Here is a 115,343-nt window from a genome sequence, read left to right on the forward strand (position 1 = left end):
ACAAGTATTGCATAATCCAGGATCTGTAATGTACGTTCTGTTTCTGTAGAAAAATCGGCATGTCCGGGAGTATCCAATAAAGTAAATTCTGTATTTCCTATGTGAAAGACTGCCTGTTTGGAAAATATCGTGATACCTCTTTCACGTTCAAGGTCATGTGTGTCAAGAAAAGTATCTCTGTGATCAACGCGTCCCCATTTTCGGATTTCTCCTGTTTTGTAAAGTATTCCTTCAGAAAGCGTTGTTTTTCCGGAGTCGACATGTGCCAGAATTCCTAATACAAGTTTTTTCATTTTTTAATCCTTTAATATAATATTATAATAAAATTTTATCATAAATTTAAAATATATGCAACTTTTTTTGTTCTAAATATTTAAGGACATGCATAGGATTATAACAACAGAAAAAAGGACGTGATTAAAGTGACTGATATAAAAAATTTCAAAAAAGTACTGTTGTACATGCCTAAAGGAATTTCCAGCGCTATGAATAAGATTTCAACGGAAAATACCAGCCGTATTAATGAAATAAGACTTAGAATAAACAAACCTGTCAGTGTTTCATCGTACGGTAAAAATTATTTTGTTACCGAAAACGGAGGATTGACAACTCATAAAAGTCTGGGTATTGTTGTGCAGAAAAATGATATAAATGAATGCTTCAGAGCGATATGCGATTATTCGCTGCATAGTTATACAAAGGAAATTTCAGAGGGATTTATTACTCTGGAAGGCGGAAATCGAGTAGGGATATCCGGTACGGCAGTATTAAATGGAAATTACGTTGAAACTTTAAAATATATTAACGGAATTAATTTCAGAATATCCGGACAGGTTTTCGGATGCAGTGAAAAAATATGTGAAAGATTATATGATGTGAAACCTGTGAGTCTTTTAATTATCGGACCGCCTCTCAGCGGAAAAACAACTATCTTGAAAGATATGTGCCGTATACTTGGAGAAAAGTATAAAATTTCAGTTATAGATGAACGAAGTGAAATTGCGGCCGTATATCATGGAGAGGCTAAGAACGATATAGGTACGTTTACAGACATTTTTGATGGGTACCCGAAGGGCGAAGGCATAACTTCTGCGGTAAGAGTTATGTCTCCGGAAATTGTTATCTGTGATGAGATAGGAGGGAAGAGAGATTGCAACGCTATACTGGATTCTGTAAATTCGGGAGTCAAATTTATTGCGACAGTACATGGAAGTTCAGTTGAAGAGGTCTTGAAACGCAGAAATATTGCAGATCTTATTTCAAATGAAATATTTCAATATGGAGTTTTGCTTGGCTCCGGAAGCAGAATAGGCGAAGTTATGGAAATAAAAAAAATAGTATAGGAGGAATTTCAACTATGATTCGTATTGCCGGAACGCTTTTGATTTTTTTGACTTCAGCGGCTGTTGGAATATTCTTATCCAATAGTATAAAAAACAAAAAAGAGAGACTTATCAAGGAAAGAAAGATGCTAGAAGAAATATCCATTATGATAAGATTTAACTCTTTTACTCTGAAAGAGATAATTTTTGAATTAGAAAATGCTGGGTTATATAATGATTTCAAATTTTTAAATAAGCTTACGATAATACTCAAAAATGTAGTTTCATTTCCTGTGGCTTGGGAGCAAGCAGTAAAAGAGGATGATATTCTTTCTGAAAGTGAAAAAAAGTTATTAACGGAAATAGGATATAGTCTTGGAACTTCCGATATTGACGGACAGCTTTCTACTCTTAATATTTATAAAGCCAGATTAGATGAGCTGATTGAAGAAGAATCGGAAAAATACAGGATAAAGGGGAAGATGTACCGATCGCTTGGAGTTATGTTTGGTGCAATGATAGGAATTTTAATTGTTTAGGAGAAAACAAATGGATGTTGATCTGATTTTTAAAATTGCGGGAATAGGAATTATAGTTGCGGTTCTGAATCTTGTTCTGAAACGTGCTGAGAGGGAAGAACAGGCAATGATGACCACTCTTGCCGGACTTATAGTCGTTTTAATGATGATTATAAGCAGTATAAGCGATTTGTTTGATACAGTAAAATCGGTGTTCGGGCTATGACGGCGGGCGTTGTTTCGGTGTGCGGTCTATGTATTTGCGCATCGCTTATCTGTAAAATAACTGAAAAGTATTCAAAAGAGCAGGCAATGCTTTTGGTATTAGGTGTATGCATTTTTGTATTTTTGATACTGATGTCAAATATTCCTGATATTTTTTCAAAAATAGATGAACTTATAAATCGATCCGAATTAAACGGAGAATATATAAAAATCGTATTTAAAGCGCTGGGAATATGCTATCTTACACAATTTTCGGCAGATATATGCAGGGACTGCAATGAAAATGCCATTGCGTCAGCAGTAGAAATATCAGGAAAAATTCAGCTTATTATTTTGGCTCTGCCTTTATTTGATTTGCTCATAGATACTGTAATGGTGATAATGGAATGAAAAAGTTAATTTTGATAATTATTATGTTTTTTTCTTTTTGTATACCCGTATGCGCATCTGACAGTGAGGATGAATTATTAAAGGCAAGCGGTGCGGAGAACCTGAGCGTAGGGGATATACTGGAAGAGAATGGTATAAGTTTTGAAGATCCTCAAAGTATATTAAGCCTTAAGCCATCAAAAATATGGGAGATTATAAAAGACATAATTGAAAGTAAAATATCTCAGCCTTTAAAACTTTTTGTATCGTTACTGTTAGTTATAATACTTACCGCACTTATTGAGGGTACGGGGAATACAATCAGAAATAAGGAAATTTCAAAAATTTACGAATTGATTTGCGTACTTGTTTGCGTTGCGGCGTTGTCTGTTCCTGTTTGTACTTGTTTGGAGATCGCTTCTGAATCGCTTTCTCAGGGAGCAGATTTTATGCTCGGATTTGTTCCTGTTTTTGCCGGAGTAGCGGCAGCAGGCGGACATATTACCTCTGCTTCAGGATATAATATGCTGGTGCTTGGTTTTTCTGATATTGCTATTCAGATAGCAGGCAATTTTTTTATGCCGGTATTAAGTATGTGCATCTGCCTTGCGATTGTTGATGCGGCTTGTGATACGATTGATTTAAGCGGTATGTTAAACGGTATAAAAAAAATCGTAACATGGGGACTTGGACTTATAATGGCAATTTTTACAGGTCTTTTATCTATACAAAGTATCGTCGGTTCGTCGGCTGATACAATGACCACAAAAGCGGCAAAATATGTTATTTCAAACAGCGTACCTGTTGTGGGAGGGGCTGCGTCAGATGCGTATACGACGGTAAGAGGCAGTTTAGTACTTTTAAAAAACGGTATAGGAGGCGTGGGAATAATTGCTTTGGCGGTAATGCTTCTGCCGTCTTTAATATTGATTTTTTTAAATAAGCTTTCATTTTCGGCTCTTGGTGCGGCAGCAGAAATTTTTGGAGCCAAAAAAATTGTTCAGCTTTTTAAAAATATAAATTCAGTATTATCTGCGGCGTTAGGTATAATGGTTTGCTTTACGCTTATGTTTATTATATCTACAGCAATAATTATGATGGTGTGTACTAATATTTCATGAGGTGAAATTAATGGAATTAATGAAAAAAATAATATTATCTGCATGTTTTTTAAGCGTGATCATAACAATTGCGGATTCAATAAAACCCGGTGAAAAATTTACTCAGCAGCTGAAAATGATTTTTTCTCTTGTTTTTATAACGGGAATTCTGTCAGCAGCTTTGAAAGGAGATTTTGCTTTTGATATTCCAGCGTTTGCGGATTTGGAATATTCTGAAGATTACAATAACGTTGAAAATGCGGCGGATAATATTTTGAAAGAAGAGACAGAAAGTAAGATAGATGCATATATTGAGGACATTTTATTAGAAAATGAAGTAACTTTTGATAAAATTTCTTCAGATGTTAATATTGATGAAAATAACAGCATAAATATTAATAGGATTGATTATAAAGGAACTGAATTTGAACAAGCCCGTAATATCATTATTGAAAATTTCGGGGATGTGGAGGTGAAAAAGATTGAATAAAATAAATGAATTCATTTCAAAACTAAAAAAAGGAGGGAATATTAAAATTGTTGTTTTTATGGGACTTGCAGGAATACTTCTGATAATGTTTTCAGAACTTTTTTTCAGTAATGATAATAAACAGAAAGAAAACAGTATAAAATCAGAAAATATTAGCGGAAATTATGAAAATTATGCACATGATATGGAAAATCAGTTGAAAAGAATTTTAGAAAAAATAGATGGAGTAGGAAAAGCTGACGTTATGGTTACTGTAGTAGGAACAGAGGAGTACATATATGCGGAAGAAGAAAAAATAAAAACCGGTGAAAATGATTCGTCTGAAGAAAAACAGTATGTTATTATCGGTTCAAACGGTGATAAACAGGCATTGCTGAAAAAAATTGTCAGCCCTGAAATCAGCGGTGTTGTAATAATATGTGAAGGAGGGGACAGCAATATTATCAAAGAAAGAGTATACAACACCATATCAGCCGTGTTAAATATATCGTCACAGAAAATATATGTGACTAAATCAAGTGAATAAGGAGAGCTTTATATGAAAAAACCATCTTTTATTATCGGTAAAAAACAAATAATTTTAACATGCATGACGCTCATGCTTGGTATCGCAGTTTACGTTAATTATGCTTTGACTGATAAAGAAGTACCCGTTAAAAAATCAGTATCAGTCAACGCAGACATTTCGGCTTCAGAAAGTTCGGTGAATACTGCCGAAAGTAGTACACCGGCTGAAAATGAAGATTCTGTTGATGCAGATGCTGAAAACTACGGTGAAAGTGAATTTGTTAATGGTGAAACCTCAGAAGATTTTTTTGCACAGGCTAGACTTGAAAAAATGACAAATCGTGATGAAGCGGTTCAGACTTTACAGGCAATAATGGGCGGCGGAGATATTACTGAGGATGAAATGGTAACAAATGCTCTTGAAGCTGTCGAAGTTTCAAAACTGATTGAAAGCGAAGGTAAGATAGAGTCTTTAATTAAGGCTCAGGGAATGGAAGACTGCGTCGTTTATCTTGACGGTAAAAGCGCCAAGGTAGTGGTAAAAACACAAGGACTTGACAAAGCTCAGGCAGCAGCGATAAAAGACATTATATTAGGAGAAGTTACTGTTCCGGCGGAAAATATACGGGTTTTTGAAGTTAAATAATAATTAAATTATTTGATTATGAAAATAAGGAGTTGTTTATTCTGAAATTTGTGGTATAATGTATATATGAGAAATTGCAAGCTGGCGGAAAAAATATAATTTTTTTCCGTCGGTCTTGCTGAATAATGATTTATTCACCAATGAAAGGAAAAGAAATGAATAACGATTTCAATAATTGTTCAGGAACATTAAAGGTTTCGGAAAATGTGATTACTGAAATAGCTGTAAATGCTGTAAGTGAAACGGACGGAGTAGCTCTATACAACTCTTTAAAATCATTCGGATTAGGAAATCAGCCTCCGGTAACTGTAAAAATTACTGACGGTTCAGCTGAAATTACTGTATTGCTCGGTATTAAATATGGTTATAAGGCACAGGTATGTGCGGAAAATGTTCAGGAAAGTATTAAATCAAGCGTTCAGGATATGACGGGAATAATGGTTTCAAAGGTTAATGTGAAAATAATTTCATTACTATGAAATACGGATTATAAAAAACGGAGGTATGAAATGACAAGAAGAGAAATAAGAAACTGTGCGTTTATATTGATTTATGAAAAGCTTCTGCGAGATGATCCTATACAAGAATTATATGAAACAGCAGATGAAATAGAGGAAATAACTGTTAATGACAGTGTGAAAATACTGGTTGAAAGCGTCTTGGAAAAAGCAGAAGAACTGGATGGTAAAATTTCAAATTACAGTACCACAAGAAGCTTAACAAGAATCCCCAAAATAAATCTTGCAATTTTAAGAATAGCATTTTATGAAATTTTATATGATGATTTAACTCCTGTAAACGCTGCAATCAATGAAGCAGTACTTCTATCTCAAGCCTATTCGTATAAAGAAGATACTGCATTTATAAACGGCGTTTTAAGTTCGTTTGCTAAATCGCTTTCACAGGAGACGCCTGCTAATGTCTGAATTTTTGGGTATTGATACCAGTAATTACACTACTTCGGCGGCAATTTACGATGATGAGAAAAATAAAGCGGTTCAGGAAAAAATGCTGCTTCCGGTAAAGTCAGGAGAGTGCGGACTGCGCCAAAGCGACGCAGTGTTCCATCATACTAAACAAATTTCAAGCGTACTGGAAAGCCTGCTGAAAAATAGTGAAACGTTTAAAGCGATCGGAGTTTCGGACAGACCAAGAAATTTTGACGGTTCATACATGCCTTGTTTTCTTGTTGGCAAGAATGCTGCTGAAATTATTTCATATACAGCGAAAACAGACGTTTTTTATACGTCTCATCAGATCGGTCATATTGCAGCCGCATTGTTTTCATGCGGTAAATTGCCGCTGATGAATGAAAGATTTCTTGCTTTTCATGTAAGCGGAGGAACAACAGATTGTCTTTTATGCACTCCGGATGAAAATGAAATCATAAATGCTCAATTGTTTTCAAGTTCCCTTGATTTAAAAGCAGGACAGGCTATTGACAGAATCGGAGTTATGATGGGAATGAATTTTCCGTGCGGAAAACAACTTGAAAAACTGGCTTCTTACAGCAATGAAAATTTTAAAATAAACGTTAAACTGAAAAATAATGACTGCTGCTTATCAGGTCTGGAAAATCAGTGCCGTAAAATGTTTGAATCGGGCGTCCCTCAAGCTGATGTTGCAAAGTATTGCCTTACTTTTATAGGCAAAACTATAAAGAAAATGACAGCCGCTGCTTTTGCAGAGCTTGGTGAAATGCCTGTTGTATATGCCGGCGGAGTTATGTCTGATATGTATATAAAAGAAATGCTTGAAAATAATGAAACTTATTTTGCACAACCGGAATTTTCATGTGATAACGCAGTAGGAACTGCGGTTATCGCTTCAGAAAAATATAAAAGGAAATACAGAAAATGCTGATTTTATCCGTAACACAGATTAACAGGTACATATCCTTTAAATTTAAGGATGATAAAAAGCTTAGCGGCGTAATGATAAAAGGCGAGATATCAAATTTTACTGCTCATCGGTCGGGACATTTTTATTTTACTCTAAAAGATAAAGAAAGTTCAATTAAAGCGGTAATGTTTAAAAGTCATGCCGTAAATGTAAAATTCATGCCAGAAAACGGAATGAATGTTATTGCTATGGGAAATATTTCCGTGTTTGAAAGGGATGGTATATATCAGGTTTATGTTACTGATATTGTGCCGGATGGTATAGGTTCAGTTTATGTGGCTTCTGAACAACTCAAGGCTAAGCTTCAGAAAGAAGGGATATTTGACCAGTCTGCAAAAAGACCGATACCGCAAATGCCGGTAAAGATAGGAGTAGTTACTTCTAAAACCGGTGCGGCATTGCAGGATATTATAAATATACTTTCAAGACGTTATCCTATTGGAGAACTGGTTCTTGTTCCGGCGTTAGTTCAAGGGGAAGGTGCGGCAGATTCTATAAGTAAGGCACTCATACAAGCCGGAAAGTTTGATTGTGACGTTATAATTCTTGCAAGAGGCGGAGGTTCACTGGAGGATCTGACGCCGTTTAATACTGAAAAAGTAGCGTACGCTGTTTATAACAGCAGTGTTCCTGTAATATCGGCAGTTGGTCATGAAACAGACGTTACAATAGCCGACCTTGCTGCCGATCTCAGAGCTCCGACTCCTTCTGCAGCGGCAGAGGTAGTATCGGTTTCTAAAGAACAGCTTAACGGTAATCTTAATTATTATAATGAGAAATTGAAAAATTTAATCAGAATTAAGCTTAATAATGCTGAAGCTTCTCTTGAACGTCTGACTGAACGGCTTATAAGATTTTCACCTCAATTTAAAATTGAAAATAATATCCGTAAATTTGACGATTTGCAGAAGCGTCTGGATTTTGCCTTTATTAAAATAATTTCGGATTATGAAAATAAATATATTTCCCGTATTTCCCAAATGGAAGCTTTAAGTCCTATAAAAGTACTTAAACGGGGATATTCATTGATTTATAAGAATAGTAATATTATTAGTAATATATCAAAGCTTGAATGCGGTGATATAATTGAAATAAAAATGTCTGACGGAACAGTCAAGGCGAAGATAATAACAGAGGAGGATATCTGATGTCATTTGAAGAAAATTTAACGGAACTGGCAGAAATAGTTGCAAGTCTTGAAAAAGGCGATTTATCCTTGGAAAAATCTGTTGAAATGTATGAAAAAGGACTGCTTATTTCGGAGAATTGTAAAAAAGAACTTGATTCGGCGAAGCTTAAAATAACAGAGCATTAATTTTGGATTGGAGCATTTTATGAACGATTATACGAAAAAGACTCTTAATGAGTATATTTCTTTTACGGAAAGTACATTAAAAAAATTCAGCTATAAAAACAAATTAGGCTTACAATCTTCCGTTGCGGACGCTATGGATTATTCGCTTGAAGCTGGAGGTAAAAGAATAAGGCCCGTATTGGTTCTTGCGTTCTGCCATATGTGTGGAGGCGATTATAGAAAAGCTGCTGCACCAGCGGCGGCTATTGAAATGATACATACCTTTTCGCTTATACATGATGATCTTCCGTGTATGGATAACGACGATTTCAGAAGAGGTAAGCCGTCATGCCATAAAAAATTTGGTGAAGTTTGTGCAGTTCTGGCAGGCGACGCCCTTGCAATAAGACCGTTTCAGGTTATTGCTGAATCAGAATTAAACGACAGTATGAAAATAAAGCTTATTGCAGAACTTGCTTGCTCTTCCGGCGCTGAAGGTATGATAGGCGGTCAGATTATTGATATGGAAAATGAACAACGCAGCACAGTTAATGGAGAAAATCTTCGTATGATGTATGCGTTGAAAACCGGAAGACTTATAAAAACGTCATGTGTAATGGGCTGTATTGCTGCTGAAGCTTCAGACGAGCAGGTAAAAAATGCGGAGGAATACGCACATTGTCTGGGACTTGCTTTTCAGATAATAGACGATATTCTTGACGTAACCGGTGACGAGGCAGCTTTGGGAAAGCCGATAGGTAGCGATGCGGAAGAAAATAAGACAACCTTTGTTACATTATACGGTATTGAGAATGCGAGGGAAGAAGCGGTAAAGCTTACTGATAAAGCAATGAAAATACTTGGCAGATTTGACAATAATGAATTTCTTATAGAACTGACGAAATATCTTTTGGACAGAAATTATTAACAAATCTTATAAGGGTGTGATTTCTGGTGTTTTATAACCCGGTATTGATAGGCGGGGCTGTTGCTTGGTTTATGGCACAGTTTATCAAGGTACTGCTGAATCTGATTAAATTCAGAAGGTTTGATATGGAACGGATTTTTGGTTCAGGAGGTATGCCTAGTTCTCATTCATCTACAGTTTGTGCCGCCGCAACTGTTGTTTGCAGATTATACGGACCAGATTCGGCTATTTTCGGGGTTATGGTTATAATGTCGGTAATTGTTATGTATGACGCAATGAATGTCAGATATCATGCCGGTGTTCAGGCAAAGGAGCTGAACATTATACGAAAAGAACTAAAAAATAATAAAGTTCTCAATGAGGACTTTATTAATAAAATTTCAGGAAATGAATTAAAGGAGTTATTGGGACATACTCCGCTGGAGGTATTATGCGGCGCTGTTCTGGGAATAGCGATAGGTATAATTGTCCCTGTATTACGGATATGAATAATAATACTGAAATAAATAATGTGGCTTTAAATGCTCTGGATCTTCCGGAGGATCTAAAAAAGCTTGACATAAATCAATGCAAGGAATTATGCCGTGAAATAAGACAGATTTTGATTGATACCGTATCCAAGAACGGAGGACATCTTGCTTCCAACCTGGGAGCAGTAGAGTTGACCATGGCAATTCACAGGGTGTTTAATTCTCCGGAGGATAAAATTGTCTGGGATGTTGGACATCAGTCTTATACTCATAAGCTTCTTACAGGACGTCTTGACAGATTTTCTACAATAAGAAAGGAAGACGGTATTTCCGGATTTACCAAACCTGAAGAATCTTTGCATGACGCTTTTATAAGCGGTCACAGCAGTACGTCGGTATCTGCAGCTTACGGTATAGCGCAGGCTATGAAAATAGACGGAAGTGAAAACTATGCTGTAGCTGTAACAGGCGACGGTGCTTTGACCGGCGGTCTGATTTATGAAGGACTTAATAATGCGGGTAAATCCAATACTAATTTAATCATTATTCTTAATCATAATGATATGTCTATTTCTAAAAATGTCGGTGCACTTGCAAAATATCTGCTTAGTATAAGAAATAAACGGGGTTATCTTAAGACTAAACGAGCAGTTGAAAAAGTCCTTACAAATACTCCTGTTGTAGGAAAACCAATTGTAAAGGTGCTTAAAACTTCAAAAGATACAGTTAAAAATACCGTTTACCGCAAAAGCAATAACACAACGATATTTGAGGACTTGGGATTTATTTATTTGGGACCGGTTGACGGACATAATCTGGAGGATCTTGAAGAAGTTCTATATACTGCCAAAAGTTATCACAAACCGGTTGTTGTTCATGTAAATACCGTTAAAGGCAAGGGATATGCACCGGCTGAAAAAAATCCCGGAGAATTTCATGGAATATCTAAATTTGATATAATGACAGGCAATCCTGAAGTATCGTCTGACGATTGTTATTCTACTGTTTTCGGAAGAGAATTACTGAAGCTGGCTTTAAAAGATCAAAAAATTTGTGCAGTCACTGCTGCAATGAAATACGGTACAGGACTTCAGTATTTTTCTAATCAGCTGAAAGATAGATTTTTTGATGTCGGGATTGCTGAACAGCATGCTGTTACTTTCTCAGCCGGATTGGCTTCAATGGGAAAAATTCCGGTATTTGCCGTATATTCTTCTTTTCTGCAAAGAGCTATTGATCAGCTTATACATGATGTAACTATAGGAAAAAATCATATTGTTTTAGGTATTGACAGGGCAGGAATAGTCGGTGAGGACGGAGAAACTCATCAGGGATTATATGATATTCCATTACTGACTGCTATACCAAATGCTGAAATATATTCTCCCGCCTGTTATGAAGAATTAAAAATGTGTTTGAATGAAGCGATATACAAATGTCAGGGACTGGCTTGTGTGCGTTATCCCAAGGGTAATGATTGTACAAGCTTTAATAAATCAGATCTTAATACCTCTTATACGTTTACTGAAAATCACTGTTCTGATTTATTGCTTGTTTCCTATGGAAGAATTTATGATGAGCTTTATAAAGCTTATGTACTTTTAAACAATGAAAACGTTAAATGTGATATTTTAAAATTGACTAAAATTTTTCCGCTGGAAAATTACATTATACAAAAATCATTAAAATATAAAAAAATTATATTTTTTGAGGAAAGCAGCGTCAGCGGAGGAATATCGCAGATTTTTGGTAATGAACTGTTACTTAAAAATTTTTCGGGTAATTATTATTCAAAAGGTGTAAAAGGATTTGTAAAACAGGCGACTATAAAAAGTATACTTGAAAGAATAGGACTCGACTGCGATTCTATGGTTGTTTATATAAAAAATATTCTGGAGAATGATATAAATGAGACTTGATACAGAGCTTACTGCAAGAAAGCTTTTTTCAAGCAGGCAAAAAGCAAAAAACGCCGTTGTAAACGGATTGATTAAGGTTGACGGTGTTGTATGTACGAAACCTTCCTTTAATGTTGATGAAAACTTTTCTATTGAAATAGCAGGTGATGTACTTCCATATGTTGGCAGAGGCGGACTTAAGCTGGAAAAAGTAATAAAAAAACATAATATAAGATTTGATAATATGGTTTGTATGGATATTGGTGCGTCAACAGGAGGTTTTACTGATTGTATGCTTAAAAACGGAGCAGATTATGTATATGCCGTTGATGTTGGTTCAGACCAGCTTGCTGAAAGTCTTAAAGAAAACAAACGGGTCTGTAATATGGAAAAAACAGACATACGCAATATACTACCTGAGGATATCGGGAAAAAAATTAATTTTATTTCTGTTGACGTATCGTTTATTTCATTAAAACTAATACTTCCCAAAGCATGTGAAATACTTGATAACAGCGGTAAAATGGTGGTATTGATCAAGCCGCAGTTTGAAGCGGGAAAGCCTAATATTGGGAAAAACGGTGTTGTTAAATCTCTTAAAATTCATGAAAATATATTGTATGATATTATAAATTTTTCAGAAAAACTTGGTTTTGAAATAATTGATTTGGATTATTCTCCGGTCACCGGAAGTAAAGGTAATATTGAATATTTGATGTTTTTAAAAAAAGGTTCAGCATGCAGTTTAATTGATATACATAATTTGGTTAAAAATGCGTTTGATAAATTAAAAACCGGAGGAAAAGCATGAAAGCGGCTATATTTCCTAATTTTCAGAAAAAAAATGCTTTGGAATGCGCAAGAAATTTATGTGACATTCTAAACGATTGTGATATTGAAGTTTATGTAGATAATACTTTTATAAATGAGTTTGAAGATAAAGCTTTTGTAAAATACGGTTTGTTTGATGAATTTGTACGTGAAGCTGATTTTGCAATGGCTATAGGAGGGGACGGCACTATATTAAAATGTGCCAAACATATAGTGGAGACAAATACCAAACTTTTGGGGATAAATACGGGAAGACTTGGATTTATGTCTGCACTTGAATCCGGTCAGCTGGATCAGATTGCAAATATAAAATCCGGTAAATATAATGTCAGTGAAAGAATGATGATAAATGTTCGTATTGACAGCAATGGAAGTATTTATGAATTGGAAGCATTGAATGACGTGTCTGTTTCCGCTGCATATTCAAAAATATGTGATTTTAATATTTATGCTGACGGTAATATTATCGGGTCGTACAGAGCAGACGGTGTTGTTTTCAGTACTCCTACGGGATCGACCGCTTACTCTCTTTCTGCCGGAGGTCCTATTATTGAACCTGAAATGGAATGTATTGAAATGACATTGATATGTCCCCATTCTCTATTTACCAGACCGATGATATTTTCACCTGATAAAAAAATAAAATTTCAAAATACACTTGAATCTAATCCTGATATATTTGTTAGCGTCGACGGAGGAGAACCTATTAAATTATCAGTAAATTCATGCGTTGAGATCTCATGTTCAAAGCATAAAATTAAAATTATTGATATGAAAGAAAACACTTTTTATAATTCACTGAATAAAAAATTAATGTATCCAATCAAATAAAAGTGAAAGGAGGCTCTGAGTATTTCAGAGAAATAACATTTATGAAAAACAAAAGACAATGTAAAATTCTGGATATTGTAAAAATGCACGATGTAGAAACGCAGGAAATGCTTCAAAGTCTGCTTTCACAGTATGGTTTTAATGTCACACAGGCAACGGTTTCACGAGATATTAAGGAATTGAAGCTTGTAAAAAAATCCGGAAAAAACGGTGTTTACAGATATGAAATACCAGCCGCTGATATTCCAAAACAAAATATTTTTATTGATACGGTAACAGATATAGATTATGCTGTAAATACTGTTGTAATTAAGTGCCATAACGGTATGGCACAGGCTGCATGTGCGGCGCTTGATTCTATGAAGTATGAAAATATTGTCGGTACAATTGCCGGAGACGATACGATTTTTGTTTTAATGAGAACTGAATCTGATGCGGATAATTTGGTAAAAACATTTAAAAAACTTATCTGGGGGTAAAAATGCTTAAGGAACTTTATATTGAAAATCTTGCAGTAATTGAAAAAGCAGTTATCCCTTTTTCAAATAATTTTAACTGTTTTACAGGTGAAACCGGCGCCGGAAAATCTATACTTATAAATGGTATTAATGCAGTTTTAGGTCAGCGTGTGACCAAAGATATAGTGAGAACCGGATGCAAGAAAGCAATAATTACAGCGTTATTTTCTGATCTCAGCGAAGAGGTAAAGACGCTGCTTGATGAACTGGGTATATCTTATGATAATGATGAAATAACTGTTACTAGGGAAATTAATTCTGATGGAGGAAGCAATGCGCGTATAAATTCAAGAACTGCATCAATTGCCATGCTCAGAGAGATTGGCGAATTACTTATTACTATACACGGTCAGCATGATAATCAGATACTTTTATCACCGGAAAAACATATTAATGTACTGGACAGTTTCGGAGATACAGAACAATTAATAGCTGATTATAAAAATGATTTTAAAAAACTTCAGTCATTGGCAAAGCAGCTGGAAAAATCTAAAAGATCAAGAGTTGAAAAGCGAGATCGTATTATATTACTTAAAAGCAGAATTGATGATTTAAAAGAAGTTGATATAACTGAAGAAGAATATATTGAATTGGAAAATGAATTCAGACAAATTCAGAATACTGACAGAATTTTTAAATCCCTTCAAGTAATAAATGCTATACTTAGTGATGAAAATGAAAATAATACAATTGATATGCTGTCAAAATGTGAAAACGAATTATCTGGAATTGCTGAATATTCCAATGAATTTTCACAGCTTTTTGAAAGATTATCTACATTGAAAATTGAACTTCAGGATATATCTGATGAAATTTACAGTATTGCAGACTCTTTTGAAATAGATAGCGAAAGAGCAGAATATGTAGTTTCAAAATATAATTCTCTTAATAATTTACAGAAAAAATACGGTTGTGATTTTTCCGGACTGATAAGGCTGTATAATGAAGGAAGAAAAGAATTATCTGAAATGGAATTTTCTGATGAAGATTTGAAAAAAATAACAGAAGAGAAAAAAAAACTGCTGCATCAGGTTACTGATAAAGCTAAAAAAATATCTGAACATAGAAAAAATATATCTGAGTTGTTTGTCAGAAGAGTAACCGAAGAACTTCGTTTTCTTGATATGCCTAATGTTGTTATTGAGGTAAAGCATGATATAGGTAAACTTACTATAAATGGTATGGATAGTATAGAGTTTCTTATATCTGCCAATAAAGGGGAAAAACCTAAGCCTATTGCCAAAATAGCGTCGGGCGGTGAATTGTCAAGAATTATGCTTGCACTTAAAAGCGTTATTGCAGACAGAGATTCTGTTGCCACAATGGTATTTGATGAAATTGATACCGGAGTAAGCGGAAAAGCAGCTCAGAAAATTGGTATAAAAATGAAACAAATCAGTAAAGACAGGCAGGTAATTTGTGTTACTCATTTGTCACAGTTGGCAGTTATGGCGGATAATCATTTACTTATTGAAAAAAATACTGTCGAAAATAAAACTATTACAAATGTAATAGAATTAGATTTTAATGGAAGAATAAAAGAAATTGCACGAATTATGGGCGGAGAAAATCCAAGCGAATTAATATTAAAAAGCGCTGAAGAAGAATTAAATAAAGCCCGTAATATTTAATCAGGAGATTTATATGGAATATTTTTTAAATGCGGGTAATTTTGGTTCGGTTTTTGCCGTTCCGATATCTGTTGTTGATAATTATATAAAGCTTGCCAATGAGGCGAGTATAAAAGTACTGCTTTATATGCTCCGAAATAATGAACAGGCGCTTTCATGCAAAAATATATCTGACGCATTGAATATTTCAGAAAATCAAGTGGAAGAGGCTTTTGTGTTTTGGGAAAATGCAAATGTATTTGTAAAAAAAAGCGATGCCTTTGCTATTGAACTTGAAAAAAAACAGAGTGTTGTTAAGGAAGAAACTAAACCAGAAATACATAAACAGAAAAGACCCAATTATAATATTAATCCTTCCGACATTGCTGAAAGAATAGAAAATTCCGAGGAAATAAAATGTTTATTTTTAATGTCTGAAGAGGCATTCGGAAGACCTCTTACTCATACAGAACAGAGTATTTTTATTTGGATTCATGATTACTTAGGTCTTAGTACTGATGTTATTCTGATGCTTACGGCTTATTGTATTTCCATTGAAAAGGGAAATATTAGGTACATTGAAACTATAGCTGCTGATTGGGCCGATCGGGAAATTAATAATCTGGAAACAGCTCAGGATGAAATTAAGCGATTGGAGGAATATTCCGGATTTAATCGAAAAATTATGAAAATATTCGGTATGAACCGCAAGCCAACTTCTAAGCAGCAGGAATATATAAATACATGGAAAGAAAAAAATTATAATATTGAACTGATAGAATATGCATATGAAAAAACAATAGAGTCAATTGATAAGCTTAATTTTCCTTATATAAACAAAATATTGGAAAATTGGTATGAAAACGGTTTGCTGACAAAAGCACAGATAGATAGTGCTAATATCAAAAGAAACAGTAATCCTGAAACAGAGAAAAAAAGTTATTCGTTTGATATTAATGAAATTAAATCTTTGACTAATAATTTTGGAGAATAATATGATTGATGTAATTATTTTGAATAAAGCTATAAGTGAAATAAAGAACAGACGAAATATAGCCCGTGCTGAAAATAATATGCATTTTGAAGAAATTAATGAAAAAATACCGGAAATAAGTGAAATCAATAATCAATTGGCTAAAACAAGTATGAATTTACTGAATATTATTAAAAGCGGTCAAAATATAAGTGAAAAAATGGAAGATTTAAAAGAGAAAAATATACAGGCTCAAAAAATAATAAAAAATCTTCTTACTATTCATGGTTATCCGGAAGATTATCTGCAAATAAAATATACATGTGAAAAGTGTTTTGATACAGGATTTATTAATAATGAAAAATGTGAATGTTTACAAAAACTGATAGCCAAAATAACAGCAAACGAAATGAATAAAAATTCACAAATTAATTTATGCAGTTTTGATTCATTTGATTTAAATTATTATCGGGGAAATAATCCGGAGAGCACTGCGAAATATCGCAATATAATGAGTAAAATATATAATTACTGTAAAAAATATGCTGATAATTTTAGTTTGTCAAGCAGTAATATATTAATGTTTGGTAAAACGGGCTTAGGTAAAACACATTTATCATTATCAATAGCCAATGAAGTTTTAAAAAAAGGATATAATGTTCTTTATGATTCGGCAATGAATTACTTAAATCAGATAGAAAAAGAGCATTTTGGAAGGGATATTAGCGGTAAGGATACGCTTAGTGTATTATTAACGGCTGATCTATTAATATTAGATGATTTTGGAACTGAATTTGAAAAATCGTTTTATGTATCAGTTATATATAATATAATTAATACAAGATTAAACAGAGGACTTCCAACTATAATCAGTACTAATTTATACCATGAAGAAATACTTGAAAAGTACGGTGAAAGAATATTTTCCAGATTGTTTACAGTATATGAAAGTATGGAATTTGTTGGAACGGATATAAGACTCATTAAAAGGAAATCGGGTTAAAAATTATTATTAAACAGAGTAAAAAAAGCCTTTATCGCTTATTTTACTCTGTTTTTTTATTTTAATCTTCCATAGAGTTCTGCTATTCTATATATTGTTTGTTTAAGACTATCGGATAGATCTTCATTTTTTAGTCTCCACTTCCAGTTTTTGCCCAAAGTGGACGGTTCATTCATTCTGCATGAATCATCATAGCCAAGATAGTCTTGCATGGGGATAATACATAATTTTGCGTTGCTTCTCATAATCAAGCAGATAAATGATGTATATAATTCACTTGTAGGCGTATTGTAATCACATAGATATTCCCTTGCTAGGTTTTGTTCTTCTTCTGAAATTGTATCAAACCATGAGGTGATTGTTTGATTATCGTGAGTTCCTGTATATGCAATACAGTTTTCACTGTAATTGTGAGGAAGATAATCATTTCTGCATCCGGTATCCCTTGAATCAAAAGCAAATTCCAGAACTTTCATGCCCGGAAAACCGCTTTCCTTTACCAATTGGCGTACAGAATCTGTCATATATCCCAGATCTTCAGCAATAAAATCTTTTTCACCCAGTACTTTTTTTATTGCTTTAAATATATCCATTCCAGGACCTTTTTCCCAATGACCATTTATAGCGTTATCAGCGCCGTATGGTATGGAATAATATTCGTCAAAACCCCTGAAATGATCAATTCGTAATACATCATATAAATTAAAGCAATGTGAAAGCCTGGAAATCCACCATTTATAATCTGTTTTTTTATGATAATCCCATTTATACAATGGATTGCCCCAAAGCTGACCTGTTGCGGAAAAACCGTCCGGAGGACATCCTGCAACAGCAATTGGAGTATTATTTTCATCAAATTGAAAAAGCTGTGGATTTGCCCATGCATCGGCGCTGTCAAATGCAACGTAAATTGGAATATCGCCTATAATTTTAATGCCTTTACTGTTAACATAAGTTTTCAGTTTGTTCCATTGTAAATAAAAATGAAACTGCATAAATTTCTGAAATTCAATTTCTTCGCTTAATTCATAGCTATATTTTTCGATTGCTTCGGGAGTCCGCAATTTTATATCTTCATTCCATTCTGTCCACGGAGAACCGTTAAATTTATTTTTTACTGCCATAAATAATGCATAGTCATCAAGCCAATAACTGTTTTGATTAACAAAGGATTGAAATTTGAAATCCTTGCTGATATCGCTTCTTTTGTATGCTTTATTTAAAAGAGTATAACGATTTTTGTAAAGACTACCATAATCGATACTGCTAATATTTTCACCGAAATTAATTTCATTGCATTCTTCCTTAGTCAGATAACCTATATCAATAAATTCTTCAAGATTTATAAAATAAGGATTTCCGGCAAAAGAAGAGAATGACTGATAAGGAGAATCCCCATAGCTTGTGGGACCAAGGGGAAGTATCTGCCAGTAAGACTGTCCGGCTTCGTTGAGCCAATCTGCAAAATTATAGGCGGCTTCAGAAAAACAGCCTATACCGTATTTTGACGGCAAACTTGAAATATGCAGTAATATTCCGGAACTTCTGTTCATAAATTTCCTCCTGTTAAATTGAAATAATCACACCGTAATGGTCTGAAACTACAGGTCTGTTTTTACCGTTAAAAATAACGTTAGAGCTTTTTACTGGTATTTTATGTCTACACCATATATGATCTATTCTTATATTAGTTTTTTCTTTTAATTTGTCTTTCCAGCCATCAATAACCTTTTCAACTGTAAATCCATTATCTTTTTCTTTTGCAAGATTATAACAATCATACCAACCGGAAGCGTTAATTAAGTCATATCCTTCGTTTCTGACTTCTGCCGGACTGTTAAAATCACCCATGATCCATATGTTTTTAAGTTTGCATAAATGATCATTGAGTTTTTTCCATTGACGTTCAAAAGGATCTTCATTATCATTCCACCAGCCCATATGAACGCTGTAAAACCATTCTTCTTTCTTGTCATCAGTAAGAATACCAAGAACTTTTCTGGTTTTCCAGTTTTCGTAATCATCGTTATTGCTTATTAAAAAAGTATCGGTTTTTAAAATAGGTTTTAGACTTAAAACTGCCAGACCTTCATCAAACTTGCCATAACCATTTTTCAGCGGCAGCCATGTCCAGTAATAATTAATATTTTTTTCATTAAGAATTTTTATTATATGATATGCATGATTGTCTTTAGTAATCCGGACAGATGACTGACAGGGATAAAAACCTGTCAGTTCATTTTCCGGAACAGGAGTACAGTTTATTGTCTGATTGACTTCCTGTAATGCTATAATATCCGGTTTTTCCTGTAAAATGGCATCAGTAAATATTTTAAGCTTTGTTTTATAGTTGTTTTCAATAAGACTGTGTGTGTTAAGCGTAAGAAGTTTAATTATTAACACCTCTGTTCATTAAAGAATATCATTGATATCTGACTTTAATACATCTGCTTTCGGACCGTAAACCGCTTGTATTCCTGTATCCTTTTTAAGCAATCCTAAAGCGCCTTCTGACTTCCATGCTTCAGCGTCTGCAACTATATCAGGATTCTTAACAGTTACACGAAGCCGTGTCATACATGAATCAACAAAAACAATGTTGTCCCGTCCGCCCAGTAATGCTATTATGCGTTCCGGCTGACCGTCCGACTTACCGGTATTTTTAGAATCTGAGATTGAAATTGCCATATCATCATTATTATCACTGTAATTTCCAAGACGTCCCGGAGTTGCGAATTTAAATTTTCCTATCATATAGTAAGCTACAAAATATCCCACTGCAAAGAATACTATAACAGCTATAATAAAATTAATTATGTCACCGCCAAGTCCTGCTTTCAGCGACATTGGTATACGGGTAATCAATTCAAGATTTCCAAATGAATGAAGTCGCAAATCGAAAATTCCTGCTAACGCAAATGCACAGCCCTGCAATATCGCATAAACAATATAAAGAGGAATGGCGCAGAACATAAACATAAATTCAATTGGTTCAGTTACGCCTGTCAGAAATACTGCAAGGGCTGTTGAAACGAACATTGAACGGTATTTTTTTCTTTTATCCTTGTCTACTCTGCGGAACATTGCCAAAGCAACTCCAAGAAGAAGTCCGGTAGCGCCGATCATTTGACCTACCTTAAAACGTGCCGGAGTAACTGATTCAAGAAGATTATTGTAAGAATCCATATCCCCTTGGTTTTTAAAATTGATAAGATCTGTTACCCATGCGAGCCATAGAGGATCCTGACCAAATACTTCTGAACCGATATTTGCTCCTGTTTGAATCATATAAGTTCCGCCGAAAGAAGTATAGTTCATTGGAATTGTAAGCATGTGGTGAAGTCCGAAGGGAAGAAGCAAACGTTCAAGGGTACCGTATATAAACGGCGCCAGAACAGGGGAGGACGATGAAGAATTTGCAATCCACATTCCGAAAGAATTTATACCCAGCTGTACAACAGGCCATACGACTGCCAATATAAGTGAAATAATCACAGACCATAAAATTACTACAAGAGGTACGAATCTCTTTCCGTTAAAAAATGACAGAGCATCTGGAAGTTTACGGAAATTATAATATTTATTATAAATAATTCCGCCTACGAATCCTGATATAATACCGACAAAAACGCCCATATTAAGTGCAGGAGCGCCCAGAACGGACGTAAAATAACCGTTTACTTCTATTTCCTGTCCGAAAAGTGTATGAGTTACTGCGTTAGGATCGTTTAGCATGTCGTTTGTAACTCCGAAAATTGCACCGGTAATACTGTTAATTAAAATAAAGGCTATTACAGCGGCAAATGCTCCTCCGGCTTTTTCCTTCGCCCATGAACCGCCTATTGCTATGGCAAAAAGTATATGAAGATTATTGATTATTGCCCAACCGATATTCTCCATAATATTTCCGATAGTCATAACAAGCTGTATATCTCCGCCTGCCATTGCAATAAGCTTGCCGAGACTTATCATAAGTCCGGCTGCCGGCATTACTGCAATTACAACCATCAGAACCTTTCCGAGCTTTTGCAGAAAGTCAAAGTTAAGTGAATGTTTTTTCTTTTTGCTTTTAATATCTGTGTTTTCATTTGAAGAGCTGTTTTGTTCTGGTTCTTCAATTTCTGCGTCTTCTACAGTTAGGACAGCAATCTTTCCTGCTTTTACCATTCCTTCATTTACTGTCATAATTTTATTTTCAATACCGTCGCATATTAAAACAGGTGTAATTAGATTGATGTTATGCTGTTTTAGTAATTTTATATCAGCTTCTGCAATTAGATCTCCCACTTTTACGTTATCCCCAACTTTAACATGAGAGGTAAATCCCTGTCCCTTTAGCGATACTGTTTCAAGACCGAAATGTATGAGTATTTCCAGTCCGTCGTCAGATTCAATACCATAGGCATGGCGTGTATCTGCAATAGAAGAAATCTTACCGTTTACAGGACTGTAAATTTTTCCGTCTTCAGGTATAATGGCACAGCCTTCACCAAGAACTCTGTCAGAAAAAACAGGATCCGGTACTTCGTCAAGTGAAATAACCTTGCCGTTAATTGGAGCAAAAACTGATTTAACGTTTTTATTATCCAAATTATATCCTCCTTTATAATTATTAGCCTATTATTTATTTAGTTTCCAGATGTCATTATTATATTCTGATATTGTTCTGTCAGATGAAAAGTAGCCTGCATTACTTATATTGACAAGCATTTTCTTTGCCCATTCAATTCGATTGCTATAATCTTTAAATGCACGTTCTTTGGATTCGACATAGTCTTTAAAATCCGGAAATGTCATAAACCAATCTTTATTTAAAAGTTCATTTTTAAGACGTTCAAGATTTTCTTTGATTCCAATTGAAAGCAATTCTTTTCCTGTAATAAAATCCACAGCTTCTTTTATATTTTTATCTTTTAGGTAATAATCCTTTGGATTATAATTTCCTTGTTTATAACGATTTACAACTGTTTCACTGGAATCACCGAAAATATAAATATTTTCATCTCCTACCAGCTGGTGTATCTCAACGTTTGCTCCGTCCTCAGTTCCTAGTGTTACAGCGCCGTTAAGCATAAATTTCATATTTCCAGTACCGCTTGCTTCCTTTGACGCTAATGAAATTTGTTCTGATATATCACATGCAGGAATCAGATGTTCAGCATTTGTTACATTATAATTTTCTACCATGATAACTTTAAGAAAAGGACTAACCTGACTATCATTATTTATCAACTGTTGAAGACATAAAATAAGGTGAATAATGTCCTTTGCTATAACATATGCGGGAGCAGCTTTTGCCCCGAAAATAATTGTTATCGGTGTATCAGGTTTGACGCCTTTTTTTATTTCAAGATATTTGTGAATAACATACAGTGCGTTCATTTGCTGACGTTTATATTCATGAAGTCTTTTTATTTGTATATCAAAAATAGTATTTTCATTTATTTCAATATTATGATTTTTCAGTATATAATTTTTAAGCTTCTTTTTATTGTTATGTTTGATTTCAAGTAGTTTATTCAGAACATTTTCATTATTTGCAAATTCTTTAAGTTTATTTAATTCAGATGCGTCGTTTTTGTAACCGTTTCCTATAAGCGATGTTATAAATTCAGAAAGCTCTGGATTGCAGTGCAGCAGCCATCTGCGGAATGTAATGCCGTTTGTTTTGTTATTGAATTTATCGGGATAAATATTATAAAAATGGTTAAGTTCATTTTCTTTTAAAATGTCTGTATGAAGAGAAGCTACTCCGTTTACACTGAAAGTGTAATGAATATCTATGTGAGCCATGTGAACATTATCGTTTTTATCTATTATATAAACCTTGTCGTTTTCATATTTTCTTCTTACTTTATTATCCAGAATTTCAATAATCGGTACAAGCTGAGGCACGACCTTTTCCAGATATTCTATCGGCCATTTTTCTAATGCTTCAGCAAGAATAGTGTGATTGGTATATGCACAGGTCCTGCTTACAATATCTATGGCTTTATTCATTTCTATTCCGTACTCTGTCAGAAGTCTGATAAGCTCCGGTATTACCATCGTAGGATGTGTATCATTTATCTGTATTACAGCATAATCGGGCAGATCATATAAATTACTTCCTCTTTGTCGGCATTCATCAAGTATTAATCTTACACCGCTGCTGACCATAAAATACTGCTGATAAATACGCAGAAGTCTGCCTGATTCATCACTGTCATCAGGATAAAGAAATAAAGTAAGATTTTTTTCTATATCCTTTTTATTAAAATTAATACCGTTTTCTACAATGGATTCATCAATACTTTCAATATCAAAAAGATGAAGTTTATTTGTTCGATTATTATAACCGGTTATATTTATATCATAAAGCCGTGATTTAACTGATAAATCTTTAAAATTAATTGTATAACATATATCGGTTTTGGTAAGCCAGCTTTTTTCTTCAATCCAGTTATTAGGATATTCAGATTGTAAATTATTTTCAAATTTCTGTCGGAATAACCCATAATGATAATTAATACCTATTCCATCACCGTTTAATCCAAGTGTGGCAATAGAGTCCAGAAAGCATGCTGCCAGTCTGCCTAAACCTCCGTTTCCAAGCGACGGCTCCGGTTCAATTTCTTCAATATCAATTATATTTTTACCATTAGATTCTAACTGTTGTTTAACTTCGTCGTAAATTCCAAGATTGATTAAATTATTTGACAGTAATTTACCTATAAGAAATTCAGCAGAAATATAGTATAGTTTTTTCTTTTCACTTTTTTTAAAAAGTTTTTTTTCTGACATATTCTGTACAGTTTCAAGCAAAGCATAATAGATTTCCTTATTTGTACAATCAGAAACAGATTTATTGTATTTTAATTTCATTATTTCATTTAAATTCATAATGAATCATCCTTTCATAATACCGTTTAGAAAAAATATGGAATAGTTAAAATTATTTTATCCTTCATTGTAAATAAATATACTTTGTTTGAAAATTAAAAAATTCAATTGATTTAATTACAAAAAACACCATAACGGAATTTATTCCGCCATGGTGTTTATATAATATTAAAAATTATCTTAGATTACTGTATCCCATAAGATAATTATCCACTGCTTTTGCAGCTTCCCGTCCTTCACGTATTGCCCATACGACCAACGATTGACCTCTGTGCATATCGCCTGCCGTAAATATTTTTTCTACGTTTGTCTGATATTTATCTAATGAATCTGTTGCGACGTTGGTACGGTTGTCTAGCTTAACGCCGAATGCATCGGTAACATATGATTCAGAGCCTAAAAATCCTGCTGCAATCAAAACAAGGTCTGCCGGAAGAATCTGTTCGCTTCCGGAAATTTCTTCCATACGAATTCTGCCTGTGACTTTATCTTTTACCGGTTGAAGCTTTATTGTTTCAATAGAGCGTACATGACCTGTTCCGTCCTGGATAAATCGTTTAACTGTTGTCTGATAAATTCTGGGGTCTCTTCCGAATACTGCAATTGCTTCTTCCTGACCGTAATCAGTTTTGCAGACTTTAGGCCATTCCGGCCAAGGATTATCGTCTGCACGATTATCCGGAAGCTTAGGCATCATTTCAAGTTGTATAACAGACTTGCAGCCATGTCTGATAGCTGTACCGACGCAATCGTTGCCGGTATCGCCGCCACCGATTACAATAACATTTTTATATTTAGCACTAATATAGTAACCGTCCGAAAGATTTGAATTAATAAGACTTTTAGTTGTTGCTTTCAGAAAATCAAGTGCGTAATATATACCGTTTGAATCTCTTCCGGGAGCTTGAATATTTCTTGGATTTGAAGCGCCGCAGCAAAGAATTACTGCGTCAAATGACTTCATAATTTCTTCAGCTGAAACATCTTTGCCCACATTTATTCCTGTACGGAAAATAACTCCTTCTTCTTCCATTAGCTTTACACGGCGTTCAATAACCGTTTTTTCAAGTTTCATGTTTGGAATTCCGTACATAAGAAGACCGCCTGCACGATCCTCACGCTCAAATACCGTTACTGTATGCCCACGCTTATTTAAACGCTGAGCAGCTGCGAGTCCGGCAGGACCGGAACCGATAACCGCAATTTTTTTATCTGTACGAACATTCGGAATATGTGGTTTCATCAATCCGTGTTCAAAAGCGTATTCTATAATTGCGTATTCATTGTCTTTTACCGTAACCGGATCGTCATGAAGTCCGCATGTACAGGCTTTTTCACACAAAGCCGGGCAGACCCTTGATGTGAATTCCGGAAAACTGTTAGTAAGGGTAAGTCGTTTAACAGCGCCGTCCATATCGCCTGTAAAAAGCAGATCGTTCCATTCCGGACAAAGATTATTAAGCGGACATCCTGATACCATTCCGCCAATTGGTTTTCCGTACTGGCAGAATGGAACGCCGCAGTCCATGCATCGTGCCGCTTGTTTTTTGCGTTCATTCATTTCCATCGGCGTATGAAATTCACGGTAAGTTTTTATACGTTCCAGAGGCTCCTGTCCGGAATTTTCTTTTCTGTCGTAATCAAGAAATCCTGTTGCTTTTCCCATTTTACGCCCTCCTGTTTATTTTATATTGGCATAGAAGGCTTCAATTTTTGCCTCTTCATGGCTCATGCCATCTGCCTCAAATTTATTAATACTCTTAAGCATTCTTGCATATTCGTGAGGAATGATCTTTTTAAATTTCGGAAGATATTCGTCAAAATTATCAAGTATTTCCTTTCCTCTGACAGAACCGGTAAGCGATGTGTGTTCTTCAATAAGTGATTTCAGCTGTTGTATGTCTTCCGACACCGTTACCTTACTGAATCCTACCAGTGATTTGTTAAGCTTTGTATAAAGATCACTTTCCTCGTCAAGAACATAAGCAATGCCTCCGCTCATTCCGGCGGCAAAATTTTTACTTGTTTTGCCGAGAATAACAGCACATCCGCCTGTCATGTATTCGCAGCCGTGGTCGCCGACGCCTTCAACTACTACTGTAGCTCCGGAATTTCTTACACAGAAACGTTCTCCCGCTACACCGGCAATAAATGCTTTACCGCTTGTAGCACCAAAAAGTGCAACATTACCGATAATTATATTTTCATCTGCTTTGTATTTGGCTTTTGCCGGAGAATATACAATAAGCTTTCCGCCGGAAAGTCCTTTTCCGAAATAATCGTTGCTATCGCCTTCAAGTTCAAGAGTAAGACCCTTTGGAATGAATGCTCCGAAGCTTTGACCTCCCGAACCATGACATTTAATAACATATGTGTCATCTTCAAGAGTATTATAATATTTTCTTGTGATCTCAGCGCCGAACAGAGTTCCTAGAGTACGGTTAAGGTTGCTGACATTCAGTTCGATAGTTTTAGGCTCTTTTGCAGCAAGTGCGTCTGACATTTCGGGTATAATTACTTTTTCATCAATTGTTTCATCAAGCTTGAAATCAAATGTATCTTCAGGACAGAACCGTATACTGTTTTTATCGTTCATATCAGAATTATCAAGTATATCGGACATATCAATTTTATTTGCCGGATGTCCCTTAGGGAATGATTTCTGAACCAGAAGATCTGAGCGACCGATAAGCTCGTCAACTGTATGAACGCCAAGCTTTGCCATATATTCACGCATTTCCTGTGCGATAAAGCGCATAAAGTTAACAATATATTCAGGCTTACCTTTAAAACGTTTTCTTAATTCAGGATTTTGTGTTGCAACACCTACAGGGCATGTATCAAGATTGCAGACACGCATCATAACGCAACCCATAGTTACCAGAGGAGCAGTTGCAAAACCGTATTCCTCAGCGCCCAGCATCGCAGCGATTATAACATCACGTCCGGTCATCATTTTGCCGTCTGTTTCAATAACGACCTTTGAACGCAGTCCGTTCATGATAAGAGTTTTATGTGTTTCAGCAAGACCAAGCTCCCATGGCAATCCGGCATTGTGTATAGAACTGCTTGGTGCAGCACCTGTACCTCCGTCATAACCCGAAACTAAAATAACTCCAGCACCGGCTTTGGCAACGCCTGCTGCAATGGTACCTACTCCGGCTTCAGAAACAAGTTTTACTGAAATACGGGCTTTTTTATTGGCATTTTTAAGGTCATAGATAAGCTGTGCCAAATCTTCAATTGAGTAGATATCGTGATGCGGCGGAGGCGATATGAGAGCAACCCCCGGAGTTGAATGTCTTGTTTTAGCAATCCAGGGATATACTTTTTTAGCCGGAAGATGTCCGCCTTCTCCGGGTTTTGCACCCTGAGCCATTTTAATCTGGATCTCTTTGGCAGATGTGAGATATTTTGAAGTAACCCCGAAACGTCCGGACGCTACCTGCTTTATAGCAGAGCATTTATCAACTGCTCCTCCGCTTGTAATAATTCGTTCAAGGTCTTCTCCGCCTTCACCGCTGTTGGATTTACCTCCAATACGGTTCATAGCAACAGCCATACATTCATGCGCTTCTTTGGAAATTGAACCGTATGACATTGCGCCTGTTTTAAAACGATGCATTATGCTTTCAACGCTTTCTACTTCTTCTATTGGAATTCCGCCGTTGTCATCATATTTAAAATCAAGAGTACTGCGGAGAGTGAGATTTTTATCTTCAGCGTTAAGGCATTCTGAATATTGTTTATAAAGATCATAATCGTCTTTCCATGCAGCCTGCTGCAGCAGATGAATTGTCTGTGGATTATACATATGCTCTTCCTGACCGCTTCTTGATTTATGACTTCCTACACTTTCGATTGATTCGTTAACAGTAAGATTGCACGGATCAAAAGCGGCGTCGTGAAGTGAAATGACACGTTTGCTGATGTCGTCTAAATCAATACCTCCGACACGGCTTACAGTGTCAGGGAAGAATTCATCACGAACGCTTTTACTTATACCCAACGCTTCAAACATTTTAGAACCCTGATATGACTGAATTGTTGATATTCCCATTTTAGAAGCGATCTTAACAATACCGCTTATAATTGCCTTTACATAAGCATTTGAAGCTTCTGTATATTCTTTGTCAATAGAGCCGTTAGAAACCATATCATATAATGTATCTAACGCAAGATACGGATTAACAGCGCTGGCGCCGAATCCCAGTAGGGTAGCAAAGTGATGAACTTCGGTAGGTTCGCCTGTTTCAACAATAATTGAAACAGCTGTATTTTTTCTTGTTTTTACCAAATATGTTTCCAGTGCGGCAACAGCCAAAAGGGATGGGATTGCAATATGATCCTGATCAACACCCCAGTCTGTCAGAATTAGAATAGCCGCACCATTTTCGTGAGCCTTATCTGCCTGAACATAAAGATTTTCTATAGCGTCATGAAGTGAAGTATCCTTAGTATAAAGCATTGAAATATCCGCAGTTTTCAGACCGTTAATTTTTGCGCTTCTGATTTTCAGCAGATCAAGATTTGTCAATACTGGGTTTTTAACCTTGAGTACACAGCAGTTATCTTCTTCTTCCTGAAGAATATTGCCCGATGCACCCAGATAAACTGTAGTATCTGTAATAACTGATTCACGTATACAGTCGATAGGCGGATTTGTTACCTGTGCAAATAGCTGCTTGAAGTAATCAAATAGGGGAGGATTCTTTTTTGAAAGTGCCGGGACAGGAGTATCAACACCCATTGCCGCAGTGGGTTCCGTACCGTTTAAAGCCATAGGCAGCATAACACTGTGAATGCTTTCATATGTATAGCCGAATGAGCGCTGTAAACGTTCAAGCTGTTCGCCTGAATTTCTGTATGGACGTTTATTCGGCACTTTAAGTTCTTTCAATGGATAAAGATTATGATCGAGCCATTCTCCGTAAGGCTGTCTCTTACTATAAAAATCCTTGATTTTTTCATCTTCAACAAGTTCTCCTTTAACAGTATCAACAAGAAGCATTTTTCCAGGATGAAGACGTTCTTTCTTCACAATAGTTTCAACAGGAATATCAAGCGCTCCTACTTCTGATGAAAGAATAAGATATTTGTCACCGTTTTTATCATTAGTAATATAATATCTTGAAGGACGCAGACCGTTACGGTCAAGAACTGCGCCGAGCAGATCGCCATCTGAGAAAATAATTGATGCAGGACCGTCCCATGGTTCCATCATTGTTGCATAATACTGATAAAAAGCGCGTTTTTCACGGCTCATCATTTCTGTATGCTGCCAAGGCTCCGGAATAAGAGCCATTACAGCCAGCGGCAAATCTACGCCTGCCATATTCATAAATTCAAGGGTATTGTCAAGGCGTGCAGAGTCGGAACCGCTTACGTCAAGAATAGGAACGATGTCCTTCATTCTGTCATTTATATATTCGCTTTTCAGTATAGATTCACGGCTGAGCATTTTGTCAACGTTACCTGTTATTGTATTGATTTCTCCGTTATGTACCATCATACGGTTAGGGTGCGAACGCTGCCAGCTTGGGTTTGTGTTTGTACTGAAACGCGAATGAACAATACCGATAGAAGAACGATAATCCGGACTGTTAAGATCTTCATAGAACATTCTGAGCTGATTTACCAAAAACATTCCTTTATATACAATAGTACGGCTGGAACATGAAACAACATATGTTTCCTTTTCACGTTTTTCAAAAACCATTCTGGCTATATAAAGTTTACGGTCAAATGCAATACCTTTTTCACAGCTGTCCGGTTTTTTAATAAATGCCTGCATAATGTTAGGCATGCTTTCAAGAGCTTTTGTTCCCAGAACCGAAGGATCAACCGGTACTTTACGCCAACCCAGTAATTCAAGATTTTCTTCTTTTAAAACCTTTTCAAATGTTTCCATTGCTTTTTGGCATTTTGTTTCGGATTGTGGGAAAAAGAACATTCCAATACCGTATTCACGCTTTCCGCCGATGGAAATACCATCTTTAACTACAGCCTTTGAGAAATAATTATGTGAGATTTGAAGAAGAATTCCTACACCGTCTCCGGTTTTTCCTTCAGCATCTTTTCCGGCCCTGTGTTCCAGAGTTTCAACAATACGAAGGGCGTTATCAACAACTTTGTGATCTGCTTTTCCGCTCATGTTTACAACTGCACCGATACCGCAGTTTTCGTGTTCAAATTTTGGATCATAAAGACCGTGTTTTGCGTAAGGCTCCTGAGTTCTGTAATTATCCATAGCCACTGCTCCTTTATACAAATGATATTTTTCATAATTATCAGTTTTTATATTATATATTGTATTTGAATAAAAAATACAATAGCTCATACAGACCATAAACTTAAATGTCATAGTCTGCATGAGCGTCATTGCCCGATATTTAATTATGAATTGTAAAGAATCATTCTTTATTTCTATTGTACACTAAAATTTCAAATATGTAAATAGGAAATTTAAATTTTTTCTAAAAAAATAAAGTTTTTTTATTTTTTTTCTTTTTTAAATCGATTTAAGGTATTATTTGTTTAAAAAAATATAGTTTTTCACTAAAATTATTTAATGATAAAAAGTCTAAAAAACTTATTTAAGGCTAATAAAAACATCTATATGCTGCAAATAATTAAATAATTAAAAGAATATTTTACTAAATTAGATTTGCATTTTGTCAGTAATATTTTTATAATTCAATAATACCTTTGTTTAATTCGTAGAAAAATCAAGCATTTTTTTACTATTCGACATTTGTTTATTGACATTATGTAATTAATATTATATAATTTATTTAAAGTGAATTTTTGTAACTTTTATTAAACATATTTTTTTAAGAAATATATTTTTTGGGGGAGAGGAGATTATTTTGAGAGTAAATATTGCAGTTGAGGAAAGAAAAGAACTTTCCAATACTATTTACATAAACAGAACAAGAGTGAAACCTAAGCCGGTTTACGATTTTTTTAAAAGATTGTTTGACATTCTGTTTTCAGGCGTGGCTTTAATAGTACTTAGTCCTGTTTTTTTTATTTTGGCAATAATTATAAAAATTGGTGATAAGGGTGATGTGTTATATTCACAGAACAGAATAGGAAAGTCTGGTAAAACAATTAAAATATATAAATTCAGAAGTATGAAGATGAATGCTGATTCATTGGAAAATATGTTGACTCCTGAAGAATATGCTCTTTATAAAAAAGAATATAAGCTTGACAATGACCCGAGAGTTACCAAAGTCGGTTCTTTTTTAAGAAAAAGTTCATTGGATGAACTGCCTCAGCTAATTAGTATATTGAAAGGTGATATGTCTATTGTTGGACCAAGACCTGTTTTACCAAGCGAACTTGAAGAAAATTATACTCCGTTTCAAATTCAAGTTTTAAATTCGGTAAAACCGGGACTGACAGGATATTGGCAGGCTTATGCCAGAAATAATGTTGGTTACGAAAATTTTGAACGACAGAAAATGGAACTTTTTTATTGCAGAAAAAGAAGTTTTATTTTTGATATAAAAATTATTTTTAAAACATTTTTATCTGTGTTAAAAAGAAATGGAGCAAAATAATTTCTCAATAAATTATGCTGTAAAATGGATGTAGTGGTTATTAATGAATAATAAAACAATATATAAACGTGCATTAAAGCTTGCAGTTCCCATGATGATTCAAAACGGCATTACAAATATGGTAAGTCTGATAGATAATGTTATGGTTGGAAGCTTAGGTACTGAAGCTATGACAGCAGTTTCTATTGTGGGGCAGCTTATTTTTGTTTTTAATTTGGCAATATTCGGAGGATTGTCTGGACCTGGAATTTACGGAGCACAGTTTTATGGGCAAAATAATATAGAAGGTGTCAGAAATACTTTCCGTATTAAGCAATGGATATGCGGATTTTGTCTTTTAATTGGATTATCTGTTTTTATTTTTAAAGGCGAAGCGTTAATCGGATTGTATTTACATGGAGAAAGTGATATTGTAGATCCTGTAATGACTATGAAATATGCAAAGCAGTACCTAACAATTATGCTGGGAGGTTTGCTGCCGTTTGCTGTAACTCAGATTTATGCAAGCAGTTTACGTGAAACAGGAGACAGTATTAAGCCGATGGTTGCGGGTGTCTCGTCTGTAGTTATAGATATTGTATTTAATTATATGCTGATTTACGGTCATTTCGGAATGCCTAAACTGGGAGTTCAAGGCGCTGCTCTTGCTACTGTTTTGGCTAGAGTTGTGGAAATGTGTATAGTTGTAATATGGTCTTTTGCAAGGAGAAAAAAGCATAAATTTTTACAGGGAATATACCGGACATTTTTAGTTCCGAAAGAGCTTACTGTTAAAATTATTAAAAAAGGACTGCCCATATTTTTCAACGAATTTTTATGGGCAGGAGGACTTGCAGCATTAACACAGTGTTATTCTACACGCGGTCTTGAAATTATTTCGGGATTGAATATTTCAAATGCAATATGTAATTTGCTTAATGTTGTGTTTGTTGCATTAGGATCGGCTATAGGCATTCTGATCGGTCAGACTTTGGGTGCGTCACAATATGAAAAAGCCAAAAAAGATTCGTTTCATCTTATGTGGTTTACAGGTATAATTTGTATTATTCTCACAGTAACCTTAATTTCTGTTTCAGGAATTTTCCCGGAATTTTATGATACTACCTATGAGATTAAACATTATGGTCAATGGTTTATAATTATTACTGCTTTGTATTTCCCGATTCAGGGATTTTTAAATGCATTGTATTTTACCTTACGCTCCGGAGGAAAAACGCTTATTACCTTTTTCTTTGACAGTGTATATTCATGGGCTGTTACTCTTCCAATTGCCTTGATTCTCTGCAAATTAACAGATCTTCATATTTTTGCAGTATATGCTATTGTACAGTCAGCAGATATAATTAAAGTTTTTATCGGTTATATTTTAATAAAAAAGGGAATATGGATCAGTAATTTGGTAGAAAGTGTAAATGAATAAAAGTTAATCAAGTATTCATAGAGAACGTATTTTGTTTTCTATGAATATTTTTATATAAAAGCTCTTTAAAGAATAGTTTATTAAATAAAAAGAGTTAATGTGTGAACATTAACTCTATAAATCATCTGGATCAAAAATTTCTTCTTCATTATTTAAAGCAAAGTTTAATATTTTACTATAAAAACCGGTTGGATTAATCATAATATTTTTTCCAAGCAACTCAGCTTGGCTCAAATCCGGTGCAAATAGCTTTAAATCCATCAAGTCATCACCAATGTCAAGACAACGGCAATGAACATAATATCCTTTTTCGAGTTTTATATACTCTATTTTGACTTCATTTTCATATTTTATTCGTGCAAAATACTTTAAAGCAGCTTGAACGATTTTATCTCTATATGATTTAGGTACATACCCTCTTAAAGTTTTAGCACAATTTCTGCCTTTTTCTGTTAATTCAAATAATTTAATATTATTATCATTGTTAACCTTTATAGAATCATTTTTTATGAGATAATCTATGGCATCCTGATAAAAAAAGTAATTTATAATTTCCGTTCCAACTGCTATGTCATATAATTGTTCAGAATCAATAGGCTTATTTATTCTATATAATAAATAGCATATAAGAATTTTCACTGTCTGAATATCTTTTAATTCAGGCGATGCTGCTTCAGACATTCTTGTAAAATTTTCCATAATAATCACCTTATGCGAAATTCGGGTAATCGAGCATATGAGATAATATACCTATATTCACGGCTGCTTCAACACAAGGTACAGCCCTAGGTACAATACAAGGATCGTGTCTGCCTTTGACATTCAAGACGTCATTGTGCATATTGCCATAATCAATAGTATCCTGAGGCTGTGAAATAGACGGCGTAGGTTTAATAGCTACTCTTAAAGTAATAGGCATACCTGATGAAATACCGCCAAGAATTCCTCCATGATTGTTTGTTTTTGTCTTAACATGACCTCTTTCATCAATATAGAAATCATCATTATTTTGACTTCCCACCATTTTTGCAGTTAAAAAACCTGCACCGAATTCCAGACCTTTTACAGCTGGAATGCCGAATATTAGCTGTGCCAAGGTATTTTCCAAACCATCAAATATAGGCGAACCAATTCCTGCTGGAACGTTAACACACGCACATTCAATGATGCCTCCCAACGATTCACAGCCTTTACGGGCTTTTTGAATATCGTCAAACATTTTTTCACCCTGCGCATCGTCGATTACCGGAAACTTTTTATATCTGATGTCAAGAATATCGTCTTTGCTGACATTTGTTCTATCAAATTCTTTATCTTTAATATTGTGAATTTCGGCAATATGAGCTCCGGTATAAATACCTCTTCTTTCAAGTATCTGAGCGCAGACTGCGCCTGCAAATACTAAAGGAGCTGTAAGTCTGCCTGAAAAGTGTCCGCCGCCTCTTATATCATTAAAACCTTTATATCTTACAGCGCCGGTATAATCGGCATGACCCGGTCTTGCAAGCTTGGAAATATTTGAATAGTCCTGTGATCTTGTATCAGTATTTTGTATAAAAGCACATAGTGGTGTACCGGTAGTTTTGTCGTTATACATTCCGGACATTATCTGCGGCAAATCCTTTTCACTGCGCATTGTAGTTGTACCGTCTTTTTTAGGCGCACGTCTAGCCATGAAACGTCCCAATTCTTCAACGTTTATATATTCTCCTGGAGGAAGATTATCCATTACTACTCCAATTGCCGGACCGTGCGACTCCCCGAAAATTGAAATTGAAATACGGTTATTCCAAAGTGATGACATCAATTATTCCTCCTAATTTTTGATAATCTTTAAAAAAGTCCGGATAAGATTTTTCTACGGCGTCAGCATTTTTTATAATAACGGGTTCAGAACATACGGTTGCAGCAATAGCTGCCGACATAGCAATTCTATGGTCGCCGAAGCTGTCGACCACGCCGCCTTTAAGTACTGAATGTAATATTGATAAACCGTCATTTTCTGCTGTAATATTGCCTCCGAGAGCATTAAGTGCAGCTGAAGTAGATTCAAGCCGGTCGCTTTCTTTGATTTTAAGTCTTTCAGCGCCGTAAATTAAAGATTTCCCTTGACAAAAAGTACCTAATACGCCTAGAATTGGCACTAAATCAGGTATATCAGCTGCATTTATTGAAAAACCGTTTGGCTCATTGTTTTTATTATAACATAAATTCCTTGTAATTTCAACAATTTTCTTATCGCCCTGAAGACTATTTTCCATAAGGTTATTTATGCGTATATCATTCCCCAATATATTTGCTACATAAAAAAATGCCGCTTGTGAATAATCTCCTTCAACAACAATGTTTTTAGGTTTATATTTCTGATTGCCTTTTATAAAATAACCTTTTTCAGTTTCAGTAATTTCAATACCGAAAGTATTAAGACATTTTATTGTCATATCAGCATAAGGCTTTGATTCAAGAGCAGATGTCATTATTATTTCGGAATCGCCATTCAGTAAAGGAAGTGCAAAAAGCATGCCGGTAATAAATTGTGAAGAAATATTACCCTCGAGTTTAAATTCACCGCATTTAAGCTTACCGGACATATTAAACGGCATTGTATTATTATATTCAAATTTTATTCCATGTTTTGTAAGCTCACGTAAATACGGAGTGATAGGTCTTTCAGGAAGCCGTCCTTGACCAGTATATGTAGAATTAATACCCAATGCAGCAGTTATCGGAATTAAAAACCTTAAGGTAGAACCGCTTTCACAGCAGTCTATTTCTGCTATATCCGATACATTATTTATACCGAGAACAGTTGCACTGTCCTCATTTATTTTAATATCCGCTCCAATAGCTGTTAGTGCATTAATGGTTGCATAAATATCCTTTGAAAAAGTAATATTTGAAATTTTGGACTGACCATTAGCCAGTGCGGCGCAAATTAACATTCTATGGGTCATGCTTTTAGATGACGGAATATTTACAGTTCCTATTAATTTAGAAGGAGTTATTTTAATATCCATTGGATTCTCCCTTATATTTTATTTAAGATAAATTTTTCAAATTCGCTGATGCTGACTTTTTTTATTTCAGCATGACCTATATTTTTACATAAAATGTAATTTATATCATAGCTTTCACACTTTTTGTCATTAGAACATAATTTAATCAGTTCATTAATCGGTGCATCACAGCAAGAAGGCAGCTTATATGCTGTAACGCAAGAAATAAGCTTGTCTGTAATATATTTTTCGCATCCTCTTTCTGTTATCATGCACATACCGATAGAGACAGCGCTTCCGTGCGTATAGGTCTGATAATTATAATAGCTTTCGATAGCGTGACCGAGAGTGTGACCAAAATTCAGGATCATTCTTTCTCCGGTATCAAATTCATCGTTTTCAACAACATTACGTTTAATAGATATACATTTGTACACTATTTCATCTATTATTTCGTTCACATTATCCAATGTATGCGTTGCGATTAAATCAAAAAGCTCAGCGTCACGAATCATACCGTATTTTATAGCTTCCGCCATACCGTCAGATATAATTTCATCTGAAAGAGTAGATAGAACGTCAGAATCGCATATCACGCATTTAGGCTGTTTAAATGCTCCAACGAGATTTTTTCCACAGGGGAGATCAATAGCTGTTTTACCTCCGACAGAAGAATCTATTTGTGCCAAAAGGGTAGTAGGGATCTGAATGTAGTCAAGTCCTCTTAGAAAAGTTGCTGCGGCATATCCCGCAATATCTCCGACAACGCCGCCGCCTAAAGCAATAATGCAATCTGAACGGGTAATATTATTTTCGCAAAGAAATGTATATATTTCATTAAGCGTTTCACTTGATTTAGAGGCTTCTCCTGCGGGAAAAACAAATTTTGAAAGAGCAAATCCGTTTTCTTTCAATGAAAGTTCAATAGTTTTATAATATAGCTTATCGACAATATTATCTGTAATAACTGCTATTTTACGTGTAGAAACTGTATCTGCAATTATCTTTCCGCAATTTTTTATCAGACCTCTTTCAATAAAAATATCATATGAAGCACGTGTATTAATTTTAATTTTTTTCAAATTAATCATTCCTTTTAGTATTATTGTGTTATTATAAACGGCGGATTATGTACATATCTTCAACTGAACATCTGGTATACCGCAGTTTAAGCAAATCTTCCGATTCAAAAATTGATGAAAAAATTTCTGCTCCGTCTTCAAAGCTTATTTCTTCATGCATAAGAAAAGATTCAACTGTATCAAGTAATTTATATGTAACCTTCTGACCATAAATATTTGTATATTCATCATATAAAGTTACAGCATAATTTTCTGCTTTTTTAAAAACATTATCAAAGGAATTAGCATGAAAAAGACGTATGCTTTCTTCGTACAAAATACGGCTTTCATTTTCTATCAGAAACTGAAATATCATTTTTATACCATATCGTTTCATAATTTAACATATATAAAAGATTTACATAAAGTCAAATGAAAAAGATTCTTTTTCAAACCATTTTCCTTTTTCTGCTTGTTCCGGAGTAAACCATCTTTCTCCATTTATATAGAGATCATCATCCTTCCATTCAATTTTCACTTCTGTAAGAGGTCTTTTAACGCACAATTTTCTGTCATATCCCTTTACTTTATATGTGACTGATTTTCTTATAATGTCCATATCGTTAGGTTCAAGCATAACAGTAGTACTGCCGTTTGAACTGTCAGTTGTGTTTATTACTTCATATCTGTATTTGCCGGACGGCGATATACCTTCTTCTATAGTTTTTTTCACAGCTGGTGAAGCAAGATAGGAAGTAAATATAAAATACGCAAGAGAAGCCAGTATATAAATCAAAAGAAACATTGTTCCCAGAAGTGTTTTAGTACCTTCATTGGCTCCGCTGGCAAAAAATATTACAACAGCACATACTGCAAGAGGTATAATCATTTCCCATGATCCCAGACACATAAGTACAATAGGAAGAAGTGCAGGTATCATTATAAAGCTTGCAAGCTTAGTCGCAAATTGTTTTCTTGAATAAATCATCAGAATCATAGCAACAATAGAAATTGAAGACAGATAAGTACAGAACATAATTGGTTTTTCTATTATAACCTCATAAAAAACTGAACGAAAAGAAAGTACGCATAAATAAAAAGCGTATAATAAACCTAAAACGGAAGCAATCCGCTTGGTCCAGATATTTGAAAGTATACCAGACTTCATTTTTGTCTCCTTATAATTAAATATATTTATAATATTTATTAAAATCCAGATGTATACATTATATCATTATTTTTTAATACTGGCAAGTGTAAAAACGGAAAATATTATTGCAAATTTTAAAAAAAGTGTTATAATTAAATTTAGTATATATAAAATTTCATTAAACACCATAAAATAACAAAAACAATTGAGGTAGTAAAATGTCTAAAAGAAAGAAAGTTTTTAAAATTATTATTTTATTATGCCTGATTATATTGTGTCTTGCTCTGACATGGTTTGTAATTATTCCATTTATTAAATATCTGTCAACTGACGAGGGAAGAATTTATATTCAGCAGAAAGTTGAAAGCTTTGGCATTTTTGCCCCTCTTTTGTTTATACTGCTGGAAATAACGCAAATAATACTTGCTCTTATTCCGGGCGGACCTGTAGAGATGATAGGAGGAGTTTTGTTCGGAGCTATAGGAGGTCTTGTTTTATGTGAAATAGGAATTTTTCTTGCGACAGTTATTATATATAATTTAGTTAAAAAATTTGGACGGCCTCTTGTCAATGCTTTTGTTTCAGAAGAAAAATTCAAAAAGTTTAAATTTCTGCATGATGAAAAGAAACTTGAGCTTATTGTTTTTATAATTCTTATGATTCCGGGAACGCCTAAAGATGTAATAACTTATATGACATCCCTGACTGATATTAAACCCTTCAGATTCTATTTACTGGCAACTATTGCTAGAATACCGGCAGTTACTTCACTAACATTAATGGGTTCAACACTTAGCAAGGGAAAACCGGTCATGACTGTAATAATATTTTTAATTACCGGTGCTATAGGGATTACCGGAATATTTTTTAATAATTATATAACGGCTAAAAGAAATAATAAAATTAATTATTTAAAACAAGAAAGAAAATAAAAAAACAGCTCACTTAAACAGTGAGCTTAAAATTTCTTCTCATACCACAAAAAACATAAATCAGGAGCAGTTTTACAAACTCCTGATTTATAAACGGTCAGCAATTAGTTTGCTCTTTCAACCTTACCTGAACGAAGGCATCTTGAACATGCGTAGATATGACAAGGGGTACCCTTAACAATAGCTTTAACACGCTTAACGTTTGGTTTCCATGTTCTATTTGTTCTTCTATGTGAGTGAGAAACCTTAATGCCGAATGTTACACCTTTACCGCAGATTTCACATTTTGCCATTGACTGCACCTCCCTTAACTTTACTTAACAAAAAGTCAACGTATATATTTTATCAGAAAAAACCAAAAAAATCAAGTGTTTTTTCAAAAAATATAAAAAAAATTTTTAGAAAGAATTTATAGTTAATTTTTACTTGAAATTTTTTTAATAATATTGTATAATAAAGATTAATTGTTTTTTATATAAAGAAAGGGTGGAAACATTATGAATCTGAATACAAGTACTTTGCTTGAGATATTTACAAAAGTAATAATTATATTTCTTATTCTGCCGGTTCATGAGTATGCTCATGCATGGGCAGCTCACAAAATGGGGGACGATACCGCTGCGTATTCCGGACGACTTACAATGAATCCGTTGGCACATATTGATATTTTGGGCGCTTTATGTCTGCTGTTTACCGGATTTGGCTGGGCAAAGCCGGTTCCGATAAATCCTCTGAAATTTAAAAAACAGCGTTTAGGAGTAGCTGTAACTGCCGCTGCCGGACCGGCGTCAAACCTTTTGGTGGCGTTGATTGCATTTATTGGTTATCGGTTTATAACTGCGTCTGAATTTTTCAGAGACGGTATTTCCATTCTTTATTCTCAGTACAGTAATATAGATGATGTTCTTAATACACCTCTTAATGCATCAAGTCTTGAATTGAGTGCAAATGGAATGAATTACATGTTTTTTATTCTTTATATTCTGGAATGCTTCATATTGATAAATATAGGACTTGCTGTTTTTAACCTTTTACCTATTCCTCCTTTGGACGGTTCAAAAATATTAAGCTATTTTACAAGCTATAAGGTAGAAAGATGGATCGAAAAAAATTATATGATTATTAATGTTGTATTTTTGATTTTAGTAGTATCTGGTATACTTTCGGGTCCTCTTGGCTGGGTAAGAAATATTATTATTAAATTTTTATGGTTAATAACCGGATTTATTCCTAAGCTTATGGGAGCATAGCATGGATAATATATCATTTAAACTTGATGTATTTGAAGGACCTCTAGATTTGCTTCTGCACCTTATTTCTAAGCATAAGCTCAATATAAACGATATTGAAATATCAAAGCTGTTGGAGCAGTACCTTTTATATATTGAACAGGCTAAGGAACAGGATCTGGAGCTTGCCGGCGAGTTTCTTGAAATGGCGGCAAGACTGATTTACATTAAAACAGTCTCACTTCTTCCCAAATCGGAGGAGGCAGAAGAAATAAAAAAAGAACTTCAAGGGACGCTGATTGAATATTCATTATGTAAAAAGGCTGCGGCAAAGCTTCGGGAGAAATATGCAGGAAACGATATTTTTGTTAGAGAACCTATTAAAATAAAGCTTGACAGCGTGTACAAGCTCAGTCATCCGCCGCAAAAGCTTGCCGAAGCATATATGAACATGAATATTAAAAAAACTGATTTCAAACAGGCTAATGAAAAGAAAATAAATGACGTTGTTCAGCAAAAGGTTGTGTCGGTTATATCAAAAGTCGTTTATGTGCTGAAAAATTTATATGCGAACGGTAAAGTGTATATTGACAGACTGTTTGACGGTATGACCGGACGTTCGGAAAGAGTTGCTACTTTTCTTGCTATTTTAGAATTGACTAAATCAGGCAGGATAATGATAAGTGATGATAATACTATGGTATACTTTAAAAAGAAGGTTGATAATCTTGCAGTTTAATGAAAAGCTCGGAGCAGTTGAAGCTATTTTATTTGCATCCGGAGAACCTGTTGACGAATCCCGTATTTCTGAAGCGGCAGGAATTGATAAAAGCATTGTCAGCAGTATGATTAAAACCCTTAACAATCGGTATAGTGACAATCAGAGTGCGATTAATATAATACATATCGGAAACAGTTATCAGATGTGTACCAAAAAAGAGTATGCCGAATATATAAAAGCGGCTTTGGAGTATAAAAAACAAACTCCTCTTTCAAATGCAGCAATGGAAGCATTGACGGTTATTGCATATAATCAGCCGGTGACAAAAAGCTTTGTGGAAAATGTAAGAGGTATTGACAGTTCGTCTGTTATCAATTCCCTTGTAGATAAGGGACTCCTTGAAGAAGACGGCAGACTTGAAGTTCCGGGACGTCCGGTAGCATATAAAACCACTGACGTTTTTCTGAGAAGCTTCGGTCTTTCTTCGCTTGAGGATCTGCCTCCGCTTGTAAGAGAAGATAAAGATTCTCAGACAAGTTTATTTGATGAAAAAAATGACAATAATCAATATGATGAATAGATAATATGACAGAAAGGGAAGAGAATATATGGTGTGGATTGTTCTTGCTGTAATATTGCTGATAATACTTACATTGATATTTTCTCCTGTAAAAATATTTGTTAATTATCAAAACGGAAAAACAAGTATTATTATAAAATATCTGTTTATTAAAAAAAATGTCAATCAGATAAGGAAACGAAAAAAAAATTTAAAGAAATCTAAGAGTGAGGAGCATAACAGGGACGAAAACAGACAAAAAAAATCTAAATTTAGAAATATTATTCCGGAAGATAATAAAGAAAAAACAGAATTCGTCCTTAATATTTTAAAATCTACCGGAAAAACCTTTAAACATATAACAAAACATATTTGTGTTAAAAATATTGATTTGGATTTTATTATATCGGATCTGGACGCATATGACTGTGCTTTGAAATTCGGTAAAACAAACATTGCCGTGTACAATATTATAGCTTATTTGAATTGCTTTATAAAGCTGAAAAAGAAAAGTATTGATATAAAATGTATATATAATCAGCCTGAATGCAGCTATAACTTGAGTTTTATGATAAAAATTTCACCAGCTGCAGGTATTTCAGCAATGATTGTATTTATTTTTACATTTTTGGTAAATAATAAAAGTATAAAGAATCAAAATAAATATGAGCCGCAGTTATAAGGCGGCAGAATGGAGAGTGTCATGGGCGAGAATCATACAATCGGAAATATTATGGGAATTACTATGGATAAGCTTAAGGAAATGGTAGACGTAAATACGATTATAGGAGATCCTATTCAGCTCCAGGACGGAACTGCCATTATTCCTATATCAAAGGTTTCTTTTGGATTTGCTTCGGGAGGTTCTGATCTTCCAAGTAAAAATGTAAAAGACCTTTTTGGCGGAGGCTCAGGCGCAGGAGTATCCATTCAGCCTCTGGCTTTTATGGTGGTTTACAAAGGAGAGGCTAAGCTTATGCAGATGTCGGTAAATGCGTCTACTCCAAATGCATTGGTAAATTTAATTCCTGATGTAGTTGATAAAATATCTGATTTAATTGGAAAAGATAAAAAAAATTCAGAAAATTAAATTCTTGAGTTGAACAGATGTCCTATTTTTTTTCTTTCCTTCATAAAATAATAAAAAAGCTTATGGAGGTTTTTATGAAAAAAATTTTTTCTGTTATTTTAACGGTAGTTTTGATTCTGGTATATCCTTATACGGTTTCTGCTGAAAGCAAAGTGCCGGAGGTTTCTGCAAAAGCCTGCGTATTGATTGAAGAAAAAACCGGTAAAATTTTATTTGAAAAAAATTCGTCGGAAAAGCTTCCGATGGCAAGTACTACTAAAATTATGACAACTCTCTTGTGCCTTGAAAGCGGAGGTCTTGACGATCAGTTTGTTGTAGACGGCGAAGCAATTAAGGTTGAAGGATCGTCAATGGGGCTGACTGAGGGAGACGTCGTAACCAAGCGTGCCTTGTGTTATGGGATGATGCTGCCTTCTGGAAACGACGCCGCTAATGCTACGGCAGTAAAACTAGGCGGAAACATTGAAAATTTTGCGGATATGATGAACGAGCGTGCTGAGAAAATAGGAATGACCAGAACATGCTTCGTAACTCCTTCTGGTCTTGAGGGAGAGGGACACGGTTCATCGGCTTATGACATGGCTTTGCTGGCAAGAGAAGCTCTTCGCAATCCTGATTTTGCTGAAATATGTTCGCAGAAAAAGGCTAAAGTAGAATTTGGAAATCCTCCGTATGAAAGATGGCTGACGAATTCAAATAAACTTCTTGACATGTATCAGGGAGTGAAGGGCGTAAAAACCGGATTTACTGATGAGGCAGGCAGATGTCTTGTTTCTGCCTGTGAGCGTGAAGGAATCTCGCTTATATGCGTGACTTTAAATGACAAAAACGATTGGCAGGATCATATAAATATGTATGATTACGGATATTCTGTACTTCAGCCGCTTGAGCTGTCCACTGACGAAATATTTGCAGTACCTGTTGCAGGAGGAACTGAAAATACGATTCCAGTCAGAGCTGAAGAACAGATTTTAATAGGTGACGACGGAAAAACTGCGAATAGAATATCTTCAAGTATAATACTTCCGCCTTTTGTTTACTCCGGTATAAAGACGGGTGATAAAATAGGCGAAATAAAATATTATTATGACGGAAGATATATTGATAGCATATCATTAAATGCTATGAAAAATACTGAATATAAAGAAACTGAAAAAAAGACTGATAAAAATTTTTTTGAAAAAATTAAAAAATTTTTATTTAATAATTAAAGGAGTAATAAGTTGGAAAAGACAAGAATACAAAAAATTATTTCTGACTGCGGTTATTGTTCTCGCCGAAAGGCAGAGGAACTGATGTCGGCGGGCAGAGTAAAATTAAACGGTCATCCGGTTAAACCCGGAGACAAAGCGTCATTACGTGATATCATTACTATTGACGGTGAAAGAATTTACAGGCCTAAAAAGAAAAATAATATATATATTATGCTAAACAAGCCGAGAGGCTATGTAACGACTATGAGTGATGAGATGGGTAGAAAATGCGTAACTGAATTGCTGGACGATGTAAATGAAAGAGTTTATCCTGTAGGCAGACTGGATAAAAATTCGGAAGGACTTCTTTTATTTACAAATGACGGTAATTTTGCAAATAATATTATGCATCCGGCGAAACAAATAAGTAAAACATATCGGGTAACGGTTCGCCCGAATATAACGGACGAACAGCTTGTAGCGCTGTCCGACGGTATTGAACTTGACGGTAGAAAAACCTTGCCTGCAAATGTTGTTGTTAAAGATAAAGAACAGGGCAGAGTAGTGCTATTAATAACTATAAAAGAAGGAAGAAACCGTCAGATAAGAAGAATGTGCGAGGCAGTGGGACTGGAAGTAGCAAGGCTCAGAAGAATAAGTATAGGACCTTTGAAGCTTGGTATGCTTAAACCCGGTACGTACAGGGAACTGACGGCAGATGAACTAAGAGCTATCAGAAATGCAATAGGTAAGGATGTAAAATAATGCTTGAAATACATGAAAAGAAAAATACAGACGGTTATGAAAATATAATTCAAAATATTGATTGCCAATATCTGCATATTGTTGAATCAATAAACGGGGACAGTGTAAATGGATATGGAATATATTCTGTTGATGAAAACGGAGTTACGATTTATGATTTTGACAGTTCAGATATGAATGTTACTGACGGAATTATTCGCACTATACTTTTTAAAGCAATGCTCAGCGGTATAAATGAATGCATATTTGAAATAAAAGATGAAAATAAAATACATAATTTAACAAAACTCGGATTTGTAATGGAACATGAACAATGTATTAATGATATTTCAAATTTTATGATTAATTGTAAAAAATGTAAAGAATTGCAATAAATACTTGCTTTAATTCAAAAAATATAGTATAATATTAAGGTATATTGATTTGGCATTGAAAAAAATATTCTTATTTACACAATTGTGCGCAAATGCCGGAATATTTGTATAGATGCCCGTCTAAATGATAAGCGGAAAAAATCCGTACAGGAAGGAACGATAATATGCAGATTGATAAGAATACGAACAGTCAGGCAAGAGAAAGACTTTCTTTGCTTTTTGACGATGGTATTTACAGCGAAATTAATTCAATGGTAAAAGAAAAGGATGCTCTTACCGGCGTTATTTCAGCTTACGGCTATGTAAACGGAAATGCTGTTTATGCATTTTCACAGGATAAGTCATTAAACAGCGGCGCTGTAGGCGCTGCACAGGCTGACAAAATCGCAAAGCTTTATGAACTTGCGGCAAAAACAGGTACTCCTATTGTTGGGATTCATGATTCAAACGGTGCTTTTATGGACGGTACGGCTGCGTCTCTTGCTGCTTACGGAAAAATGCTTGGTGCGTCTTCCGTAATTTCAGGAGTTGTTCCGCAGATTTCTGTTATTGCCGGAACATGTGCAGGTACTGCCGCTATGCTTGCGTGTTCATCTGACTTTGTAATTATGACAAAGGAAAGCGAATTTTTTATGGCTCCTAACAGCAGCTCAGGCTCTGCTGAAGCGGCAGCTAAATCCGGTATAGCATCAGCCGTATGCGATGATGATAAAGCTGCTATTGAAAAAGCAAGAGACCTTGTTAATATTTTGCCTGTTAATAATCTTGCGCCTGTTCCAATGTTTGAATTTGCCGAAAATTCGCCGGTATCAGGAACAGATTTAAAATCCATTATAAATTCTGCTGCGGATGCAGACAGTGAAATTGAGATCAGTGCAGAATTTGGTAATGCTTCTTACACAGGTTTTGTAACCATAGGCGGAGCAACAGCAGGTATTGCCGCAGCCGGAAAAGAAGGAAGTAAGCTTAATTCAGACGATTGTGCAAAGCTTGCACGCTTTATGAGAACTTGCGATGCATTTTCAATACCGGTTGTAACATTTGTAAATTCAGAAGGTTTTGAAGATGCGGATGCAGTATCGTCAATAAAAGCTATGACTACTCTTGCAAACAGCTATTCAGAAGCTACGACTGTTAAAATTGCCGTTGTTACGGGCAAAGCGGTAGGTCCTGTTTTTGCGGCAGTTGCAGGTAACAGCTCAAATTCAGATTTTACATATGCTTATCCAGACGCTGTTATTGCGCCTGTTTCATCTGCGGCGGCAGTAGAATTTATGTGGCATGATAAGCTTAAGGGTACAGACAATCTTGAAAGTGCAAGAAATGAACTTATTTCTGAATATGAAAAAACTCTCGCATCAGCTGAAACAGCTGCGGAAAATAATTTTATTGATGATATTATTGATCCTTCACAGACAAGAAATGTCCTTGTTTCAGCATTGGATATCCTTTCAGGCAAGCGTGTACAGAAGCTTCCTAAAAAGCACAATAATATTCAATTTTGATTAATATAAGAATAGGTGGTTAAAATTATGAAAAGATTTAATATTACAGTAAATGGCAAAGCATATGATGTTGCAGTTGAAGAATTGGACAGTTCAGCAGCTCCGGTTGCTTCTGCACCGGTTTCAGCTCCTGTTCAGGCAGCAGCTCCGGCGGCTTCTGCTCCTGTTGCAGGATCCGGCGAAAAGGTTAATGCGCCAATGCCTGGTACGGTTCTTGACGTAAAAGTAAACGTCGGCGATACTGTATCAAAGGGACAAGTTATTATGATTCTCGAAGCTATGAAAATGGAAAATGATATTGTTGCTTCATGTGACGGCAAAATTACTAGCGTTCTTGCTAAGAAAGGTGATACCGTTAATTCTGGAGACGCTCTTGCAACAATAGGCTAATTTAAAATCATAAATTTTGAGAAAGGAAGTTTTGCGGATAACTGCAAAACATGGGTATAATTATGGGTAAGGTAAAAATTACTGAAACCGTATTGCGTGATGCGCACCAGTCACTTATTGCAACACGTATGACTATGGATGAAATGCTTCCAATTCTGCCTCTCATGGATAAAGTGGGATACCACTCTGTAGAATGTTGGGGCGGTGCAACATTTGACGCTTGTCTGAGATTTTTAAATGAAGATCCGTGGGAAAGACTTAGAACACTGAAAAAAAATCTTCCTAATACAAAGCTTCAGATGCTTTTCCGTGGTCAGAATATGCTTGGATACCGTCACTATGCAGATGATGTACTGGAGTATTTTGTCCAGAAATCAGTAGCAAACGGTATTGACATAATCAGAATCTTTGATGCTTTGAATGATATCAGAAATCTTGAAACAGCTATTAAAGCCGCCAAAAAAGAAGGTGCGCATACTCAGGTTGCTATTTCTTATACATTAGGCGATGTATTTACAACTGATTATTATGTTGATTATGCAAAACGTATTGAAAATTCTGGGGCAGATTCTATCTGCATCAAGGACATGGCAGCGTTGCTTACTCCTTATGAAACTGAAAAGCTTGTTAAAGCTTTGAAATCAGCAGTAAAAATTCCGATTCAGCTACATACTCATTACACGTCCGGTCTAGCATCAATGTGCTTGCTTAAGGGTATTGAAGCAGGCGTTGACGTAATTGATACGGCAATGTCACCATTGGCGCTTGGTACGTCCCATGCACCTACTGAATCAATGGTAGCGGCTCTCCAAGGTACTGAATATGATACTGGTCTTGATTTAGTTCTTTTGACAGAAATCAGAGATTATTTCATGAAATTAAGAAAGAAATATATCGACAGCGGTCTCCTTGATCCTAAAATGCTTGCAGTTGATGCTAATGCTTTGATTTATCAGGTACCTGGCGGAATGCTTTCTAATCTGCTTTCACAGCTGAAGCAAGCAGGAAAAGAAGATAAGCTGGAAGAAGTACTGAAAGAAGTTCCTAGGGTAAGAAAAGATGCGGGTTATCCTCCGCTGGTTACGCCTTCATCACAGATAGTTGGTACACAGGCTGTGTTTAATGTAATAATGGGTGAACGCTATAAAATGGTTACTAAGGAATTCAAGGGCATTGTTAGAGGAGAATACGGCAGAACTCCGGTGCCTATTGACCCTGAATTCAGAAAAAAGATTATTGGTGACGATACTCCTATTGACTGTCGTCCTGCTGACCTTCTTGAACCTGAACTTGATAAACTCAAAAAAGAATGTGCAGAATGGACAGAACAGGAAGAAGATGTTCTCAGCTATGCTCAGTTCGGACAGGTTGCCGTTAAATTCTTTGAAAACCGCAGAAATGCTAAATTTGGTATTGACGGCGCTCATTCAGATTCTGAAAAACAGATTCATCCGGTTTAATTACAATTTGTTTATTTTAGAAGGCGGACTTTTGTTCGCCTTCTAAGTTATATTAGCGTAAGGAGGTACTAAAATGCCTATAAAAATACCGCATGAATTACCGGCATATAAAAAACTGCAAGATGAAAATATTTTTGTAATGTCCAAAAGCAGGGCGGAACATCAGGATATCAGGCCATTAAAAATTATTATTCTTAATATAATGCCAAAAAAAATAGAAACTGAAACCCAGATATTAAGACTTCTCAGTAATACTCCATTACAGGTTGATATTGAATTGCTTTATTTGGAATCTCATATTTCAAAAAATACACCTGTAAGTCATCTCAGTAATTTTTATACAACCTTTGAACAGATAAAAAATAATAAATATGATGGTATGATTATTACCGGTGCACCTGTTGAGCAGCTTGAATTTGAGGAAGTAGATTATTGGAAAGAAATTACTGCAATAATGGAATGGTCAAAGAAAAATGTTTTTTCTACCATGCATATTTGCTGGGGAGCGCAGGCAGGTTTATATTATCATTTTGGTATTCCTAAATATTCTCTTTCTAAAAAAATATTTGGTATTTTTCCGCATAAAATTGAGTATCATAATGCTAAATTGTTAAATGGATTTGATGATGAATTTATGGTACCGCATTCACGTCACACTGAAATCAGAAGGGAAGACATTGAAAAAATAGATAAACTTCAGATCCTTGCATCTTCTGAACTAGCCGGTATACATATTGTTGCCAATAAAAATGGAAGACAGTATTTTATTATGGGACATGCAGAATATAGTCGTGAAACATTATCTGAAGAATATTTTCGGGATAAAAATAAAGGAATGGAAACTGTACTTCCATATAATTATTTTCCTAATAACGATCCTGACAATATTCCGCTTTTAAATTGGAAATGTCATGCAAATTTAATGTTTTCTAATTGGTTAAATTATTGTATTTATCAATCTACACCATATGATATTACAGAACTTGATTTATTAAATTGGGAATGGGAACCGGGACTTTAATTTTATTTAAATAATTGTACTTTGGTATATTTCAAAGCACAATTAAATTTTTGAAAATAGGGAGTAAAAAAAGCTGTTGATGTAATAATCATCAACAGCTTAAATGATTTATAAATGTTTAATTATTAGGTGTTTCTAAGTCAATAATTATACGTTTTAATAGGATACAATCAAATATATTAACCTTGTCGTCAGAATTCATATCAGCCAAAGAATACTGTGATTCATCAAAAGTATATATTTTAAGAAGATATTTTTGCATCAGAACTATATCGGCAGTTGTCAGCAATTTATCCTTATCAATATCGCCTTTACTGTATTCTGTTATATCAGTTGATGGTGTTTCAGTTGGCTTAGGGGTTAACCCTTCAATAATTGAATAATAGGCAGGCTTAGCAGTGAAATCTTCATTAAACAGAAGCGGACACTTTGCGGCACGCCAGCTTTTGTCATCAGTTGTTCCCCAAAATACAACGGCAGAAATACTGTCTGAATATTCTTCGCATGCATCCATGATTTCATTGTATATTTGAGCTTGTTTTTCAAAACCTGATTCAGTTAAATCAGTAGTAGTTATGTCAAGTTCCGTAACCTGAATGTCAAGACCGGTATCTACAAATGCCTTTAAAGCCTTTTTATATGCTGAAGCAGAAGGGAAACCAACATCAAGGTGAGATTGCATACCTATACCGTCAATAAGTCCTTTTTCTTTTAGTTCATTTGCCATATTAACAATAGCATTGGTTTTGTCAGGCATATATTCATTAAAATCGTTATAATAGAGCTTACATCCTTCCGGAGCATATTTTCTCGCATATTCAAAAGCAGGCTCAATGAACGAATTGTCACCGAAAACCTTTACCCAACCGGAATAATTAGGATTTTCAGATTGTCCGCCGCCTTTTCTTGGAGTACCATCGTCCAGCCAAGCTTCATTTACAACGTCCCAGGCATAGAAGTCAACAGTCGGATATTCAGTTTCAAGAGCTTCAAAAACATTTTTGATGTAATTTTCCATACGCTGAAGCATGATCTCTTTTGAAACCCAGTCTCCGCTGTCCGTAAATCCTTCTTTAAAGAACCAATCAGGAGTCTGGCTATGCCATACAAGTACATGTCCTCTTACTGAAATATTATTGTCACGGCAGAAATCTAAAATTTCTCTTGCACTTGCGATATTAACTACAGGATTTGTTTCACTTCCAGAAGCAATGGTAGCTGCCTGATCAAGAATTGACTCTGGTTTGAGTTCATTTCCGGGAGTAAGGCTATTATAATGTTTTTTAATTAAATCCTGTGCTGTTTTAGAGGCAAGTTCTGTTGTTGTAACAGCGCCTCCGATTTTAAAATAAGAGGAATAAATATCTTTAAGGGATGGGATATCCTGTTGAATTTCGTAAACCGGAGCAGTTTTTATTTCAAAATCATCTATATACATATTTGCTGTATCATTACATTCAAAATATAAATATACATTTGTTACATTATTAGGTATAATGAACTTACCGTCATTCATTTCTACCCAATCACCCTGAGACACTGCTGACAGAATATCTACATAGTGTCTTTGCCCGGATGAGTCGGTATAATCCAATTTTAAGTTAATATTGTTATACCATTGTGCTTTTGCTTTTGCACTTACCATGTACTCAATTCCCGGTTCCAAAAGACCTTCAAGCGCCAACCATGGACCATGCCAGCCTTTTCCCCTGTTACTGCATTCCAGACAGCTTGTACCGCTATATGAATCCGTATTTACAATTTGTAATGTTTCAACGCCTCCTCTGCCAGTAAAATCATTAATACCATCTTCAAAGCCAGTAGAATAAACGACAGTTGAAACAGTTTCTGCACCGTCAACAGAGAAAAAAGATGAAGACTCATTATTAATTAAAGAGTATGAAGCAGGAATTAAAGAACATAGCAAAGCTGTACTCATCAATCCGGCAAGAATTTTTTTACGCATTAATACACCCTCCATTTTTATATTTACTTACTATATTTTATCATAATAAGTTCAAGATGTCAATCAATTTGTACAAATTTTCAAAAGCAGTATTATTAAATAAGATTTTTAATAAATTTCATATGGATCTTTTTAACCATATTAATATTTTTATATATTTTTACTGCAGTTCTTTTGCTTAGTTCTGAAATATTATTAGCTTCTGTATCTGTTATTGGTTCCATACTTAATTTAGCTTTAAGTGCAGTCTGAGTAGCATTTACAAATTCATTTTCATAAAAAATCCACGGATTTTCCTTTTGAATTTTTTCGGCAAATTTAATATGTGTAATATTATTATTGTTTATATTAATATACTCAAGTAATTTAATTATATAATCATATGCATATAAGACAGTTTTAGCATTATCCGAATCAGATAATTTTTTTTCTCTTTTATTACTGATAACTATATGCTTTACTAATATAAGTATAATAATAAATATTATCGTACATATAGCACTAATTATAAGTTTAACTGTCAAACTAATACTATTTGTTGACTGTTTTACGTGAGTATTTATATTTACTATGCTGTTTGAATCGGATTCAGATAATTTTGATTCAGAAGAAGAAAAATTGGAATTTGTACTTGATGTATCAGTTTCTGACAATGAAGCAGAAACAGTAGTATTAATTGTTGAAGATAACTCAGTATTCTGAGATATGGACGTATGAACTTCCTCGGCATTATCATTAAAAGCGGCTGCTCCTGAAGGAGTAAACTCATAGGGAATCCAGCCTAAACCGTCAATATAAATTTCTGCCCATGCATGAGCACGATTATCTTTAATTTCTATTTTATAGGTTTTTTTATCAGTTAGATTTTTATTATTAAAATCATCTTTTAATAGTACATATCCCTCTGAATATCTAGCAGGAATTCCGGCCATTCTGGCTAGAATAACACCTGAAGTTGCAAAATGTACACAATATCCTTTGTGATTCTCAGTTAAGAAATAAGATACAAAATCTTCAGATTTAGGAGTTTTTCCGGGATTTAAAGTATATTCTGCATTTTCAGATAAGATATTTTTTATGGACTGTAATTTTTGATATATATCCTGGTTTAAAATATCTGAATTTTCAATAAATTGTTCATAAAGTTTATTCATTGATTTTGTATCGGGTACATTACAATAATTTTCATATACAAAATCATTATATTGATCAAAAGAAGAATTTATTTCATAATCAATATCATCCAGCATATTAATAAAATTGTTTTCATTTATTTGATCAGTACTTACCATAAATGAATATTCTTTCAAATTTTCCAATTTAACAGACGTATCATTAACGTAAGTAATATCGCCGGATGGAATAGAAAGATATGGTATATAATTATATTTTTCATTAATATATTGTGATTTGATTTTAATTTCTGTAAGATTAACTTTATAACGAGAAATAATATAATTAGTTAACATATCTTGTGGAAAAGATTTGTTATCATAAAAATTATCAAACATGTTGTTGTAAGCTTTATATATTGAATCAGAAAAATCGTTCCAGCTGTTGTTGTTATATTCTGTACCTGTATAACCTTTAAGATATATATTTTCATTAATTGCTTCATTTGTTTCTATGATCAGATCGGTAGATTCTGAAAAAGAAACGGAATTTAGTGCGCCGAGCTTATGATTATACATTTTAAGATTACCAATGCCTAATGATGCTGAAAAACGTTCCAGACTGGTTCCAAGATCTTCAAAAGAAAATTCACTGGCTGCTATTTTCATGTCTGAACGTATTTGATTTATTTTCTCAGGACGGGAATAACTAAAACATTGTGTTAAAATATACGTCATTATGAATACAATACAGCATACGGCTATTATTAAAATACTTGATAAGCCTGCCGTACGGAATTTTATTTCAGGTTTAGCATAGAATAAATTTTTTTTCCGCAGAAATCCTGATGTTTTTTTTCCTGAATACTGATTGTATCCTGAGTATTGTATTGACAACAGACATGTCCAATAAATAATTATTGTCAATACCGGTAGCATATCAGGATTTTTTCCGAAGTATAATCCGCATTCAATAAAAGGAAATGTGCATAAAAATCCCAGAAAAAAATTCGGATGTATTAATGTTGCATAACAAATAATAAATGCTAAAATAAATATAGAGAAAGCTAAAAAAAGTTCAGCGTCCTCTATATTAACGATTTCCATACGGAAATAACTGCTTTTTTCAGGATATATAGATAAATATGTCTGATTAAAAATAATTTTAAATCCGTCTATGAAATTTGTCCATTTTTTATACAAGATAACTATATAAATTATCAATATTGGCAATAAAGAAAAATGAAATATTCGTGGAAGTATAAATATAATAGATAAAATTACAAAAAATAAAATTGTACAAAAATTTATTAACGTTGAATTGATAGTTATATCAAACATGGTAATGTAAGAAAAAACAGTACCCCATATTCCTAAAAAGGATATAATTAAAAGCGGAATTATGTTTAAAAATTTTCTGTTTTTAGGTACTGACAGATTCATACTGTCAATAATTCTTATACCATTATATGAATTCGTATTAAGTTTCATAAAATTTATCCTTGATTACTTTAAAATTTTTTCAATATTTTCATGAAATTTTCCGGAAGGGATTTCGGCTATATTCAGATTATTAAAGTACTTAAATTGACTTTTGGAAAACGAATCATTAACAAATATAAAGTTTTTTACAGAATTATCATCAAATAAGTTTTGATAATTAAAACTTACATTATTATTTGTAATAAAAAATACTTCAGATTTGTTTAAACAAATTTCTTCAATTTTATTTGTTAATGAGTAAAAATCATCATCTAAAAGATTATCCATAAGCATAATAAACGTTGAAATAAGAGAATCAAAATTTATTATATCTATAAATTCTATTTCTTTAATTTTTTTATTATAACAGCATATTTCAAAAGGCATACTATTGTGGAGTAAGTTCAGAGAAACAGCATAGAAAATTTCAATGGCAGTGTCTATGGAACATATGGATCCTTTTAATATTAAATCAGGTATGACAACAATTGCAGAATCTGTAGGCTGACTGAAATGTTTTGTAATAAATTTGTCGTGTATTAAACTCAGCTTCCAGTGAATACGGTTAAAATTATCACCGGAAATATATTCTTTCAGTTCAAAAATTTCAGAAGGATCATCACCGCTTTTACTGTTAGAATATGTTTCACTGTCATCATTTTCAATTGATTTTGAATAATAATCGAAATAATCAAGATTTATATCGGGCATAATATAAACGCTGGATGTTTTATTTGAATTTATCTTGCATGAGAATAATTTTATATAGTCGTATATTTTAATTGATTTTACTTTTACGTTTAATATTCCGCAATAATCTGATGAAAGATAAAAATATAGTTTTTCTTCAGTTAATGGGTGTATCGGGACCGATATTTCCATACAATTTTCAATACCCGAAAGTTTATTTTTATATACTATCTGTATACGGCTATTTGAAAAAGGGAAAATAGTATTATTTTTAATTGTAAGTATAAATTTGCATTTTTCATTTTTAGTTGATGTAAGGGAAGCAGAATTAATTTCCAATTTTATATTAAATTTAGCAATAACAATAATTATTCCAAATAAAATAGGAATTGAAAGAATGAAAACCATAAGATATAGTGAAAAATCACCTATAAACAGCATATAAAATAATATTGAAATTATAATTAAAATAAAATAAATAATTTTTGTTATAATCATATAATTAAACCTTATAATTGATTTTAGGAATCGGAACATTTCTTAAAATTTCATTTAATATATCGTTAACTGACAAACCGTTTAATTTTGCTTTATGTTCCAGTATGATACGGTGTCCGACAACATCTTTGAAAATATATAAAATATCATCCGGTATAACATAACTTCTTCCTGACATCAAAGCACAGGCTTTTGCCATTGAAGTTAAGCTGATTGTACCTCTTGGACTAAGACCTAATTTTACCATGGGATGTTTTCTTGTTGCGTCTGCCAGTAAAACAATATATGAATAAATACTGTTATCTACATATATTTTATTTGCAATTTTCTGACATAGAATAATATCGTTGCCGTTAGCGACTGTAGAAATACTTTTTAATGCATCTGTATTTTTGCTTTTTAATATATTGATCTCATCTTTTATTTCGGGATATCCCATGCTTAATTTTACTGTAAACCTGTCAAGCTGAGATTCCGGGAGCATTTGAGTTCCTATTGAGCCTATTGGATTTTGAGTTGCTATTACAATATACGGTTTAGGGAGTTCAAAGCTGTTTCCTTCAATTGTGATTCGGCGTTCTTCCATGACTTCGAGTAAAGCGGATTGTGTTTTGCTTGACGTTCTGTTAATTTCATCAGCCAAAAATAAATTACATACGGCTGCTCCCGTTTTATATTCAAATTTTTTATTTTCCGGATTATAAACAGAAAAACCCACTATATCCGTAGGCAATACGTCAGGTGTAAATTGCATTCGCTTGTATTCCAGTGAAAGTGCTTTGGAAAAAGCCAGCGCCATTGTGGTCTTACCAACGCCTGGCATATCTTCAATAAGAATATGACCGTTTGATATTATAGTCATTAACACTTTGACTATAATGTCACTTTTACCAATAACTGCTTTATTTATTTCGCCTATAATTTCATTTATTTTTTTTGAAACGGCAGATAAATTACTATTAACATTCATTTTTGTATTTCCTTTCCTTATAACATTAAATATTATATCATTTTTTTATGATAATTACAAATGTTTTTTTATGAATAAAAAAATATACAGAATAATGTGAAAAATTAAATAGTATTTTAAATATTTTTTATAATTTGTGATGAAAATTTTAATCCTTATTGACAAAATGAATAAAAATGGATATACTAATTAATGAAAAAATATGTACGGATTTGTTAAAAAATAAATATTTGAAAGGCGGTTAATGTGAATATCTGGCATAATATAAGTCCAAAAAGAATCAGTGCGGAGGATTTCGTTGCCGTAATCGAAATACCTAAAGGCAGTAAAATAAAATATGAACTGGATAAGGAAACAGGCTTGATAAAGCTTGACAGAATTTTATATACTTCTACCCATTATCCGGCAAATTACGGTTTGATACCAAGAACATATGCAGATGACGGTGATCCTCTCGATGTACTTCTGCTTTGTTCTGAAACGTTGTATCCGATGACTCTAGTCAGATGCTATCCAATAGGAGTTATAAGAATGATTGACAGCGGACGCCATGATGATAAAATAATTGCAATACCTTTTGACGATCCTACTTATAATACCTACAAGGATATTGACGAACTTCCTAAACATATATTTGATGAAATGATTCATTTTTTCAAGGTATATAAAGAATTGGAAAATAAGACTACGGCTGTAGACGAAATTGAAAATGCTGAAAGTGCGAAATCTATAATCGCCGATGATATTGAGCATTATATTAATAAATTCTGTAAATAATAACAGAAAGGAAAAATTGGAAATGACTGTAAAAGCAAGTGAAGTTTTATTTAATTCAGAAGCAAGCGTAGCACCTTTAGGCATTATTGCCCTTGAGGGTGCGGCAGAGCTAGGCGGCAAGATTGACGGTTATCTTGTTGAATGGGCAAGAAAAGGCGGGTATAACGTTGATACGCTGCTAATTAAAAATCAGTGCCCCAGATTTGCGTCGGGGGACGGTAAGGGAATTATAGAATCAACCGTTAGAGGAAAGGATATTTTTATTGTAGTTGATGTAGGAAATTACAGCTGTACATATAAAATGTTTGGTAAAGAAAATTCTATGTCTCCGGATGATCATTATCAGGATCTTAAGAGAATAATACAGGCAATTTCCGGTAAAGCTCATAGGATCAATGTCATTATGCCTATTCTTTACGGCGGACGTCAGCACAGAAGAAGCTACCGTGAATCTCTTGACTGTGCATGTGCATTACAGGAACTTCAGTCAATGGGTGTGGCAAATATTGTAACTTTTGATGCTCATGACCCGAGAGTGCATAATGCGATTCCTCTTATGGGATTTGACAATGTTATTCCTTCATATCAGGTACTGAAAGCATTGTTTAAAAATGTAGATAATCTTGTAATCAATAAAGACGAGTTTATGGTAGTAAGTCCTGATGAAGGCGCACTGAACAGGAATATGTATTATGCTTCTGTTCTGGGTGTTGATATGGGAATGTTTTATAAAAGGCGCGATTATTCCAGAATTATTGACGGACGTAACCCTATTGTGGCTCATGAATATCTTGGAAATTCTGTTGAGGGCAAAGACGTATTCGTCGCTGACGATATTATTTCGTCAGGAGAATCAGTTTTGGATATAGCTTATGCACTGAAAAATAAAAATGCAAGAAGATTTTTTGCTTACTGTACTTATGCATTGTTTACAAACGGTCTTGAAAAATTTGATAAAGCTTATGAGGAAGGATATATTTCAGGCGTATTCGGAACAAATCTGACATATCGTTCTCCTGAGCTTCTTCAGAGACCGTGGTTTCATGAGGTTGACGTTTCAAAATATATTTCATATTTTATTGCGTCAATTAATCATGACGTATCAATAGGCACTGTTATTGATCCTCATGAAAAAATTAAAGCTCTTCTTTCAAAGCAATAATACTTACAGCCCTTTTATATAAAAGGGCTGATATTTTGTCAAAAAATATTTAACGAAAATCCTGTATCAGGAACTTTAAAAATTTTGCCGTTCAGATAATTAAGTATTCCGCCGGAATTTAATTTGAATTCCAAAGAGTATGCACATAATTGCTGATGAAAAATACCCATTCGTTTATTTACAGTAACGCTGCCGTATTTTCCGTCTCCGAGAATTGGATATCCCAGATAGGCTAAATGTGCGCGGATCTGGTGAGTTCTTCCGGTAATAAGGTTTATTTCAGCAAGAGTAAAGTTATTTTTCCGGCTTATAACCTTACAGCCTGTAATTATTTTTTTATATCCTTGGACTGGATTTGAAATTATTTCTACACGGTTATGCTGACATTTTTTCAGATAATCAGTTTTAATAAACTCATTCTTTGAAATGATCCCACAGCAAATACACAAATATTTTTTTACAATTTCCCTTGAACGTATTCTTTCGTTGATTTCCCTTAAAGACTGAGCATTTTTGGCAGCAATGACAAGTCCGGTCGTATTTCGATCCAGTCTGTTGCAAATTGCAGGAGAAAAAGAATTTTCTTCATCTGGATTATACTCGTTTTTTTGATACAAATAAGATTTAATAATGTCAATAAGTGTTTCTTTATTATTTTCTGAACCTCTATGTACGTCTGTTCCGGCAGGTTTATTTACTATTAAAATATTTTCATCTTCATATATTATATTAAGACTTGAATTAATAGTTAAAAATTCAGTATTTTTTTTGATATCAAAAAATTCATCATTTATATACATTTCTACCATATCGTTTTCTGCTAGTACCTGAGAAATTTCACATCTTTTTTTATTAACTTTAATTCTTTTTAATCTTATGTACTTATATAAAAGTGATTTTGGTAGTTTTGGTACTGTTTTTAGTATAAATTTATCGACTCTCTGACCGCTGTCATTTTTGTTTATTTTAAATTCTTTCATATTTAACCTCGTTTAATTAACTTTTTATTTGTATTATAGCATATTATTTTTAAAATTGAAACTGAAAAAGGTAAAATTATATAATTTTTTAAAAGTACTTTTATTTTTTAGAAAAAAGGATTATACTATATAGTAGGTAATATTACATAAATACAATTTGGAGGTAACATGGCTGATAACGTGCATAAGGGACACAGAGAAAGAGTAAGGAAGAAATTTATAAAAACCGGATTTACAGGTTTTGCCGATCATGAAAAATTGGAACTGCTTCTATTTTATTCACGTCCCAGAATAGATACAAATGCGATAGCGCATAATCTTATTGATAAGTTTAAAACTATAGGAGGCGTTTTTGATGCGGATTTTGATATGCTTAAAGAAGTCGATGGAGTTGACGAAGCTACAGCAGTACTATTAAAAATGATTCCTGCACTTTCAAAGGAATATGTTAATTCAAAAATTTCATTGACCTCAATGGGAAATTATAAAACTGCATGTGAATATTTTAAAAATCAATTTCTTGGCGAAAATGTAGAAAAGGTTAGGATAGCTTGTGTAGATGATAAGCTCCGGCTTGTTGACTGTGCAGTAATTTCTGAGGGTACGCCGGGAACAGTCGCTGTAAATATACGTAAAATAGTAGAATTTACATATAAAAATAAATGTGAAAGCATAATTATTGCGCATAATCATCCTAACGGCGATCTGATTCCTTCTGATGAAGATATAAAAGCTACGTCAGATTTGTTCAGAACATTAAAACCTGTGGGCATAATGCTTCTAGATCATATTATAGTTGCCGGAGGACAGGCAATATCGTTAAAAGAATCCGGCGCATTTACGCTTTTGAAATAAGGAGAAATTATGAAAGAACGCAAGTTTGAACTGGTAACGGATTATAAACCATCCGGCGATCAGCCCGAGGCAATAAGCAAGCTGACAGACGGTATTAATAAAGGGTACAGAGAACAGACTCTTTTAGGTGTAACCGGTTCGGGAAAAACTTTTACAATGGCGAATGTTATAGCAAATGTAAATAAGCCTACTCTTGTTCTGGCACATAATAAAATACTTGCAGCGCAGTTATGTTCGGAATTCAAAGAGTTTTTTCCTAATAATGCAGTTGAATATTTTGTCAGTTATTACGACTATTATCAGCCGGAAGCATATATTCCGGGTACGGATACTTATATTGAAAAGGATTCTTCGGTCAATGATGAAATCGATAAAATGCGTCATTCTGCCACAACGGCTCTTTCAGAAAGAAATGATGTAATAATTGTATCCAGTGTGTCCTGCATATATTCTTTGGGAAGTCCGGAAGATTACCGTTCAATGGTCGTTTCTGTAAGGCAGGGAATGGAGAAATCAAGAGATCAGCTTTTAAGCGAGCTTGTAGCGATTCAGTATGAAAGAAATGATGTTAATTTTGTCAGAAATAAATTTCGCGTCAGAGGAGACGTTGTAGAAATTTTTCCGGCTTCATCAAATGAAAAAGCAATAAGAGTAGAATTTTTCGGAGATGAAATTGACCGTATAACGGAAATTAACGTACTGACCGGAGAGGTTTTATCGATACTCAAGCATGCTGCGATTTTTCCTGCCAGCCACTATATTGTAAGCGGAGCTAAAATGAGCGACGCTATAAAGGAAATCGACAGAGAGTTGGCGGAAAGAATAGAATATTTTCAATCGGAAAATAAACTTATTGAAGCGCAGAGAATAGCTCAGCGCACTCATTATGATATGGAAATGCTGCAGGAAATCGGTTTTTGCAGCGGTATAGAAAATTATTCCAGAATTTTATCTGGACGTCCTCCAGGAAGCACTCCTATGACGCTTTTGGATCATTTCCCTAAAGATTTTCTTATGCTTATAGACGAAAGCCATGTAACAATACCACAGGTAGGGGGAATGTATGCCGGAGACAGAGCAAGAAAAAATACCCTTGTGGAATTCGGATTCCGTCTGCCCAGCGCTTTTGACAACAGACCGCTTAATTTTGATGAATTTTATGACCATGTAAATCAGGTCATCTTTGTCAGCGCTACTCCTAATAAATTTGAAAGAGAAAAATCACAGCAAATAGTTGAACAGGTTATACGTCCTACCGGTCTTGTAGATCCGGAGATTATTGTAAAGCCGGTTCAGGGACAAATTGAGGATCTTCTTTCTGAAATTAATAAACGTACAGAGATCAATGAACGAGTTTTAATAACTACTCTTACCAAAAAAATGGCGGAGGATCTTACTTCTTTTTTAGACGATGCAGGAGTAAGAGTCAGATATCTTCACCATGATATAGATACTATTGAGCGTATGGAAATTATAAAGGATCTTCGTGAGGGAGAATTTGACGTACTCGTAGGAATTAATCTTTTAAGAGAAGGTCTTGATATACCAGAAGTATCTCTTGTTGCGATCCTTGACGCAGATAAAGAAGGATTTTTAAGAAGTGAAACTTCTCTTGTACAAACTATTGGACGAGCTGCAAGAAATGCAAAGGGACAAGTTATCATGTATGCTGATTCGGTTACGAATTCTATGGAAAAAGCAATAACCGAAACTGAAAGACGCCGATCCATTCAGATGGCATATAATGAAAAGCATGGTATTGTTCCCAAAACGATAAAGAAAGAAATAAGAAAAGTACTTGAAATATCTTCCAAAGAAACAGTTGAAAAAACAACAGGTAAGAAGCTTTCCAAAGCCGAAAAGGCAGAGCTTATTTCAAAGCTTAAAGTTGAAATGAAAGAAGCGGCTAAAATGCTTGAATTTGAGCATGCAGCTTATCTTAGAGATAAAATTAAGGAATTAGAGGGAAACAAATGACAGATAAAATAATTATAAAAGGCGCCCGAGAACATAATCTGAAAAATATTGATCTGGAAATACCAAGAAATAAGCTTATCGTTATGACTGGTCTTTCAGGTTCAGGAAAATCATCTCTCGCATTCGATACTATTTATGCAGACGGTCAGAGAAGATACATGGAAAGTCTCTCGTCATATGCAAGAATGTTTTTAGGACAAATGGAAAAACCTGACGTTGACAGTATCGAAGGGCTGTCTCCTGCAATATCAATCGATCAGAAAACTACATCAAAAAATCCTCGTTCTACTGTGGGTACTGTCACGGAAATATACGATTATCTGCGTCTGCTTTATGCCAGAATAGGAATACCACACTGTCCGGTATGCGGAAGGGAAATAAAACAGCAGACCGTTGACCAGATAGTCGATAAATTGTTTGAATTGGAAGAAGGAACTAAAATCCAGCTGTTAGCGCCTATAGCAAGAGGAAGAAAAGGAACTTATGCCAAGGAATTGGACAACGCACGGCGTTCCGGCTATGTTCGTGTAAGAATTGACGGAAATATGTATGATCTTTCCGAGGAAATAATTCTTGACAAAAATAAGAAACATAATATAGAAATTGTAGTAGACCGTCTGGTGATAAAGGACGGAATAAAGTCACGTCTTACAGACAGTATCGAAACGGTAATGTCTCTTTCCGGCGGAATGCTTGCAGTTGATGTAATAGGCGGAGAAGAAATGCTGTTTTCACAGAGCTATGCATGTCCGGAGCATAATATCAGTATTGAAGAACTGAATCCACGAATGTTTTCATTTAATAATCCTTTTGGTGCATGTCCGAAGTGTACCGGTCTGGGAACTTTTTCAAGAATAGATCCTGATCTGATAGTACCCAATAAAGATTTGAGTATCAGACAAGGAGCTATAAAGGCAAGCGGATGGAATACGCTTACAGAAGGATCTATTGCAATGATGTACTATAACGGAATCGCAAAAAAATATAATATCAGTCTGGATACTCCTTTCAAAGATTTGCCTAAGGAAGCGGCTGACGCTTTTTTATATGGAACAAAAGACAGGCTTGAACTTCAGATAATCGATTCATTCGGAGGCGGTGTAAGATACAGTAAATTCGAGGGTATTATTAACAATCTTGAAAGGCGGTATAAAGAATCAAGCAGCGAATATTCTAAAAGTGAAATTGCGGATTGTATGAATGAAATAAACTGTCCGGAATGTAGGGGTGAAAGACTAAAAAAGGAAAGTCTTTCTGTAACGGTAGGCGGAATTAATATTATTGATTTTACTAAGTTTTCTATATCAGAGGCTCTTGATTTTATAAATAATCTTAAACTGACTGAACGTGAAATGATGATTGCCGAAAGGATCTTAAAGGAAATACGGGAAAGACTTGGATTTTTAAAAAGCGTCGGACTTGAATATCTTACCTTGTCCCGTTCCTCAGGTACGCTTTCAGGCGGTGAAAGCCAGCGTATACGTCTTGCTACTCAAATAGGTTCGTCTCTTATGGGAGTATTGTATATTCTTGATGAACCTAGTATAGGCTTGCATCAGCGTGATAATGACAAGCTTATTGAAACGCTTAAGCATCTTCGCGATATTGGTAATACACTTATAGTAGTTGAGCATGATGATGATACGATGCTTGCGGCTGATCATATCGTAGATATCGGACCCGGAGCCGGAGTAAATGGGGGAGAAGTAATATTTTCGGGAACAGTAGATGAATTACTAAAGTCTGAAAATTCCGTTACAGGACAATACTTAAGCGGTAAGAAAAAAATTCCTCTTCCCGAAAAACGAAGAAAAGGAAACGGTAATTATCTTATTATAAAGGGTGCGGCAGAAAATAATCTTAAGAAGATCAATGTAAAAATACCCCTGGGCGAACTGATTTGCGTTACAGGCGTTTCAGGATCAGGAAAATCATCTCTTGTAAATGAAATACTATATAAGCATCTTGCTGCAAAGCTTAATCGTGCAAAAATAAGAGCAGGGAAATTCAAATCCATTGAAGGATTAGAAAATCTTGACAAGGTAATATGTATTGACCAGTCGCCAATCGGCAGAACGCCCAGATCAAATCCGGCAACATATACGGGAGTATTTACTGATATACGCGAGCTTTTTGCACAGACAAGCGACGCCAAAACTCATGGATACGGTGCAGGAAGATTTTCTTTTAATATCAAGGGTGGACGCTGCGAGGCATGCGAAGGCGACGGTATCAAGAAAATTGAGATGCACTTTTTGCCGGATATTTATGTTCCGTGCGAAGTCTGCAAAGGAAAAAGATACAATAGAGAAACACTTGAAATTTTATATAAGGGCAGATCCATTTATGATGTTCTTGAAATGACTGTTGACGAAGGAGTAAAATTTTTTGAAAACCATCCTAAAATTCTCCGTAAACTAAAAACATTGCAGGAAGTCGGACTTGGATATATAAAAATCGGTCAGCCTGCAACAACGCTTTCAGGCGGCGAAGCACAAAGAGTTAAACTGTCAACTGAACTTTCTAAAAGAGCTACCGGTAAAACAATTTATATTCTTGACGAACCTACAACAGGGCTGCATACAGCTGATGTCCACAAGCTTATCGAAGTACTTCAAAAGCTTGCAGACACCGGAAATACAGTATTGGTTATTGAACATAACCTTAATGTTATAAAGGTTGCCGACCATATTATTGATCTTGGACCAGAGGGAGGTACAGGCGGTGGAACTGTCGTTGCATGCGGCACTCCGGAAGAAGTAGCAGAATGTCCACAGTCATATACTGGGAAATATCTTAAAAGTTATTTAAAATAATTCAGTTGGTGAAACCTCATCAAATATTTTAAAAATTTCTGGATGATTTTTTTTGATTCTCAGGGGTTTCATTGACATATCCGTAAAACAATGGGTGGTGCTTCCGGTTGCACGGAGCTCACCTGTTTTTTTATCGCAGATTTTATATTGTACTTCCATTTTAAATCCGTTGAATTTACTTATTGAAGCATAAATTAATACGGTATCTCCAAAGTGTACGGAATTTTTATAGCTGCACTGTGCAGATAGAACAGGCATCATAATACCCTGCGATTCCATAAAATCATATGGGTATCCGACCTTTTTCATAAAATTTACTCTTGCTTCTTCAAACCAGCGAATATAATTAGAATGATGTACTACGCTCATTTTATCTGTTTCATAATAATATGCGTCTCTTTCATAAACATGAATTTTTTCCATTTTTTTATTGTCCTCCGTTTTTTATTTTCTTTATTATATCACTGACATGAAAAAAAGGCAAATTTTTTGCTCAATTGACAGTGTATAGAAATTATGATATACTTTTATTAGTTTAATTAATCTTGCAGAGCTTAGGAGTTTATCATATATCAAACTATGAATTTTATGTCTATAAAGTAGTATGGAATTTGCCTTTTGTAAGAAAAGGTCGAAATCACTTGATTTTTGTAATTGAAGATGATATAATAATGTGGTATAGTTTGAACTGTTGAGGTATAATAAATACTGTTGTGAGAACTGTATTAAGGAACGTTTGAACTAGAGGAGTATTGATTTTGAATATTAAAATTATAGTAGCTACACATAAAAAATATAAAATGCCGGACGATAAAATTTATATGCCTTTACATGTAGGTCGTGAAGGAAAAAGTGACTTGGGTTATCAGGGTGACAATACCGGTGATAATATCAGTCTTAAAAATGCTAACTATTGTGAATTGACCGGACTGTATTGGGCTTGGAAGAATTTAAATGCAGATTATATCGGATTAGTACATTATCGAAGGCATTTTACTTATAAAAAAGCCAAAGGTGATAAATTTCAAAGAATTATAGGATACAAGGAACTAAGCGAAATTTTAAATAAAAATGACGTTATACTGCCAGTTCCAAGAAATTATTATATAGAGACAAATTACAGTCAATATGCACACGCCCACCATGCTGTTGATTTAGATAAAACCAGAGAAATAATATCTGAAAAATATCCTGAGTATATAAAAGCGTATGATGACAGTATGCAGGAAACTTCGGGTCATAGATTTAATATGTTTATTATGAAAAGAGATAAGTTTGACGCATATTGTGAATGGCTTTTTGATATATTATTTGAACTTGAAAAAAGACTTGATATTTCAAATTATAATACAAATGATGCAAGGGTTTTTGGTTTTGTAAGTGAAAGACTTCTTGATGTATGGATTAATACAAATAATATTTCATATACAAATCAACCGTATATCTTTATGGAAAAGCAAAATTGGTTTATTAAAGGAATTAATTTTGTTAAAAGAAAAGTATTTAATTAAGGTGAAGTATGGATTTAATAAGTGCTATTGTTCCGGTTTATAATGTCGAAAAATATTTATATAGATGTGTTGATTCTATCCTTAAGCAGACTTATGAAAATTTTGAATTAATATTAATTGATGACGGTTCTCCTGATAACTGTTCTCAAATGTGTGATGAACTATCAGAAAAGGACTCAAGAATAAAAGTAATTCATCAAGAAAATCAAGGATTAAGCGCAGCAAGAAATTCAGGAATAAAAATTGCTAAAGGAAATTACCTTACTTTTATTGATAGCGATGATTGGATTTCAAATACAATGTTTGAAGATTTAATTAATTTGATAAAAGAAAAAAATGCTGATATTTCTATATGTAATTTTATTGTAACCGATGGCAATGCAATATATAAGAAAAATACTAAAGATGAAGAGAAGCTGTATTCAAAAGATGAATTCATGAAAATCATATTGAGAGTTAACAGCAATAGATGTATACATTATGCATGGGGTAAACTTTATAAAAAAGATGTAATTGAAAAAAATGAACATTATCCTGTAGGTATGTTAAATGAAGATGTTGAAGGAATGTTCAAGGCTGTTTTAAAGTCTGAAAAAATAGCGGAAACTAATAAAATCGGATATTTTTATTATGAAAATTCAGAAAGTATAAGCAGAAAAAAATTTGGCGAAAATTTTCTATCTCTGCATCATGTATGGGAAAGAATTTTGGAAATATCTCAGAATTCTGCGCCGGAATATGTTGATTATGTCAAGTATAATCTCATTAGATCAGATTTTACTATATTAGTTGATATGATTCTTTATGGTGATAAAGAAACCGATAATATATTCTCAATTGAAAGGAAAAATATAAATAAACGATTAAAAACTAATATAGGTATTTTATTGAAAAGTCCTATGCAGATTAAAAGAAAAATTTTAATGCTGCTCGTCTGTTATTTTTATCTGCCCATACGTTTTATGGTTCGTACTATAAAAAACAGGAAATGAGGCGAATATGAAATTAAATAAATTATCTACTTGGTATCTGATTCTTTTAATTCCGTTTATTGAACCTCAGCTTTTTAAAACGCATGGATTTGAATTAGTGGATAAGCTGTTTTTATGTTTAAAATTAATAGCTTCAGCTTTTATTGTTTTAGAATACCTTGTAAGATTTAAATTTAAAATTACAAAGTACGTTATTTTGATGTCTATAGTTCAAGCTGCAACATTTATAGGAACATATTTAAATCATGGTTCTTTGACCAGATATTTGGGACCAGCTATGATTTCCGTTGTAATGATTATGCTTGGAGAAATGGCTTTTGCAGGCAAATGGGTATTATTTCTTAAATACATTGAAAAATATCTTACATTCTTATTTATTTTAAATTTATTTACTGTTGTATTGAGAATGGTAGGAGTAAGTTTCTTTTCACATGCAACTCTCTTGGGCATAGATAATCGATGGATATATGTATTATTGCCTTGGATTATTATATCGTTTTTAAATTCATATATTGAATTTAATAAAATTAAATTAAGTGTTTGGATAAAATATATTTTATGTATCGGAAGCTTATTATTAAAATGGTCTGTAGGAGCATTGGTATCTATTATAATATTTCCGGTCGTTTTCGGTTTGATTTTTTATTTAAAAGATAAAAATATAAAAATAATTCGTTTAATTAATGCTAAATTAATATATATCTTATTTTTAATAATAAACTATATACTTTTGAGTGGAAAATTGTTGGAGATTTTATCTGTAATTATTGTAAAGTATCTTAAAAAAAGTATAACTTTATCAGGCAGAATATATTTATGGCAGACAGTAATTGAAGTATTAAATAAAAAACCATTATTTGGCTTAGGAGTGCAATCAAATGAATTTGATGAAAAATTTTTTTATGAAAGTTCTGGATTTGTCGGCGGAACAGCTGTAAATCATCCGCATAATCATTTTTTAAATGTTGCTTATCATGGAGGATTTATTGCGCTGATAGTTTTTATTTTAATAGTTTTTATAACTATGTGTGATATAGACAAAATTAAGGAAAAAGGTATTTATTGTGTTATGGTTGCCGGTGTTGTATCTGTAATGTTGGCAGCTTTGGTTGATACGTTGGATTTTTCATTATTTTATCTGTTTATTCCGATCGCAGCTGGGTTATCTAAAATATATAATGGAAATATGATAATTAAAGTTAATAATAAAAATTTTTATTTATTTAAAAAGAAAGGCTGATTACATGATAAGCTGTGTAATAACTACGTATAAACGAGAACCTGAAGTTCTAAAAAAAGCTGTGGATAGTATATTGTCACAATCTTATAAAGATATAGAAATTATTGTTGTAAATGACGCTCCTGAAGATTCAGAACTTTCAAATAGATTATATAAAATGTTATCCGAATATGATTTTCCCATAAATTATATAGTACACGAAAGTAATAAAGGAGCATGTGAAGCTAGAAATACGGGAATTAAAAATTCTAACGGTGAGTACATTGCTTTTTTAGATGATGACGATGAATGGGAAAAAGAAAAGTTAGAAAAACAACTTAAAAAAATTTTATCAGATCATTCGGCTCTTGTTTATTGTGATTATTATTATATAGATAAAAATGGAAAAATGAATATCAGAAAGTCAGATAAACAAAATCTTCCAGGCAGTAATGATTTTGATAGATTGCTTTGCTGTAATTTTATTGGTTCAACTTCTTTTCCGTTGATAAAGACCAGCGTATTGAAAAGTGTGGGAGGATTTAATAAAGATTTACAATCTTCTCAGGATCATGAATTATGGATGAGAATTGCTCAAAAGTATGAAATTTCATATATTAATGAACCATTGGTAAAGTATTACTTTACTGATATTGCAATTACTCGGTCAATTGATAAAAAAATACAAGGATTCAACTATATACTTAATGAATTTAAGAATGAGTATAATAATAATCCTGAAATATTACATTACAGATATATTTTTATTTCTAATGTATTTTTTGGAAACCATTGCTTAAAACTAGGACTTCAATATTTGAAAAAAGCATTTATAATAAAACCGTTATCAGTAAAAAATTTATCAGTGATTCCAAAAGTATTAAAAAAAGTTTTTAATATTTCTTGACTTGAAGAAAAATAAATTTGAATACTAACTAAAAGGAAGGTAAAAATATGATTATTACAGTAGCCGGAACAGGTTATGTCGGTCTTTCAATTGCAACTTTACTAGCACAGAATCACAAAGTATATGCGATTGATATTATACCTGAAAAGGTTGAAATGATAAATAACAGAAAGTCTCCGATACAGGATGATTATATTGAAAAATATCTTTCAGAAAAAAATCTTGATTTGACAGCTACTCTTGACGCAAAAGAGGCGTATGGCAATTCTGATTTTGTTATTATAGCAACTCCTACAAATTATGACAGTAAAAAGAATTTTTTTGATACATCGGCTGTTGAAACGGTAATTAATCTTGTTATGGAATATAATCCTGAAGCTATAATGGTTATTAAATCAACAATTCCTGTTGGATACACTAAGTCGATTCGTGAAAAGACCGGAAGTAAAAATATAATATTCAGTCCGGAGTTTCTTCGTGAAAGTAAAGCGCTTTATGATAATTTGTACCCAAGCAGAATTATAGTGGGCACAGATATGGAAGATGAGCGTCTTGTTGAAAAAGCAAAAGTTTTTACAGAACTTCTTCAGGAGGCTGCTATAAAAGAAAATATAGATACTTTGATTATGGGTTTTACTGAGGCAGAAGCTGTAAAGCTTTTTGCAAATACGTATCTGGCTCTTAGAGTATCATACTTTAATGAACTTGATACTTATGCTGAACTTAAAGGTTTGAATACACAGCAAATTATAGAAGGCGTATGTCTAGATCCTCGTATTGGCAATCATTATAATAATCCAAGCTTTGGGTACGGTGGATATTGTCTGCCTAAGGATACAAAGCAGCTTCTGGCAAATTATGAGGACGTTCCGGAAAATATGATCGAGGCTATTGTTGAATCTAACAGAACTCGTAAAGATTTTATTGCTGACAGAGTTCTTCAGAAAGCCGGTTATTATAGTTATGATAAAAACAATACGTATGATATTAGTAAAGAAAAGCAGGTTATAATTGGCGTATATCGTTTAACGATGAAATCAAACAGCGATAATTTCCGCCAAAGTTCAATTCAGGGAGTTATGAAGCGTATAAAAGCAAAAGGGGCAATAGTTGTTATTTATGAACCTACGCTGAAAGACGGAGTAACATTCTTCGGAAGCAGAGTTGTTAATGATTTAAACAAATTTAAATCAATATGTGATTCTATAATTGCAAACCGTTATGATAAATGTCTTGATGATGTTGCAGATAAAGTTTATACAAGGGATATATTTAAGAGAGACTAATGCTTATAAATTAGCGTACCAAGGGAGATGGGTTTTTGAAATATGATTATTTAATAGTCGGATCCGGTTTATATGGAGCGGTCTTTGCACAGCAGGTGAAAGAAGCTGGAAAATCAGTGCTTGTAATTGATAAGCGTCCTAATGTTGCAGGTAATGTTTATACTGAACGGATAGAAGGAATCAACGTTCATAAATATGGCGCACATATTTTCCATACAAACAATAAGAAGGTATGGGATTATGTGAATAGATTTACAGAATTTAATAGGTTTACAAATTCACCTGTTGCAAACTATAAGGGCGAGCTTTACTCGCTGCCGTTCAACATGTATACATTTAATAAAATGTGGGGTGTGGTAACTCCCGAGGAAGCTGCTGCAAAAATTGATGAACAGCGTAAAGAAATTAAAGGTGAACCTAAAAATCTGGAAGAACAGGCAATAAGTCTGGTTGGAAGAGATATTTATGAAAAACTTGTAAAGGGATATACTGAAAAGCAATGGGGAAGAGAATGTAAAAAACTGCCAGCTTTTATTATTAAACGCTTGCCAGTACGTCTGACATTTGACAACAATTATTTTAATGCGCTGTATCAAGGTATACCTATTGGAGGGTATACAAAAATGGTTGAAAATATGCTTGACGGAATTGAAGTAAAGCTTGGCGTAGATTATCTTCAAAATAATAAAGAACTTGATAAAATTGCTGATAAAATTGTGTATACCGGCGCAATTGACGCTTATTTTAACTATAAGCTTGGTACGCTTGAATACCGAAGTGTAAAATTTGAAAATGAAATTTTGAATATTTCTAATTTCCAAGGAAATGCAGCAGTAAATTATACTGATGTAGAAACTCCTTGGACAAGAATTATTGAACACAAATGGTTTGAATTCGGTAAGGATGAAAATGGAAAGGATATTCATAAGACGGTTATAAGCCGTGAATACAGTTCTGAATGGAAGCTTGGAGATGAACCGTATTATCCTGTGAATGATGAAAAAAATAGTAAGCTTTATGCTGAGTACAAGAAGCTTGCAGAGTCTGAAAAAAATATTATTTTTGGAGGCAGACTTGGCGAGTATAAGTACTATGATATGGATGCTGTTATTGCATCTGCGCTTAAAAAAAGTAAAATGGAAATAGTGTAATTTATTTATTTTTTATGGGATGATCAGCAGAAAATATTAATATTTTTATCGTAAATATTGGCAATCTGAGAAATTATAAATATATTTTGGAAGAGCAGTGAAATTATGATAAATATGCGAAAATACTTGATTTTTAGGGATAAGGGTGGTATAATGTGATAGTTGTAATAGGGTGTTTATACTTATTAACAGTTATATAATCGGAGGTTTTATATGAAAGGAATAATTCTTGCCGGAGGTTCCGGCACACGTTTATATCCATTAACAAAGGTGACGTCAAAGCAGCTGTTACCCGTATATGATAAACCGATGATTTATTATCCTATGTCTGTGCTTATGAATGCAGGTATCAGAGATATTTTGATTATTTCAACACCTCAGGACACACCTAGATTTGAAGAACTTCTTGGTGATGGGCATCAATTCGGCATTAACCTTTCATATAAGGTTCAGCCTTCGCCTGACGGACTTGCCCAAGCATTTATTATTGGAGAAGAGTTTATTGGTGATGATTGTGCGGCAATGGTGCTTGGAGACAATATTTTTGCCGGACATGGGCTAAAAAAAAGACTTTTACAAGCTGTTGAAAAGGCGGAAAAATATAATCTTGCAACAATATTTGGTTATTATGTAGATGATCCGGAAAGATTTGGCATAGTTGAATTTGATAAAGACGGCAGAGCTGTTTCTATTGAAGAAAAACCTAAAAAACCCAAGTCAAATTATTGTGTGACCGGACTTTATTTTTATGACAATAGAGTAGTTGATTATGTAAAAAAATTGTCTCCGTCGGCAAGAGGAGAGTTGGAAATTACTGATCTTAATAAAATTTATCTTGAAAACGGCGATTTAAATGTTGAGCTACTTGGTCAAGGATTTACATGGCTTGATACAGGAACGCATGAAAGTCTTGTTGAAGCATCTAATTTCATAAAAACTATTGAAGACCATCAGCATAGAAAAATCGCATGCCTGGAAGAAATTGCCTATTTAAATGGCTGGATCTCTAAGGATGATATACTGGAAGCGTATAAGGTATTGAAAAAAAATCAATACGGACAATACCTTATGGATGTATTAAGCGGAAAATACTTAGATACACTTTACTGATACGGGGGTTAATTTTTATATGACTATTATTGTAACAGGCGGCGCAGGTTTTATCGGCGCAAATTTTATATACTTACAGTTGGAGGAACACCCTGAAGACAGAATTATTTGTCTGGACAAGCTTACATATGCCGGAAATCTTTCAACACTTGAAAAAGCAATGAAAAATCCTAATTTCAGATTTGTCAAGGCTGATATTTCTGATAAAGAATCGGTTGAAAGACTTTTTGAAGAAGAAAAACCTGATATAATTGTAAATTTTGCGGCTGAGTCTCATGTTGACCGTTCGATTGAAGATCCGGGTCTCTTTATAAAAACTAATATAATGGGAACACAAGTATTAATGGACGCCTGCCGAAAGTATGGAATTAAACGTTATCATCAGGTATCAACTGACGAGGTTTACGGTGACCTTCCTCTTGACAGACCTGATCTCTTTTTTACTGAAGAAACACCAATTCATACAAGCAGTCCGTACAGCTCGTCAAAGGCTGGCGCAGATCTTCTTGTTCTTTCATATTACAGAACTTTTGGTCTTCCTGTGTCAATTACAAGATGTTCAAATAACTATGGACCGTTTCATTTTCCTGAAAAGCTTATTCCTCTTATGATAAGCCGTGCGCTTGATGATGAAAGTCTTCCTGTTTACGGTAAGGGTGAAAATATTCGTGACTGGTTATTTGTAAAGGATCATTGTAAGGCTATTGACCTTGTTATGCGTAAAGGCAGAGTGGGTGAAGTTTATAATATCGGCGGTCACAATGAAAAGACAAATCTTGAAGTTGTTAAAATAATCTTAAAGGAACTCGGCAAACCGGAAAGTCTTATAACATATGTAACTGACCGTCCTGGACATGACATGAGATACGCTATTGACCCGACTAAGATTCATAGTGAACTGGGTTGGTTACCTGAAACTAAGTTCGAGGACGGTATAAAAAAGACAATTCAGTGGTATCTTAATAATAAAAGTTGGTGGCAGGATATTATTTCTGGTGAATACCAAAATTATTTTGATAAGATGTACAAGGAAAAAGGAAGAACATAAATGAAAGTTTTGGTTACAGGCGTAAAGGGTCAGTTGGGATTTGACGTTGTAAAGGAACTAAAAAAAAGAGGCTATGATGCTGTAGGCGTTGATATTAATGAAATGGATATTACTGATGCTGAGAAAGTTACTGAAGTAATCACTGATGTAAATCCTGATGTAGTGGTACATTGCGCCGCATGGACAGCTGTTGACGCAGCAGAGGACGAGGAGAATATTCCTAAGGTTAGAGCGATAAATGTATCAGGTACCCAAAATATTGCTGATGTATGCAAAAATATAAATTGTAAAATGATATATATATCTACAGATTATGTGTTTAACGGTCTGGGAACTGAACCTTGGCAGGCAGATTGCAGAGATTATGATCCATTATGCGTTTACGGACAGACAAAGCTTGAAGGGGAACTTGCAGTGTCGCAAACTCTTGACAAGTACTTTATTGTTAGAATAGCATGGGTTTTCGGTAAGAATGGAAATAATTTTATTAAAACAATGCTCAATGTCGGGAAAAAGTTTGATACAGTGCGTGTAGTAAATGACCAGATAGGCACACCAACTTATACCTATGATCTTGCAAGATTGCTTGTTGATATGGCTGAAACTGATAAATATGGCTATTATCATGTAACTAATGAAGGCGGTTATATAAGTTGGTATGATTTTACCTGTGAAATATTTAAACAGGTAGGATATGATACTAAGGTTGTACCTGTAACTACTGAAGAATACGGTCTTTCAAAAGCCGCAAGACCTTTTAACAGCAGACTTGATAAAAGTAAGCTGACTGAAAATGGTTTTAAACCTTTACCAGTATGGCAGGATGCACTTGAAAGATATTTAAAGGAGATAGACTTTTAATGGGACAAATTAAGGTTGAAAAAAATGTTGGAGGCATAGAAGGTCTTTGTGTTATAGAACCTGCGGTACATGGCGATAACCGCGGGTATTTTATGGAAACTTATAATCAAAAGGATATGCATGAAGCAGGTCTTGACATTGTTTTTGTACAGGATAATCAGTCATGTTCAGCAAAAGGCGTACTCAGAGGACTTCATTTTCAGAAACAGCACCCTCAGACTAAAATTGTAAGAACTATTAAGGGTAAAGTATTTGATGTTGCCGTTGATTTGCGTCTTGATTCAAATACATATGGCAAGTGGTATGGAGTGGAACTTACTGAGGAAAACAAAAAGCAATTTCTAATACCAAAGGGGTTTGCTCATGGTTTTTTGGTACTGAGTGATATTGCGGAGTTTTGTTATAAGTGTGATGATTTTTATCATCCTAATGATGAGGGCGGATTGGCATGGAATGATCCGAAGATTGGTATTGATTGGATGGAAATCGTAGGTGAATATAACGGTACGGCAAGTGCAGAAGGTTATAGTCTTTCTGATGGTACTCCGCTTAATTTGAGTGAAAAAGATCAGTTGTGGTGCGGTATTGAAGATACTTTTAAGTTTTAAAGTATATTTATTTTTATTGAGGAGAATGAATAGTGTTTGTATTCATAATATTACATTACTTAGCGGAAGATATGACTAAAGAATGCGTAAAGTATATTCAAAATCATTTGGATATGAACAGGATCAGAATTGTAATTGTTGATAACGCATCAAGTAATGGAAGCGGTGCAAGACTTAAACAATTTTATAAAGACAATAAATATTGTGATGTTATTTTAAATGATGAAAATATGGGCTTTGCAAGAGGAAATAATGTTGGATATACTTATGCTAAAGAAAAATATGATCCGGATTTTATGATTATTATGAATAATGATGTGTTAATTGATGATAAAGCTTTTTTAGATAAGATTGATACGGTATATCAGGAAAATAATTTTTATATTTTAGGTCCGGATATAATATCAAAAAGAAATAATAAACATCAGAATCCTGCTCGAAAAGAAAATGTCACTAAAGAACAAGTTGTAAAAGAAATAGAATCATTGGAAAAAGCACTAAAAAATCCTTTTATTTATTACATAATAAATAAGATAAAATCAACAATTAGAATCAGAACTAGATTAAAAAAAGTATTTGGAAAAACAGATAATAATATGTATTTAAAAAAAATGTATAATCCTGTCTTACACGGCGCATGTTATATATTTTCTCGTAGATATTTAGAACTTGAAAAAGAAGCCTTTGATTCTCGAACTTTTCTATATCATGAAGAAGAAATTTTGCACTATAATTGCATTAAAAAAAATTATTCTATGATATATGACCCAATATTAAGGGTTAATCATTTAGAAGATGTTTCAACCGATGAATCATTAAAAATTAATAAAAAAGTAAAGTTCAAAGATAATTTGAATAAAAGTAAATTTTTAAATAAACATCTTTTGGATTCTGCTAAAATTCTTTTAGATGTTATTGATAAAGGAGTATAGCAATAATGTCTGAAAACAAACTAAATATATACGTACGATTAGAGGTATTTAACCTGAGTTGTTAATAAGTGCAAAAAAATGTTTTTTGATAAATCTAAATTATGAAGAATGACATATGGCTGATGCAAAAAATTATGATGGATATTTTTAAAGAGGAGTCTTACATTTTGAAAAAATTAAAATTTGTTATTTTAACACCTAGAAACAATTCGGGCGGTGCAATAGTCAGACATAGATTATGTTCTTTGCTTAGAGATAATGGATATGACGCAAGAGTACTTTTCTCAGGTGTTTATGGTTACAGACCGGATAAAAAATTCTTGTTTTTTATGAGATGGATTAAATATATATGTAAAGATACTATAAAAATTATAGTATCTAAAATTTATCCTAATTCAGTAAAAAAATATCCGGGTCTTAAAGTATATTTAGATTATCCTGTTAAAGGGTGGAAGAGAAAATATCTGCCTTTGGTTGATAAAAATACCATTGTTATTTATCCAGAAGTTACTTATGGAAATCCCTTAAATGCCAAAAAGGTAGTAAGATGGTTTTTATATTATAATCCGCTACATGGACAAATAGATGCATATGGTAAGGATGATTTGTTTTTTTGTTATGGTGAAAAATTTAATGATAGCGATTTAAATCCGGAAAAACGAATATTACGAACGCCGTATTTTAATCTGGATTTATATAAACAAACAAATTTTGGCAAAAGAAAAGGTAAATGCTATATTATTAGAAAAGCAAAAGATAGACAACATAGAGAAGATTTACCCGAAACTTTTGATGGAATTGTTGTCGATGATTTACCTGAAAAAGAAAAAGTAAAAGTATTTAATGAATGTGAATATTGTATATGTTATGATACGTTTACGGCTTATAGCACAATAGCTTCACTTTGTGGATGTATTTCTGTTGTTATTCCGGAACCCGGGAAAACAAAAGAAGATTATATAATTCCCGGTGTTAACAACTGGGGTAAGGCTTGGAGTTTTGAACCTGAAGAAATTGAGTTTGCTAAAAATACACGTCATAAAATTTATGAAATGTATTTAAAATCTAATGCTGATTCCGAAACCAGTGCAAAAGAATTTATTAAAGTTTGCGAAAAATATTTTAATACAAATTAAGTGTATACAGATAATCAGGTGAAAAAATATGGAAAGTTCAAAAAAGAGTGTTATACTTTCGTTAATATATAAATTTTTAGAACGCTGCGGTTGTCAAGGCGTGTCGTTTATTGTACAAATTGTTCTTGCTCGACTTCTTGATCCTACAGATTATGGTGTTTTAACACTGTTGACAATATTTATTACAATATCACAAGTATTTGTGCAAAGTGGGTTTAATACGGCTTTGATACAAAGAAAAGATGTAACTGAAAAGGATTATTCATCTGTATTTTATTTAAGTCTGAGTATAGCTTTAATACTATATGTAATTTTGTTTTTTTCAGCGCCGTTTATTGCAGATTTTTACAATATGCCTCAATTAAAAAATGTATTGAGAGTTTTAGCGATTATTTTGATTCCAGGAGCTTTTAATTCTATTCAAAATGCAAAAATTGCAAAAGAAATGAAGTTCAAAGAACTGATGTATTGTACATTAGGTTCTGTAATTATATCCGGCGCAGTCGGAATAGTAATGGCTTATTTGGGTTATGGAGTATGGGCACTTGTTGGTCAGCAGCTTTCCAATCAGGTATCTATCTGCATAATAATGATGATCGTTGTAAAATGGCGTCCGATGCTTATTTTTGAAATCAAGAGAGTTAAAGTTTTGTTTTCATTTGGATGGAAACTATTATGCTCAAATCTTATGAGTAATATTTATAATGAATTGAGAAGTCTTGTTATAGGGAAAAAATATAATTCAGCTACATTGGGCTATTACAATAGAGGAAAACAATTTCCAACGCTTATCGTAAATAATATTGACGGTTCTATACAAAGTGTAATGCTGCCGGCATTATCAAAAGAACAAGATAATAAAGAACGTGTGAAATCAATGATGCGACGTTCAATTGTAACAAGTTCATTTGTTATTTTTCCATTGATGGCTGGTCTTGCAGCTGTTGCTGAACCGCTTATTTCTTTAGTACTTACTGATAAATGGCTTCCATGTGTACCTTATTTAAGAGTATATTGTTTTATTTTTGCATTTTATCCTATAAATACTGCTAATCTTCAAGCCTTAAATGCACAGGGTAGAAGCGATCAGTTTTTAAAATTGGAAATAATAAAAAAATGTTACGGTATATTAATATTATTAATAACAGTATTTTGCTTTAAAACGCCTTTAGCCATTGCTTTAGGTGGAGCAGTATCAAGTTTAATATCATGCTTTGTTAATGCATCGCCGAATAAAAAGCTTCTTAATTATAGTTATTTAGAGCAAATGAAGGATCTATTTCCATCAATGGGAATAGCTGCAATAATGGGAATTATTGTTTATGGCATATCATTTTTAGCACTTCCATCATTACTGAAGCTGATTATTCAAGTTTTACTTGGAATTATTATTTATGTAGGATTAGCTTGGATTTTTAAACTAGAATGTTTTATTTATTTAAAAAATATTATTTTAGGTTTCTTAAAGAACAGAAAGAAGGCTTAATAAATTGAAGAAGATATTGTTGCTTGGCGGTTCAGCACAGCAAGTAATTGCAATTGAAACAGCAAAGAAATTAGGTTATTATACTGTGCTTTGTGATTTTCTGACCGATAATCCAGGTCAATATGTTGCTGATAAATTTTATTTGGTGAGTACTACCGATAAAGAAACTGTTTTAAATGTAGCATTATCTGAAAAAGTAGATGGTGTTTTAGCGTATGCTTCAGATCCGGCTGCACCAACTGCAGCTTATATTTCCCAAAAAATGGGATTGCCCGGTAATCCTTATGAATCCGTTGAAATCTTATGCAACAAGGATAAGTTTAGAAATTTTTTATCTAAAAATGGATTTAATACTCCCGTTGCTAATGGTTACATGAATATTACAGATGTGTTAAACGATATTCAGAGATATAAACTTCCAGTAATTGTAAAGCCGGTGGATTCTTCGGGTAGTAAAGGAGCAACTGTTCTTTATTCGTGGGAATGTTTAAAGGATGCTGTAGAAGCAGCATTTTCTTTTTCAAGATGCAATCGTATTATTATAGAAGAATTTATTGAAAAAAAACATAAATTTCTTATCGGCGGAGATATATTTGTGTTAAATGGAAATGTGACGCTTTGGGGTTTAATGAATTGCCATCGTGATAACAAAGTAAATTCATTGGTACCAATTGGAAAGAGTTATCCGCTTGAGCTTGAAAATAGTGATATTAATAAAGTAAAAGATACTTTACAGGATCTGGTAAACAAACTCTATATAAAAGACGGCGCCATGAATGTAGAACTTATAGTTGACAAGAATGATGATGTGTGGCTTATTGATGTAGGACCGAGAAACGGCGGAAATATGATTCCTGATTTATTAGGTTATATATTTAATATAAATGTTGTTGAAATGTCCATAAAAGTTGCTATGGGTGACGCTCCGGATATAAGTAAATATAAACCGGTTCCGTTTTATGCTACTCATAATTTACATTCTGATAAAAATGGAATTTTTGATAAAATAATTTTTTCAGAAGAAGCTGAGCATTTTATTATAAAAAAATGTATTTATAAGAAAAAAGGTGATAAGGTAGAATATTTTGATAATGCTTCCAAAGCATTAGGAATAATATTTTTTAAATTTGATTCAGCTGGTTCAATGAACCGCATTCTACAAAATATAGATAATCATATCAGGATTTTATTAAAATAAAACTTTAAGTTTAAAAAGAGAGGTTATAATTATGAAAAAAATTATTGTTTTAGGTGCAACAGGAAATACTGGCGCATATTTAATTGATTATTTATTTGAAAATATAGATAAAAATGAATTTGAAATTATTGCTGCCGGCCGTAAAAAGACAAATTTTTTTGATAGATATGGTATAAAATATTTTTCTATAGATATTTCAAAAAAAGAGTCTTTAGAGATTCTTCCAAAAGACAATGTACATGCAGTAATTTTTGAAGCTGGGATATTACCGGCTTCAATGGAGGGTTATAAACCTGAACAATACCTTCAAATAAATACAATTGGCGCACTTAATGTTCTGGAATTTTGCCGTAAAAATGCTGTAGATCGTATTATTTATACACAGACAATCAGAGAAATTGGCGAGTATATTAATACGGATACAATTTTATCGCCTGATCTTCCGAGAAAATTCTCATTTAAAGGCGATCATGCCGTATACGTTATATCCAAAAATGCCGCTGTTGATCTTATTGAGCACTATTGTCAGGAGTATGGTTTAAAAAAGTTTATCTTTAGATTGCCGACCATTTATTCATATGGAAAAGGAGATATATTTTACGTAGACGGAAAACCAAGAAAAAAAGCATATAGATTATTTATGGAAAAAGCTATGAAGGGTGAACCTATAGAATTGTGGGGGGATCCTGAAAAGTCTCATGATGTCGTTTATGTAAAGGATTTTTGTCAAATGTTGTATAAGGCAATAACTGCAGATTGTAAAGGCGGCATATACCATGTCGGAACAGGCATACCAGTTACTTTACAAGAACAAATTGAAGGTATTATTGAAGTATTTTCTCCCAAGGATAATAAGTCGGAGATAATATATTGTCCGGAAAAGCCAAATGCACGTACTTATCACATGGATATAACCAAAGCAGTTGACGATTTGGATTATAAACCAATTTACAGTTATATTGATTACTTGAAAGATTTTAAAAAAGAAATGGAGCTAAATAGGTTTTCCGATTTATATAAATAGAATTTTTACGGAGAATATATAATGAGAATAATTATCAATGCAGACGATTTTGGCAGAGAAGATTCAAGAAATACTGCTATAAATTACTCTATGATTAACGGATATTGCTCACAGGCTTCAATAATGGTAAATATGAATGATTTTACAGATGAAGCCGTAAAATTATCAAAAGATAACGGTTATCAAGATAAAGTTTGTCTTCATTTAAACTTGACATTAGGAAAACCTTTATCAAAAAAAATAACAGGAACATCATTATGTGATAAAAATGGCTTTTTTAAGTTTAATTGTGTAAATGAAGTGCTAAAAACATTAAAACATAATATGCGGTTAAAAGATATTTTAGCCATAAGAGAAGAATGTGAGGCACAGATAAAGAAATATTTGGATTACGGTTTTACGCAAAAGCATATTGATTCTCACAATTGGATTCATCTTCATTTACCTGTATGGATCGCATTGCATCCATTATTAAAAAAATATAAGTTTCGCAGTATAAGGCCAATACGGCCAAACTTAATGAAAACAGGACGAAAAAAACTAAGAATTTATTATAATATAATGAATTTTATTTTTAAATTAAGTAAATATCATGTTAATAATTATTCCAGCAATTGTGAAGAATTTATTGACTGTAATAAATCGGATAATGATGTATATGAAATATTTACCCATCCTAAAATTGTAAATGGAATATTATTGGATTGTTCTGATTCATATAAAGGAAATGCTTATAAAGAAATGAATGAAGTATATAATGAATTGCTAAAGTATGGAACAATTTTAAGGTATGATTGCTTTAAATAAAAGGAGAATGCTATGTCTATACTAGTAACCCGTTCCTCAATGCCGTCATATGAGGAATATTGTAAAGAAATAAAAGAATTATGGGAAAGTCACTGGCTTACAAATATGGGAGTTAAACATAAGCAACTTCAGGCAGAACTGATAAAGTATTTGGATGTTGATAAAATAGATCTATTTACAAATGGTCATATGGCATTGGAACTTTCCATGCAGGCAATGAATTTGCAGGGAGAAGTAATTACAACACCATTTACATTTGCATCAACAACGCATGCTATAGTTAGAAACGGTCTTGAGCCAGTATTTTGTGATGTTAATGCTGAAGATTTTACAATTGATGTTACAAAAATTGAAGATTTGATTACCGATAAAACTTGTGCTATAGTTCCTGTTCATGTTTATGGAAACATATGTAAAATAGAAGAAATTGAGCATATTGCTGATAAATATGGTTTAAAAGTTATCTATGACGCTGCACATACTTTTGGAGTAAAATATAAAGGTAAAGGTATTGGTTCATTTGGCAATGCTTCATGTTTTAGTTTCCATGCTACAAAAGTTTTTAATAGTATAGAAGGCGGGGCCGTATGCTTTAAAGATAAAGAATTTGGTCTTAATCTTTATCGCTTAAAAAATTTTGGCATCAGGGGTCCTGAAACTGTTGACGGTGTTGGTGCAAATGCTAAAATGAATGAATTTTGTGCAGCTATGGGGTTATGCAATCTGAGAAATATTGATAGTGAAATCGCTAAAAGAAAAGCTGTTGTTAAACGCTATAGGAGTCATCTTGAATGTGTAGACGGTTTACAGCTTAGTCCTGTTCAGAAGGATGTACAGTCCAATTATGCATATTTTCCGGTTGTGTTTGATGAAAAGGTATTTGGGGTTAGCAGAAATGAAGTATTTGATGCATTAGCAGAAAATGGTATTGGCGCAAGAAAATATTTCTATCCTCTGACAAATACGTTTGATTGCTTTCATGGTAAGTATGACGCATCACTTACTCCTGTTGCTTTACATATAAGTAAAAGAGTTCTTACTCTTCCACTTTATGCGGATTTGAGCATGGAAGATGTAGATAAAATTTGTGAAGTTATTTTGAAGTTAAAGAAAAAATAAATTTATCAGTATAAAAATTATTTTATTTCAGCTTGACTTTAAAAAGAAATTATGATATAATTTTATTGTAATTTAATATTAAGAAAACGACACATGTTGTACCTTTTGGTATGTAAATCTGATTACGGAACTAAGTCCAATTCAGATTTATTTAGGTATAATGTGTGTTTTTTGTTTTTTTAAACAGAAAAGGAGAATTTTTTATGCCAAGAAATTTATTTCAGAGAACTATATTTGCACTTATGACAGTTATTGTAACTGTACATGCCTATGTATTTTACAGTTTATATGTAATTAATGGCAGCATTCTTATGGAAAGCACCGGAGCAACGGATGTGATCAATGCAATAAATACACAAGGCGGAGTTTATATGTTCGGGCAATTTGTGCCAATATGGACTGTTGTTATTATTGAATTTTGTTTTGCCTTTTTACTTGAACTTGTGATGGGAAGTCCATGTTCGTTTAAGCTTGTTATAAAAATATTTGATCCTCAGAAAACTAAGCCTGTACTTTTTGAAACTGCAATTATAAGTGCTACCGTTTCATTGATGTGTCCGGCAATGAGCTTTGTTGCTGCATGGCTGTATTATCCATATTATGATGGTTTTAATATAATCACTTTACTGGCTAATTGGATAAAATTAGTATGCTATAATTTTCCGTTTGCTTTATTTTCACAGCTTTTCTTTATTCAGCCGTTTATACGAAAATTATTTAAATTGTTATTTAGAAAAGATATAGCTAAAAGACAATTACAGTATACATAATATGTAAATTTTATTTTTGCATACCGTAATTTAAAAATTTATTTTTTTAATCCCTTGATTGCTGTTATAAAAAATGATATAATTATTTTATATAAAAAGAAAAATGTAGAACAGTAATAAGGGAGGATAACTTGAAAAAAATATTTTCAGTTTTATTAGCATTGTTTTTAGCGTCATCATCTATACTTTTAGGAGGATGTTCAGAGACACAATCAGATGGTGCCGATTATATATTTGATTATGCAATGGTAGGAAATCCGGAAAGTCTTGATCCTCAATATGCTTCAGATACAAGTTCTATGACAGTTATTGGTAATCTATTTACAGGTCTTGTTACTATGGACGACAACGGAATTTTGTCAAATGGAGTTGCTGAAGATTATTCTATATCCGATGACGGACTTACTTATACATTCAAAATTCGCAAAGACTGTTATTGGTTTTATGACGAAAACGAAAATGAATCAGTAGATGAAAATGAGTATTTTCCTGTAACCGCTCATGATTTTGTTTTTGCATTTCAGAGAATTTTTAATCCGGAAACATGTTCGCCGCATAGAGAAACATTTTTGTGTCTGAAAAATGCAGAGAGTATTATTAAAAACTCGGCTGATTATAATTCCATTGGAGTTACAGCAGCAAGCGATACTGAACTTGTTTTTGAACTGGATTATCCAAGCGCCGGATTTCTTAGTTCACTGGCAAGCTCAGCGGCAATGCCCTGCAACAAAGAATTTTTTTACAATACAAAAGGGCGCTATGGTCTTGATGATAAATCTATAATATCAAATGGAGCATTCTTTATAAGACAATGGTTCTATGATCCTTATGGACATGATAATTTTGTTTATATGCAACGTAATTTGGCAAATAATAAGTATGACAAAATTTATCCAACGTCACTTAATTTTTATATAAAAGATACTTATGAAGAATCTGAAAATAGCTTTGCAGACAACGAATCAGATGTATTGCTTTCATTTATGTATAATAAAAATAAATATAAAAATTGTAATGTAAATAAATATGAAAATTATACATTAGGAATAATTATAAATCCTGAAAATCCAAGATACAATAATCCCAATATACGAAAAGCTTTAGCTTATGGTATTGATAAGTCAAGCTTTGAAGGACAGCTTTCTGACGATCTGAAAACTGCCTACGGAATAATTCCTCCGGGTGTTTCATTTCTTAATAAAAGTTATCGTGAATTAAATTCTGAAAAGGTTGCTTCAGTTTCATTTGATGGTTCAAATATTGATTATAACCCTGAGCTTGCTGTTTCCTACTATGAACAGGGAATGGATATTATGAATTTACAATCTTTAGAAAATATAAAGATACTTGTTCCTGAAAACTTGATGGATACTGATTATCTTCATTTGGTAACACAAAGTTGGCAGACTTTATTTGGTTTTTATATAGGTATTGAGGAAGTAGCAGAAGATGAATATTATCAACGAATTAAAGAAAAAGACTATATCATGGCTATATATCCTATGACGAGTAATTTTAATAGTCCTGTTTCTTTTTTAGAAAATTTTATGTCTAGATCTAATGATATTGGTTATTCTAATTCTGAGCTTGATAGTCTGATAAACGAACTGAGAAATTTGGATAATTATAATAATGGAATTGAAAAATATTTAGAAGCTGAAAAAATTATACTCAATGATTTTAACTTTATACCGATTTTTTATAAATCTGAGTATGAAATAATGAGTTCTGGAAATAATGATATTTTATATGATCCATTTACAAAACAGCTATTCTTCAGAAAAGCCAAATATGTTGAGTAAAATGGCGTTAGTTTAATTATTAATCATAATTGCTTGCTGTAAATATAAAAAATTGTACTTATTTTTTGATAAACTTGTTGCATATTGTTAATTGAATTATTTCCTTTTTAGTGATAAAATAATATTGTTAATTATTAAGAAGGAGAAATTATTATGAAAATTAAAAGAATACTTGCGATTGTATGTTCAGCCGCAATGCTTGCATGCCTTTCAGCTTGTAACGACTCATCAGATGATGACAGTAAAAAGGAAACAACTGAAGAAACAACCGAGGTAGTAACAGAAGCTGATATTGAATCAGATTCAGAATCCGCTGCTGATAGTGACATTGATGCTGATTCGGATTCTGATTTTGATTTAAATAGCGAAGATCCTCAGGAATTAATTTTAAATATTCTGCAAATGGGATTTGAATCTTCCTTTGGTGAAAATATGTTGGTAGATTATGAAGAAGATACTCAGAATTATGTGGTTTCTATCTGGCAGGACGGATTAGCTGCAAATTTGGCAAATGAAGCAGCGGCAGACGCTTGGAATACTATGATTGATACTCTTGTTTCAGCAGTTGGTCAGATGACTGATCCAATTCGTCAGATTGATTCAACAGCAAATATAACTCTTAATATTTTAAGTGATGAAAATCAAGATGATGTTCTGCTGACAATTTATAATGGTGAAGTAACATTTAATGCAGCTGAATAATATATTTATCTGATGCTCCGGAAATATTACCGGAGCATTATAATTATATTATAAAATCAGAGGTTAAATTTTTCTATCCATAAATTATTACAATTATTAATCAAAATTTAATCAAATTGTAATATTTTCAAAAAAAGTTGAATAAAATAAGAAATATATGCCAATATATAAATTATCGGAGGCGATTCTTATTTTATTTGCTTATAATTTTTGTTTGGGAATTCTTTCATCAATGATGGTGATTTCTCCAAGTACTAAACCAGAAGGAATACAATATTATCCGGGAATGCATGGAAATCAAGAAATAATACACGAGGTTAATATTGAGGATGAAGAAATTGAAAATTTAGAAAATAACGAAATTGAAGAAGTTATCGAACCTATCGACGATACTACTGAGTGTGACGAATATGATGAAAATGATCAGTTTGAATCTGAGGAAACTTATGACAACACAGAGTATGATGACGGATTATTTTATGAAGGATTTGACAGTTCATTCAAGGCATATATGGACTATCGTTGTATTACTGATACTTCATCAGTTCAATATGAAATGCAGCAGCAGGCCTATACTGATGAAAGAGGATTCAGAAGAATAGGAGATGATTACTGTGTGGCTCTTGGAACTGGTATAACTGATGGATGCGGTGAAAGATTTCTTATAACTTTAGACAGCGGTTACAGTTTTACAGCAATAGTTGCAGATGTAAAATCAGATGCGCATACTGATGCTACTAATTGTTATGTTCCAAGAGGCGATAATTCCGGTAACGTAGTTGAATTTATTATCGATACTGATTGTGCTGAAAGCAGTATGCTTTCAAGCGGAAATGCCGGTTATTATGACGACCTTAGCGGAAATATTATTTCTGTAGGAAGTATATAAAATATTATCATAATTAAACGCCATGTAATTGATTTACATGGCGTTTAATGTTTTTATTCCATTTCATGTTTACTGATAATAGTTCGTACAGTGCTGTAAAGATAAGGCTTTAAAATTTCAAGCTCAACAGGTTCATTATAAAGAATAGATGAGTAAATGGTAGAGCTTACTAGTTCAACTATCATAAAAAGCATAATTTCCGGATCCTTTAATTTCTTAGGAGAAGCATTTATCATGGTTTCATAAACAATTTTAAAATTATAATCATCTTCATTTTCCGGAGATATTAAAGCATTTTTAAATATTCCCCAACTAAGATTTTTTGATATAAATGTTAGAAGGGATTTATTATCGTTTAATTGATTTATTATATTATCGATTATAAAAATTATTTCATCTTCAAAGCTTAATTCAGTATGTTTGTTCATTTCTTCAATTGCTGTTTTAAATAACTGACTGGACTTATGAGAAATCAACTTGTTTTTAATATCATATTTATCTTTGAAGTAAAGGTAAAACGTACCCTTGGCAACGCCTGCTTTTTTTACTATTTCAGATATGGACGTTTGACTAACGCCTTTTGTTGTAAACATATTAAAAGCAGTGTTTAATAACGATTCACGTTTTTTCTTTTTATTTATATCCAATTTTCCCATAGAAAGACATCCTTTTTCCTTATTTATATTAATTATATTATAACTTTGATAAAATGTCAATTTAACAAAATGACCAATAGTCATTATTTTGGAAAAGCTGTGATTGTGCAAGACTACAAAATAATGACTGCTGGTCATTATTTTGAGATTCTTCTATTGACTTTATAATCTGACCGTATTATAATATTATTACTAAATGACCAATGGTCATATTTGAAAGGAGCGGTATTGTGGTTAAATTTGGAAAATGGATTGCAAAGCATAGAATACTTATTATCATTATAGGTATTATTTTATTAATACCTTCTGCAATCGGTTTTATAACAACAAGAGTTAACTATGATATTTTGTCTTATCTGCCTAAAGATATTGAAACCATGAAGGGACAGGACATACTTATGGAGGATTTTGGAAAAGGTGGATTTTCCATGGTTATGATAGAAGGTATGTCCGATAAAGATGTTGTGGAAACCAAAAAGAAGATCGAGGCAGTAGATCACGTTGCCGATGTAGTATGGTATGATACAATTGCTGATATAAGCATACCGAAGGAAATACTTCCGGATAATCTTTATGATTTTTTTAATTCTGAAGATTCTACACTTATGGCGGTATTTTTTGACGATGCGTCATCGGGCGACGGAACAATGGCAGCTGTTGAAGAAATACGTAAAATTGCCGGAAATCAGTGTTTTGTCAGCGGAATGTCAGCAGTTGTTACAGATATAAAAAACCTTTCCAACGAGGAATCTGTAATGTATGTTGTAATTGCTGTTTTGCTGGTAAGTATAGTTCTGGCAATTACAATGGACTCATTTTTAATACCCGTTTTCTTTATGCTTAGTATAGGAATGGCTATTATTTATAATTTAGGTACAAATTTCTTTCTGGGCGAGATTTCATTTATTACCAAATCGTTAAGCGCAGTACTTCAACTAGGCGTTACCATGGATTTTTCAATTTTTCTGTGGCATAGTTATCAGGAGAATCAGAAGAGATTTCCTGGTGATAAAGAACGTGCGATGGGGCATGCAATTTCAAATACAATTTCTTCGGTTGTGGGAAGTTCACTTACAACTGTAGCCGGATTCCTTGCAATGTGTTTTATGAGCTTTACACTTGGATTGGATTTGGGTATTGTTATGGCAAAAGGAGTCGTATTCGGAGTTATAAGCTGCGTTACTATACTTCCTTCATTTATTCTTACTTTTGATAAAGCAATCGAAAAAACAAGGCACAGAGATATTATTCCTTCTTTAGATAAAATAGCTACATTAATAGTAAAACGCTGGTGGGTTTTCCTTATAATTTTTGCAGTAGCTTTAGCGCCAGCAATTTATGGTTACACACACTACAATGTTTATTATAACTTTGATACGATGCTTCCTGAAGATACAGACAGTATAGTAGCAAATACAAAGCTATCTGAAGAATTTAATATGAATTCAACTCACATGCTTTTAGTTGATTCTGATATGAAGTCCAAAGATGTAAATAAAATGCTGAGTGAAATGAAGAATATTGACGGTATAAGCTTTGCGCTTGGAATGGATACGCTTGTAGGATCTGCAATTCCTCAGGATGTAATTCCTGATTCTATAAAATCTATGCTAAAAAGTGATGACTGGCAGCTTATGCTGATTGGTTCTGAATATAAAACAGCATCTGATGAGGTAAACAATCAGATACAAGAATTAAATAACATAGTAAAAAAATATGATAAGGACGGTATGCTTATTGGTGAAGCTCCCGCTACTAAAGATCTAATTAAAATTATGGATCATGATTTTAATGTCGTAAGTGCTGCTTCAATTGGCGTTATATTTATTTTAATTGCATTGGTTTTAAAATCTATTTCACTTCCAGTTATATTGGTCGCAGTAATAGAATTTGCAATTTTTGTAAATATGGGTATTCCGGCATATACTGGTACTGTATTACCGTTTATTGCATCTATAGTAATCGGAACGATTCAATTAGGAGCTACTGTAGACTATGCAATTTTAATGACCACAAGATACAAGAAGGAAAGGTCAAGAGGCAAGGACAAAAAAGAAGCAGTTTACATCGCACTTTCAACATCTATGAAATCAATTATCGTCAGTGCATTAGGATTCTTTGCTGCAACGATCGGAGTGGGTTTATATTCAAAAATGGATATGATTTCTTCCCTTTGTATATTAATGTCCAGAGGTGCAATTATTAGTATGTTTACAGTAATTTTAGTTTTACCGTCAATGTTTATGTTATTTGATAAACTTATATGTAAAACATCAATGGGATTTAAGCCTAAAAAATCATAAGGAGGTACTTACAATGAAAAAATTAACAAGGGTTCTTGCCGCAGTAATGGCAATTCTTATATCAGCAGGTTCAACAGGCGTTTTTGCAGTAACAGCTGCGAAAGCACAAAAGGAAACTGTTTCTGTTTCACAGAATTCCGAAGAAAAAAGCAGCGACGTAATAAAAGAAGAAACGGTATACGTGGTAGCTGATTCACAAGGTAATAAAAAAAATGTTATCGTTAGCGACTGGTTAGATAACAAAAGCGGTCTTTCCAGCATTAAAGATAAATCCGAGCTTAGCAATATTGAAAATGTTAAAGGCGATGAAAGTTTCCATATAAACAATGGTGAAGTTGAATGGAATGCACAGGGAGAAGATATTTATTATCAGGGAACTACAGATAAAGAGCTGCCGGTTTCAGTAAAACTGACTTATTATCTTGACGGAAATGAAATATCATCTGATGAACTTTTAGGAAAAAGCGGCAGAGTTACAGTTCGTTATGATTATGAAAATAATCAAAAAGTAACGGTAAAATATAAAGGCAAAAATACGGATATGTATGTACCGTTTCTTATGATATCAGCATCCATACTTGACAGTGATAAATTCAGCAATATTGAAGTAACAAACGGACAGTATATTTCTGACGGTGAAAGATTTATTATTACAGGTATGGCAGTTCCCGGATTATCAGAAAGTCTTGGATTGGATAAGCAAAAGGATAGTGATATAAATATTCCGGATTATTTTGAATTTTCTGCTGATGTAACTGATTTTTCTATTTCAACTTCATTTACCGTTGCAACTAACGAATTATTTTCTGGTATAGATATGGATGATGTTAATGATATTGATGATTTAGATAAAAAAATAAGTGAAATGACCGATGCGGCCGAGAAGCTTACAGACGGTTCCTCAGAGCTTTATGATGGTATCAAATCTCTAATGGATGGTACTGGAACACTGGAAGACGGTATATCTCAGCTTTACAGCGGAACTTCTGAGCTTAACGACGGTGCTGGGGAGCTTGCATACGGTTCTGAAATACTTGAAAACGGCGTAGGTTCGGTATCTGATGGAGCAGCAGCGTTGTATGAAGGAATAAATTCTGCAAAAACTGGTTCAGAAAATCTTGCGGAAGGAGCTAAGAGTTTATCTGAGGGATTTTCACCTATATTGGATGGTGCTTCAGCTTTGAATGACGGTGTTGAAGCAGTTCTGGAAGGTTCTAAACAAGTAGAATCAGGAGCTAAAAGCTTGTCGGAGGGAACATCTCAGTTGGAAAATGGTTCAAAAACATTATCTGAATCAGCATCAAAATTAGATGATGGCGTATCCGCAGTACAAAACGGCGTTGAACAGCTTAAATCAGGAATGGAAGACGCCCTGGGCGGTATTGATCAGTTAAACAGCGGTGCAGAAAGTTTGTCAGGCGGTCTTGGAAATCTTTCGGATGGAATTGATCAGGCAAGTATTAGTCTTGACGAAACTATAAGCTATAATAGACAGGTTCTCGAAGGGCTAAAAGCGGTATATGAGCAGACACAAGATGAAAGTGTCGGTCAAATGATAGGTATTATGGAGCAGACTATTGCCGGACAGGAAGAAATTTCAGCTTCTATGAAAGACGGGGGCGCTTTAAAAGATGGTACGACTCAACTTATTGACGGAGCCTTTGCATTAAGTGATGGTATTGGTAATTTAGAGGAAGGATCATCAGCGCTTGCTGAAGGTGTAAATGACATTGATGAGGCTTTATCAAGTTTAAAAGAGGGAAGTACACAAATTAGTAAAGGCAGCGACACACTATATAATTCTGTAATTAAGGTAAATAAAGGTGCATCAGATTTAACTAATGGAACTAGCAATCTTACATCTGCTAATAATTCTTTAAAAGACGGTACTGAGGATTTAAAATCAGGAGTTAAACTTGCACAAGATGGTGCTGATTCGCTTTATGCCGGCGCTGATTCACTGAAAAGTGGTCTTTCTCAGCTTAAGGAAGGCGGAAAAAATTTAAAAAACGGTACTGATACGCTTTATAATTCCATTGGAGCTTTAACAAGCGGTGCAGCAGCAGTATATGAAGGCAGCGGAAGTCTTATGGATGGTATGTATTCACTTAAAAGCGGAGTTTCGGAATTCTCTGATGGAACTAAAAAGCTTGAAAGCGGTTCAAAGGAATTGAAAGAGGGAATGGAAAAGTTTAAAAAAGAAGGAGTAGATAAAATATCACATGTATATAATGATGATGTAAAAGAACTTATTGATAGAATTAAAAAGCTTACAGATCTTTCAAAAGAGTATAATAACTTCTCAGGAATTGAAAACAACATGGATGGTAAAGTAAAATTCATTTATACAATTGATGGTATTGAAGAATAAATATTAACATTATATTTTTAATGCCCTTTGAATCTGATTGATTCAAAGGGCATTTAGTTACTATAGATCTTGTAAATCTGCAGCCGGAATATCATTTTCAATATTATCTCTAGCAAGATCATTATCAATAACCGGATAAATTGGCGATATAGGTTTTTCATGATCGGATTTAATATTTTTTAAGGAAGTTGGTCTGGAGTGATATACTTTAAGTGATGGTGATGATGTTCCGGCTATGATAGGGTTAACATGTGTTTTACCGTGTTTAGCTTTACCTTGAATTTCCGGTACAGGTGAAACATCATTGTGTTTTTTTATATGTGTTCTTTCAGGACGTTTCATTCCTTGTTTTGACATATTTTATCACCTCAAATATATCATATCCATTTCATATAAATATATTCGGTTTTAGTTATAATTATCTCGATTCCTGTTATTTAAAACAAACATTATTACTGCTGATATAATTATAATAATATAGCCTATAATACTATACATATCAGGAATTTGCTGAAAAATAATCAGACCTAGTATTGCTGAAAAAATGATCTGAGTGTAATCATATACCGATATTTCTTTTGCTGGTGAACAGCGATATGCAGCAGTAATTGAAAACTGACCTGCGGCAGCCGTCAATCCTGCACATATTAGATAAATCATTTGTACTATAGTCATAGAATGAAAATTTATTAATAAATAGGGAAGTGTCACTAAACATGAAAATAAAGAAAAAAAGAATACAATAAACGTTCCATTTTCACCGTTTTGACCAAGATACCTAACCGTAGTATATGCAGCACCCGCTCCCATACCGCCTAAAAAACCGATAACGGCCGGAAAAAATTCCATACCTATAAATGTTGGTTTAATAATAAATAAACTTCCTAAAAAAGCAGAGATTACAATTATTACCTGAGTCAATGAAACCTTTTCTTTTAAAAATATTAAAGAAAAAATTATTGCAAAGAATGGTGACATTTTATTTAACATAGACGCATCAGACAAAACCATGTGGTCAACTGCATAAAAATTACATAATATTCCTATAGTTCCTGCAATTGAACGGATAAAATGAAATTTAAGATTTCCCTTATGCCACTTGATTTCTACTTTATTTTTCTTTAAAAGAACAAAAGCAAACATCAATGCAATAAGATTTCTAAAAAAACTTTTCTGAACTGTAGGTATATCGCCGGAAAGACGTACAAAAGTGTTCATTAGCGCAAAACAAAATGCAGATACAATTATATAAAATATCCCTAAGTATTTTCTATTTATTTTTATCATAATTTATGCCTTAACAGCTTTATGAAATACTTTTTTACCTTTTCTTATAATTATCTCATTTGACAAATCAATTTTTACAGTGGGATCAATTATTTTAGTATCATTAACAGAAATTCCTCCCTGCTGAACAAGTCTTCTTCCTTCCCCGTTAGAAGATGCAAGTCCTGTTTTTACAAGTAAAGTCAGTATTCCAATCTCATTGTTTTCCAGCTCATCTGCATTAATACTGGTAGTAGGCATATTTTCACTGTTTCCTGCACCGGAAAAAACATCTCTTGCGGCTTTAATACACTTATCGGCTTCTTCGCTGCCATGGACTAATTTGGTCAACTCATAAGCCAATATTTCTTTAGCCTTATTAAGCTCTGCACCTTTCATTGTTCTTTCCATATTTTCAATTTCTTCAATAGGTACAAAGGTCAGCATTTTAAGACACTTAATAACATCGTTGTCATCAACATTTCTCCAGTACTGGAAGAAATCATAAGGTGAAGTTTTTTCAGGATCAAGCCATACAGCGCCTTTTTCTGTTTTACCCATTTTTTTACCTTCAGAATTAAGCAGAAGAGTAATAGTCATTGCATAGGCGTCCTTACCAAGTTTCTTTCTGATAAGCTCCGTTCCGCCAAGCATATTAGCCCACTGATCGTCACCGCCGAACTGCATATTACAACCGTAATCTGTATAGAGCTTATAAAAGTCATAGCTTTGCATAATCATATAATTAAATTCAAGGAAAGTAAGACCTCTTTCCATTCTTTGCTTATAACACTCAAATGTAAGCATTTTATTAACACTAAAATGTGCTCCAACTTCACGCAAAATATCAACATAATTTAGATCAAGAAGCCAGTCACCGTTATTTACAACTAAAGCCTTTCCGTCTGAAAAGTCAATAAATCTGCTCATTTGTTTTTTAAAACATTCAACGTTATGATTTATTGTTTCTTTTGTCATCATTTTTCTCATATCAGTTTTTCCTGACGGATCACCTATCATTGCAGTACCGCCTCCAAGAAGAGCGATAGGTTTATTTCCTGCCATTTGAAGTCTTTTCATAAGGCACAGAGCCATAAAATGTCCAACATGAAGAGAATCGGCAGTAGGATCAAAACCAATATAGAATGTTGCTTTTCCATTGTTTATAAGTTCTTTGATTTCGTCTTCGTCAGTAAGCTGCGCTAAAAGACCTCTTCTTTTAAGTTCTTCAAATAATGTCATTTTTTCTAAATCCTTTCAATAATAAAATAAGTCCTCCAATGAGCATATACTCATCAGAGGACGATAATTTTTTACCGTGGTACCACCTCAGTTTATCGAATAAAAACCCGACCTTAAAACGCTTTAACGGGCGTACCCGAATAATCCTACTTTTATTTCAGATTATCAGTTCAGGGGCGTATTCGTCAGTTTATGAATATCCTTTTTCACCAACCAAGGATTCTCTGAAAATCATAGATAAAGACTACTATTCCCATCATTACTTTTTTATTATGTTAGCATATAAAACAGATATTGTCAAGATAACAAAAAATATTTTTTACTCAGACACCGTATATATTTCTATATTCTATCATTTTATCAAGATATTCTTTACCCGGAATTATATCATTTTTTATAGCGTCAATGATATCTTCCATTGTAACAATAGAGTATACATTTATACCAAAATCCTTCTTAACTTCCTGAACTGCCGATAATTCGCCCTTTCCTTTTTCCATTCTGTCAACCGAAATTATTAATGCTGTAATATCCACATCAGCTTGTTCTTTAAGAAGGGGTAAAACAGTTCTTATAGCAGTGCCTGCGGTAATTACATCTTCAATTATTGCGATTTTTTCACCATCTTCCATTTTACGTCCAACAATGACGCCGCCTTCACCATGGTCTTTAGCTTCTTTTCTGTCAAAAGCATAATTTACATCAATACCGTATTTATTAAACAAAGCAATACTGCATGCAGTTGCAAGGGGAATACCCTTATATGCAGGTCCAAAAAGTGTATCAACCTGAACATTATTTTCTTTAATACATTGAGCATAATATTCTCCAAGACGTGCCAGCTGCGCACCGGTGTTATAGTTTCCGGTATTTACAAAATACGGAGCTTTTCTTCCGCTTTTAAGAGTAAAATCGCCAAAAGTAAGAACTCCGCTTTCTACCATAAATTTAATAAAGCTTTCTTTGTAATTCATATTTAGTCCTCCATTTATGTATAATTAATACGGTAATTACCGTATTAATTAATATTTTCAAGTTCTGACAGCCAAACATTAACTGATGCGTCACTTGGCATTCTGAAATCACTTCTGGGCGATAAGGCAACGCTTCCTATCTTTGGACCATCCGGAAGACAAGAACGTTTAAATTGCTGTGAAAAGAAACGTTTATAAAATATTTTTTCCCATTTTAATATGGTATTTTCATCGTATTGTCCCTTAAATGCCAAAAGAGCGATTCTAAATATTTTTTCAGGTGAAAACCCGAATCTGACCATGTAATAAAGAAAAAAATCATGTAATTCATAAGGTCCTACCAGATCTTCAGTTTTTTGAGAAATAATACCATTTTCATCAGGCGGAAGCAATTCAGGACTTACCGGGGTATCCAAAATGTCATATAGAGTGTTTTTTAATTCGTTTTCGGAACAATCCGCTTCATACTTGACCAGATATCTAACTAGGGTTTTAGGAATAGATGCATTCACCGCATACATTGACATATGATCGCCATTGTATGTTGACCAGCCAAGTGCAAGTTCAGATAAATCGCCTGTCCCGATGACCAATCCATTATTTTGATTGGCAATATCCATTAATATCTGTGTTCTTTCTCTTGCCTGAGAATTTTCATAGGTAACATCATGATTATTAATGTCGTGACCAATATCTGAAAAATGTTGAATTACGCTGTTTCTAATATTTATCTCTTTAAGTGTTGCTCCGTATTGTTCAGCAAGCTTGCATGCATTGCTGTAAGTTCGATCTGTAGTACCGAAACAAGGCATTGTCACAGCAATAATATCCTTTGGATTTAAATTAAGGTGTTTAAATGCGTTTACGGTTACAATAAGGGCAAGAGTTGAGTCAAGTCCGCCGGATAATCCTATAATTGCATTATTACAATTAGTATGTTTAATTCTCTTAGCAAGACCGATTGACTGCATAGCCGATATCTCTTTACATCTAGAGTGAATATCTTCGACAGATAACGGAACAAATGGGGTAGGAGAGATTTTATTATTTATTTGTACATCATGCATTTTAATGTCAAATGGAATTTTAATATATTTTTCGTTCTCCATTAATGATGATTTCTGAAATGTATTTGAACGTTTTCTTTCTGATTCAATTTTTTGAAGATCTGTATCAAAAATAATTATTCCATTGGAAAATCTTTCTGATTCAACTGATAATGCTCCATTTTCCGATATAATACTATGTCCTGAATAAACCATGTCTGTTGTTGATTCGCCTATACCAGCATTGGCATACATATAAGTGCACAGTAAACTTCCTGATTGTGCTTTAACTATAATTCTTCTGTAATCTGATTTTCCGATTATATCATTACTCGCAGATAAATTTACAATAATGTTAGCGCCTTCTTTAGCGAGCATAATGGAAGGAGAATCTGTAACCCACAAATCTTCACAGATTTCAATTCCAAAAATAAATTCAGGCATATTCTTACAATTAAAAATATAGTTTGTTCCTATAGGAACAGACTTACCATAAAATATAGTTTGAGAATTTTTTATACCCGGAGTAAAATGTCTTGCTTCATAAAATTCAGAATAGTTTGGAATATTTTTTTTAGTAATTAAAGCTAACAACTTTCCCTTTTGAAAAACAGCAGCGCAATTATAAATTTTACCTTCAAAAGAATAAGGAAGACCGACAATATTTATCATATCGTAATCAGCGGTATCGTTTATAATTTTATTTAAAGAAAGAGCGGCTGAATCAAGTAAAGCTTTTTGAAAAAACAAATCACCGCAGGTATATCCGGTTATAGAAAGTTCCGGAAAAGAACACAGCATAACCCCGGCTTCATGTGCATCTTTTATCATATTTATAATACAACCTGCATTATATTCACAATCTGCAACTTTTAAATCCGGAGTAGCGCATGCAATTTTAACAAAACCATGTTTCATATTGGATACCTCTTAATAAATTCAATAATCATATATATTATAACCTAAATAAAAACAATATGCAAGAAAAAATTAACTTTTATTTGTATAATTTTAAAGATTTTTTAAATTTAACAAATAAAATAATCTCTGCAATTTTTATATATATTGTTTTTAAACATAACCATAAGACTATAAAGCACGCTGGAATAATTATTATATCTCCATATTTAGTATAAAATGTTATATTACTATTTGTATAAATATCAGCTGAAACAGTGTCAGAACAATTTATATTTGTTTTTTCAATTACTTCGCCATTTGCAGATATGACAGAAGATACCCCTGTATTTGTACAGTTAATTACATATTTTTTATTTTCAACTGCTCTTAAAATTGAATGTGAATGGTGTTGGTAAAGAGGTATCTTTCTTCCAAGCCAAGAATCGTTTGTCAGTATAACAATTGCTTCAGCGCCTAGAGCCGAATTTTTAGATATATGATCCGGAAATATTGATTCAAAACAAATACCGCATCCTAATTTACCTATTTCTGTTTCAATTAAAATTGATTCATCTCCTTTAGTAAATGGATTTGATATAAATTGAATATTACTTTCAGTAAAAAATGGATTATATTCTCCGAACGGTACTAAAATTTGTTTAAAATATATTTTTGAATATTGTTTATTGGGGTACGCTGCCGCACAGGCATTATATTGGTATTCTCCTTTATTGTACTGAGCGCCGAATAATATAGTTATATTTTTTTCATTACAAAATTCAAAAAGCTTTTGTTTTAATAAATTATTTTCAAATATACCTCTTGATAATGCAGTTTCAGGATAAATAACTAATTTAGTGTTATTATCTAAATTTTTATCCGTCAATTTTAAATATTTATCTAAAATGTCTTCCGGCGCTGTATTCCATTTTTCTTTTTTTGAAAAATTACCCTGTACCAATAAAACATTTTCAGCTTCACTGTTATTTTGTGTACCTTGAATAATTATTTCTCCAGCAATAGTATTTAACAAATATATATTTAATGCAAAAATTAAAAATATATATGATTTTTTCTTTTTATAAATAAAAAAACAAGCAATCATAAAATTAATTAATAATATTAGGAAAGTAATAAATAATCCGCCTAGAATACTTGCAGTTTGTATAAATTTTATATCTTTAACAACAATATTGCATAGTCTGTTCCAGGGAAATGCAAATGGGACGAATTGTCCTTGCAGCCATTCTCCAAATATATATAAAAAACTTAAAATTAAAATATCTGTAAATATATAATTTGTATTTTTATAAATAGTAAATGGAAGTATAAATATTATTGATAATAAAATTGAAATAATTAATAGTAAAATAACTGATATAATAATTCCTAAATACTTATTTTCAAAATAATTAACTCCAATTGATAAAATCCATATGTCTGAAATACAATAAAATATAAATGTAAAATTAAACAAAATTAATTTCGTATGGCATTTATATTTTAAAATTACATAAAAAACCGGTGAAATAGAAAAAAATATGGCAAACCATAAACAATTAATATTAAATGACAATGCTGATATTAGTCCAGACAACGCAGATATGCAAATACATTTATTCTTATTCATTTTAAAATCCTGTTTTTATAAAGTCATAAAATTATATTTTCAAAAAAAATAAAAAATATTCTTTATTGTTTGTTGTTTTAATTAATTATAATATTTAGATAAAAGCAAAAATCCTCTTGCAATTTTGTGAAAATTGTTGTATTATATTATAGTATTGTTAGGTGTTAGGAGCTTTTACATGGAATTGATTTCAATTATTGTCCCTTGTTATAATGAACAGGAAGTTCTTCCGATGTTCTACGATGAGATTACAAAAACTATGAATGACATGAAAGTTGGTAATTCTCAGCTGGATTTTGAATTGTTATTTATAAATGACGGTTCAAAAGATAATACTTTAAATATGCTTAGGGAATTAGCTTATAAGGATAAACATGTCCGTTATATTTCTTTTTCCCGAAATTTTGGCAAAGAAGCAGGAATGTATGCCGGTCTTGAAAATTCAAAAGGTGATTATGTGGTTATTATGGACGCTGACTTGCAGCATCCTCCTGCATATATTCCCAAAATGTATGATTATGTTAAAAATCATGGATATGACTGTGCTACTACACGCAGAATAAACAGAAAAGGCGAATCTAAAATACGTTCATGGTTTGCAAGAAAATTCTATAAAATCATGAATAAAATTTCCCAGACTGAAATAGTAGACGGCGCTCAGGATTTTAGATTTATGACGCGTCAGATGGTTGATTCAATATTGTCTATGAAAGAATATAATCGCTTTTCAAAGGGAATTTTCAGCTGGGTAGGATTTAATGTCAAGTATATAGAATATGAAAATGTTGAAAGAGCTGCGGGTACTACAGCCTGGTCATTCAGTAAGTTATTCTCATATTCACTTGAAGGTATTTTTGCTTTTTCAACTGCGCCGCTTGCTTTGGCTTCTCTTCTCGGCATATTAAGCTGTCTGATTGCATTTATAATAATTATTGCCATTGTTATTAAAACGCTTGTATTTGGAGAAGATGTTCAGGGGTACCCGACTATTGTTTGTGCAATTTTCTTTGTGGGCGGTTTACAGCTTTTTTGTATAGGTATTCTTGGACAATATTTATCTAAAACTTATCTTGAAACTAAGCAAAGACCAGTGTATTTGATAAAGGAAACTGAACAATTTGTAAAAGATAAAAATGAAAAAGATTAATAAAATAAATATCAGTGACAAAAACAATAAAATGAACTGGCATATAAAATTAATGTTTATTTTTTTGTTCTGTACTTTAGTTGTTATGTTAGCGGCATTAATTAAATTTTATTATGATGTTAATAAAGAAAATAATCAGGCTTATCTGGATTCAAATATTATTACTGATCTCAGTACTGATAAAACTAACTATAAAATTATTAGAAATGACGATGGTATGTTGGGTATTGTTGATAGTGAAGGCAGGTCGGTTATTGAGCCGCAATGGGATAACATTTATATTCTGAATTCAAATCGATTTGCCGTTCAAAAAAAGATAAATGACGTTCTTAAAATGGGTATAATCGATAGTGATGAAAATTATATTACTCCATTTATTTATACCAAATTTATTTCTGTCGATAACGATTATTTAATAGGTTATTTTGAAAATGAAACGGGCTTTTCTGTGTTTGATACATGCGGTAACTTAATTACTGATAAAAAATGGTTGAAATATCAATATGATAAAGACAATAAAAAATTAACTTTATCAAATGATTCTGGAGACTATATTTTCTTAAATGATAATAATAAAATAATATGTTCGGAAATTAAATTCTCACGAAAAATAAAATCAGAAATTAATATTACATTTGATGTTAATAATGCTGAATTAATAGAGCAGACAAATTCAGATGATTTATTTGATATTTTTAATATCATGTGCACATATTTTGAGGCTCTTACCTCAAATAATATGGAGGAAATTAAAAAGATAACCAATGATCAATACTATTCGTCTCTTTCACTAAATAATTTTTTTAATAATTGTGAAATTAAAAATATATCAAATGTAAAAATTGAAAAGTTTATTTCGGAAGAATATACATATATCTTATCTGTAGAAGTAATTTATGATTATAAGAATCATGAAAAAAATATAAAAAATTTAAAATCTTTATTGTCGCTGATGGTTATTAAAGACGGCGATTCAATGATATTAAAAAGTATTAATAAAGAAGAATTATAAAATGGAAAAGGTGATTAAATTATGAGTAAAAAAGTTGCTGTTATTATGGGGAGCGACAGCGATCTTCCCGTTGTTAAACAAGCTGTTCAAAAACTTAAGGAATTTAATGTTCCGTTTGAAGTGCATGTAATGTCAGCACACCGTACTCCTGAAGATGCGGCTGAATTTTCCAAGCATGCTCAGGAAAACGGTTTTGGAGTAATAATATCCGCAGCCGGTAAAGCAGCGCATTTGGGGGGAGTTTTAGCAGCTCATACAACGCTTCCTGTAATTGGAATTCCAATAAAATCATCAACCTTAGACGGTCTTGACGCTTTACTTTCAACTGTTCAGATGCCAAGCGGCATACCTGTAGCAACTGTGGCAATTGACGGTGCGGTAAACGCTGCGATTCTTGCTGTACAGATTCTTGCATTATCTGATAAAGAATTATCAGATAAACTTGTTGATATGAAAAAACAAATGTCAGAATCAGTTAAAGCTAAAGATAAAAAAATTTCTCAGGAAATAAATAATTTAATTTAATTTGGAGGAAAGTTAAATGGAAAATATTGTTAGAACAGAACAGCTTTATGAAGGCAAAGCCAAAAAGGTTTTTGCAACAAATAATGACAACTATGTTATTGTCGATTACAAAGATGATGCTACAGCATTCAACGGTGAAAAAAAAGGTACCATAAATAATAAAGGGGTCATTAATAATAGGGTGACTAATCATCTTATGAAACTTCTAGAAAAAAATGGTATACCTACTCATCTTGTCGAAGAAATTTCAGACCGTGAAACAATTGTAAAACGTGTAACAATCGTACCTCTCGAAGTAATAGTAAGAAATATAGCCGCAGGCTCACTGTCCAAAAGAATAGGTTTAGACGAGGGTATAAAACTAAACAAAACAGTTTTAGAATACTGTTATAAAGATGATGATCTTGGAGATCCAATGGTAAATGAATATCATATAATGGCAATGGAATGGTGTACAAAAGATGAATTGGATTTGATTGCATCTTACGCACTTAAAATTAATGATATACTCTCTGAATATTTAAAGGATCTTAATATTGAATTAATTGATTTTAAGCTGGAATTCGGCAAGACATCTGACGGCACTATTGTACTGGCAGATGAAATTTCTCCTGACACATGCCGTTTCTGGGACAGCGTTACTCATGAAAAGCTTGATAAGGACAGATTCAGAAGAAATATGGGCGGCGAGGAAGACGCATATAAAGAAATTATGAAAAGACTTCTGGGAGAATAATTTTTTCATCTGAATGGAGTAAAATTTATGTTTGATCAAATAAAAGAAGAATGCGGCGTATTCGGTATATACAGTAAAGATACTATGGATGTCGCATCTCAGACATACTTTGCATTATATGCTTTACAACACCGAGGACAGGAAAGCTGCGGAATTGTTGTAAATGACAAAGGTATTTTGTCATATCATAAAGATCTTGGTCTTGTTCCTGATGTTTTTAATGAAGGGAATCTGAGAAAACTTGGTATGGGTAACATAGCTATAGGACATGTAAGATATTCTACTACGGGTAAATCCAATCGATCAAATGCTCAGCCTTTAGTTGTCAGGCACATAAAAGGACCTATGGCTATAGCTCACAATGGAAATCTTGTCAATGCAAGAGATTTACGTGAAAAATATGAATTAAACGGCGGAATATTTCACAATACAAATGATACTGAAGTAATTTCATATGCAATAACAGAACAAAGGTTAATTCAGCCGTCTATTGAAAAAGCAGTTGAACAGGCTATGTATAAGTTTAAGGGAGCATATTCTCTTGTTATCATGTCTCCTAAAAAACTCATAGCTGCAAGAGATCCTCAGGGATTCAGACCGCTTTGTATGGGTGAAACGGAAACGGGCGCTATTGTTTTTGCTTCTGAAAGCTGTGCTTTGGACAGCATTGGTGCACGATTTATCAGAGATGTTGAACCGGGAGAGATTATCATTGTTGATAAAAACGGAGCGCATTCTTTAAAAACCCATTGTGGTCAAAAAACCTCCATGTGTGTATTTGAATATGTGTATATTGCACGTCCCGACTCTGTTATTGAAGGTTCGAGCGTACACCAGGCAAGATTAAACGCAGGAAAAAAATTATGGCAGGAATCTCCGGTAGAAGCGGATGTTGTTGTGGGTGTTCCGGACAGTGGTCTTGACGCTGCTTTGGGATTTTCAATGGCGTCCGGAATACCATACGGCGTTGGATTTATAAAAAATCGGTATGTCGGCAGAACTTTTATTCAGCCTAGCCAGTCTCAGCGGTCTAATTCGGTTAGAATAAAACTGAATGTAATTAAAGATGTTGTCAAAGGAAAAAGGGTAGTATTGATTGATGATAGTATTGTACGCGGCACAACAAGTGCAAGAATAGTTAATCTTATACGTGAAGCCGGAGCAACAGAAGTTCATATGCGTATATCCAGTCCGCCGTTTACAAATCCATGTTACTTTGGCATTGACATCGACAGTAAAGAAAATTTAATTGCCTGTCAGATGAGTATTGAGGAAATTGCAAAAGAAATAGGCGCCGATTCATTGGGATATCTAAGTATTGAAGGGGTTAAAAATATTGCTGAAAATGCAAAATGTAATTTCTGTACAGGATGCTTTACGGGAGAATATCCTATAAGAGTTCCTAAAGAAATGCCCAAAGATAAATTTGAACGTAAAATTGACGAATAAATAAATTTTTGGAGGATCATTTAATGAAAAGCTTTTCTGAAAGTTATAAAAAGGCCGGTGTTGATGTTACAGCTGGTTACAAAGCTGTTGAACTGATGAAAGTTCATGTTCAAAAAACTATTACAGACGGCGTTATATCCGGTATCGGTGGTTTTGGAGGCTTATTTGAGCCTGACCTGACAGGTATAAAAAAACCTGTATTTGTTTCAGGTACAGACGGCGTCGGCACCAAATTAAAAATTGCTTTTTTAATGGACAAGCATGATACAATTGGTATTGATTGTGTTGCTATGTGCGTCAACGATATAATTTGCTGTGGTGCAAAACCTCAGTTTTTCCTTGATTATATTGCTGTCGGTAAAAATTATCCTGAAAAGGTAGCAGAAATAGTATCCGGCATCGCAGACGGATGTGTACAGTCAGGATGTGCGCTTATCGGCGGCGAAACAGCTGAAATGCCGGGTTTTTATCCTGTTGATGAGTATGATGTAGCAGGATTTGCAGTAGGGGTTGTAGACAAGGAAAAAATACTGAAGCCGGAAACTCAAAAAGCTGGGGATATATTGATTGCAATAAAATCCAGCGGAGTACATTCTAATGGTTTTTCATTAATAAGAAAAGTTTTTACGGTCAATGAACAAACTCTGGCAAGACATTTCTCTGATCTTGGAACAACACTTGGCGATTCTTTACTCACGCCTACAAAAATTTATGTAAAACCAATTCTTTCATTACTTGAACAAGTTAATGTTAAAGCAATTTCTCATATTACAGGCGGAGGATTTTATGAAAATATTCCCCGTTCACTGCCAAAAGGTATATCTGCACAAATCTGCAGAAATAATGTTCAGATTCTTCCTATATTCGACTTGATTGCAAGAACAGGTCATATTCCGGAAAGAGACATGTTTAATACGTTTAATATGGGTGTGGGAATGACTGTATCTGTTGATAAAAATAATGCTGATAAAGCGGTTGAAATTTTAAATAATTCAGGTGTTGAAGCATATATTTTAGGCGAACTGGTTAATAGCGATGAAGGTGTTATTATTAATTAAGCGAGGTAAATTATGAATATATCAGATAAGCCCTTGAAAAATATTATTGTTTTAGTTTCCGGAGGAGGAACTAATTTACAGGCGCTTATTGACGCTCAGAATAATGGACAAATTATCGGCGGCAAAATATCGTGTGTAATTTCATCAAATCCCAATGCATACGCATTGGTAAGAGCAAAAGAAAACGGTATTCCTACCAGAATAATTCCAAGAAAATCATATAAAGATAATAAAAGCTACAGCGAGGCAGTCTTGGAAGCCCTCTATGAAGAATATGCTGATTTAATTGTTCTTGCAGGATTTATGACTATTCTTGATAAAAGTATCGTTAAGGCTTATCCTTATAAAATAATAAATGTTCATCCTGCTTTGATACCATCATTCTGCGGTCAAGGATTTTATGGTTTAAAAGTACATGAAGAAGCATTAAAATATGGAGTTAAAATAAGCGGAGCTACTGTGCATTTTGTAAATGAAATTGCAGACGCAGGCGCTATCATTATGCAGAAAGCAGTTGCTGTTAAAAATGATGATACTCCGGAAAAACTTCAAAAGCGTATTATGCAGGAAGCAGAATGGAAAATTCTTCCTGAAACTGTTTCGTTATTTTGTCAGGATAGAATTGAAATTAATAATGGCAAAGCATACATAAAGGAAGATTAAGTTAAAAAACAATATTTCTGTACTTAAAGCAAATTATATATACATTTATTTTGAAATAACAAAGAAGGGAATATTATGAATAAAATTGATATTGCAATGGAACTCACCGGTAATTCTTACCCGGGGAGAGGAATCATAATCGGAAAATCTGAAAATGGTAAAAATGCGGTTACAGCATATTTTATAATGGGACGCAGTGAAAACAGCCGTAACAGAGTATTTGTAGAAGATGGCGAAGGTATTAGGACGCAGGCATTTGATCCGGAAAAATTGTCTGATCCTAGTCTTATAATTTATTCTCCTGTAAGAGTATTGGGAAATAAAACCATAGTAACAAACGGTGATCAAACAGATACCATTTATGATTTAATGAATAATCAGCTTACTTTTGAACAGGCTTTGCGAACAAGAGAGTTTGAACCTGACGCTCCAAACTATACTCCAAGAATTTCGGGTATAATAAAGGTTGAACCAAATAAAACTTTCAACTATGCGCTTTCAATTTTAAAAAGTGCTGACGGAAATCCGGAATCCTGCAGCAGATTTACATTCTCATATAATAATCCAATAAATGGTGAAGGACACTTTATCCATACATATATGAGTGATGGTAATCCTCTTCCGAGTTTTGAAGGAGAACCAAAGCTTATTTCAATTCCTGATAGTATAGAAGAATTTTCTCAATTACTATGGAATAACTTAAATTCTGATAATAAAGTTTCGTTATTTATCAGATTTATAAATTTAGAAACCGGAAAATATGAATCAAAAATAATTAATAAAAATTGTTAGGAGAAGTTTTATGTCTGCTGAAATGTTTTTAAAGTATGGATGTAATCCAAATCAGAAGCCTTCTAAAATTTATATAAATAATGGTGAATTACCTATAACGGTATTAAACGGTAATCCGGGATATATTAATTTATTGGACGCTTTTAATGGCTGGCAATTGGTAAAAGAACTTAAAGAAGCAACCGGATTATGTGCCGCAACTTCATTTAAACATGTATCTCCTGCCGGAGCAGCTGTGGGTATTCCTTTGGATGAAACTCTGAAAAAAGTTTATTTTGTTGATGATCTTGAAGATCTTTCACCAATGGCATGTGCTTATGCAAGAGCCAGAGGCGCTGACAGAATGTCTTCATACGGCGATTTTGTTGCGTTATCTGATACCTGTGACGTACCAACTGCTAAAATGCTTCAGCGAGAAGTCTCTGACGGCATTATTGCTCCTGATTATACAGATGAAGCATTAGAAATTTTAAAGTCCAAGAGAAAAGGCACATATAATATAATAAAAATTGATCCTAATTATGTTCCGGAAGAAATTGAAACTAAACAGGTTTTCGGAATAACATTTGAACAGGGAAGAAATAATTTAAAAATTAATAATGAACTTCTTCAAAATATTGTTACCGATAATAAAGAGATTCCTGAAGATAAAAAACGTGATTTGCTTATATCGCTAATCACATTAAAATATACACAGTCTAATTCAGTTTGTTACGTAAAGAACGGACAGGCAATCGGTATCGGTGCCGGTCAACAGTCAAGAATTCATTGTACCAGATTGGCAGGCAATAAAGCAGATATATGGTGGCTGCGTCAGTCTCCACAGGTTTTGAATCTGAAATTTGTTGATAATATCAGAAGACCTGATCGCGACAATGCTATTGATGTTTATATTTCCGATGAATATATGGATGTTTTAGCTGACGGTGCATGGCAAAATATTTTTAAGGAAAAACCACCGGTATTTACTAAGGGCGAACAAAAAGAATGGCTTGAAAAAAATACTGATGTATGCCTTGGTTCCGATGCATTTTTCCCATTCGGCGATAATATTGAACGAGCTAAAAAAAGCGGTGTATTATATATTGCAGAACCAGGAGGTTCTATAAGAGACGACAATGTAATTGAAACCTGCAATAAATATAATATGGCTATGGCTTTTACAGGAATACGTCTTTTCCATCATTAATTTTTTTAAGTTATATAATTAATATGTTAAGGAGATAAAATATGAACGTATTGGTTGTCGGCGGCGGCGGCAGGGAACATGCAATTATAATGAAACTTGCTGAAAGTCAAAAAATTAATAAATTATACTGTACCCCGGGAAACGGTGGTATAAAGAAATATGCACAATGCTTTTCAGTTAATGCAACCGATATAGACGGTGTTGTAAAGCTTGCTAAAGAATTATCTGTTGATATGGTTGTTGTTGCTCCGGACGATCCACTAGTTCTCGGTATGGTTGATGCATTAAAAGCCGAAGGCATTAAAGCTTTCGGACCTAATAAAGCAGCAGCTATTATTGAAGGCAGTAAAGTTTTTTCAAAAGATCTTATGAAAAAATATGGTATACCTACAGCTAAATATGAAATTTTTTCAAATTCAGCTGCGGCAATAGAATATTTAAAAAATGAAAATAAATATCCTGCTGTTATTAAAGCAGATGGATTGGCCTTAGGTAAGGGAGTCATAATTGCTCAGAATTTTGATGAGGCAAAAGACGCTGTAATATCTATTATGGAAGATCAGATTTTTGGAAAAAGCGGTTCTAATATTGTTATAGAAGAATTTTTAACAGGTCCGGAAGTATCTGTATTGTGTTTTACAGACGGTAAGACAATTTCACCTATGGTATCTTCTATGGATCATAAACGTGCACTGGATAATGATGAAGGATTAAATACCGGCGGAATGGGAACTGTTGCACCAAATCCATATTATACAAAAAACATTGCTGATGTGTGTATGAAGTCAATTTTTATCCCTACAATTAAAGCAATGTCAAAAGAAAACAGAACATTTAAAGGCTGTCTTTATTTTGGTTTAATGATAACAGAAAACGGTCCAAAGGTAATTGAATATAATTGCCGTTTTGGAGATCCGGAAACTCAGGTTGTTCTTCCTTTACTTGACACCGATTTAGTTGATATAATTAATGCTGTTATAAATGAAACATTAGATCAATTAGATATTAAATGGAAAAATCAATCTGCCGCATGTATTATTATGGCAAGCGGGGGATATCCTAAAAAATATGAAACAGGAGTTGAAATAACCGGTTTGGACGAAAAGGGACAATTAAATAATTCTTTGGTTTTTCATGCAGGTACAAAGCTTGAAAATCAAAAATTTTATACATCCGGCGGAAGAGTATTAGGAGTTACTGCGATATCAGATAAGCTGAATGTCGCACTTGATATTGCATATAATTCTGTTTCTAAAATACATTTTGATAAAATGCACTATAGAAAAGATATTGGTCAGAAAGCATTAAAATCAAATAAAATACAGGAAGAATTAATATGTTACTAAATAGATTTTTACCTAGAATAGAATTTGATAATTATGAAGATTTTAAAGAAAACTATAAAGTAAATGTACCTGAAAATTTTAATTTTGGTTATGATATTGTTGATGAATGGGCTAAACAGGAACCGGAAAAATTAGCTTTAGTATGGTGTAATGATCATAATGAGGAATATAAATTTACATTTACTGATATATCTAAATTGTCAAATAAAGCGGCAAACTATTTCAAAAGTATAGGTATAAGCAAGGGTTCCGTTGTAATGCTTATTTTACGCAGAAGATGGGAATATTGGATATGTGCTGTTGCTCTTCATAAAATAGGTGCAATAGTTATACCTGGTTCTTTACAGCTTACAGCTAAAGATATAGTATACAGAGGAAACGCTGCTGAAATTACTGCTATAGTCAGTATAAATGATGATTTTGTAATTAATCAAATAGAATCTGCTGACTGTGATATACCGTCGTTAAAGCATAAAATTGTTGTAGGAGAAAAATATAGTACATGGGATTATTTTGAAGATGAAATTCAGAAATTCTCAGATATATTTGAACGTCCTGTTAATGAAGAAGCAAATAAATGGGACGATACAATGCTTATTTATTTTACTTCCGGTACTACTGGTATGCCTAAAATGGTTAAACATAACTTTGCGCATCCTTTAGGTCATATAGTAACTGCAAAATATTGGCAGCAAGTACAGGAAAATAAACTTCATATGAGTGTTTCGGACTCAGGTTGGGCAAAATTTGGCTGGGGAAAAATATATGGACAATGGATTTGCGGAGCAGTAATTTTTTGTTATGATATGGATAAATTTATTCCGCTTAAACTGCTTGAAAAAATAACCGAATATAAAGTTACTACTTTTTGTGCTCCTCCTACTATGTTTAGATTTATGTTACAGGAAGATGTTTCAAAGTTTGATTTATCAAATATAAAAACATGCTGTATTGCAGGCGAACCTTTAAATCCGCAGGTATTCAATGATTGGTATAAATTAACCGGATTAAAACTTCGTGAAGGTTTCGGTCAAACGGAAGGAACTGTTTTAATTGCTAATTTTAAATGGATGGAACCATCGGCAGGTTCTACCGGAAAACCATCACCTTTGTATGATATACGGCTTATTAACAATGATGGAAATGACTGCAAACCGGGTGAAGAAGGAACAATTGTAATTTATGGGGTCAATAAAAAGCTTCCTATAGGATTATTTACAGGTTATTATCATAATCCTGAACTAACTGATAAAGCTCTTGGCGGGGAATATTATGACACCGGCGATATGGCTGTGCGTGATGAAAACGGATATTATTGGTTTATGGGCAGAAATGATGATGTAATAAAATGTTCCGGTTACCGCATAGGTCCATTTGAAGTAGAAAGCGCAATGATAGAACATCCATCGGTAGTCGAATGTGCAATAACTTCTGCTCCGGATCCGATTCGCGGTCAAGTAGTAAAAGCAACAGTTGTGTTAGCTAAAGAATATACTCCTAGCGAAGAACTAACTAAAGAATTACAAGAACATGTAAAGCGTACTACAGCGCCTTATAAATATCCAAGAATTATTGAATATGTTAATGAATTGCCAAAAACTATTGGCGGCAAAATAAAACGTAAAGAAATTAGAATGCAGGATAATAGCAAATGATAAAAACCCGGAGGAATTTATGAATGAACGATTGCCTTTTCTTCAGCAAAAGACGTCCAAATTGACAATTTCGCCGGGTGTTTATTTAATGAAGAATAAAAATAACGATATTATATATATAGGTAAAGCTAAAAATTTAAAAAACCGAGTAAGCAGTTACTTTAGACATAATTCGAGTCATACACCAAAGGTTTTACACATGGTTGAAAATGTTTATGATTACGATTTTATTGTAACTGACAGTGAATATGAAGCATTGATTTTGGAATGCAGTTTAATTAAACAGCATAAACCTAAGTATAATATATTGCTTAAGGATGATAAAGGATACTTTTATATTAAAATTTCGAATGATTTGTACCCGAAAATTACTGCTGAAAAAAATGTAGATAAAACTGGTGAATTCTTTGGTCCATATACAAGTTCTTTTATTGCTACTCAAACTGTAGATGAAGTCAATAAAGTATTTAAATTACCAACCTGTAAATACAAATTTAATGAAAAAAGAAAACCTATGAGACCTTGTCTAAATTATCATATAAATCAATGCATAGGTCTTTGTCATAATGATATTACTCCAGAAGAATTTAATGAAATTATTAATCAAGCTAAATCATATATTCAAAATGGAAATAATTTATCAATAAAGAAGCTTCAATTGCAAATGGATAAAGCATCTGAAAACTTGGACTTTGAAAAAGCAGCAAGAATAAGAGATAGAATCAATGCTATTACAAAATCTAATCAAAAACAAAAAATATTTGATATAGATCTAAAAAGCTGTGATTTTATTGCTTCATCCCAAAGTTCCAATGGAATTTGCATTTCTTTATTAATTTATAGAAATGGGCGTCTTTTTGATAAATTGATTTTTTCATATTGTAATGAAGAGTGCGATGAAAATTATTTAGAATCATTTTTGATAATGTACTATACTTCTCAGGATAATATTCCTAAAAATATAGTTCTTGAGGAAAAAATTGAAAATGTAGAATTAATAAAAAAAGTGCTATGTGATAAATGTAATCATAACATTAAATTTTCATTTCCTCAAAAAGGTAACTTATTAAAATATATTATGATGGCAAAATCAAATGCTGAAGAGTATTTATCTGTCCAAAATGGGAGAACCAGAAAAGAAATATCAGCACTTGAAGAATTATCCAAAATTTTAGGTTTGAAAAAACCTCCTGAATACATAGAAGCATATGATATTTCTAATTTATCATCATCTTCAATGGTTGCAGGAATGGTTGTGTTTAAAAATGGACGTCCATTTAAAAAAGCATATAAGCGATTTGCCATAAAAGACAACCTTATTCAAAACGACTATGCATGTATGCAGGAAGTTATCGAAAGGCGATTTAATGAATATTTGCATGGAAATGACAGTGGGTTCATTACACTACCAGATTTAATTTTACTTGACGGTGGCAAAGGACATGTTAATGCAGTATTACAGACAATAAAAAAATTTAATTTAGATATTCCGATATATGGTCTTGTTAAGGACAATAAACACAGAACGCGAGCTATAGCTACAGGCGGCAGTGAAATATCTGTCTCGAAAAAATCTCAAGCGTTTATTTTGATGACAAAAATTCAGGATGAAGTTCACAGATTTGCAATATCATATATGAAAACGAAACATACAAAAAATAGTTTCAGTTTTGAATTAACAAAAGTAAAAGGCATAGGATCAAAAAAAGCTCAAAAACTTATTTTGGAGTTTAAAACTAAGGAAAATTTAAAAAAAGCTAGTCCAGAGGAATTATCTAAAATAGCAGGTGTAAATAGTAACATTGCCGAAGAGTTATACAACCTGATTCAAAATTTATAAAGTAGGTGAAATGATGAGAGTTATCACAGGAATAGCAAAAGGTATAAGACTGGAAACTATGGAAGGTTTGGATGTACGTCCCACAACTGATAAGGTTAAAGAAGCTATATTTTCATCAATTCAGTTTGAATTATATAATTCAGATGTTCTGGATTTATTTGCCGGCAGCGGCCAGTTGGGAATTGAAGCGCTAAGCAGGGGAGCACAGTCGGCAGTATTTATTGATAATTCTAAAAAATCCATTGAACTTGTCAAAAAAAATCTTGAAAAAACAAAACTTATTAAACAAGCTCAGATATTTCAAATGAATAGTTATGATTTTCTTAAACAAACAAATAAAAAATTTGATTTTATTTTTCTGGATCCCCCATATAATAAAGGAATATTAACTGAAATATTGCCATTATTGTCTGATAAATTAAATTATAATGGTAAGATTATCTGTGAATATGAACAAAATTTGATTTTACCTGAAAAAATTGTAGATTTAATATTGAAAAAAAATTATAAATATGGTAAAATAAATATATCAATGTTTTGTCGTTATGGAGAGGATGAATAAATTGAAAAGAATAGCTGTTTGTCCGGGAAGTTTTGATCCTATAACTTTTGGACATATTGATATAATTAAAAGAGCATCACAGCTATTTGATGAAGTTGTTGTTTTAATTTCAGTCAATACAGTTAAATCACCCAGTTTTACTGAATCGGAACGTATGATGATGATAAAAAAAAATACTAGTGAATTTGGTAATGTTGTTATTGACGTTCTGGATGGTCTTTTAGCTGATTATGTAAAGAAAATTGGCGCAGTTGCAATTGTTAAAGGTCTTAGAGCTGTTAGTGACTTTGAATATGAATTTCAGATGGCTCTTGCAAATAAAAAACTATACAATGGCGCTGAAACAGTATTTCTAACAACTTCAACGGAAAATATGTACTTAAGTTCAAGCGTTGTTAAGCAAATTGCTTATTTTGGCGGTGACATAAGTCATTTCGTACCTGAAAACGTGCTTGATTTTATAAGAAAAAGGCTTATAAAGGAGTAATTTTATGAATAATAAAATTGATGAGATACTTGATGAAATGGATGAGGTTCTTGATAAAGCTAAACCGTTTCCCTTTGCTGGAAATAAGTTTCTCGTTGATGCAGATAGAATGCGAGAACTTGTTAATGATGTTAGATTGAATATGCCTCATGAAATAAAAGATGCAAGGCTTGTTGCTTTTGATAGAGAAAGAATATTAAATGAAGCTAAGGCAAAGGCAGAATCAATTATAAGTCAGGCTGAAAAAAGAGCTGCCACAATGGTTTCTCAGGATGCAATAGTTAAGGAAGCTAAGAAAAAAGCTGTGGAACTTCTCACAAAAGCACAGAATAATGCCAAGGAAATAAAAAAATCAGCTAATGGATATGTTGATAACTTAATGAATAATACTGAAAAATTCATGAGTATTGCATTACAGGATGTTAAAAAACAAAAATCTAAAATTCGAGAAGACAGACGATAAATTGATACTTTATCAAGAATAATTAGATAAATACGCAAAGAGGCGAATCATTTTATGATACGTCTCTTTTTTTAAGGTGGATTTTTATGGATAAAATAGATATCAAATTAATAACATTATTACAGGAAAATGCCAGATATCCTCTAAAATTTCTAGCTTCACAAGTTTTCTTGTCTGCTCCTGCAGTTTCATCAAGAATCAACAAACTGGAAAAGCAGGGTATAATATTGGGATACAATACTGTTATTGACAAACAAAAATTAGGATATCACATAACAGCATTTATAAATCTTGAAATGACGCCAAATCAAAAGGCTGAATTTTATCCGTTTATACATAGTTGTCCAAATGTTCTGGAATGTAACTGTGTTACGGGCAGTTTTTCTATGTTAATTAAAGTGGCGTTTCCCAGTACACAAGAATTAGATATATTTATA

The 115,343-nt window shown here is 33.3% G+C and carries 108 protein-coding genes and 1 other annotated feature (2 of these 109 only partly in view); of the genes, 81 read left to right on the forward strand and 27 right to left on the reverse strand.

Features of this window, described 5'->3' with window-relative positions; translation table 11 throughout:
- Positions 1 to 293: the 5' end (the start) of a translation factor GTPase family protein gene (locus OCV67_RS00785; RefSeq protein WP_147641950.1), read on the reverse strand. 2,269 nt of this gene lie to the left of the window's left edge; 293 of the gene's 2,562 nt are visible here — the first part of the coding sequence; the start codon lies at positions 291 to 293; its stop codon lies beyond the left edge, outside the window.
- A gap of 129 nt (positions 294 to 422) precedes the next feature.
- Here OCV67_RS00785 and OCV67_RS00790 point away from each other — a divergent pair, with 129 nt between their 5' ends.
- From OCV67_RS00790 to OCV67_RS00895, 22 genes are all read left to right on the forward strand, one after another.
- A complete protein-coding gene (locus OCV67_RS00790) occupies positions 423 to 1,343 on the forward strand; it encodes an ATPase, T2SS/T4P/T4SS family (protein WP_147641951.1) in 921 nt (306 codons plus the stop codon).
- A 14-nt stretch (positions 1,344 to 1,357) separates the two neighbouring features.
- The gene (locus OCV67_RS00795; RefSeq protein ID WP_147641952.1) at positions 1,358 to 1,861 is read left to right on the forward strand and encodes a stage III sporulation protein AB; all 504 of its coding nucleotides are present in this window, start codon (positions 1,358 to 1,360) and stop codon (positions 1,859 to 1,861) included.
- 10 nt (positions 1,862 to 1,871) lie between these two features.
- Complete coding sequence (spoIIIAC, locus tag OCV67_RS00800) at positions 1,872 to 2,066, forward strand: stage III sporulation protein AC (protein ID WP_147641953.1); 195 nt, start codon at positions 1,872 to 1,874, stop codon at positions 2,064 to 2,066.
- Positions 2,063 to 2,455, forward strand: a complete 393-nt coding sequence (locus OCV67_RS00805; protein ID WP_147641954.1) for a SpoIIIAC/SpoIIIAD family protein — start codon at positions 2,063 to 2,065, stop codon at positions 2,453 to 2,455. The genes spoIIIAC and OCV67_RS00805 overlap by 4 nt, the downstream gene beginning before the upstream one ends.
- Positions 2,452 to 3,555, forward strand: a complete 1,104-nt coding sequence (locus OCV67_RS00810; protein WP_147641955.1) for a stage III sporulation protein AE — start codon at positions 2,452 to 2,454, stop codon at positions 3,553 to 3,555. The genes OCV67_RS00805 and OCV67_RS00810 overlap by 4 nt, the downstream gene beginning before the upstream one ends.
- Positions 3,556 to 3,565: 10 nt before the next feature.
- Complete coding sequence (locus tag OCV67_RS00815) at positions 3,566 to 4,024, forward strand: hypothetical protein (RefSeq protein WP_147641956.1); 459 nt, start codon at positions 3,566 to 3,568, stop codon at positions 4,022 to 4,024.
- Positions 4,017 to 4,550, forward strand: coding sequence for a hypothetical protein (locus OCV67_RS00820; RefSeq protein ID WP_147641957.1), 534 nt, complete (start codon positions 4,017 to 4,019; stop codon positions 4,548 to 4,550). Before OCV67_RS00815 ends, OCV67_RS00820 begins: the two co-directional genes overlap by 8 nt.
- Before the next feature lie 12 nt (positions 4,551 to 4,562).
- Positions 4,563 to 5,177, forward strand: coding sequence for a SpoIIIAH-like family protein (locus OCV67_RS00825; RefSeq protein ID WP_147641958.1), 615 nt, complete (start codon positions 4,563 to 4,565; stop codon positions 5,175 to 5,177).
- Positions 5,178 to 5,317: 140 nt separating this feature from the next.
- Positions 5,318 to 5,656: an Asp23/Gls24 family envelope stress response protein gene (locus OCV67_RS00830; protein WP_178084946.1), complete on the forward strand. Its 339-nt coding sequence runs from the start codon at positions 5,318 to 5,320 to the stop codon at positions 5,654 to 5,656.
- A gap of 30 nt (positions 5,657 to 5,686) precedes the next feature.
- Entirely contained in the window at positions 5,687 to 6,103 is a 417-nt protein-coding gene (nusB, locus tag OCV67_RS00835; RefSeq protein WP_147641960.1) for a transcription antitermination factor NusB, read from the forward strand.
- Entirely contained in the window at positions 6,096 to 7,040 is a 945-nt protein-coding gene (locus OCV67_RS00840) for a tRNA (adenosine(37)-N6)-threonylcarbamoyltransferase complex transferase subunit TsaD (RefSeq protein ID WP_147641961.1), read from the forward strand. The genes nusB and OCV67_RS00840 overlap by 8 nt, the downstream gene beginning before the upstream one ends.
- The gene (gene xseA, locus OCV67_RS00845) at positions 7,034 to 8,227 is read left to right on the forward strand and encodes an exodeoxyribonuclease VII large subunit (RefSeq protein WP_147641962.1); all 1,194 of its coding nucleotides are present in this window, start codon (positions 7,034 to 7,036) and stop codon (positions 8,225 to 8,227) included. The genes OCV67_RS00840 and xseA overlap by 7 nt, the downstream gene beginning before the upstream one ends.
- Positions 8,227 to 8,394 (forward strand): exodeoxyribonuclease VII small subunit, encoded by a 168-nt coding sequence (xseB, locus tag OCV67_RS00850; protein WP_147641963.1) that lies wholly within the window; start codon positions 8,227 to 8,229, stop codon positions 8,392 to 8,394. Before xseA ends, xseB begins: the two co-directional genes overlap by 1 nt.
- Positions 8,395 to 8,413: 19 nt before the next feature.
- Positions 8,414 to 9,301, forward strand: a complete 888-nt coding sequence (locus OCV67_RS00855; RefSeq protein WP_147641964.1) for a polyprenyl synthetase family protein — start codon at positions 8,414 to 8,416, stop codon at positions 9,299 to 9,301.
- A 26-nt stretch (positions 9,302 to 9,327) separates the two neighbouring features.
- Entirely contained in the window at positions 9,328 to 9,789 is a 462-nt protein-coding gene (locus tag OCV67_RS00860; RefSeq protein WP_262644130.1) for a divergent PAP2 family protein, read from the forward strand.
- Positions 9,732 to 11,690, forward strand: coding sequence for a 1-deoxy-D-xylulose-5-phosphate synthase (gene dxs / locus OCV67_RS00865; RefSeq protein WP_262644132.1), 1,959 nt, complete (start codon positions 9,732 to 9,734; stop codon positions 11,688 to 11,690). Before OCV67_RS00860 ends, dxs begins: the two co-directional genes overlap by 58 nt.
- Positions 11,680 to 12,480: a TlyA family RNA methyltransferase gene (locus OCV67_RS00870; protein ID WP_147641965.1), complete on the forward strand. Its 801-nt coding sequence runs from the start codon at positions 11,680 to 11,682 to the stop codon at positions 12,478 to 12,480. Before dxs ends, OCV67_RS00870 begins: the two co-directional genes overlap by 11 nt.
- The gene (locus OCV67_RS00875) at positions 12,477 to 13,331 is read left to right on the forward strand and encodes an NAD(+)/NADH kinase (RefSeq protein ID WP_147641966.1); all 855 of its coding nucleotides are present in this window, start codon (positions 12,477 to 12,479) and stop codon (positions 13,329 to 13,331) included. Before OCV67_RS00870 ends, OCV67_RS00875 begins: the two co-directional genes overlap by 4 nt.
- Positions 13,332 to 13,372: 41 nt before the next feature.
- Positions 13,373 to 13,810 carry an arginine repressor gene (gene argR, locus OCV67_RS00880; protein ID WP_147641967.1) on the forward strand — a complete coding sequence of 146 codons (438 nt, stop codon included), beginning with the start codon at positions 13,373 to 13,375 and terminating at the stop codon, positions 13,808 to 13,810.
- Positions 13,811 to 13,812: 2 nt separating this feature from the next.
- Positions 13,813 to 15,480 (forward strand): DNA repair protein RecN, encoded by a 1,668-nt coding sequence (gene recN, locus OCV67_RS00885; protein WP_147641968.1) that lies wholly within the window; start codon positions 13,813 to 13,815, stop codon positions 15,478 to 15,480.
- A gap of 13 nt (positions 15,481 to 15,493) precedes the next feature.
- A complete protein-coding gene (locus OCV67_RS00890) occupies positions 15,494 to 16,453 on the forward strand; it encodes a DnaD domain protein (RefSeq protein ID WP_147641969.1) in 960 nt (319 codons plus the stop codon).
- Between the two features lies 1 nt (position 16,454).
- Positions 16,455 to 17,435, forward strand: a complete 981-nt coding sequence (locus OCV67_RS00895) for an ATP-binding protein (protein WP_262644134.1) — start codon at positions 16,455 to 16,457, stop codon at positions 17,433 to 17,435.
- Between the two features lie 56 nt (positions 17,436 to 17,491).
- Here the strand turns inward: OCV67_RS00895 and malQ are convergent, their stop codons facing one another.
- The 6 genes from malQ to gltB all read right to left on the reverse strand — a co-directional run bounded on the left by malQ (position 17,492) and on the right by gltB (position 30,567).
- A complete protein-coding gene (malQ, locus tag OCV67_RS00900; protein ID WP_147641970.1) occupies positions 17,492 to 18,988 on the reverse strand; it encodes a 4-alpha-glucanotransferase in 1,497 nt (498 codons plus the stop codon).
- A 13-nt stretch (positions 18,989 to 19,001) separates the two neighbouring features.
- Positions 19,002 to 19,838, reverse strand: a complete 837-nt coding sequence (locus tag OCV67_RS00905) for an endonuclease/exonuclease/phosphatase family protein (RefSeq protein WP_317235023.1) — start codon at positions 19,836 to 19,838, stop codon at positions 19,002 to 19,004.
- A gap of 9 nt (positions 19,839 to 19,847) precedes the next feature.
- A complete protein-coding gene (locus tag OCV67_RS00910; protein ID WP_147641971.1) occupies positions 19,848 to 22,025 on the reverse strand; it encodes a PTS transporter subunit IIBC in 2,178 nt (725 codons plus the stop codon).
- A 30-nt stretch (positions 22,026 to 22,055) separates the two neighbouring features.
- Positions 22,056 to 24,317, reverse strand: coding sequence for a glycogen/starch/alpha-glucan phosphorylase (locus OCV67_RS00915; RefSeq protein ID WP_147641972.1), 2,262 nt, complete (start codon positions 24,315 to 24,317; stop codon positions 22,056 to 22,058).
- 175 nt (positions 24,318 to 24,492) lie between these two features.
- Positions 24,493 to 25,983, reverse strand: coding sequence for a glutamate synthase subunit beta (locus OCV67_RS00920; RefSeq protein ID WP_147641973.1), 1,491 nt, complete (start codon positions 25,981 to 25,983; stop codon positions 24,493 to 24,495).
- A gap of 15 nt (positions 25,984 to 25,998) precedes the next feature.
- Positions 25,999 to 30,567, reverse strand: a complete 4,569-nt coding sequence (gene gltB, locus OCV67_RS00925; protein WP_147641974.1) for a glutamate synthase large subunit — start codon at positions 30,565 to 30,567, stop codon at positions 25,999 to 26,001.
- 619 nt (positions 30,568 to 31,186) lie between these two features.
- On the opposite strand from gltB, the gene OCV67_RS00930 reads away from it, so the two are divergent.
- Both OCV67_RS00930 and OCV67_RS00935 read left to right on the forward strand, forming a co-directional pair.
- The gene (locus tag OCV67_RS00930; RefSeq protein ID WP_262644136.1) at positions 31,187 to 31,885 is read left to right on the forward strand and encodes a sugar transferase; all 699 of its coding nucleotides are present in this window, start codon (positions 31,187 to 31,189) and stop codon (positions 31,883 to 31,885) included.
- A 43-nt stretch (positions 31,886 to 31,928) separates the two neighbouring features.
- Positions 31,929 to 33,305, forward strand: a complete 1,377-nt coding sequence (locus OCV67_RS00935; RefSeq protein ID WP_147641975.1) for an MATE family efflux transporter — start codon at positions 31,929 to 31,931, stop codon at positions 33,303 to 33,305.
- Positions 33,306 to 33,419: 114 nt separating this feature from the next.
- Here OCV67_RS00935 and OCV67_RS00940 read toward each other — a convergent pair whose 3' ends face one another.
- Genes OCV67_RS00940 through OCV67_RS00965 form a run of 6 tightly spaced genes read right to left on the reverse strand, consistent with a single transcriptional unit; the run spans position 33,420 to position 38,530 of the window.
- Entirely contained in the window at positions 33,420 to 34,004 is a 585-nt protein-coding gene (locus tag OCV67_RS00940) for a DUF4364 family protein (protein WP_147641976.1), read from the reverse strand.
- 10 nt (positions 34,005 to 34,014) lie between these two features.
- Positions 34,015 to 35,109 carry a chorismate synthase gene (gene aroC, locus OCV67_RS00945; protein ID WP_147641977.1) on the reverse strand — a complete coding sequence of 365 codons (1,095 nt, stop codon included), beginning with the start codon at positions 35,107 to 35,109 and terminating at the stop codon, positions 34,015 to 34,017.
- Positions 35,090 to 36,322, reverse strand: coding sequence for a 3-phosphoshikimate 1-carboxyvinyltransferase (aroA, locus tag OCV67_RS00950; RefSeq protein WP_147641978.1), 1,233 nt, complete (start codon positions 36,320 to 36,322; stop codon positions 35,090 to 35,092). The genes aroC and aroA overlap by 20 nt, the downstream gene beginning before the upstream one ends.
- A gap of 11 nt (positions 36,323 to 36,333) precedes the next feature.
- Positions 36,334 to 37,383, reverse strand: coding sequence for a 3-dehydroquinate synthase (aroB, locus tag OCV67_RS00955; protein WP_147641979.1), 1,050 nt, complete (start codon positions 37,381 to 37,383; stop codon positions 36,334 to 36,336).
- 31 nt (positions 37,384 to 37,414) lie between these two features.
- The gene (locus OCV67_RS00960) at positions 37,415 to 37,738 is read right to left on the reverse strand and encodes a DUF4288 domain-containing protein (RefSeq protein ID WP_178084947.1); all 324 of its coding nucleotides are present in this window, start codon (positions 37,736 to 37,738) and stop codon (positions 37,415 to 37,417) included.
- Between the two features lie 42 nt (positions 37,739 to 37,780).
- Positions 37,781 to 38,530 carry a hypothetical protein gene (locus tag OCV67_RS00965; protein WP_147641981.1) on the reverse strand — a complete coding sequence of 250 codons (750 nt, stop codon included), beginning with the start codon at positions 38,528 to 38,530 and terminating at the stop codon, positions 37,781 to 37,783.
- Positions 38,531 to 38,730: 200 nt separating this feature from the next.
- Here OCV67_RS00965 and OCV67_RS00970 point away from each other — a divergent pair, with 200 nt between their 5' ends.
- Positions 38,731 to 39,444, forward strand: a complete 714-nt coding sequence (locus OCV67_RS00970) for a TVP38/TMEM64 family protein (protein ID WP_147641982.1) — start codon at positions 38,731 to 38,733, stop codon at positions 39,442 to 39,444.
- 104 nt (positions 39,445 to 39,548) lie between these two features.
- Here OCV67_RS00970 and rpmB read toward each other — a convergent pair whose 3' ends face one another.
- Positions 39,549 to 39,737, reverse strand: a complete 189-nt coding sequence (rpmB, locus tag OCV67_RS00975) for a 50S ribosomal protein L28 (protein WP_147641983.1) — start codon at positions 39,735 to 39,737, stop codon at positions 39,549 to 39,551.
- A 204-nt stretch (positions 39,738 to 39,941) separates the two neighbouring features.
- Between rpmB and OCV67_RS00980 the strand changes: the two genes are divergently transcribed.
- The 12 genes from OCV67_RS00980 (at position 39,942) to metA (ending at position 49,751) form a co-directional block, all read left to right on the forward strand.
- On the forward strand, positions 39,942 to 40,694 hold the full coding sequence (locus OCV67_RS00980) for a site-2 protease family protein (RefSeq protein ID WP_147641984.1): 753 nt from the start codon (positions 39,942 to 39,944) through the stop codon (positions 40,692 to 40,694).
- 1 nt (position 40,695) lies between these two features.
- Positions 40,696 to 41,412 (forward strand): segregation and condensation protein A, encoded by a 717-nt coding sequence (locus OCV67_RS00985; protein WP_147641985.1) that lies wholly within the window; start codon positions 40,696 to 40,698, stop codon positions 41,410 to 41,412.
- Positions 41,402 to 41,974 carry an SMC-Scp complex subunit ScpB gene (gene scpB / locus OCV67_RS00990; RefSeq protein WP_147641986.1) on the forward strand — a complete coding sequence of 191 codons (573 nt, stop codon included), beginning with the start codon at positions 41,402 to 41,404 and terminating at the stop codon, positions 41,972 to 41,974. Before OCV67_RS00985 ends, scpB begins: the two co-directional genes overlap by 11 nt.
- A 28-nt stretch (positions 41,975 to 42,002) precedes the next feature.
- The gene (locus OCV67_RS00995) at positions 42,003 to 42,635 is read left to right on the forward strand and encodes a hypothetical protein (protein ID WP_147641987.1); all 633 of its coding nucleotides are present in this window, start codon (positions 42,003 to 42,005) and stop codon (positions 42,633 to 42,635) included.
- A gap of 21 nt (positions 42,636 to 42,656) precedes the next feature.
- Complete coding sequence (gene ytfJ / locus OCV67_RS01000) at positions 42,657 to 43,043, forward strand: GerW family sporulation protein (RefSeq protein ID WP_147641988.1); 387 nt, start codon at positions 42,657 to 42,659, stop codon at positions 43,041 to 43,043.
- A gap of 74 nt (positions 43,044 to 43,117) precedes the next feature.
- Positions 43,118 to 44,254, forward strand: coding sequence for a D-alanyl-D-alanine carboxypeptidase family protein (locus tag OCV67_RS01005; RefSeq protein ID WP_147641989.1), 1,137 nt, complete (start codon positions 43,118 to 43,120; stop codon positions 44,252 to 44,254).
- A gap of 12 nt (positions 44,255 to 44,266) precedes the next feature.
- Positions 44,267 to 45,001 carry a pseudouridine synthase gene (locus OCV67_RS01010; RefSeq protein WP_147641990.1) on the forward strand — a complete coding sequence of 245 codons (735 nt, stop codon included), beginning with the start codon at positions 44,267 to 44,269 and terminating at the stop codon, positions 44,999 to 45,001.
- On the forward strand, positions 45,001 to 45,375 hold the full coding sequence (locus tag OCV67_RS01015; RefSeq protein WP_147641991.1) for a hypothetical protein: 375 nt from the start codon (positions 45,001 to 45,003) through the stop codon (positions 45,373 to 45,375). Before OCV67_RS01010 ends, OCV67_RS01015 begins: the two co-directional genes overlap by 1 nt.
- A gap of 164 nt (positions 45,376 to 45,539) precedes the next feature.
- Complete coding sequence (locus OCV67_RS01020; protein ID WP_178084948.1) at positions 45,540 to 46,880, forward strand: carboxyl transferase domain-containing protein; 1,341 nt, start codon at positions 45,540 to 45,542, stop codon at positions 46,878 to 46,880.
- A gap of 27 nt (positions 46,881 to 46,907) precedes the next feature.
- Positions 46,908 to 47,270 (forward strand): biotin/lipoyl-containing protein, encoded by a 363-nt coding sequence (locus tag OCV67_RS01025; protein WP_147641992.1) that lies wholly within the window; start codon positions 46,908 to 46,910, stop codon positions 47,268 to 47,270.
- A 62-nt stretch (positions 47,271 to 47,332) separates the two neighbouring features.
- Positions 47,333 to 48,730, forward strand: a complete 1,398-nt coding sequence (locus OCV67_RS01030) for an oxaloacetate decarboxylase subunit alpha (protein ID WP_147642104.1) — start codon at positions 47,333 to 47,335, stop codon at positions 48,728 to 48,730.
- Positions 48,731 to 48,803: 73 nt separating this feature from the next.
- Positions 48,804 to 49,751 carry a homoserine O-acetyltransferase MetA gene (metA, locus tag OCV67_RS01035; RefSeq protein WP_147641993.1) on the forward strand — a complete coding sequence of 316 codons (948 nt, stop codon included), beginning with the start codon at positions 48,804 to 48,806 and terminating at the stop codon, positions 49,749 to 49,751.
- 118 nt (positions 49,752 to 49,869) lie between these two features.
- Here the strand turns inward: metA and OCV67_RS01040 are convergent, their stop codons facing one another.
- The 4 genes from OCV67_RS01040 to OCV67_RS01055 form a co-directional block, all read right to left on the reverse strand.
- Positions 49,870 to 51,717 (reverse strand): endo-1,4-beta-xylanase, encoded by a 1,848-nt coding sequence (locus OCV67_RS01040; protein ID WP_178084949.1) that lies wholly within the window; start codon positions 51,715 to 51,717, stop codon positions 49,870 to 49,872.
- Between the two features lie 95 nt (positions 51,718 to 51,812).
- Positions 51,813 to 53,936 carry a transglutaminase-like domain-containing protein gene (locus OCV67_RS01045; RefSeq protein ID WP_178084950.1) on the reverse strand — a complete coding sequence of 708 codons (2,124 nt, stop codon included), beginning with the start codon at positions 53,934 to 53,936 and terminating at the stop codon, positions 51,813 to 51,815.
- Between the two features lie 399 nt (positions 53,937 to 54,335).
- Positions 54,336 to 55,499 (reverse strand): DUF58 domain-containing protein, encoded by a 1,164-nt coding sequence (locus tag OCV67_RS01050; protein ID WP_178084951.1) that lies wholly within the window; start codon positions 55,497 to 55,499, stop codon positions 54,336 to 54,338.
- A 4-nt stretch (positions 55,500 to 55,503) separates the two neighbouring features.
- Entirely contained in the window at positions 55,504 to 56,469 is a 966-nt protein-coding gene (locus OCV67_RS01055) for an AAA family ATPase (protein ID WP_147641997.1), read from the reverse strand.
- 246 nt (positions 56,470 to 56,715) lie between these two features.
- On the opposite strand from OCV67_RS01055, the gene OCV67_RS01060 reads away from it, so the two are divergent.
- Positions 56,716 to 57,246 (forward strand): inorganic diphosphatase, encoded by a 531-nt coding sequence (locus tag OCV67_RS01060; RefSeq protein ID WP_147641998.1) that lies wholly within the window; start codon positions 56,716 to 56,718, stop codon positions 57,244 to 57,246.
- 22 nt (positions 57,247 to 57,268) lie between these two features.
- Positions 57,269 to 58,408 (forward strand): ribose-phosphate pyrophosphokinase, encoded by a 1,140-nt coding sequence (locus OCV67_RS01065; protein ID WP_147641999.1) that lies wholly within the window; start codon positions 57,269 to 57,271, stop codon positions 58,406 to 58,408.
- Positions 58,409 to 58,446: 38 nt separating this feature from the next.
- On the opposite strand, the gene OCV67_RS01070 is transcribed toward OCV67_RS01065, so the two are convergent.
- Complete coding sequence (locus OCV67_RS01070) at positions 58,447 to 59,388, reverse strand: RluA family pseudouridine synthase (protein ID WP_147642000.1); 942 nt, start codon at positions 59,386 to 59,388, stop codon at positions 58,447 to 58,449.
- 168 nt (positions 59,389 to 59,556) lie between these two features.
- Here OCV67_RS01070 and OCV67_RS01075 point away from each other — a divergent pair, with 168 nt between their 5' ends.
- From OCV67_RS01075 to uvrA, 3 genes are read left to right on the forward strand one after another with little or no spacing between them, the layout of a single operon-like run.
- On the forward strand, positions 59,557 to 60,243 hold the full coding sequence (locus OCV67_RS01075) for a JAB domain-containing protein (protein WP_147642001.1): 687 nt from the start codon (positions 59,557 to 59,559) through the stop codon (positions 60,241 to 60,243).
- 9 nt (positions 60,244 to 60,252) lie between these two features.
- Positions 60,253 to 62,220 carry an excinuclease ABC subunit UvrB gene (uvrB, locus tag OCV67_RS01080; protein WP_147642002.1) on the forward strand — a complete coding sequence of 656 codons (1,968 nt, stop codon included), beginning with the start codon at positions 60,253 to 60,255 and terminating at the stop codon, positions 62,218 to 62,220.
- Complete coding sequence (gene uvrA / locus OCV67_RS01085; protein ID WP_147642003.1) at positions 62,217 to 65,036, forward strand: excinuclease ABC subunit UvrA; 2,820 nt, start codon at positions 62,217 to 62,219, stop codon at positions 65,034 to 65,036. The genes uvrB and uvrA overlap by 4 nt, the downstream gene beginning before the upstream one ends.
- Here uvrA and OCV67_RS01090 read toward each other — a convergent pair.
- A complete protein-coding gene (locus OCV67_RS01090; protein WP_147642004.1) occupies positions 65,028 to 65,459 on the reverse strand; it encodes an acyl-CoA thioesterase in 432 nt (143 codons plus the stop codon). The genes uvrA and OCV67_RS01090 overlap by 9 nt on opposite strands.
- Positions 65,460 to 65,794: 335 nt before the next feature.
- Here OCV67_RS01090 and OCV67_RS01095 point away from each other — a divergent pair, with 335 nt between their 5' ends.
- From OCV67_RS01095 to OCV67_RS01195, 21 genes are all read left to right on the forward strand, one after another.
- Positions 65,795 to 66,547: a DUF4422 domain-containing protein gene (locus OCV67_RS01095; protein WP_147642005.1), complete on the forward strand. Its 753-nt coding sequence runs from the start codon at positions 65,795 to 65,797 to the stop codon at positions 66,545 to 66,547.
- 8 nt (positions 66,548 to 66,555) lie between these two features.
- Entirely contained in the window at positions 66,556 to 67,539 is a 984-nt protein-coding gene (locus OCV67_RS01100; protein WP_147642006.1) for a glycosyltransferase family 2 protein, read from the forward strand.
- Between the two features lie 7 nt (positions 67,540 to 67,546).
- Complete coding sequence (locus OCV67_RS01105) at positions 67,547 to 68,779, forward strand: O-antigen ligase family protein (RefSeq protein WP_147642007.1); 1,233 nt, start codon at positions 67,547 to 67,549, stop codon at positions 68,777 to 68,779.
- 4 nt (positions 68,780 to 68,783) lie between these two features.
- Positions 68,784 to 69,665: a glycosyltransferase gene (locus tag OCV67_RS01110; protein ID WP_147642008.1), complete on the forward strand. Its 882-nt coding sequence runs from the start codon at positions 68,784 to 68,786 to the stop codon at positions 69,663 to 69,665.
- A gap of 47 nt (positions 69,666 to 69,712) precedes the next feature.
- Positions 69,713 to 70,951 (forward strand): nucleotide sugar dehydrogenase, encoded by a 1,239-nt coding sequence (locus OCV67_RS01115; protein ID WP_147642009.1) that lies wholly within the window; start codon positions 69,713 to 69,715, stop codon positions 70,949 to 70,951.
- 35 nt (positions 70,952 to 70,986) lie between these two features.
- Positions 70,987 to 72,102 carry a UDP-galactopyranose mutase gene (glf, locus tag OCV67_RS01120; protein WP_147642010.1) on the forward strand — a complete coding sequence of 372 codons (1,116 nt, stop codon included), beginning with the start codon at positions 70,987 to 70,989 and terminating at the stop codon, positions 72,100 to 72,102.
- Between the two features lie 213 nt (positions 72,103 to 72,315).
- Positions 72,316 to 73,212 (forward strand): glucose-1-phosphate thymidylyltransferase RfbA, encoded by an 897-nt coding sequence (gene rfbA / locus OCV67_RS01125; protein ID WP_147642011.1) that lies wholly within the window; start codon positions 72,316 to 72,318, stop codon positions 73,210 to 73,212.
- Positions 73,213 to 73,231: 19 nt separating this feature from the next.
- The gene (rfbB, locus tag OCV67_RS01130; protein ID WP_147642012.1) at positions 73,232 to 74,260 is read left to right on the forward strand and encodes a dTDP-glucose 4,6-dehydratase; all 1,029 of its coding nucleotides are present in this window, start codon (positions 73,232 to 73,234) and stop codon (positions 74,258 to 74,260) included.
- A complete protein-coding gene (gene rfbD, locus OCV67_RS01135) occupies positions 74,261 to 75,121 on the forward strand; it encodes a dTDP-4-dehydrorhamnose reductase (RefSeq protein ID WP_147642013.1) in 861 nt (286 codons plus the stop codon).
- Entirely contained in the window at positions 75,121 to 75,729 is a 609-nt protein-coding gene (rfbC, locus tag OCV67_RS01140; RefSeq protein WP_147642014.1) for a dTDP-4-dehydrorhamnose 3,5-epimerase, read from the forward strand. Before rfbD ends, rfbC begins: the two co-directional genes overlap by 1 nt.
- A gap of 32 nt (positions 75,730 to 75,761) precedes the next feature.
- A complete protein-coding gene (locus OCV67_RS01145) occupies positions 75,762 to 76,661 on the forward strand; it encodes a glycosyltransferase (protein ID WP_147642015.1) in 900 nt (299 codons plus the stop codon).
- Positions 76,662 to 76,828: 167 nt separating this feature from the next.
- Positions 76,829 to 77,797: a hypothetical protein gene (locus tag OCV67_RS01150; RefSeq protein WP_147642016.1), complete on the forward strand. Its 969-nt coding sequence runs from the start codon at positions 76,829 to 76,831 to the stop codon at positions 77,795 to 77,797.
- A gap of 28 nt (positions 77,798 to 77,825) precedes the next feature.
- Positions 77,826 to 79,283, forward strand: a complete 1,458-nt coding sequence (locus OCV67_RS01155) for a lipopolysaccharide biosynthesis protein (protein ID WP_147642017.1) — start codon at positions 77,826 to 77,828, stop codon at positions 79,281 to 79,283.
- A 4-nt stretch (positions 79,284 to 79,287) separates the two neighbouring features.
- Entirely contained in the window at positions 79,288 to 80,481 is a 1,194-nt protein-coding gene (locus OCV67_RS01160; RefSeq protein WP_147642018.1) for an ATP-grasp domain-containing protein, read from the forward strand.
- Between the two features lie 31 nt (positions 80,482 to 80,512).
- Entirely contained in the window at positions 80,513 to 81,505 is a 993-nt protein-coding gene (locus OCV67_RS01165) for an NAD-dependent epimerase/dehydratase family protein (RefSeq protein ID WP_147642019.1), read from the forward strand.
- A gap of 21 nt (positions 81,506 to 81,526) precedes the next feature.
- Positions 81,527 to 82,312 carry a ChbG/HpnK family deacetylase gene (locus OCV67_RS01170; protein WP_147642020.1) on the forward strand — a complete coding sequence of 262 codons (786 nt, stop codon included), beginning with the start codon at positions 81,527 to 81,529 and terminating at the stop codon, positions 82,310 to 82,312.
- 12 nt (positions 82,313 to 82,324) lie between these two features.
- On the forward strand, positions 82,325 to 83,431 hold the full coding sequence (locus tag OCV67_RS01175; protein ID WP_147642021.1) for a DegT/DnrJ/EryC1/StrS family aminotransferase: 1,107 nt from the start codon (positions 82,325 to 82,327) through the stop codon (positions 83,429 to 83,431).
- 203 nt (positions 83,432 to 83,634) lie between these two features.
- Positions 83,635 to 84,201 (forward strand): hypothetical protein, encoded by a 567-nt coding sequence (locus OCV67_RS01180; RefSeq protein ID WP_147642022.1) that lies wholly within the window; start codon positions 83,635 to 83,637, stop codon positions 84,199 to 84,201.
- Positions 84,202 to 84,332: 131 nt separating this feature from the next.
- Complete coding sequence (locus OCV67_RS01185; protein WP_147642023.1) at positions 84,333 to 86,003, forward strand: peptide ABC transporter substrate-binding protein; 1,671 nt, start codon at positions 84,333 to 84,335, stop codon at positions 86,001 to 86,003.
- 153 nt (positions 86,004 to 86,156) lie between these two features.
- Positions 86,157 to 86,705, forward strand: coding sequence for a hypothetical protein (locus OCV67_RS01190; RefSeq protein WP_147642024.1), 549 nt, complete (start codon positions 86,157 to 86,159; stop codon positions 86,703 to 86,705).
- A 157-nt stretch (positions 86,706 to 86,862) separates the two neighbouring features.
- Positions 86,863 to 87,594 carry a hypothetical protein gene (locus tag OCV67_RS01195; protein ID WP_147642025.1) on the forward strand — a complete coding sequence of 244 codons (732 nt, stop codon included), beginning with the start codon at positions 86,863 to 86,865 and terminating at the stop codon, positions 87,592 to 87,594.
- A 53-nt stretch (positions 87,595 to 87,647) separates the two neighbouring features.
- Here the strand turns inward: OCV67_RS01195 and OCV67_RS01200 are convergent, their stop codons facing one another.
- Positions 87,648 to 88,250, reverse strand: coding sequence for a TetR/AcrR family transcriptional regulator (locus tag OCV67_RS01200; protein WP_147642026.1), 603 nt, complete (start codon positions 88,248 to 88,250; stop codon positions 87,648 to 87,650).
- A gap of 230 nt (positions 88,251 to 88,480) precedes the next feature.
- Here OCV67_RS01200 and OCV67_RS01205 point away from each other — a divergent pair, with 230 nt between their 5' ends.
- The gene (locus tag OCV67_RS01205) at positions 88,481 to 90,553 is read left to right on the forward strand and encodes an efflux RND transporter permease subunit (RefSeq protein WP_147642027.1); all 2,073 of its coding nucleotides are present in this window, start codon (positions 88,481 to 88,483) and stop codon (positions 90,551 to 90,553) included.
- A 13-nt stretch (positions 90,554 to 90,566) separates the two neighbouring features.
- The gene (locus tag OCV67_RS01210; RefSeq protein ID WP_147642028.1) at positions 90,567 to 92,924 is read left to right on the forward strand and encodes a methyl-accepting chemotaxis protein; all 2,358 of its coding nucleotides are present in this window, start codon (positions 90,567 to 90,569) and stop codon (positions 92,922 to 92,924) included.
- 60 nt (positions 92,925 to 92,984) lie between these two features.
- On the opposite strand, the gene OCV67_RS01215 is transcribed toward OCV67_RS01210, so the two are convergent.
- The 6 genes from OCV67_RS01215 to lnt form a co-directional block, all read right to left on the reverse strand.
- Positions 92,985 to 93,281 carry a hypothetical protein gene (locus OCV67_RS01215; RefSeq protein WP_147642029.1) on the reverse strand — a complete coding sequence of 99 codons (297 nt, stop codon included), beginning with the start codon at positions 93,279 to 93,281 and terminating at the stop codon, positions 92,985 to 92,987.
- Positions 93,282 to 93,332: 51 nt separating this feature from the next.
- Positions 93,333 to 94,211 (reverse strand): DMT family transporter, encoded by an 879-nt coding sequence (locus OCV67_RS01220; RefSeq protein WP_178084952.1) that lies wholly within the window; start codon positions 94,209 to 94,211, stop codon positions 93,333 to 93,335.
- 3 nt (positions 94,212 to 94,214) lie between these two features.
- Entirely contained in the window at positions 94,215 to 95,432 is a 1,218-nt protein-coding gene (gene tyrS, locus OCV67_RS01225) for a tyrosine--tRNA ligase (RefSeq protein WP_147642030.1), read from the reverse strand.
- Positions 95,433 to 95,485: 53 nt separating this feature from the next.
- Positions 95,486 to 95,701 (reverse strand) — a binding site (T-box leader).
- A gap of 54 nt (positions 95,702 to 95,755) precedes the next feature.
- Positions 95,756 to 96,406, reverse strand: a complete 651-nt coding sequence (gene pyrE, locus OCV67_RS01230) for an orotate phosphoribosyltransferase (protein WP_147642031.1) — start codon at positions 96,404 to 96,406, stop codon at positions 95,756 to 95,758.
- A 44-nt stretch (positions 96,407 to 96,450) separates the two neighbouring features.
- Positions 96,451 to 98,370, reverse strand: coding sequence for an NAD(+) synthase (locus OCV67_RS01235; RefSeq protein ID WP_147642032.1), 1,920 nt, complete (start codon positions 98,368 to 98,370; stop codon positions 96,451 to 96,453).
- Between the two features lie 79 nt (positions 98,371 to 98,449).
- Positions 98,450 to 99,982, reverse strand: coding sequence for an apolipoprotein N-acyltransferase (lnt, locus tag OCV67_RS01240; protein ID WP_147642033.1), 1,533 nt, complete (start codon positions 99,980 to 99,982; stop codon positions 98,450 to 98,452).
- Positions 99,983 to 100,160: 178 nt separating this feature from the next.
- Between lnt and OCV67_RS01245 the strand changes: the two genes are divergently transcribed.
- The 16 genes from OCV67_RS01245 to OCV67_RS01320 all read left to right on the forward strand — a co-directional run.
- The gene (locus tag OCV67_RS01245) at positions 100,161 to 101,129 is read left to right on the forward strand and encodes a glycosyltransferase family 2 protein (RefSeq protein ID WP_147642034.1); all 969 of its coding nucleotides are present in this window, start codon (positions 100,161 to 100,163) and stop codon (positions 101,127 to 101,129) included.
- Positions 101,116 to 102,141, forward strand: a complete 1,026-nt coding sequence (locus tag OCV67_RS01250; protein ID WP_147642035.1) for a WG repeat-containing protein — start codon at positions 101,116 to 101,118, stop codon at positions 102,139 to 102,141. Before OCV67_RS01245 ends, OCV67_RS01250 begins: the two co-directional genes overlap by 14 nt.
- A 21-nt stretch (positions 102,142 to 102,162) precedes the next feature.
- Positions 102,163 to 102,666 (forward strand): 5-(carboxyamino)imidazole ribonucleotide mutase, encoded by a 504-nt coding sequence (gene purE, locus OCV67_RS01255; protein WP_147642036.1) that lies wholly within the window; start codon positions 102,163 to 102,165, stop codon positions 102,664 to 102,666.
- A gap of 16 nt (positions 102,667 to 102,682) precedes the next feature.
- The gene (gene purC / locus OCV67_RS01260) at positions 102,683 to 103,402 is read left to right on the forward strand and encodes a phosphoribosylaminoimidazolesuccinocarboxamide synthase (protein ID WP_317235024.1); all 720 of its coding nucleotides are present in this window, start codon (positions 102,683 to 102,685) and stop codon (positions 103,400 to 103,402) included.
- A gap of 27 nt (positions 103,403 to 103,429) precedes the next feature.
- Complete coding sequence (gene purF / locus OCV67_RS01265) at positions 103,430 to 104,851, forward strand: amidophosphoribosyltransferase (RefSeq protein ID WP_147642037.1); 1,422 nt, start codon at positions 103,430 to 103,432, stop codon at positions 104,849 to 104,851.
- Between the two features lie 23 nt (positions 104,852 to 104,874).
- Positions 104,875 to 105,909, forward strand: coding sequence for a phosphoribosylformylglycinamidine cyclo-ligase (gene purM / locus OCV67_RS01270; RefSeq protein WP_147642038.1), 1,035 nt, complete (start codon positions 104,875 to 104,877; stop codon positions 105,907 to 105,909).
- Between the two features lie 33 nt (positions 105,910 to 105,942).
- Positions 105,943 to 106,572 carry a phosphoribosylglycinamide formyltransferase gene (purN, locus tag OCV67_RS01275; RefSeq protein WP_147642107.1) on the forward strand — a complete coding sequence of 210 codons (630 nt, stop codon included), beginning with the start codon at positions 105,943 to 105,945 and terminating at the stop codon, positions 106,570 to 106,572.
- A gap of 75 nt (positions 106,573 to 106,647) precedes the next feature.
- Positions 106,648 to 107,364 carry an IMP cyclohydrolase gene (locus tag OCV67_RS01280; protein ID WP_147642039.1) on the forward strand — a complete coding sequence of 239 codons (717 nt, stop codon included), beginning with the start codon at positions 106,648 to 106,650 and terminating at the stop codon, positions 107,362 to 107,364.
- Between the two features lie 10 nt (positions 107,365 to 107,374).
- Complete coding sequence (locus OCV67_RS01285; protein ID WP_147642040.1) at positions 107,375 to 108,553, forward strand: phosphoribosylaminoimidazolecarboxamide formyltransferase; 1,179 nt, start codon at positions 107,375 to 107,377, stop codon at positions 108,551 to 108,553.
- 41 nt (positions 108,554 to 108,594) lie between these two features.
- Positions 108,595 to 109,899, forward strand: a complete 1,305-nt coding sequence (purD, locus tag OCV67_RS01290) for a phosphoribosylamine--glycine ligase (RefSeq protein ID WP_147642041.1) — start codon at positions 108,595 to 108,597, stop codon at positions 109,897 to 109,899.
- Positions 109,890 to 111,554 carry an AMP-binding protein gene (locus OCV67_RS01295; RefSeq protein WP_178084953.1) on the forward strand — a complete coding sequence of 555 codons (1,665 nt, stop codon included), beginning with the start codon at positions 109,890 to 109,892 and terminating at the stop codon, positions 111,552 to 111,554. The genes purD and OCV67_RS01295 overlap by 10 nt, the downstream gene beginning before the upstream one ends.
- 19 nt (positions 111,555 to 111,573) lie before the next feature.
- The gene (gene uvrC / locus OCV67_RS01300) at positions 111,574 to 113,394 is read left to right on the forward strand and encodes an excinuclease ABC subunit UvrC (protein ID WP_147642043.1); all 1,821 of its coding nucleotides are present in this window, start codon (positions 111,574 to 111,576) and stop codon (positions 113,392 to 113,394) included.
- A 10-nt stretch (positions 113,395 to 113,404) separates the two neighbouring features.
- Positions 113,405 to 113,956 (forward strand): 16S rRNA (guanine(966)-N(2))-methyltransferase RsmD, encoded by a 552-nt coding sequence (gene rsmD, locus OCV67_RS01305; RefSeq protein WP_262644146.1) that lies wholly within the window; start codon positions 113,405 to 113,407, stop codon positions 113,954 to 113,956.
- Entirely contained in the window at positions 113,949 to 114,443 is a 495-nt protein-coding gene (gene coaD, locus OCV67_RS01310; protein WP_176828003.1) for a pantetheine-phosphate adenylyltransferase, read from the forward strand. The genes rsmD and coaD overlap by 8 nt, the downstream gene beginning before the upstream one ends.
- A 4-nt stretch (positions 114,444 to 114,447) precedes the next feature.
- Positions 114,448 to 114,906, forward strand: coding sequence for an ATP synthase F0 subunit B (locus OCV67_RS01315; protein ID WP_147642045.1), 459 nt, complete (start codon positions 114,448 to 114,450; stop codon positions 114,904 to 114,906).
- Positions 114,907 to 114,992: 86 nt separating this feature from the next.
- Positions 114,993 to 115,343 carry the 5' portion of an Lrp/AsnC family transcriptional regulator gene (locus tag OCV67_RS01320; RefSeq protein ID WP_147642046.1) on the forward strand. It continues 87 nt past the right edge of the window, so only the first 351 of its 438 coding nucleotides appear in the window; it begins with the start codon at positions 114,993 to 114,995; its stop codon lies off the right edge, out of view.

The organism is Porcipelethomonas ammoniilytica, assembly GCF_025567485.1.
GTDB classification, from domain to species: domain Bacteria; phylum Bacillota; class Clostridia; order Oscillospirales; family Ruminococcaceae; genus Porcipelethomonas; species Porcipelethomonas ammoniilytica.

Coding starts and splice junctions, on each gene's coding strand:
- OCV67_RS00795 (WP_147641952.1), top strand. CDS start 1,358: ATGATTCGTATTGCCGGAACGCTTTTGATTTTTTTGACTTCAGCGGCT.
- spoIIIAC (WP_147641953.1), top strand. CDS start 1,872: ATGGATGTTGATCTGATTTTTAAAATTGCGGGAATAGGAATTATAGTT.
- OCV67_RS00805 (WP_147641954.1), top strand. CDS start 2,063: ATGACGGCGGGCGTTGTTTCGGTGTGCGGTCTATGTATTTGCGCATCG.
- OCV67_RS00810 (WP_147641955.1), top strand. CDS start 2,452: ATGAAAAAGTTAATTTTGATAATTATTATGTTTTTTTCTTTTTGTATA.
- OCV67_RS00815 (WP_147641956.1), top strand. CDS start 3,566: ATGGAATTAATGAAAAAAATAATATTATCTGCATGTTTTTTAAGCGTG.
- OCV67_RS00825 (WP_147641958.1), top strand. CDS start 4,563: ATGAAAAAACCATCTTTTATTATCGGTAAAAAACAAATAATTTTAACA.
- OCV67_RS00830 (WP_178084946.1), top strand. CDS start 5,318: ATGAAAGGAAAAGAAATGAATAACGATTTCAATAATTGTTCAGGAACA.
- nusB (WP_147641960.1), top strand. CDS start 5,687: ATGACAAGAAGAGAAATAAGAAACTGTGCGTTTATATTGATTTATGAA.
- OCV67_RS00840 (WP_147641961.1), top strand. CDS start 6,096: ATGTCTGAATTTTTGGGTATTGATACCAGTAATTACACTACTTCGGCG.
- xseA (WP_147641962.1), top strand. CDS start 7,034: ATGCTGATTTTATCCGTAACACAGATTAACAGGTACATATCCTTTAAA.
- xseB (WP_147641963.1), top strand. CDS start 8,227: ATGTCATTTGAAGAAAATTTAACGGAACTGGCAGAAATAGTTGCAAGT.
- OCV67_RS00855 (WP_147641964.1), top strand. CDS start 8,414: ATGAACGATTATACGAAAAAGACTCTTAATGAGTATATTTCTTTTACG.
- dxs (WP_262644132.1), top strand. CDS start 9,732: ATGCGGCGCTGTTCTGGGAATAGCGATAGGTATAATTGTCCCTGTATT.
- OCV67_RS00870 (WP_147641965.1), top strand. CDS start 11,680: ATGAGACTTGATACAGAGCTTACTGCAAGAAAGCTTTTTTCAAGCAGG.
- OCV67_RS00875 (WP_147641966.1), top strand. CDS start 12,477: ATGAAAGCGGCTATATTTCCTAATTTTCAGAAAAAAAATGCTTTGGAA.
- argR (WP_147641967.1), top strand. CDS start 13,373: ATGAAAAACAAAAGACAATGTAAAATTCTGGATATTGTAAAAATGCAC.
- recN (WP_147641968.1), top strand. CDS start 13,813: ATGCTTAAGGAACTTTATATTGAAAATCTTGCAGTAATTGAAAAAGCA.
- OCV67_RS00890 (WP_147641969.1), top strand. CDS start 15,494: ATGGAATATTTTTTAAATGCGGGTAATTTTGGTTCGGTTTTTGCCGTT.
- OCV67_RS00895 (WP_262644134.1), top strand. CDS start 16,455: ATGATTGATGTAATTATTTTGAATAAAGCTATAAGTGAAATAAAGAAC.
- malQ (WP_147641970.1), bottom strand. CDS start 18,988: ATGAACAGAAGTTCCGGAATATTACTGCATATTTCAAGTTTGCCGTCA.
- OCV67_RS00915 (WP_147641972.1), bottom strand. CDS start 24,317: ATGAATTTAAATGAAATAATGAAATTAAAATACAATAAATCTGTTTCT.
- OCV67_RS00920 (WP_147641973.1), bottom strand. CDS start 25,983: ATGGGAAAAGCAACAGGATTTCTTGATTACGACAGAAAAGAAAATTCC.
- gltB (WP_147641974.1), bottom strand. CDS start 30,567: ATGGATAATTACAGAACTCAGGAGCCTTACGCAAAACACGGTCTTTAT.
- OCV67_RS00935 (WP_147641975.1), top strand. CDS start 31,929: ATGAATAATAAAACAATATATAAACGTGCATTAAAGCTTGCAGTTCCC.
- OCV67_RS00940 (WP_147641976.1), bottom strand. CDS start 34,004: ATGGAAAATTTTACAAGAATGTCTGAAGCAGCATCGCCTGAATTAAAA.
- aroC (WP_147641977.1), bottom strand. CDS start 35,109: ATGTCATCACTTTGGAATAACCGTATTTCAATTTCAATTTTCGGGGAG.
- aroA (WP_147641978.1), bottom strand. CDS start 36,322: ATGGATATTAAAATAACTCCTTCTAAATTAATAGGAACTGTAAATATT.
- OCV67_RS00960 (WP_178084947.1), bottom strand. CDS start 37,738: ATGATATTTCAGTTTCTGATAGAAAATGAAAGCCGTATTTTGTACGAA.
- OCV67_RS00965 (WP_147641981.1), bottom strand. CDS start 38,530: ATGAAGTCTGGTATACTTTCAAATATCTGGACCAAGCGGATTGCTTCC.
- OCV67_RS00970 (WP_147641982.1), top strand. CDS start 38,731: ATGTCTAAAAGAAAGAAAGTTTTTAAAATTATTATTTTATTATGCCTG.
- rpmB (WP_147641983.1), bottom strand. CDS start 39,737: ATGGCAAAATGTGAAATCTGCGGTAAAGGTGTAACATTCGGCATTAAG.
- OCV67_RS00980 (WP_147641984.1), top strand. CDS start 39,942: ATGAATCTGAATACAAGTACTTTGCTTGAGATATTTACAAAAGTAATA.
- OCV67_RS00985 (WP_147641985.1), top strand. CDS start 40,696: ATGGATAATATATCATTTAAACTTGATGTATTTGAAGGACCTCTAGAT.
- OCV67_RS00995 (WP_147641987.1), top strand. CDS start 42,003: ATGGTGTGGATTGTTCTTGCTGTAATATTGCTGATAATACTTACATTG.
- ytfJ (WP_147641988.1), top strand. CDS start 42,657: ATGGGCGAGAATCATACAATCGGAAATATTATGGGAATTACTATGGAT.
- OCV67_RS01005 (WP_147641989.1), top strand. CDS start 43,118: ATGAAAAAAATTTTTTCTGTTATTTTAACGGTAGTTTTGATTCTGGTA.
- OCV67_RS01015 (WP_147641991.1), top strand. CDS start 45,001: ATGCTTGAAATACATGAAAAGAAAAATACAGACGGTTATGAAAATATA.
- OCV67_RS01020 (WP_178084948.1), top strand. CDS start 45,540: ATGCAGATTGATAAGAATACGAACAGTCAGGCAAGAGAAAGACTTTCT.
- OCV67_RS01025 (WP_147641992.1), top strand. CDS start 46,908: ATGAAAAGATTTAATATTACAGTAAATGGCAAAGCATATGATGTTGCA.
- OCV67_RS01030 (WP_147642104.1), top strand. CDS start 47,333: ATGGGTAAGGTAAAAATTACTGAAACCGTATTGCGTGATGCGCACCAG.
- metA (WP_147641993.1), top strand. CDS start 48,804: ATGCCTATAAAAATACCGCATGAATTACCGGCATATAAAAAACTGCAA.
- OCV67_RS01040 (WP_178084949.1), bottom strand. CDS start 51,717: ATGCGTAAAAAAATTCTTGCCGGATTGATGAGTACAGCTTTGCTATGT.
- OCV67_RS01045 (WP_178084950.1), bottom strand. CDS start 53,936: ATGGAAATCGTTAATATAGAGGACGCTGAACTTTTTTTAGCTTTCTCT.
- OCV67_RS01050 (WP_178084951.1), bottom strand. CDS start 55,499: ATGATTATAACAAAAATTATTTATTTTATTTTAATTATAATTTCAATA.
- OCV67_RS01055 (WP_147641997.1), bottom strand. CDS start 56,469: ATGAATGTTAATAGTAATTTATCTGCCGTTTCAAAAAAAATAAATGAA.
- OCV67_RS01065 (WP_147641999.1), top strand. CDS start 57,269: ATGACTGTAAAAGCAAGTGAAGTTTTATTTAATTCAGAAGCAAGCGTA.
- OCV67_RS01070 (WP_147642000.1), bottom strand. CDS start 59,388: ATGAAAGAATTTAAAATAAACAAAAATGACAGCGGTCAGAGAGTCGAT.
- OCV67_RS01075 (WP_147642001.1), top strand. CDS start 59,557: ATGGCTGATAACGTGCATAAGGGACACAGAGAAAGAGTAAGGAAGAAA.
- uvrB (WP_147642002.1), top strand. CDS start 60,253: ATGAAAGAACGCAAGTTTGAACTGGTAACGGATTATAAACCATCCGGC.
- uvrA (WP_147642003.1), top strand. CDS start 62,217: ATGACAGATAAAATAATTATAAAAGGCGCCCGAGAACATAATCTGAAA.
- OCV67_RS01090 (WP_147642004.1), bottom strand. CDS start 65,459: ATGGAAAAAATTCATGTTTATGAAAGAGACGCATATTATTATGAAACA.
- OCV67_RS01100 (WP_147642006.1), top strand. CDS start 66,556: ATGGATTTAATAAGTGCTATTGTTCCGGTTTATAATGTCGAAAAATAT.
- OCV67_RS01105 (WP_147642007.1), top strand. CDS start 67,547: ATGAAATTAAATAAATTATCTACTTGGTATCTGATTCTTTTAATTCCG.
- OCV67_RS01110 (WP_147642008.1), top strand. CDS start 68,784: ATGATAAGCTGTGTAATAACTACGTATAAACGAGAACCTGAAGTTCTA.
- OCV67_RS01115 (WP_147642009.1), top strand. CDS start 69,713: ATGATTATTACAGTAGCCGGAACAGGTTATGTCGGTCTTTCAATTGCA.
- rfbA (WP_147642011.1), top strand. CDS start 72,316: ATGAAAGGAATAATTCTTGCCGGAGGTTCCGGCACACGTTTATATCCA.
- rfbB (WP_147642012.1), top strand. CDS start 73,232: ATGACTATTATTGTAACAGGCGGCGCAGGTTTTATCGGCGCAAATTTT.
- rfbD (WP_147642013.1), top strand. CDS start 74,261: ATGAAAGTTTTGGTTACAGGCGTAAAGGGTCAGTTGGGATTTGACGTT.
- rfbC (WP_147642014.1), top strand. CDS start 75,121: ATGGGACAAATTAAGGTTGAAAAAAATGTTGGAGGCATAGAAGGTCTT.
- OCV67_RS01155 (WP_147642017.1), top strand. CDS start 77,826: ATGGAAAGTTCAAAAAAGAGTGTTATACTTTCGTTAATATATAAATTT.
- OCV67_RS01165 (WP_147642019.1), top strand. CDS start 80,513: ATGAAAAAAATTATTGTTTTAGGTGCAACAGGAAATACTGGCGCATAT.
- OCV67_RS01170 (WP_147642020.1), top strand. CDS start 81,527: ATGAGAATAATTATCAATGCAGACGATTTTGGCAGAGAAGATTCAAGA.
- OCV67_RS01175 (WP_147642021.1), top strand. CDS start 82,325: ATGTCTATACTAGTAACCCGTTCCTCAATGCCGTCATATGAGGAATAT.
- OCV67_RS01180 (WP_147642022.1), top strand. CDS start 83,635: ATGCCAAGAAATTTATTTCAGAGAACTATATTTGCACTTATGACAGTT.
- OCV67_RS01190 (WP_147642024.1), top strand. CDS start 86,157: ATGAAAATTAAAAGAATACTTGCGATTGTATGTTCAGCCGCAATGCTT.
- OCV67_RS01195 (WP_147642025.1), top strand. CDS start 86,863: ATGCCAATATATAAATTATCGGAGGCGATTCTTATTTTATTTGCTTAT.
- OCV67_RS01200 (WP_147642026.1), bottom strand. CDS start 88,250: ATGGGAAAATTGGATATAAATAAAAAGAAAAAACGTGAATCGTTATTA.
- OCV67_RS01210 (WP_147642028.1), top strand. CDS start 90,567: ATGAAAAAATTAACAAGGGTTCTTGCCGCAGTAATGGCAATTCTTATA.
- OCV67_RS01215 (WP_147642029.1), bottom strand. CDS start 93,281: ATGTCAAAACAAGGAATGAAACGTCCTGAAAGAACACATATAAAAAAA.
- OCV67_RS01220 (WP_178084952.1), bottom strand. CDS start 94,211: ATGATAAAAATAAATAGAAAATACTTAGGGATATTTTATATAATTGTA.
- tyrS (WP_147642030.1), bottom strand. CDS start 95,432: ATGACATTATTTGAAGAACTTAAAAGAAGAGGTCTTTTAGCGCAGCTT.
- pyrE (WP_147642031.1), bottom strand. CDS start 96,406: ATGAATTACAAAGAAAGCTTTATTAAATTTATGGTAGAAAGCGGAGTT.
- OCV67_RS01235 (WP_147642032.1), bottom strand. CDS start 98,370: ATGAAACATGGTTTTGTTAAAATTGCATGCGCTACTCCGGATTTAAAA.
- lnt (WP_147642033.1), bottom strand. CDS start 99,982: ATGAATAAGAATAAATGTATTTGCATATCTGCGTTGTCTGGACTAATA.
- OCV67_RS01245 (WP_147642034.1), top strand. CDS start 100,161: ATGGAATTGATTTCAATTATTGTCCCTTGTTATAATGAACAGGAAGTT.
- OCV67_RS01250 (WP_147642035.1), top strand. CDS start 101,116: ATGAAAAAGATTAATAAAATAAATATCAGTGACAAAAACAATAAAATG.
- purE (WP_147642036.1), top strand. CDS start 102,163: ATGAGTAAAAAAGTTGCTGTTATTATGGGGAGCGACAGCGATCTTCCC.
- purC (WP_317235024.1), top strand. CDS start 102,683: ATGGAAAATATTGTTAGAACAGAACAGCTTTATGAAGGCAAAGCCAAA.
- purF (WP_147642037.1), top strand. CDS start 103,430: ATGTTTGATCAAATAAAAGAAGAATGCGGCGTATTCGGTATATACAGT.
- purM (WP_147642038.1), top strand. CDS start 104,875: ATGAAAAGCTTTTCTGAAAGTTATAAAAAGGCCGGTGTTGATGTTACA.
- OCV67_RS01280 (WP_147642039.1), top strand. CDS start 106,648: ATGAATAAAATTGATATTGCAATGGAACTCACCGGTAATTCTTACCCG.
- OCV67_RS01285 (WP_147642040.1), top strand. CDS start 107,375: ATGTCTGCTGAAATGTTTTTAAAGTATGGATGTAATCCAAATCAGAAG.
- purD (WP_147642041.1), top strand. CDS start 108,595: ATGAACGTATTGGTTGTCGGCGGCGGCGGCAGGGAACATGCAATTATA.
- OCV67_RS01295 (WP_178084953.1), top strand. CDS start 109,890: ATGTTACTAAATAGATTTTTACCTAGAATAGAATTTGATAATTATGAA.
- uvrC (WP_147642043.1), top strand. CDS start 111,574: ATGAATGAACGATTGCCTTTTCTTCAGCAAAAGACGTCCAAATTGACA.
- rsmD (WP_262644146.1), top strand. CDS start 113,405: ATGATGAGAGTTATCACAGGAATAGCAAAAGGTATAAGACTGGAAACT.
- coaD (WP_176828003.1), top strand. CDS start 113,949: ATGAATAAATTGAAAAGAATAGCTGTTTGTCCGGGAAGTTTTGATCCT.
- OCV67_RS01315 (WP_147642045.1), top strand. CDS start 114,448: ATGAATAATAAAATTGATGAGATACTTGATGAAATGGATGAGGTTCTT.